The organism is Acinetobacter sp. Li1LvA2, assembly GCF_056156705.1.
Window position 1 is genome coordinate 692058 of record NZ_JBSICF010000001.1, and the last position, 115343, is coordinate 807400.

At 40.0% G+C, this 115343-nt stretch carries 107 protein-coding genes (2 of these 107 cut by a window edge); 46 read left to right on the forward strand and 61 right to left on the reverse strand.

All coding sequences use genetic code 11. The annotated features are described in order from the left end of the window. The 4 genes in view from tauD to tauA are tightly spaced (at most 9 nt apart) and all read right to left on the reverse strand, a layout consistent with a single transcriptional unit that may run on beyond the window. A protein-coding gene (gene tauD / locus ACS604_RS03200) for a taurine dioxygenase (RefSeq protein ID WP_174758966.1) crosses the window boundary here: on the reverse strand, nt 1–494 show its 5' portion. 388 nt of this gene lie to the left of the window's left edge; 494 of the gene's 882 nt are visible here — the first part of the coding sequence; the start codon lies at nt 492–494; its stop codon lies beyond the left edge, outside the window. A gap of 8 nt (nt 495–502) precedes the next feature. Beyond that, nucleotides 503–1372: a taurine ABC transporter permease TauC gene (gene tauC / locus ACS604_RS03205; protein WP_474769971.1), complete on the reverse strand. Its 870-nt coding sequence runs from the start codon at nt 1370–1372 to the stop codon at nt 503–505. Further along, complete coding sequence (locus ACS604_RS03210) at nt 1369–2163, reverse strand: taurine ABC transporter ATP-binding protein (protein WP_312823782.1); 795 nt, start codon at nt 2161–2163, stop codon at nt 1369–1371. The genes tauC and ACS604_RS03210 overlap by 4 nt, the downstream gene beginning before the upstream one ends. Before the next feature lie 9 nt (nt 2164–2172). After that, on the reverse strand, nt 2173–3213 hold the full coding sequence (gene tauA, locus ACS604_RS03215) for a taurine ABC transporter substrate-binding protein (RefSeq protein ID WP_474769973.1): 1041 nt from the start codon (nt 3211–3213) through the stop codon (nt 2173–2175). A gap of 441 nt (nt 3214–3654) precedes the next feature. Here tauA and ACS604_RS03220 point away from each other — a divergent pair, with 441 nt between their 5' ends. Beyond that, nucleotides 3655–4839 carry a hypothetical protein gene (locus tag ACS604_RS03220; RefSeq protein ID WP_474769974.1) on the forward strand — a complete coding sequence of 395 codons (1185 nt, stop codon included), beginning with the start codon at nt 3655–3657 and terminating at the stop codon, nt 4837–4839. A gap of 61 nt (nt 4840–4900) precedes the next feature. Here ACS604_RS03220 and ACS604_RS03225 read toward each other — a convergent pair whose 3' ends face one another. The 4 genes from ACS604_RS03225 to ACS604_RS03240 form a co-directional block, all read right to left on the reverse strand. Continuing rightward, nucleotides 4901–6367: an MFS transporter gene (locus tag ACS604_RS03225; RefSeq protein WP_474769976.1), complete on the reverse strand. Its 1467-nt coding sequence runs from the start codon at nt 6365–6367 to the stop codon at nt 4901–4903. Nucleotides 6368–6561: 194 nt separating this feature from the next. Beyond that, nucleotides 6562–7953, reverse strand: a complete 1392-nt coding sequence (locus ACS604_RS03230) for an LLM class flavin-dependent oxidoreductase (RefSeq protein WP_416684447.1) — start codon at nt 7951–7953, stop codon at nt 6562–6564. A 177-nt stretch (nt 7954–8130) separates the two neighbouring features. Beyond that, the gene (locus ACS604_RS03235; RefSeq protein WP_474769978.1) at nt 8131–9426 is read right to left on the reverse strand and encodes an acyl-CoA dehydrogenase family protein; all 1296 of its coding nucleotides are present in this window, start codon (nt 9424–9426) and stop codon (nt 8131–8133) included. A 118-nt stretch (nt 9427–9544) separates the two neighbouring features. Next, entirely contained in the window at nt 9545–10363 is an 819-nt protein-coding gene (locus tag ACS604_RS03240; protein ID WP_443272292.1) for a hypothetical protein, read from the reverse strand. A 643-nt stretch (nt 10364–11006) separates the two neighbouring features. Between ACS604_RS03240 and ACS604_RS03245 the strand changes: the two genes are divergently transcribed. From ACS604_RS03245 to ACS604_RS03265, 5 genes are all read left to right on the forward strand, one after another. Further along, nucleotides 11007–12452: a cytochrome ubiquinol oxidase subunit I gene (locus ACS604_RS03245; protein ID WP_474769980.1), complete on the forward strand. Its 1446-nt coding sequence runs from the start codon at nt 11007–11009 to the stop codon at nt 12450–12452. Further along, nucleotides 12445–13452: a cytochrome d ubiquinol oxidase subunit II gene (cydB, locus tag ACS604_RS03250; RefSeq protein WP_474769982.1), complete on the forward strand. Its 1008-nt coding sequence runs from the start codon at nt 12445–12447 to the stop codon at nt 13450–13452. Before ACS604_RS03245 ends, cydB begins: the two co-directional genes overlap by 8 nt. A 14-nt stretch (nt 13453–13466) precedes the next feature. Continuing rightward, the gene (locus ACS604_RS03255; RefSeq protein WP_000749813.1) at nt 13467–13601 is read left to right on the forward strand and encodes a hypothetical protein; all 135 of its coding nucleotides are present in this window, start codon (nt 13467–13469) and stop codon (nt 13599–13601) included. Nucleotides 13602–13699: 98 nt separating this feature from the next. After that, complete coding sequence (locus ACS604_RS03260) at nt 13700–15118, forward strand: aminotransferase-like domain-containing protein (RefSeq protein WP_238611109.1); 1419 nt, start codon at nt 13700–13702, stop codon at nt 15116–15118. 101 nt (nt 15119–15219) lie between these two features. Continuing rightward, entirely contained in the window at nt 15220–16137 is a 918-nt protein-coding gene (locus ACS604_RS03265; RefSeq protein ID WP_474769985.1) for a LysR family transcriptional regulator, read from the forward strand. A gap of 54 nt (nt 16138–16191) precedes the next feature. On the opposite strand, the gene madM is transcribed toward ACS604_RS03265, so the two are convergent. From madM to gcvA, 10 genes are all read right to left on the reverse strand, one after another. After that, the gene (gene madM, locus ACS604_RS03270; RefSeq protein WP_034596245.1) at nt 16192–16953 is read right to left on the reverse strand and encodes a malonate transporter subunit MadM; all 762 of its coding nucleotides are present in this window, start codon (nt 16951–16953) and stop codon (nt 16192–16194) included. A gap of 44 nt (nt 16954–16997) precedes the next feature. Beyond that, nucleotides 16998–17399 (reverse strand): malonate transporter subunit MadL, encoded by a 402-nt coding sequence (gene madL, locus ACS604_RS03275; RefSeq protein WP_151962612.1) that lies wholly within the window; start codon nt 17397–17399, stop codon nt 16998–17000. 53 nt (nt 17400–17452) lie between these two features. Continuing rightward, nucleotides 17453–18385 (reverse strand): malonate decarboxylase subunit epsilon, encoded by a 933-nt coding sequence (mdcH, locus tag ACS604_RS03280; RefSeq protein ID WP_174727127.1) that lies wholly within the window; start codon nt 18383–18385, stop codon nt 17453–17455. A 12-nt stretch (nt 18386–18397) separates the two neighbouring features. Continuing rightward, nucleotides 18398–19006: a malonate decarboxylase holo-ACP synthase gene (locus ACS604_RS03285; RefSeq protein WP_353154520.1), complete on the reverse strand. Its 609-nt coding sequence runs from the start codon at nt 19004–19006 to the stop codon at nt 18398–18400. Further along, nucleotides 18997–19824 carry a biotin-independent malonate decarboxylase subunit gamma gene (mdcE, locus tag ACS604_RS03290; protein WP_151748128.1) on the reverse strand — a complete coding sequence of 276 codons (828 nt, stop codon included), beginning with the start codon at nt 19822–19824 and terminating at the stop codon, nt 18997–18999. The genes ACS604_RS03285 and mdcE overlap by 10 nt, the downstream gene beginning before the upstream one ends. Then, on the reverse strand, nt 19821–20672 hold the full coding sequence (locus tag ACS604_RS03295; protein WP_474769989.1) for a biotin-independent malonate decarboxylase subunit beta: 852 nt from the start codon (nt 20670–20672) through the stop codon (nt 19821–19823). The genes mdcE and ACS604_RS03295 overlap by 4 nt, the downstream gene beginning before the upstream one ends. Continuing rightward, nucleotides 20665–20964, reverse strand: coding sequence for a malonate decarboxylase subunit delta (locus ACS604_RS03300; protein ID WP_000448951.1), 300 nt, complete (start codon nt 20962–20964; stop codon nt 20665–20667). Before ACS604_RS03300 ends, ACS604_RS03295 begins: the two co-directional genes overlap by 8 nt. Nucleotides 20965–20966: 2 nt before the next feature. Continuing rightward, nucleotides 20967–21851, reverse strand: coding sequence for a triphosphoribosyl-dephospho-CoA synthase (locus ACS604_RS03305; RefSeq protein WP_312823748.1), 885 nt, complete (start codon nt 21849–21851; stop codon nt 20967–20969). Further along, nucleotides 21851–23530 (reverse strand): malonate decarboxylase subunit alpha, encoded by a 1680-nt coding sequence (gene mdcA, locus ACS604_RS03310; protein ID WP_474769992.1) that lies wholly within the window; start codon nt 23528–23530, stop codon nt 21851–21853. Before mdcA ends, ACS604_RS03305 begins: the two co-directional genes overlap by 1 nt. Before the next feature lie 109 nt (nt 23531–23639). Further along, entirely contained in the window at nt 23640–24554 is a 915-nt protein-coding gene (gene gcvA, locus ACS604_RS03315) for a transcriptional regulator GcvA (protein ID WP_474769994.1), read from the reverse strand. 145 nt (nt 24555–24699) lie between these two features. Between gcvA and ACS604_RS03320 the strand changes: the two genes are divergently transcribed. The 4 genes from ACS604_RS03320 to ACS604_RS03335 all read left to right on the forward strand — a co-directional run bounded on the left by ACS604_RS03320 (nt 24700) and on the right by ACS604_RS03335 (nt 27797). After that, nucleotides 24700–25470 carry an SDR family NAD(P)-dependent oxidoreductase gene (locus tag ACS604_RS03320; RefSeq protein ID WP_474769995.1) on the forward strand — a complete coding sequence of 257 codons (771 nt, stop codon included), beginning with the start codon at nt 24700–24702 and terminating at the stop codon, nt 25468–25470. 42 nt (nt 25471–25512) lie between these two features. Continuing rightward, complete coding sequence (locus tag ACS604_RS03325) at nt 25513–25854, forward strand: carboxymuconolactone decarboxylase family protein (RefSeq protein ID WP_005069801.1); 342 nt, start codon at nt 25513–25515, stop codon at nt 25852–25854. Between the two features lie 71 nt (nt 25855–25925). Further along, complete coding sequence (locus ACS604_RS03330) at nt 25926–26600, forward strand: cupin domain-containing protein (protein ID WP_004792982.1); 675 nt, start codon at nt 25926–25928, stop codon at nt 26598–26600. Nucleotides 26601–26609: 9 nt separating this feature from the next. After that, nucleotides 26610–27797, forward strand: coding sequence for an MFS transporter (locus ACS604_RS03335; RefSeq protein WP_474769998.1), 1188 nt, complete (start codon nt 26610–26612; stop codon nt 27795–27797). Nucleotides 27798–27805: 8 nt separating this feature from the next. Here the strand turns inward: ACS604_RS03335 and ACS604_RS03340 are convergent, their stop codons facing one another. Together ACS604_RS03340 and ACS604_RS03345 are read right to left on the reverse strand one after the other, a co-directional pair. Further along, nucleotides 27806–28399, reverse strand: a complete 594-nt coding sequence (locus ACS604_RS03340) for a GNAT family N-acetyltransferase (protein ID WP_109292114.1) — start codon at nt 28397–28399, stop codon at nt 27806–27808. A gap of 42 nt (nt 28400–28441) precedes the next feature. After that, complete coding sequence (locus ACS604_RS03345) at nt 28442–29077, reverse strand: FMN-binding negative transcriptional regulator (protein ID WP_353154536.1); 636 nt, start codon at nt 29075–29077, stop codon at nt 28442–28444. Between the two features lie 115 nt (nt 29078–29192). On the opposite strand from ACS604_RS03345, the gene pdxR reads away from it, so the two are divergent. Then, nucleotides 29193–30683, forward strand: coding sequence for a MocR-like pyridoxine biosynthesis transcription factor PdxR (gene pdxR / locus ACS604_RS03350; RefSeq protein WP_474770001.1), 1491 nt, complete (start codon nt 29193–29195; stop codon nt 30681–30683). Between the two features lie 7 nt (nt 30684–30690). Here pdxR and ACS604_RS03355 read toward each other — a convergent pair whose 3' ends face one another. Both ACS604_RS03355 and ACS604_RS03360 read right to left on the reverse strand, forming a co-directional pair. Beyond that, entirely contained in the window at nt 30691–31380 is a 690-nt protein-coding gene (locus tag ACS604_RS03355; protein WP_206223122.1) for an LrgB family protein, read from the reverse strand. An 11-nt stretch (nt 31381–31391) separates the two neighbouring features. Further along, nucleotides 31392–31823, reverse strand: a complete 432-nt coding sequence (locus tag ACS604_RS03360) for a CidA/LrgA family protein (protein ID WP_474770003.1) — start codon at nt 31821–31823, stop codon at nt 31392–31394. A gap of 110 nt (nt 31824–31933) precedes the next feature. Here ACS604_RS03360 and ACS604_RS03365 point away from each other — a divergent pair, with 110 nt between their 5' ends. The 3 genes from ACS604_RS03365 (at nt 31934) to yghU (ending at nt 34468) form a co-directional block, all read left to right on the forward strand. Next, nucleotides 31934–32839: a LysR family transcriptional regulator gene (locus ACS604_RS03365; RefSeq protein ID WP_474770004.1), complete on the forward strand. Its 906-nt coding sequence runs from the start codon at nt 31934–31936 to the stop codon at nt 32837–32839. A gap of 120 nt (nt 32840–32959) precedes the next feature. Further along, nucleotides 32960–33586: a glutathione transferase gene (gene yfcF / locus ACS604_RS03370; protein ID WP_474770005.1), complete on the forward strand. Its 627-nt coding sequence runs from the start codon at nt 32960–32962 to the stop codon at nt 33584–33586. 33 nt (nt 33587–33619) lie between these two features. Continuing rightward, on the forward strand, nt 33620–34468 hold the full coding sequence (gene yghU, locus ACS604_RS03375; protein ID WP_474770007.1) for a glutathione-dependent disulfide-bond oxidoreductase: 849 nt from the start codon (nt 33620–33622) through the stop codon (nt 34466–34468). Nucleotides 34469–34535: 67 nt separating this feature from the next. Here the strand turns inward: yghU and ACS604_RS03380 are convergent, their stop codons facing one another. Continuing rightward, entirely contained in the window at nt 34536–34943 is a 408-nt protein-coding gene (locus ACS604_RS03380; RefSeq protein WP_004793001.1) for a DUF2000 domain-containing protein, read from the reverse strand. Nucleotides 34944–35097: 154 nt separating this feature from the next. On the opposite strand from ACS604_RS03380, the gene ACS604_RS03385 reads away from it, so the two are divergent. Continuing rightward, nucleotides 35098–35700, forward strand: a complete 603-nt coding sequence (locus ACS604_RS03385; RefSeq protein ID WP_474770009.1) for a LysE family translocator — start codon at nt 35098–35100, stop codon at nt 35698–35700. A 47-nt stretch (nt 35701–35747) separates the two neighbouring features. Here the strand turns inward: ACS604_RS03385 and ACS604_RS03390 are convergent, their stop codons facing one another. Both ACS604_RS03390 and ACS604_RS03395 read right to left on the reverse strand, forming a co-directional pair. Continuing rightward, on the reverse strand, nt 35748–36566 hold the full coding sequence (locus ACS604_RS03390) for an AraC family transcriptional regulator (protein ID WP_312823720.1): 819 nt from the start codon (nt 36564–36566) through the stop codon (nt 35748–35750). Nucleotides 36567–36626: 60 nt separating this feature from the next. Next, nucleotides 36627–37529, reverse strand: a complete 903-nt coding sequence (locus ACS604_RS03395) for a LysR family transcriptional regulator (protein ID WP_474770011.1) — start codon at nt 37527–37529, stop codon at nt 36627–36629. A gap of 125 nt (nt 37530–37654) precedes the next feature. On the opposite strand from ACS604_RS03395, the gene ACS604_RS03400 reads away from it, so the two are divergent. Further along, on the forward strand, nt 37655–38392 hold the full coding sequence (locus ACS604_RS03400; protein ID WP_174727067.1) for an SDR family oxidoreductase: 738 nt from the start codon (nt 37655–37657) through the stop codon (nt 38390–38392). Nucleotides 38393–38483: 91 nt separating this feature from the next. On the opposite strand, the gene ACS604_RS03405 is transcribed toward ACS604_RS03400, so the two are convergent. Continuing rightward, a complete protein-coding gene (locus ACS604_RS03405; RefSeq protein ID WP_174727063.1) occupies nt 38484–39122 on the reverse strand; it encodes a LysE family translocator in 639 nt (212 codons plus the stop codon). Beyond that, nucleotides 39123–39764 (reverse strand): alanyl-tRNA editing protein, encoded by a 642-nt coding sequence (locus ACS604_RS03410; protein WP_174727061.1) that lies wholly within the window; start codon nt 39762–39764, stop codon nt 39123–39125. Nucleotides 39765–39854: 90 nt separating this feature from the next. Here ACS604_RS03410 and ACS604_RS03415 point away from each other — a divergent pair, with 90 nt between their 5' ends. Then, complete coding sequence (locus tag ACS604_RS03415; protein WP_474770014.1) at nt 39855–40790, forward strand: LysR family transcriptional regulator; 936 nt, start codon at nt 39855–39857, stop codon at nt 40788–40790. A gap of 134 nt (nt 40791–40924) precedes the next feature. Here ACS604_RS03415 and ACS604_RS03420 read toward each other — a convergent pair whose 3' ends face one another. Then, nucleotides 40925–41209, reverse strand: coding sequence for a GNAT family N-acetyltransferase (locus ACS604_RS03420; RefSeq protein WP_004642449.1), 285 nt, complete (start codon nt 41207–41209; stop codon nt 40925–40927). 261 nt (nt 41210–41470) lie between these two features. Between ACS604_RS03420 and ACS604_RS03425 the strand changes: the two genes are divergently transcribed. Beyond that, nucleotides 41471–42676, forward strand: a complete 1206-nt coding sequence (locus ACS604_RS03425; RefSeq protein ID WP_238611088.1) for an MFS transporter — start codon at nt 41471–41473, stop codon at nt 42674–42676. Here ACS604_RS03425 and ACS604_RS03430 read toward each other — a convergent pair. Further along, a complete protein-coding gene (locus ACS604_RS03430) occupies nt 42654–43544 on the reverse strand; it encodes a LysR family transcriptional regulator (RefSeq protein ID WP_174738749.1) in 891 nt (296 codons plus the stop codon). The two genes, ACS604_RS03425 and ACS604_RS03430, sit on opposite strands and share 23 nt — an antisense overlap. 286 nt (nt 43545–43830) lie before the next feature. On the opposite strand from ACS604_RS03430, the gene ACS604_RS03435 reads away from it, so the two are divergent. Both ACS604_RS03435 and ACS604_RS03440 read left to right on the forward strand, forming a co-directional pair. Next, nucleotides 43831–44307: a cyclophilin-like fold protein gene (locus tag ACS604_RS03435; protein WP_174727050.1), complete on the forward strand. Its 477-nt coding sequence runs from the start codon at nt 43831–43833 to the stop codon at nt 44305–44307. Nucleotides 44308–44351: 44 nt separating this feature from the next. Beyond that, nucleotides 44352–45422, forward strand: a complete 1071-nt coding sequence (locus ACS604_RS03440; RefSeq protein ID WP_474770016.1) for an alpha/beta hydrolase — start codon at nt 44352–44354, stop codon at nt 45420–45422. Between the two features lie 45 nt (nt 45423–45467). Here ACS604_RS03440 and ACS604_RS03445 read toward each other — a convergent pair whose 3' ends face one another. Then, nucleotides 45468–46427 (reverse strand): response regulator transcription factor, encoded by a 960-nt coding sequence (locus ACS604_RS03445; RefSeq protein ID WP_312823700.1) that lies wholly within the window; start codon nt 46425–46427, stop codon nt 45468–45470. After that, a complete protein-coding gene (locus ACS604_RS03450) occupies nt 46424–49888 on the reverse strand; it encodes a hybrid sensor histidine kinase/response regulator (protein ID WP_474770018.1) in 3465 nt (1154 codons plus the stop codon). Before ACS604_RS03450 ends, ACS604_RS03445 begins: the two co-directional genes overlap by 4 nt. Nucleotides 49889–50082: 194 nt before the next feature. Here ACS604_RS03450 and ACS604_RS03455 point away from each other — a divergent pair, with 194 nt between their 5' ends. Further along, nucleotides 50083–51699: a purine-cytosine permease family protein gene (locus tag ACS604_RS03455; RefSeq protein ID WP_174727038.1), complete on the forward strand. Its 1617-nt coding sequence runs from the start codon at nt 50083–50085 to the stop codon at nt 51697–51699. A 56-nt stretch (nt 51700–51755) separates the two neighbouring features. Here the strand turns inward: ACS604_RS03455 and ACS604_RS03460 are convergent, their stop codons facing one another. Then, nucleotides 51756–52211, reverse strand: coding sequence for an Lrp/AsnC family transcriptional regulator (locus tag ACS604_RS03460; RefSeq protein WP_000376211.1), 456 nt, complete (start codon nt 52209–52211; stop codon nt 51756–51758). Nucleotides 52212–52367: 156 nt separating this feature from the next. Between ACS604_RS03460 and ACS604_RS03465 the strand changes: the two genes are divergently transcribed. Further along, the gene (locus ACS604_RS03465) at nt 52368–52979 is read left to right on the forward strand and encodes a LysE family translocator (RefSeq protein WP_033853792.1); all 612 of its coding nucleotides are present in this window, start codon (nt 52368–52370) and stop codon (nt 52977–52979) included. Between the two features lie 72 nt (nt 52980–53051). On the opposite strand, the gene ACS604_RS03470 is transcribed toward ACS604_RS03465, so the two are convergent. Further along, a complete protein-coding gene (locus ACS604_RS03470; protein ID WP_474770025.1) occupies nt 53052–53663 on the reverse strand; it encodes a LexA family protein in 612 nt (203 codons plus the stop codon). Between the two features lie 286 nt (nt 53664–53949). On the opposite strand from ACS604_RS03470, the gene ACS604_RS03475 reads away from it, so the two are divergent. Then, nucleotides 53950–54183 carry a hypothetical protein gene (locus ACS604_RS03475; protein ID WP_004793031.1) on the forward strand — a complete coding sequence of 78 codons (234 nt, stop codon included), beginning with the start codon at nt 53950–53952 and terminating at the stop codon, nt 54181–54183. A 59-nt stretch (nt 54184–54242) separates the two neighbouring features. On the opposite strand, the gene ACS604_RS03480 is transcribed toward ACS604_RS03475, so the two are convergent. Continuing rightward, nucleotides 54243–55619 (reverse strand): KGG domain-containing protein, encoded by a 1377-nt coding sequence (locus ACS604_RS03480; RefSeq protein WP_474770026.1) that lies wholly within the window; start codon nt 55617–55619, stop codon nt 54243–54245. A gap of 474 nt (nt 55620–56093) precedes the next feature. Between ACS604_RS03480 and ACS604_RS03485 the strand changes: the two genes are divergently transcribed. Both ACS604_RS03485 and ACS604_RS03490 read left to right on the forward strand, forming a co-directional pair. Beyond that, nucleotides 56094–56495, forward strand: a complete 402-nt coding sequence (locus tag ACS604_RS03485) for a DUF6367 family protein (protein WP_474770027.1) — start codon at nt 56094–56096, stop codon at nt 56493–56495. A gap of 140 nt (nt 56496–56635) precedes the next feature. Next, the gene (locus ACS604_RS03490; RefSeq protein WP_353154594.1) at nt 56636–57514 is read left to right on the forward strand and encodes an SDR family oxidoreductase; all 879 of its coding nucleotides are present in this window, start codon (nt 56636–56638) and stop codon (nt 57512–57514) included. 55 nt (nt 57515–57569) lie between these two features. Here ACS604_RS03490 and katE read toward each other — a convergent pair whose 3' ends face one another. Continuing rightward, a complete protein-coding gene (katE, locus tag ACS604_RS03495; RefSeq protein WP_474770029.1) occupies nt 57570–59714 on the reverse strand; it encodes a catalase HPII in 2145 nt (714 codons plus the stop codon). A 43-nt stretch (nt 59715–59757) separates the two neighbouring features. Next, the gene (locus ACS604_RS03500; protein WP_238611080.1) at nt 59758–61176 is read right to left on the reverse strand and encodes an iron-containing redox enzyme family protein; all 1419 of its coding nucleotides are present in this window, start codon (nt 61174–61176) and stop codon (nt 59758–59760) included. 316 nt (nt 61177–61492) lie between these two features. Between ACS604_RS03500 and ACS604_RS03505 the strand changes: the two genes are divergently transcribed. From ACS604_RS03505 to ACS604_RS03515, 3 genes are all read left to right on the forward strand, one after another. Next, entirely contained in the window at nt 61493–61969 is a 477-nt protein-coding gene (locus ACS604_RS03505; RefSeq protein ID WP_474770030.1) for a CinA family protein, read from the forward strand. A 280-nt stretch (nt 61970–62249) separates the two neighbouring features. After that, on the forward strand, nt 62250–62465 hold the full coding sequence (locus ACS604_RS03510) for a hypothetical protein (RefSeq protein WP_474770032.1): 216 nt from the start codon (nt 62250–62252) through the stop codon (nt 62463–62465). A gap of 113 nt (nt 62466–62578) precedes the next feature. Continuing rightward, the gene (locus ACS604_RS03515; protein ID WP_474770034.1) at nt 62579–62896 is read left to right on the forward strand and encodes a hypothetical protein; all 318 of its coding nucleotides are present in this window, start codon (nt 62579–62581) and stop codon (nt 62894–62896) included. Between the two features lie 91 nt (nt 62897–62987). Here the strand turns inward: ACS604_RS03515 and ACS604_RS03520 are convergent, their stop codons facing one another. Together ACS604_RS03520 and ACS604_RS03525 are read right to left on the reverse strand one after the other, a co-directional pair. After that, entirely contained in the window at nt 62988–63416 is a 429-nt protein-coding gene (locus tag ACS604_RS03520; protein ID WP_004793051.1) for a hypothetical protein, read from the reverse strand. A gap of 266 nt (nt 63417–63682) precedes the next feature. Beyond that, entirely contained in the window at nt 63683–63829 is a 147-nt protein-coding gene (locus tag ACS604_RS03525) for a hypothetical protein (RefSeq protein WP_081399535.1), read from the reverse strand. Between the two features lie 904 nt (nt 63830–64733). Between ACS604_RS03525 and ACS604_RS03530 the strand changes: the two genes are divergently transcribed. Further along, a complete protein-coding gene (locus tag ACS604_RS03530) occupies nt 64734–65036 on the forward strand; it encodes a hypothetical protein (protein ID WP_004793054.1) in 303 nt (100 codons plus the stop codon). Here the strand turns inward: ACS604_RS03530 and ACS604_RS03535 are convergent. Continuing rightward, nucleotides 65029–65934: a LysR family transcriptional regulator gene (locus ACS604_RS03535; RefSeq protein WP_474770037.1), complete on the reverse strand. Its 906-nt coding sequence runs from the start codon at nt 65932–65934 to the stop codon at nt 65029–65031. The genes ACS604_RS03530 and ACS604_RS03535 overlap by 8 nt on opposite strands. A 111-nt stretch (nt 65935–66045) precedes the next feature. Between ACS604_RS03535 and ACS604_RS03540 the strand changes: the two genes are divergently transcribed. Beyond that, nucleotides 66046–67284 carry an SGNH/GDSL hydrolase family protein gene (locus ACS604_RS03540; protein WP_474770038.1) on the forward strand — a complete coding sequence of 413 codons (1239 nt, stop codon included), beginning with the start codon at nt 66046–66048 and terminating at the stop codon, nt 67282–67284. A 49-nt stretch (nt 67285–67333) separates the two neighbouring features. On the opposite strand, the gene ACS604_RS03545 is transcribed toward ACS604_RS03540, so the two are convergent. From ACS604_RS03545 to ACS604_RS03565, 5 genes are all read right to left on the reverse strand, one after another. Continuing rightward, nucleotides 67334–68686 carry an aromatic acid/H+ symport family MFS transporter gene (locus ACS604_RS03545; protein WP_474770040.1) on the reverse strand — a complete coding sequence of 451 codons (1353 nt, stop codon included), beginning with the start codon at nt 68684–68686 and terminating at the stop codon, nt 67334–67336. Between the two features lie 101 nt (nt 68687–68787). Continuing rightward, nucleotides 68788–70071 carry a DcaP family trimeric outer membrane transporter gene (locus tag ACS604_RS03550; RefSeq protein WP_474770368.1) on the reverse strand — a complete coding sequence of 428 codons (1284 nt, stop codon included), beginning with the start codon at nt 70069–70071 and terminating at the stop codon, nt 68788–68790. A gap of 280 nt (nt 70072–70351) precedes the next feature. Beyond that, entirely contained in the window at nt 70352–71023 is a 672-nt protein-coding gene (locus ACS604_RS03555; RefSeq protein WP_474770042.1) for a class I SAM-dependent methyltransferase, read from the reverse strand. Nucleotides 71024–71095: 72 nt separating this feature from the next. After that, on the reverse strand, nt 71096–72790 hold the full coding sequence (locus tag ACS604_RS03560; RefSeq protein WP_353154622.1) for an AMP-binding protein: 1695 nt from the start codon (nt 72788–72790) through the stop codon (nt 71096–71098). A gap of 109 nt (nt 72791–72899) precedes the next feature. Continuing rightward, on the reverse strand, nt 72900–73517 hold the full coding sequence (locus ACS604_RS03565) for a TetR/AcrR family transcriptional regulator (RefSeq protein WP_004793061.1): 618 nt from the start codon (nt 73515–73517) through the stop codon (nt 72900–72902). A gap of 144 nt (nt 73518–73661) precedes the next feature. Between ACS604_RS03565 and ACS604_RS03570 the strand changes: the two genes are divergently transcribed. Genes ACS604_RS03570 through ACS604_RS03590 form a run of 5 tightly spaced genes read left to right on the forward strand, consistent with a single transcriptional unit; the run spans nt 73662 to nt 80175 of the window. Next, on the forward strand, nt 73662–74834 hold the full coding sequence (locus ACS604_RS03570) for an isovaleryl-CoA dehydrogenase (RefSeq protein ID WP_474770043.1): 1173 nt from the start codon (nt 73662–73664) through the stop codon (nt 74832–74834). 24 nt (nt 74835–74858) lie between these two features. Continuing rightward, the gene (locus tag ACS604_RS03575) at nt 74859–76460 is read left to right on the forward strand and encodes a carboxyl transferase domain-containing protein (RefSeq protein ID WP_474770044.1); all 1602 of its coding nucleotides are present in this window, start codon (nt 74859–74861) and stop codon (nt 76458–76460) included. A gap of 9 nt (nt 76461–76469) precedes the next feature. Beyond that, a complete protein-coding gene (locus ACS604_RS03580; protein ID WP_039247995.1) occupies nt 76470–77273 on the forward strand; it encodes an enoyl-CoA hydratase/isomerase family protein in 804 nt (267 codons plus the stop codon). 11 nt (nt 77274–77284) lie between these two features. After that, on the forward strand, nt 77285–79276 hold the full coding sequence (locus tag ACS604_RS03585) for an acetyl/propionyl/methylcrotonyl-CoA carboxylase subunit alpha (protein WP_474770046.1): 1992 nt from the start codon (nt 77285–77287) through the stop codon (nt 79274–79276). Further along, nucleotides 79273–80175, forward strand: a complete 903-nt coding sequence (locus ACS604_RS03590; protein WP_474770048.1) for a hydroxymethylglutaryl-CoA lyase — start codon at nt 79273–79275, stop codon at nt 80173–80175. The genes ACS604_RS03585 and ACS604_RS03590 overlap by 4 nt, the downstream gene beginning before the upstream one ends. A gap of 251 nt (nt 80176–80426) precedes the next feature. On the opposite strand, the gene ACS604_RS03595 is transcribed toward ACS604_RS03590, so the two are convergent. Continuing rightward, entirely contained in the window at nt 80427–81368 is a 942-nt protein-coding gene (locus tag ACS604_RS03595) for a LysR family transcriptional regulator (RefSeq protein WP_151962570.1), read from the reverse strand. Nucleotides 81369–81574: 206 nt separating this feature from the next. Between ACS604_RS03595 and ACS604_RS03600 the strand changes: the two genes are divergently transcribed. Then, nucleotides 81575–85057: an indolepyruvate ferredoxin oxidoreductase family protein gene (locus ACS604_RS03600; RefSeq protein WP_474770049.1), complete on the forward strand. Its 3483-nt coding sequence runs from the start codon at nt 81575–81577 to the stop codon at nt 85055–85057. A 60-nt stretch (nt 85058–85117) separates the two neighbouring features. On the opposite strand, the gene ACS604_RS03605 is transcribed toward ACS604_RS03600, so the two are convergent. Further along, the gene (locus ACS604_RS03605) at nt 85118–85921 is read right to left on the reverse strand and encodes a thioesterase family protein (protein ID WP_199976651.1); all 804 of its coding nucleotides are present in this window, start codon (nt 85919–85921) and stop codon (nt 85118–85120) included. A gap of 196 nt (nt 85922–86117) precedes the next feature. Next, a complete protein-coding gene (locus tag ACS604_RS03610) occupies nt 86118–87920 on the reverse strand; it encodes an acyl-CoA dehydrogenase C-terminal domain-containing protein (RefSeq protein ID WP_474770050.1) in 1803 nt (600 codons plus the stop codon). Nucleotides 87921–88224: 304 nt separating this feature from the next. Between ACS604_RS03610 and ACS604_RS03615 the strand changes: the two genes are divergently transcribed. Further along, a complete protein-coding gene (locus ACS604_RS03615) occupies nt 88225–88674 on the forward strand; it encodes a PaaI family thioesterase (RefSeq protein WP_001984007.1) in 450 nt (149 codons plus the stop codon). Nucleotides 88675–88694: 20 nt separating this feature from the next. On the opposite strand, the gene ACS604_RS03620 is transcribed toward ACS604_RS03615, so the two are convergent. Genes ACS604_RS03620 through ACS604_RS03645 form a run of 6 tightly spaced genes read right to left on the reverse strand, consistent with a single transcriptional unit; the run spans nt 88695 to nt 95149 of the window. Next, nucleotides 88695–89912 (reverse strand): MFS transporter, encoded by a 1218-nt coding sequence (locus tag ACS604_RS03620; RefSeq protein WP_474770051.1) that lies wholly within the window; start codon nt 89910–89912, stop codon nt 88695–88697. Nucleotides 89913–89930: 18 nt separating this feature from the next. Beyond that, the gene (dcaP, locus tag ACS604_RS03625) at nt 89931–91247 is read right to left on the reverse strand and encodes an outer membrane trimeric porin-like protein DcaP (RefSeq protein WP_474770052.1); all 1317 of its coding nucleotides are present in this window, start codon (nt 91245–91247) and stop codon (nt 89931–89933) included. 36 nt (nt 91248–91283) lie between these two features. Then, nucleotides 91284–91937, reverse strand: a complete 654-nt coding sequence (locus tag ACS604_RS03630) for a 3-oxoacid CoA-transferase subunit B (protein ID WP_016138550.1) — start codon at nt 91935–91937, stop codon at nt 91284–91286. After that, entirely contained in the window at nt 91937–92605 is a 669-nt protein-coding gene (locus ACS604_RS03635; protein ID WP_000608703.1) for a 3-oxoacid CoA-transferase subunit A, read from the reverse strand. Before ACS604_RS03635 ends, ACS604_RS03630 begins: the two co-directional genes overlap by 1 nt. 47 nt (nt 92606–92652) lie before the next feature. After that, entirely contained in the window at nt 92653–93936 is a 1284-nt protein-coding gene (locus ACS604_RS03640) for an MFS transporter (protein ID WP_443272187.1), read from the reverse strand. Nucleotides 93937–93994: 58 nt separating this feature from the next. Continuing rightward, nucleotides 93995–95149: an acyl-CoA dehydrogenase family protein gene (locus ACS604_RS03645; protein ID WP_443272185.1), complete on the reverse strand. Its 1155-nt coding sequence runs from the start codon at nt 95147–95149 to the stop codon at nt 93995–93997. Nucleotides 95150–95460: 311 nt separating this feature from the next. Between ACS604_RS03645 and ACS604_RS03650 the strand changes: the two genes are divergently transcribed. The 6 genes from ACS604_RS03650 (at nt 95461) to ACS604_RS03675 (ending at nt 102031) form a co-directional block, all read left to right on the forward strand. Beyond that, a complete protein-coding gene (locus tag ACS604_RS03650) occupies nt 95461–96249 on the forward strand; it encodes an enoyl-CoA hydratase (RefSeq protein WP_474770084.1) in 789 nt (262 codons plus the stop codon). A 29-nt stretch (nt 96250–96278) separates the two neighbouring features. After that, nucleotides 96279–97040 carry an SDR family oxidoreductase gene (locus ACS604_RS03655; RefSeq protein WP_474770085.1) on the forward strand — a complete coding sequence of 254 codons (762 nt, stop codon included), beginning with the start codon at nt 96279–96281 and terminating at the stop codon, nt 97038–97040. A 61-nt stretch (nt 97041–97101) separates the two neighbouring features. Then, nucleotides 97102–98625, forward strand: a complete 1524-nt coding sequence (locus ACS604_RS03660; protein WP_474770087.1) for a 3-hydroxyacyl-CoA dehydrogenase — start codon at nt 97102–97104, stop codon at nt 98623–98625. A gap of 14 nt (nt 98626–98639) precedes the next feature. Next, entirely contained in the window at nt 98640–99845 is a 1206-nt protein-coding gene (locus ACS604_RS03665) for a 3-oxoadipyl-CoA thiolase (RefSeq protein WP_474770089.1), read from the forward strand. A 107-nt stretch (nt 99846–99952) separates the two neighbouring features. Continuing rightward, nucleotides 99953–100795: an IclR family transcriptional regulator gene (locus ACS604_RS03670; protein ID WP_000081480.1), complete on the forward strand. Its 843-nt coding sequence runs from the start codon at nt 99953–99955 to the stop codon at nt 100793–100795. A gap of 63 nt (nt 100796–100858) precedes the next feature. After that, a complete protein-coding gene (locus ACS604_RS03675) occupies nt 100859–102031 on the forward strand; it encodes an MFS transporter (protein WP_474770092.1) in 1173 nt (390 codons plus the stop codon). Nucleotides 102032–102089: 58 nt separating this feature from the next. Here the strand turns inward: ACS604_RS03675 and ACS604_RS03680 are convergent, their stop codons facing one another. Further along, nucleotides 102090–103061: an NAD(P)H-dependent flavin oxidoreductase gene (locus tag ACS604_RS03680; RefSeq protein WP_474770093.1), complete on the reverse strand. Its 972-nt coding sequence runs from the start codon at nt 103059–103061 to the stop codon at nt 102090–102092. 288 nt (nt 103062–103349) lie between these two features. Here ACS604_RS03680 and ACS604_RS03685 point away from each other — a divergent pair, with 288 nt between their 5' ends. Further along, the gene (locus ACS604_RS03685) at nt 103350–104159 is read left to right on the forward strand and encodes an enoyl-CoA hydratase (protein ID WP_474770095.1); all 810 of its coding nucleotides are present in this window, start codon (nt 103350–103352) and stop codon (nt 104157–104159) included. A 65-nt stretch (nt 104160–104224) separates the two neighbouring features. Here the strand turns inward: ACS604_RS03685 and ACS604_RS03690 are convergent, their stop codons facing one another. Continuing rightward, complete coding sequence (locus ACS604_RS03690; protein ID WP_013198245.1) at nt 104225–105070, reverse strand: IclR family transcriptional regulator; 846 nt, start codon at nt 105068–105070, stop codon at nt 104225–104227. A 185-nt stretch (nt 105071–105255) separates the two neighbouring features. After that, nucleotides 105256–106473 carry a CaiB/BaiF CoA transferase family protein gene (locus ACS604_RS03695; RefSeq protein ID WP_474770096.1) on the reverse strand — a complete coding sequence of 406 codons (1218 nt, stop codon included), beginning with the start codon at nt 106471–106473 and terminating at the stop codon, nt 105256–105258. 331 nt (nt 106474–106804) lie between these two features. Between ACS604_RS03695 and ACS604_RS03700 the strand changes: the two genes are divergently transcribed. After that, nucleotides 106805–107956 carry an acyl-CoA dehydrogenase family protein gene (locus tag ACS604_RS03700; protein ID WP_474770099.1) on the forward strand — a complete coding sequence of 384 codons (1152 nt, stop codon included), beginning with the start codon at nt 106805–106807 and terminating at the stop codon, nt 107954–107956. A 61-nt stretch (nt 107957–108017) separates the two neighbouring features. Continuing rightward, nucleotides 108018–109268 carry an MFS transporter gene (locus tag ACS604_RS03705; protein WP_474770102.1) on the forward strand — a complete coding sequence of 417 codons (1251 nt, stop codon included), beginning with the start codon at nt 108018–108020 and terminating at the stop codon, nt 109266–109268. Nucleotides 109269–109474: 206 nt separating this feature from the next. Here ACS604_RS03705 and phnX read toward each other — a convergent pair whose 3' ends face one another. From phnX to ACS604_RS03730, 5 genes are all read right to left on the reverse strand, one after another. Next, nucleotides 109475–110290, reverse strand: a complete 816-nt coding sequence (gene phnX / locus ACS604_RS03710; protein ID WP_474770105.1) for a phosphonoacetaldehyde hydrolase — start codon at nt 110288–110290, stop codon at nt 109475–109477. 34 nt (nt 110291–110324) lie between these two features. Continuing rightward, entirely contained in the window at nt 110325–111512 is a 1188-nt protein-coding gene (gene phnW / locus ACS604_RS03715; RefSeq protein ID WP_474770370.1) for a 2-aminoethylphosphonate--pyruvate transaminase, read from the reverse strand. Between the two features lie 26 nt (nt 111513–111538). Beyond that, complete coding sequence (locus ACS604_RS03720; RefSeq protein ID WP_474770108.1) at nt 111539–112693, reverse strand: TIGR03364 family FAD-dependent oxidoreductase; 1155 nt, start codon at nt 112691–112693, stop codon at nt 111539–111541. Between the two features lie 105 nt (nt 112694–112798). Continuing rightward, entirely contained in the window at nt 112799–114508 is a 1710-nt protein-coding gene (locus tag ACS604_RS03725) for a putative 2-aminoethylphosphonate ABC transporter permease subunit (RefSeq protein ID WP_474770110.1), read from the reverse strand. Then, on the reverse strand, nt 114502–115343 hold the 3' portion of the coding sequence (locus tag ACS604_RS03730) for an ABC transporter ATP-binding protein (protein WP_474770113.1). Its footprint extends 361 nt past the window's final position; the window shows 842 of its 1203 coding nt (coding positions 362–1203); the start codon falls outside the window, past its right edge — the gene reads right to left on this strand; it ends in the stop codon at nt 114502–114504. Before ACS604_RS03730 ends, ACS604_RS03725 begins: the two co-directional genes overlap by 7 nt.

Sequence of the window (115343 nt, forward strand, 5' to 3'; positions counted from 1 at the left end):
CGTTCAAGTGGAAAAGACTTACGAATATCGTGTGTTGCAGTTAAGCCACGTAATTTTTGCTGTAACTCAAGCGGAAGCCCTTTAAAAGCTGCGGTATTACTCGACCACAAGGTGTCACCGCCTACAGGTGGAATTTTAATGGCTTGTAAAACACAGCCCAAAGGTGGGGTCTTACTAAAAGTCACATCTGTGTGCCAAAGCTCATTGTCACGTAAATCCTGTTTCCAACTGTCGAGTACCATCACTTCAGGCACCTCTTCAATAGAAGGATAAATCGGGTGCACATGTAAAGTGCCGAAACTACGTGCCAAGTCAGCTTGTGCTTGTGGTGCCAATTTTTGCTTTCGAAAAAAAATGACCTGATGATCAAGTAAAGCCTGCTGGATTTGTTGCGTCGTGTGTTCATTTAACGCATTCAAATCGACATCATGAATAATTGCGCCAATGGTAGGCTTGATCACTTCAATATTTAAATTTGCTACGACTGTATTCATCTTCTTTACTACAACTGCTGACCATACCAAGGAGAAAACTGTTTTTGTAACCAACGTAAAAACAGCTCAAAACTAACTGCGACAATCGCAATCACAATAATGCCCAGAATCACCGTATCGGTAATTAAGAACTGCGCTGCTGATTGCACCATAAAACCAATACCGCGATCCGCTGCAACCAATTCTGCTGCAACTAATGTTGACCAGCCCACCCCGAGACCAATACGAATACCTGTAATAATATGAGGTAAAGCGGTTGGTAAAATCACATGCCAAAAGACTTGTGACTGACTTGCCCCTAGCGACAATGCCGCACGCTCACGATTAAGCTGATGGCTTAACACACCATGTGCACTACTAATAATGACAGGCGCCAAAATCGAGAAGAAAATCAAAAGTACTTTTGTGGTTTCGCCAATACCGAACCAAATTACGAGTAATGGCAAATAAGCTAACGGTGGAATTGGACGTAATAATTCAACCAAAGGGTCTAAAACAGCGCGAACCCATTTGTTCAGGCCCATCCATAAACCCAGTGGTACACCAATCACCACGGCAGCGATCAATGCTAAAAATACACGAGAGATACTGGCTGCTAAGTGTTGCCACAAAGTTGCCTTCATAAAGCCTTCTTGGCTAACCGATATAAATTTTTGCCATACTGCCTGTGGACTCGGTAAAAATAGTTCAGGTACGACATGCAAAGCAGTAATGAGAAACCAGAGTGCAACTACACTCCCCACACTAATTATGCTAACTGCCAAAGTGTGGTGCTTTTCAAAAAATGACGATAGAAATGAAGCATTTTCTGTTTGCACATCTGGCTTAAGTTTTAGGTCTGCTTTGTCATATTCATAGACGTTATCTTTAGTGTTCATGTAGGTAACGCCTCCTTACCGCTTTGTTTTTGTGCCCTTAAACTTTCAAATAACTGTTCTCTGAGCTGAATAAATTGAGGGTCTGATTTAATTGAGCGAATAGATTCGCCCTGACGATATCGTTGAGCAAAATCGAGGTGTAGAATTTCTACAATTTTGCCCGGATGGGCGGTCATCAGAACTAACTGATTGCTGAGCAATAATGCTTCTTCAATGTCATGTGTAATTAAAAAGAAGCTTTTATTTTGTTGAATCCATAAATCGAGCACTAGCTGCTGCATGTTTTCACGCGTAAAAGCATCTAAGGCGGCAAAAGGTTCATCTAATAAAATAAACGGCGCGTGACTGATCAAAGCTCGGGCAATACCAACACGTTGTTTCATACCACCGGAAAGTTCCCAGATATTGGCTTTTTCAACGTGACTTAAACCTACAATTTTTAAAATTGCGTTTACTTGTGCCTCAATCTCTGCACGCTTTAAACCTTTTAACTGTAAAGCGAAGCCAACATTATCTGCAACATTCAACCAAGGCAGTAAGGCGTGATCCTGAAACACGACAGCACGGGTTACATCTGGTCCAATTACGACTTCATGATTTACAAGTACATCACCAGAACTTGGCTTTTGAAACCCTGCCAAGATATTAAGCAAAGTTGTTTTGCCACAACCTGACTCACCTAAAATGACAGTTAAAGAACCTTCTTTAATGGTTAGGTTAATGTCGTGTAAAACTGGCTTTTGCTGTTTAGGAAAAGTCAGATGAATATGTTTGGCTTCTAATACACTCATGACAACTCCTTAAGGCTGCAAAAATGAAGAGTTCACATTGCCTTTATAATCGGCTTTCAGTTGATCGACCTTACCCTGACCTTTTAAGAATTTCGCTGTATCAAAAATATTTTGTGCAAATTCACCATCTAACGTTTGTTTTTGCTGAGCGTGGTCAAGGTAAATATTTCCACTTAATAAAAGCGGAATATCTTTTGGATCAGAGCCTGTGAGCTGCGCAATTTTTTGTACGTTATCGGCATCTTTAACGTAAGCGGCTGGGTCTTGATTATATTTTTCAAGCTGCTCAAGCGTAGTTCGGACAAAAGCTTTTAAGAAGTCAGGATTTTTCTCTGCAAAGTCTTTACGTACTACCCATAAATCATAAGTTGGAGCGCCCCATTCACCGACTTGTTTTGAGTCAGTTAAGACTGTGCCAGATGCTTTAGCTTTGCTTAAAGCAGGTTCCCACACATAGGCAGCATCAATGTCACCACGTTCCCAAGCAGCTGAAATTTCAGGTGGACGCAAGTTAATAATTTTTACTTTATCTTCTGGAATATTCCAATGTTTCAGTGCAGACAAAAGGCTGTAATGTGTGGTTGAAACAAACGGTACAGCAATGGTTTTGCCAATTAAATCTTGAGGGCTTTTAATCCCTGATTTATTACTCACCACGAGTGCTTCAGATGCACCAAGTTTTGAAGTAATTAAGAATACTTCAATCGGTAAATCACGGCTGGCCGCAGCAGCAAGTGGGCTTGAGCCAATATTGCCAAGTACGACATCGCCCGAGGCAAGTGCATTAACTACGTCTGAACCCGCATCAAATTTTTTCCACTGGATAGTCCGCTGGCTATGTTTTTCATAATCCCCATTCGCCTGCGCCACTTTGCTTGGGTCAACCCCAGTTTGATAAGCAATCACAACGGGTTTGTTGTCACGAACTGAAGCACTTGTATTATTGTCTTTTTTATTTTGCCATACGATAAATGCAACAATTGCGACTACTACAATTGCTGTGATAATCAACGGTTTGGTCTTCGTGCTCATAATTTCATGATCTTTCAATAATATAAGCTCATGGTATTCAGCCGGCTTTATAATGAAAAATAAAAAAATATGAGTTGCTTATCTAATTTTTATAAATAACTTTTACTTATAAGTTTTTATCTTTTGGTAAAAAGCAAATTTTAAGCAATCATATAGATTAGCGGTAAAATTAAAATACTTATATATCAATAATTAAAAACGATATTCACAAAAGATAAGATGAGAAAAGGCTGACATACCTACTCTAATTATTTTATCCTACTCATTTCGTCATTTTTATTTTTTGCTTATCGCATCCAGAGTTTTGCATCTAATTAATTTTCATTCTTTTATATAAAGTTAAGATTTTATTATCTTTTTATCTTAAAACTTCTGCAAATATTAAGATTTGGACAAATCTTTTTCTGGTTTATACATGACGCAAATTTAATTTTTATTTTTAAGAGGAGAAAAATTCTTTTGTTTAAACATTCTCAATTTTTGAAAAAAACATTAATTACAGCGTCTTTAATTACATTTAGCCTCTCAAGTCATGCGGCTCTCACCTTTGGTAATGCTGAAGAAGGTCAACTTAAAGTAAGTGGTACTGTTCGAGCTAAATATGTTTATGATTTTGACTCTGATCCCACGACCAGTAAATTTTCGTTTAATGACGCGGTATTATGGCTAGATTACAACTCCCCGAAATGGATTGGCCGCCTAGATTATCGGGTTTATGAATATTACGGGCGTTTAGGCGATGCCAATTGGCTTACCGATGCGTGGTTGGGTTATAAAATTAATGACAACAGTAAAATTATTGCTGGCTTAAACCCAGTTCCTTTTGGCTTGGGCCGCTTTTGGGGAAATACTTATTATTTAGGCATTGCCAATAGTGCAGGTTGGGAAGATGTACATAACCTTGGGGTGAAATATGATTTCAATGATGGAATTAATGAAGCACAACTCGCCTTTTATCCTACCGATGGTGGCACCTATAGAGGTAAAAGCAAAGACTCGAGTCGATTTAGTATCAATCCTGTCAATGCGGATGACTCAGTACCACAAGGCACCAATACCAAAGAAAAGAACTCCATTGTTGTTCGCGGCGCTCATACCTTTAAAAATGTATTAGGCCAAGAAAATTTCTCTACCCAACTGGGCGCCTCTGCATGGTATTCCACCATTGAAAATAAACGTTCAGGACAAGATGGAGATCGCCAAGTCTATTCAGTTTTTAGCAATACCAATTATAACCAATGGAATTTACAGCTTTTGGCTGGTTATCAAGACATTGATAATGCCGACACTGAATTTAAAGATCATCTGACTTTGGGCGGTTTCGATTATTCATTTAACTCGGCAACCAAAGGCCAGATTTATTCAGCCGAGCTCAGCTATTTATTTCCTCAGCAGTTTGGCCCCATTACCTCTGTTCGCCCATACCTAAACTATAGTTCTTATCGAAAAGAGCAAGATGGCTTTAAAGATTCAACCCGTTTTATTCCCGGCATTGCGTTTAACTATCAAAAATTGACAGTACAAGCCGAGTTGCTGGTGGGTAAACACGATCCATATCTAGGAGACAGTGAAGGCCTTGCGGCTGGTGGAAGCAATGATAAATGGAATAAAAAAGCGTTTGTAATTTTTGCTTATTACTTCTAACTCGAAAAACAAAGGCCAACAGATGTTGGCCTTTGTTTTTATCTAGATATCTATTTTTACTCTAGTCGATTACTGGTGAATTATTGAGAGGAAGTTCTGTTTTATCTTCATCAATCACATCGACATCTTGGGCGGTAGGCTCAAACTTAATCAGCAGCCCAATCACAATTAAAGGAATAAAGGCAAAGATAGAAATAATCAGGTAAACATCAGTTTTATATCCCGCCATCCAGATCGGTAAAACAAACAAAGCAATTGCTTGAGCAACACCAGTTACCGCACGGTTAAAGCCAACTCCAACGCCACGAATCGAAGCTGGATAAGCCATGGTTGGATAAACCATCATTTGTGCCCCAGGCCCAAAGCCTTCGGCAAAAAGCCAAAAACCTAGCATGCCAATTGCGGTATAGAGTAAAAAGCTATTACCGGGTTCACCAATGAATGCCAAAGCAATGAGGGCTATAAACTGGAGTAAAAAGCCTGTGAGCAACACATGACGAGATTTAAATCTGCTAGCAACAAATACGCCTAACAACCCACCCGTAAATGCAAATAGTAGATTGAGTCCGAGCGTTGTAGTAATCGTCGTCAAGACATCAGTATGAAAGAAACGCGTTAAAATAGAAGGTAGAAAGAAAGCAATGGTGGTGTACTGAAATGCCACCGAAATGTGAATCACAATTGCCACAATCGTTCTTGGCAAATAGGTTTTATTAAATAAAACTGCAAAACCCTCGCGCTTTTTCTTATCGCTAGTTCTTTCTACTTTTTCAACTGTAGCGACTGCATGAATCGCATAGGACTCTTGTAGAACTTTAGCCGCACCTTTTAAATCGCCTTGGTTTGCAAGCCAAATGGGTGATTCAGTTAAATATTTACCGCGAATAAAAATAATGAGTAACGCAGGCACTGCTCCAAAAATTAAAGATGCTCGCCATAACCAGTTGCTATGCTCAGGGGGTAAAAGAAAATAAAGCGCCAGAACTAGACCAAAACATACCGAAGAAGCGGCATACCACATTGGGCACCATGCGGCTAAACGTGCTGCTTTGTTGCTACTACCGTTAAATTTGGAAAACTCGGATAAGTATGACATTGCCACAGGCAAATCAATACCGACACTAATTCCCATAATAAATCTGGCTAAAATCAAAACCCAAACATTTGGTGCAAAGCCTGCGACAATTGCCGCAATGACAAAGAGCACCATGTCCGCCATAAAGACCCGATAACGGCCAATTTTATCTGTCAGCCAACCACCAATCAGGTTACCAACAATGGTTCCGCAGACAATTGCTGAAGCCACCACCCCAGTCATCACAGGGCTTAAAGAAAACTCTGAGATAACTTGCTCAATACCAAAGGATAGCGTTGTTAAATCATAGGCATCAATAAACACCCCAATCAATGCCAACCAAATAACTTTATTCGATTTACCCTTCCCTGCAAATTTGGAAATTAATTGTGAAACATCATCGGGAGATTTAATTTCATAACGATGGTTATGATCGAGTTCTTGTGTGCTCACTTAATAATTCCTGAATTTTAATAACAGGAACAAAATAATGATTATTCACATAATACAAAAACAAATTAATCTGATTTTTTAATCTAAATTATAGAATTATCTTTTCTTTATTAACTCAGCAGTAAAACCGATATAAAAATACAAAATAAAAGCTGGTATTTAACCAGCTATTTATTTAAAGGTTTTGCAAAATATTAACTCGCCTCAGCAAGTTTTAATTCCTTTAGATTACGATATTTTGCACCGCGGTGATTTTCAGGTAAATATGGCCCAGCACCAAATAGTTTTTCTCTTAATGTTCCTTGTGCATACGACGTTTGATATACCCCTCGTTTTTGCAACTCTGGCACAATAAACTCAACTACATCGGCAAAGGTTTGATGAGCCAAAATGTAGGCAAGGTTAAAGCCATCGACATCGGTATCTTCAACCCATTGTTGTAGAGCATCCGAAACGGTTTCTGCCGAACCCACCAATACTGGCCCATTACCGCCTAAGCTGTTCCAGTTTGCAATTTCTTCAATGGTCCAAACACGTTCAGGGTCTGCATTTACATAAGAGTCCAATAAAGATTGAATCGCATTGGTTTGAATATATTCAACTTTGTCTGTTGGCTGGTATTGTGAGAAGTCCACACCTGACCAGCCAGATAGCAATGTTAAAGCGCCATCGTAGCTTCCATAGCTTTGATATTCTCTAAACTTAGCCTGAGCTTTTGCATCGGTTTCATCAGTGACAATCGATAAAAGTGCATAAATTTTAACTGAGTACGGGTCACGGCCCTCTTGAGCCAATTTTTGGCGAATACCCTGTACCACTTTTTTAGTGGCAATTTTAGACGGCGCTGCTATGAATACGCACTCGGCATTTTGACTAGCAAACTTCTGCCCGCGTGAAGATGCGCCTGCTTGGTAAAGTACTGGCGTTCGCTGTGGTGAAGGTTCACAAATATGGATGCCCGGTACAGTAAAGTATTTACCCTCGTGCTGAATTGGATGCACTTTTTTATGGTCAGCAAAGATACCGCTTTCACGGTCACGGAGTACCGAACCTTCTTCCCAAGAACCTTCCCAAAGTTTGTAAAGGACTTCTAAGTATTCATCAGCAATATCATAACGATTGTCATGATTAACCTGGGTTTTTAGGCCCAAATTTTTCGAACCACTTTCTAAATAAGACGTCACGATATTCCATCCAACTCGCCCTTTGGTTAAATGGTCTAGCGTGCTAATACGTCTAGCAAAAGGATAAGGATGTTCAAAAGAAATAGAGGTCGTGACACCAAAACCCAAGTGCTTTGTGACTGCTGCCATCGCAGGCACAATCTGTAGCGGATCATTGACTGGAACTTGTACTGCACCTGTTAAGGCATGTTCAGCACTTTGATGATAAACGTCATAAATACCAAGCACATCTGCAATAAAAATACCGTCAAAAAAACCACGCTCAAGAATTTGTGCTAAATCTGTCCAATATTCTAAATCTTTATATTCAACAGATCGATCTTGAGGATGTCGCCATAATCCAGGAGATTGATGGGCAATACAATTCATTTCAAAAGCATTAAAACTAATTTTCTTAGTCATAAAATATCAACCAGCATTTTATTTAATTTTCATACTAAAGCAATTTTTATGTTTTCTTTATAATATAAACCCCAAACAAAATATGATTTTATTCTAATAGATTTTTATAATTTAATTTAAACAACAAAAATAATATTAAGCCGCTAAAAATAGCAGCTTAATATCTAAAACTATAATTTATTGCTTAGCAACATTCCCTATTCGCCATTGATACGGTGGTAATGTGCCGTTTACACTAAAATCACCGATAATTCGATTTTTAAATACTCTCGGATTATGTGAAGATAAAGTTCGTACATTACGCCAGTATCGATCTAGGCCTAAATCTTTGTCTGTTGCAGAAGCACCTAAAGCATCAAATAAAATTGTAGAAGCATTTAAAATTAGATCGGTAATGACCGTTTGAGACTGCGCACTTTCAAGTTCGGCAAGCGCATTTTGCTCTTCTTCAAGCTGCTCATTATTTTGAAATGCAGCCAAGTAAGCACGCTGTAAGCTTTGTGCAACTTTTTCAACAATTGCCCCTGCACTGTAAGCCGCGCCACGGATTTGGCCTACGACTTGTAAAATTTGCGGATCCTGTTTTACAAATTGGGCATTCGCATGCGTATAGTTTCGAGTACGTTTAGCAACAGCTTGAGAAACATCATAGGTTGCAGCACGGCCTAGGCCTGTAATGATTGCGAGTTGTACCAGTTGATAGTAAGCCGCTGAATATTTAAAACGGTCATCGTCAGGTAAGATTTCAGTTTCATCGACCAATACGTCATGGAAATATGCCGTGCCACTTGCGGTGAGTTGCTGACCAAAGCCATTCCAGTCATCAACAATTTCAACACCCTCATCTTCGCGGCGAACAACCACCGAACCAGACTCACCCTTTAAATCTGTTACACCAATTTCAACCCAGTCTGCATATAGACTGCCTGTGGTGTAGTACTTTTGACCTTTAACACGAATTTTTCCATCACTATCCCGATATAGATGAGTTTCAAACTGATCAATTGACTCTTTTCCACCTTCAGACCATGCACTGCCCACCGTTTCCCCATTGGCAATTCGATTGAACCAACGCTGTTGAAACACTTTATCTTTACTTACCAACACATCTTCAGTGAAACCAAAATGCACACGCAAAGCTTGTGGTAAGTTTGAATCGACCTCTGCAAGTTCAATGAGCAATGCAAATAATTCAGGAATGGTTGCATCAAAGCCACCATGGGTTTTAGGAAGTCGTAAACGTGTAAAGCCAACATCTTTGAGCCACTGAAGTTGTTCATAGGGCAAAATATGTTGTTGCTCACGAATTAAAGCCCCTTCTTTAATACGGGCAAAAGTTGGTCTGAAATTTTTTGCCAATTCATCATAACGTTCCGAAGGTCCTTCACCCCATACCCGAGAAATAATTGAGGCCTGACTCAGTGCAGCGTGAGTTAAGGAACCGAGATGATGCTCAAAATTTAAATTTGTCATGTAAGTAAAACCAATATTGCTTTGCTTTTACCATAAAATATTTATTTCACATGAAAACGATTATTTTTTTATAACAGTATTCAAACTTTATATAACGCACAACAAAAGCCTGCCAACGCTAAGCGATCTCTTTCTTGTTTAGACTATGCTGACTTTGCAATAAGGTTTGCATATATTCTGAATAGACAGATAGTTTTTCGAAAATATGCTCTGAATAAAACATATCATCAATTAAATGAGTCATTTGATGCGTCGTGAAGGTGTCACACAGTCCCACCAGCTCTGCATTCATCTGAGCAAATTGTGCACATAGCTGTACATAGGTTTCATCTTTATTTTTGAATAATAATTTCCGCATTTCTAAGCTATTAAAGTTTTTTAAGTCCTTATCTTTTGTGGTTTTAATCCAATAAATTTTGACCTTTAAAAATTGCTCAAGAGCTTCTAAATACTCGACATCTACATCTAAACTCGTAATTAAAAAAACTGTAGAAAGGTCACTTCGACACAGTGCTTTGATTAAGCTTAAATAAATAAACTCAACTTCATTAAGCTCTGCAAGTTCCAAATCAATATAAATTTTTAGACTTTCTAAAACTTCATCTACTTTAAAGAACACTTTCTTCTCAGCTTGGTAATATTTATTAAGAATAGAAAGTACAGGTGCAGTCGCAGGTGTCGTATAAATGGCAGGCTTGTTTAGGTTTGCAAAAATAAAAGGTGAAAATAGGTAGGCCACGCTACTTTGCTGTGGCTCAATATGAGATTGAATTAAATAAACAGTTTCAGCTTTGGAAAAGTCTCTGAGTACTTTCGCTCTTAATAAAGTAGCTTCAAAATTAACGTAAGTCTGCTCTAACTGAGCCAATATAGAAATAGGAATAGGCTGATTTTTAATAATTTTATGCAGGACATTGAGTTGAGAGGTAATAAACATTTTTTAACATCCAAGCTATTTTAGAAGAGCTACACTTAAATCAGGTCTTTAATAACCTACGTAACAACCAGACCTCACGCAAAACAACAAAGGAATAAAAGAGAAGAAACTATTCTGCGCCTATTATCCAAAGTCGCATTCACTTTGTTTTGGAAAGTGATTTTGGCCATTCGTAAATCTTGTTCATTTATTTTGAACTTTTGAAGAATGGATACATAGCTACAGATATTTGAAAAAAAACTATAGCACACCTCACGAATGCTTCAGACTGTTATAGTTTTATAAAAAATTTCTGTATCTATATATACAAAAATAGTAAGTGCATGATTAAGGAAACTTCTTAAGGTAGGTAGTTTTCATGAGACGATCTATTGCATATCGCCAGATATTTCATCAATGTTTCAATGCAACATGCATTTTTACAAATGCAACATCAAGCATAAACTTTGTTAACAGATTGAGAACAATCAATCAGTCTATTCTATTGAAATATCAAGCAATTATATTGCTTAACCCTGTTGGCATTTTACTTGCTAAGAACATTTATCACAGAAGTAAGTTTAATCGCCAAAATACTTTGTTGCCTGAAAATAAGTATTTAACTCATTTAACCATCATCAGCTAGTTCACAGGGGGAAAGTTTATGAGCCTCGGTCTAACCGCTCTAGAATTAGCGCGAATACAATTTGCTTTTACAGTATCCTTCCATATTATTTTTCCGGCCACTTCCATTGGTCTTGCCTGCTTTTTAGCAGTATTAGAATGGAAATGGTTAAGAACCCAAAACCCGATTTATAAAGATCTATTTAAGTACTGGATTAAGATCTTTGCAGTTGCCTTTGGTATGGGTGTGGTCTCGGGCGTGGTCATGAGTTACCAGTTTGGTACTAACTGGAGTGAATTTTCACGTGTTGCCGGAAGTATTACTGGTCCTTTACTTACCTATGAAGTCTTGAGTGCCTTCTTCTTAGAAGCAGGTTTCTTAGGCATTATGTTATTTGGTTGGGGACGTGTTGGTCCTCGGGCCCATTTCTTCGCAACACTTATGGTTGCCATCGGAACATGTATTTCCATGTTCTGGATTTTATCTTCGAATAGCTGGATGCAGACACCTCAAGGCTTTGCGATCGAAAATGGCATTATTGTGCCAAAAGACTGGTTTGCAATTGTCTTTAACCCATCCTTCCCTTACCGCTTTGCCCACATGGGTGCAGCCGCCTTCTTGGTTTCATCATTATTGGTCGTTGGAACATCTGCATGGCATTTAGTCAAAGGCCGTCGTGATGAATTGGTGAAAAAATCGTTTTCGATGGGTCTCTGGATGGTGCTTGTGACTTCATGTTTGCAAGTAGTGATTGGTGATAACCACGGTTTAAACACACGTGAACATCAGCCTGCCAAACTTGCGGCAATGGAAGGCCACTGGGAAACCAATCACAATGAGCCGATGCCATTATTGCTATTTGCAATTCCAGATATGAAAGAAGAACGTAACCACTTCGAAGTGGGTGTTCCTTATTTGGGTAGCTTAATTTTAACGCATAGCTTAGATGGCCAAGTGACAGGCTTAAAAGATTTCGCACCTGTAGATCGTCCAAATTCAACGATTGTTTTCTGGAGCTTCCGTGTGATGGTGGGTCTTGGTGTACTCATGGTCACTCTTTCTTTAATAGCACTTTGGTTACGTAAGCGTGGAAAACTCTATGAAACTTCGTGGTTCCATAAATTTGCATTGGTGATGGGACCATCTGGTTATGTCGCTATGCTTGCAGGTTGGGTAACTACTGAGGTTGGCCGTCAGCCGTGGGTTGTATACGGCATTATGAGAACTAAAGATGGACTTTCACATACGGTTTCCGCAGATCAGGTCGGACTGAGCCTGTTTATTTTTGTGGTGGTCTATACCATCGTTTTTGGTAGCGGCATCTACTACACCTTAAAACTAATAAACAAAGGCCCATCATTCATTGATTCACCAAATGTTGAAACTGGTGGCGTAGGACACTTTAAAACACCAATGCGTCCACTTAGTGCAGTCGATGAAAATATTGACAGCAAACAAAACTCTGGGGAGAACCGTCATGATTGATCTTTCTTTAATATGGGTCGGTATTATCGGTTTAGGTGTCATGATTTATGTGGTCATGGACGGCTTCGACTTAGGAATCGGGATTATGTTCCCATTCATTAAGGACAGCCAAGAACGTGACGTGATGATGAATACCGTGGCCCCTGTCTGGGATGGTAACGAAACTTGGATGGTTCTCGGTGGTGCTGGTCTATATGCAGCATTTCCACTGGTCTATTCAACAGTTTTATCAGCACTATATTTACCGATCATTTTCATGGTGATTGCCCTGATTTTCCGTGGCGTGGCGTTTGAATTCCGCTTTAAAGCTCATCGCACCAAACACCTTTGGGACTTGGCATTTATCTGGGGTTCAGTTTTAACCAGCTTCCTCCAAGGGATTATTCTGGGTGCCTATATCCAAGGAATTAAAACCGAAAATGGTATTTATGCTGGTGGTCCATTTGACTGGTTATCTCCGTTTACGGTCTTCACAGGTATTGGCGTAGTTGCGATGTATGCAACTTTAGGTTGTGGCTGGCTTATCTTAAAAACTGAAAAAGGCTTACAGCAACGTATGTATGAGCTTATGCCAAAGCTGATTATTGCACTGCTGATCATTTTTGGTGGCGTGAGTTTATATACGCCGTTGACTCATCCTGAAATTGCAGATCGCTGGTTCTCTTTACCAAACCTGTTCTATTTTAGCCCAGTACCAATTTTGGTCTTATTGTTTGTTGGCCTGATTTTATCGGCATGTAAAAAGCAGGATCACGACCTAAAACCATTTGCATATACATTGGCGCTCGTTTTCCTTGCATTTACTGGATTCGTGATTAGTTTATGGCCATATATTATTCCGCCATCAGTCACCATTTGGCAGGCTGCAGCGCCTCATTCAAGCCAGATGTTTGCTTTGATCGGTGCGTTAATTCTGATTCCAATTATTATTGCTTACACCATTGTCTCTTATTGGGTATTTAGAGACAAAGTGCGTGTAGGTGACGAAGGTTATCATTAAGTATGGAGGGTTTTATGAAAAAGTCATCCGTTAAACTCAATCAAACTCAATGGTTTATTCTGTTATGGTTGGGCGGTTTTTTAGCCTTAGCAGTGATTGCTGGTTTGTTTAAAGTTATATTGATTTATGCTGCCCCTTACTTAAAGTAAATCTATCGTTCTAAACAAATGCCGTTTGTAGATTCTGCAAACGGCATTTATTATTGATTAAGTGCATCTTTCATTTTGTTATTTCGTGCAGCTCATACATGTATAAATCAGAACAACTCGCTCATAGCATTCGCCAACTCATTGAGAGCGGCACTTTAAATGCACATGAAAAATTACCTTCATTAAGAGATCAGGTACAACGCTCTGGCTTTAGTTTAATGACCGTAATGAATGCTTATCAGGAGCTTGAATCACAAGGTCTGATCTATTCAAAAGAAAAATCTGGATACTTTGTTGCCGAGCAAATTGCACTTAAACCACTCGAGCAATATTCAGTAGTTTCACTGAATTCTAAAATTGAAATTAACTCATTAGTTTTTAAATATCTTAAATCGATTCAACATGAGTCTGTCGTGCCTTTTGGCTCAGCTTTTCCTGATAACCAACTTCTAACAGCCCCCAAACTTATTCAAATTATGGGACAGCTTGCGCGCCAAAGACAAAGTTATGACCAGACCACCAGTTTGCCTCCCGGTAATTTAGCTTTAAGAAAGTTGATTGCCCAGCGCTATTGTATGCAAGGCATACAGACCGACCCAGATGACATTGTCATTACATCTGGAGGCTTAGACGCGCTTAATCTTTCTCTACAAGCCGTAGCTCAACCCGGCGATTATATTTTATTACAGCAAACTGTGTTTTACGGCGCTTGGCAAGCTGCCGAGCGTTTAGGGCTTAAAGTGATTACCATTCCTGAACATCCTCAGCATGGTTTTGACTTAGAAGCTTTTGAACAGGTCATTCAAACATATCCAATCAAAGTGTGTTGGCTCATGCTGAACGCCCATAACCCGATTGGTTTTACAGTTAGTGATGACATTAAATATAAAATTGCCAAGTTGCTTCATGAACACCAAATTTATTTGATTGAAGATGATGTCTATGAAGAGCTTTTTTATGGCGGCCAAAAACCACTTTCAATGAAGTATTTTGACCAACAAAATCTGGTGCTTCACTGCTCTTCTTTTTCTAAAACATTAGGTGCTGGTTTTCGGGTCGGTTGGGTCTATGCGGGTAAATTTTCAGACCATATTCAACACTTACAGCTCATGAGTACCATTTCAGTCAATGCACTTATACAAAATGCATTAGTCGAGTTTTTGTCTCATCATCATTATGAAAAACACTTACGCACGCTTAGGCTTTCACTTGAGCGTTATAAAAAGCAGTTTTATCACTATTTAAAGCAGCATTTACCTAGCTCTTGCGAAGTGTATTACTACCCAAGTGGCTATTTTCTATGGGTCAAACTTCCTAGCACGCTAGACAGTATGCAAGTTTATGAAGCGTTGATTCAGCAAGATATTGGCGTTGCACCAAGCCCTCTGTTTAGTGTTTTACCTGCACAACAGCATTATTTGAGAATCAATTGCTCTTTTGAATGGAACACTAAAATTCAAAATGCATTAGATCAGGTTATCAAAACCATTCAACAAAGGGTCAAAGCAAATTCTTAAAAGAGATGCTTCGACCTAAGCACAATTTGATAGTCTTTATTTTGTGGTAACTTTATAACTCAAATCTATAGTTTTTAGGGAAACAGGTTCAAAGGCTTAATATGGAAATTGATGAAGAACTCACCCTGAAAAAAATACAGATTTTTTTAGCTTTTATGCGCTGTGGAAATTTGTCTAAAACAGCCACAGAAATGCAGCTGAGTAATGTCAGTGTTCATAAAGCACTGCACTCTTTAGAAAGCGCTTTACGTTGCCCTCTTTTTAAAAATGAAGGCCGTAACCTGATTCCTTTAAAAAGTGCTTATGTATTTGAAGAACGCGCACAAAAAATCGTCCAAGACATTTTTATCACTGTAAATAAAACCAGAGAAGCTGCTGGCTTTGCAGCTAAGGTTTTACATTTAGGTTCTCTTTATTCTTTGACTGTAAACACAATTCCAAATGTGATTAGCGGTCTTAAGCTCAGACGTAGTGAGCTCGATATTCAACTATTACTCAGTTCAAATCAGGATTTGGTGAAAAAGCTGAAAGCGACAGAGCTTGATGCCATTATCGTGGCTTTAAATGAAACCACTCAAGACGATGACTTTGAAATTTTACCAATGTTTTCAGACGACATTTTTTTGGCCGTCAATAAAGATTCAAAATATGCCGAGTTTAAAGATATTGATTTAAGCCTTTTAAAAGAAGAAACTTTTTTAACTTTAACCAAAGGATTTGCGACCCATCACGATAGCGACATCATTTTTAAAAAGGCGGGTTTTTCACCTAAAGTTGCTTTGCAAGTAAATGATATTTTTACTCTCATTAGTATGGTCAGCTCAGGCGTAGGCTTTGCACTATTGCCCGGTCGTATTTCTGCGGTTTATGAAAGTTCGGTAAAACTCATTCCACTGAAACAGCAATATCATATGCAACAAGAAATTGGTTTGGTCTTTTTAAAAAGTAAGGAACGAGATCCTAATTTACTTGCTCTGATTGCTGAATGTCGTATGTTTGCATCCAATTTTAAAAGATAAATATCGGCAACCTATTACAAATTAATAAGTTGCCGTTAGACACTTTACAAAGACTTATCCAAAAATCGCATTAACCGTTAAGAAAAAGACAGATGGTCCAAGTAAGCAGCCGAGACCTGTATAAAAGGTTGCAACTAAAGCGCCATAAGGTACCAGTCGTACATCTGTACCTGCCAGCCCAGCAGCCGTACCGCTCGTTGTTCCTGCCAAGCCGCCAAATACCATGGCTGAACGTGGACTTTTTAGGTACATGAATTTCGCAAGTAATGGCGTACCGACCATAAAAAAGACTGACTTGATTAATCCAATTGCAATAGAAAGTGCGATCACATCAGAGCTCGCGCCAATTGCAGTTCCTGTAATCGGACCAACAATATAAGTCATGGCACCGGCACCGATCGTTGTCATCGAGATTGGATCTCGATAACCCATGACCCATGCGACCATAACCCCAATTGCAAAAGGCACAACGCAACCAAGAATTAAGGCAATTAGACCAATTTTACCTGCTTTCTTCACCTCTTTCACATCAACTTCAAACGCAGTTGAAGCAATAGCTAAATCTCGAATCATTGCGCCACCCAACATCGCAAAACCAGAGAAAATAGCGATATCAGAAATGCCTTTAGTTCCTTGCGTATAAACTCCTGCAAAATATGCAACGACCAAACCTAGGGTGATCGCAATTGCAGAGCTTTGCAGTTTTCCTTTCGTCAAATATTTTGAAAGTAAATGGGAAACGAACATCATTAAACCAGTTACTGCGAGTGCAGTGACGAATGCATTTTTAGATAAAACAGCAATTATAGCGTCCATCATTTAAATCCTTTTTGATTGACTTTTTTATAGTTTATGAGTGCTTAAGCTACTTTTTGCTTGGGCTCTATTGTCCATTCATAGGTTTCATAGTCACCACTAATTCTATTTAAATAACGGATAACTAAAACCGTGCCAATCAATGAAGCAATAGAAACGATCAGACCTAACATGCCACCCGATAAAGCCGCTACTACGTTTTGTCCAGCAGACATCGCTACAACAATCGGAATATACATTCCTGACCAGTACAAAACTCCAAATTGGGTAACTTGTGGTAAGTAACCTTTTCGCGCAAGCAATTCTTTAGTCAGAATTAATAGAATCATTGAAATAGCTACACCACCCACATTTGCTTTTACGCCCAATAACATTCCTAGCGTATTACCAAAATAATCGCCTAATAAATGACAAATCGCTAATATTGCCGTTCCATAAATAATCATTGTAAATCCCTCATATCCTTGAGTTATTACTCAATTTTTAATTTGTATTGCAATTACAAAGAAGCATTATTTTCGTTTTGCATTGCCAACTGAATGCTGTCTAAACGTGTTCCTTGAAATGACAATACAGTTCCATCTTTAAATGTTCGACGTGCAAGTGTAGTAAGTACCGTTCCCGGTAAAGCTTCAATCTGCAACCTCACACCTCGCTCCCATGCAGCTTGGATGGTACTTTCCCAATCTACAGTTCGACTCATATTGAAGGCCAAGTCTTCACCAATCTGTTCTGGCTTGCCAAGTGTACGAGCCGTTGTACCACTTAAATAACGTATTTTAGGCTGCTTTAAAGTGACTCCCTCCATAGATGCTGCAAGTTGCTTTGCTTGCTGACTTAATAATTCACAGTGCGATGGCACCGATACATCTAATTTTTTTGCCACCACTCCCTGCTGCTTTGCCAAAACAGCAACTTGGTTCATGGCTTCAAAACTTCCTGAAATAACAATTTGATTATGTGCATTAATATTTGCGACAAAAACCTGTGGCGTTATTTCATAAACTTGTTTCACCCATGCTTCGACAGCTGCACGGTCTGCACCTATTAAAGCTGTCATGCCATAACCAGTTGGATATGCCGTTTGCATGAGTTCACCTCGATAGGCAACCAAGCGAACGGCATCCTCAAAGGCTAAGACCCCTGCTACAACCGCAGCCGACCATGCGCCAATTGATAAACCTGCTACATAATCAGGTGTTAAGTTTTCCGCGGTTAATAAAGCTGAACTCACCACACCTGAAATCAGTAAACAAAGCTGTACTGCACGTGTCGATTGCAATGCAGCTGGACTATCCAGCATTAAGGCATCTTCTTTAAGTGCATCCGAAGCACGCTCAAGATATTCTTTAACTAGAGCGGTTTGTGGTAGGTCGTGCAACATATTGCATCGTTGCACACCTTGTCCCGGATATACCCAAATTGAAGCCATGATATCTATTCCCTAATTCCATGGGTTTTCTACTAAAACCGCACCATCTGCACGTTTTAATAGAACTTTTCCACTGTTCCCAGCCCATTCTTTTAACGCCAAACCACCTTGTGGAAGTTGAAGCTGTATATCCACATTGAGTCCTGCTTGCTGAAAAGTTTCGAGTAGTTCAATCGCCTGCTTTTTTTCAAAAGGCTGTTCAGCTCGAATCAACAAATCTATGTCACTTTGCTGGGTAACTGTTTTAACGCCAGTTGCCAGCTCAAACCCGAAACTTCCTGTATATCCCCAACATCCTGAAAAGTTTTTCATAATGCTGGAAATGGTCTGTAAACGTTCTGCCAAGTGTTCAAACTGCTTTGTATCAACGTGAGTCAGTGCTTCTGGCTTAAGTTGTCTACTAATAGCAGATCTTGGCATTTGCCCTGCATATCGCTGATGACGAAATTGTCCTCTAACACCCACAGCGACTTGATCTACAGAAGTGATTGCCCGTCGAACCACAACAGGATCACCTCGCTGTAATACCTCTTTCACCCAAAGCGGAGCATCTTCAGCCAAAAAATCGACCGTCATGCCCCATAGCAAATCATGGGCTTCGAGCTCAAGTTTCATGACCATTGCTCACGCAATAATTCACGGACTTTTTTAGACATCTGACGGTTTTGTCCGTGAAGTCTTTGTTCCAATCCTCTCGATTGATCAGCATTAATCTCTTTAAACGCTTGTGCAATTGTCTGCTTCGCTAACAAAAGATCATCGTTTGTCGGTTGTTCAGGGTTTTCAACAGATAACAGTTCAGATAACAAACCAAGCGTGGCATAACTTTCAATGTCATAAGCCATTGGCGGAATGCTAGAAGCCAATTGCTCTAACTCATCAACCGACCGTAAGGTAACCCGTGCAGCAGATTCCTTACCCATTGCATGCACCATAACACCTGAATCTTTTAAGGCAATAATACGATTGGCTTGGTATCCATGCGCCAAGAAAGCCCCCGACATTGACTTACCAACCAATAAACTGACAATAGGATGGCCTGCCAATCTGGCTCTAGCATAGCTATCTACTGCACCCGCTAAAGCTTGGTGAATGCCTAATAATTCTTCACGACGCCCATAGGCCTGACTTGGCACATCAACCAAGCATAAAATGCCACGTTTATTTTCAGTCTGTGCATCGGCTTGAATCACGTCATCAACTGCTTTTGCTAAATTCCAGCCTTCCAGCAGTCCAACTTCACCCTGTCTTGCCCGAGGGAACAGATTATTGCTGTCTTGGACAACTGCAATCACACGTACCGCTTGCTGATCAATCTGACCATCAGCTACCCAAACCGAAGCTGGAAAACCTTCAACTGTCTTAAATCCCTGCGTGAGTGCTTTAAACCAATGTGCACCACGTGTAGATGCTTTTAATGTATCAACGGCGATATTCATGCTTGCTCTCCTTGATACAAAGCTTGAACTTGTGCTGGGGTAATCTGCTCACCAGTATCAACTTGTTGTAGCTTTTCTAAATAAAATGAGTAATTTGAACTACGATGCTGCTGAGGCACGCCTTGAGTTAAATAATCGATGACTTGCTGACGAATTTTCTGGCGATCATCGTCTACATAAGCATCTGCCAAACCACTAGCGAAACGCTGATTACCACCAGTAATACTCCATATAAATGGACGATCTTTAGCGTTATATTCTTGTACACCTGCTTCTTGTTCGATCACTTGTGGCCCATTTAAGCCTAAACGTCCTTCTTGTGTCATTACAATATAGCTACATAGTCCAGCTGCAATTGACATACCACCGAAGCACCCTACACTACCTGCAACCACGGCAATCACGGGTTGATACTGACGTAGGTTCACTATTGCAGCCTGAATTTCAGCAATTGCTGCCAAGCCCAGATTTGCTTCTTGTAAGCGAACGCCGCCCGTCTCTAACAATAAAATTGCCGCTGTTGGAATGCCTTTAAGATTGTCTTCAACCGCAAGTTCTAAGGCACCCGCAATTTTGGCACCGCCTACCTCGCCTAAACTTCCACCTTGAAATAAGCCTTCAATTGAAATTAAAACCACTGGGCGTTCTTGAATAGATCCTTTTGCGATCACTACACCATCATCGGCTTGCGGCACAATATTCTGTTTAACGAGCCAAGGCGACATAACACGTGCAAATGGGTCGAGTAACTCTCGAAAAGTCCCTTCATCTAATAGCGCTTTAGCACGTTCTCTTGCACTCAGCTCAATAAAATCTTGTTTATTTAACAAGCTCTCGATATCAGTCATGAGCAATCTCCTCTAATGCTTGTTCCAGACGTAAGCGAACAACACCGGGGGTTGCACCAAAGTCATGAATATCAATATTGACGGCAGGTGGTATTTGCGCAGTAAAAATTCGTTCAAAAAGATTGTGCCAACGTGCTGCACTGCCATCTACAGAGGTGACGACATGAATAGAGGCTTTTCCCTTTTCACCAGGTTCCATCAAAATCTCTAAATCGCCCGAGCCAACACATCCTACCAATGCTTTTTTTACCGGTGGCTCTGTCGCCACAAATTCAAAATGAAGTGTTTCCATCATTAAAATCCCTCTTTATTTTTTAAAGATGACTGCTGAGCACGATCTATAAACAATGTTGCTGCCAACAAATCTGCGGCACCACCAGCAGAGGCTTTCATCCGAAGTAGATCAATCTCTAAAAGATGCAAAGCGCGGCGACCTTCCAAGCTTGAACTACCGCCCAAATCCAGTACCTGTTGAGCACCTTGTTGCATACGCTTTAAACCCGATGTGCCAGAGCGATAAAGCACACAGGTATCGGTCAAATCAGTCATCATGGCAAGCAAGGCATCTAAACGTGCGAACTCTTCTTTCATGGGTTTACTACGGCTTTGATAAAGCTGCTTTAAACCAAAGTTCACAACGGTTGGAAAACCCTGCTGAGCTTGTTCTTTTGCACCTAAGACACCTAACTTTTTTTGTACCTGCTGACCATGGCTCAACGTCTGCTTTGGAATAAAACGATCTTCAAGCTGAGCAATCTGACCTGCTAACTGACATAGCTCAACAGCCGATAAATATTGTTGATTGGTACGTGCCAATGCCGCCGCCGTCACCATTAAACCCAAGGCCCAAATTGCACCGCGATGTGTATTGACGCCATCTGTCACCAACATCATGACTTTTTCACCTTGGCGACCAATTTCACCAATGTCTTCGCGCAAGGCTAAACAAACTTCACCATGGTGCATGGCTGTTTGAGCCATTTCCTCAAACATGGGCCCTAAACTTTTCGCAGAGCGCTCCATTAATTCCAAAGTCAGGTCATTGTGTGCACCACTACCACGGCGATCAACCAAGGCTGGTTTAGGAGTCAGATTCACTTCATCAATTAAAGCCTCGACCGCTAAACTTGCCAAAATCGGGCTATTGCTAAGTGTTTGATATTGAACTTGTGCCATCATTACCAACTCCTGAATTTTGCAGGTGGTTGATATAAACCATCTGACCATGTCACCAAGTCGGCAATATTTTTTGCAGCTAAAAGCTCACGGGTGGCATCGGTACGGCGAATACCTAAATCCTCAGGGAAAACCACCAAACCCTCGCGTCTTAAGCGCGCTGTCGTTTTAGGGTCTTGACTTAAACCAATACTGGTCACACCCGCTACCGCAGCAATCATGGCTTGACGCTCTTCTTGGCTGCTTGCTTTATATAGATAAGCAATGCCTTCTTCGGTCAGTAAATGGGTGACATCATCACCATAAATCATGATCGGTGCTAAAGGTAGGCCTGCTGTTTTAGCAACATCAATTGCATCGAGACGATCCACAAAAGTCGGCTTGCCACCCTCTTGAAAGGTTTCCACCATTTGCACCACTAGTTTTTTACCACGTGCCAAATAGGTTTCAGTTTCATTAGCGCCTTCCAAACGCATATCTAACCATGCTGGTGTATCGTGACGACGGCCACGTGGATCATGCCCCATGTTTGGTGCACCACCGAAACCAGCTAAACGGCCTTTGGTAACAGTCGAAGAATGGCCCATGCCATCAACTTGCAAAGTTGCGCCAATAAACAAATCAACGGCGTACTGACCTGCAAGCTGACACATCATGCGGTTAGAACGTAGAGAACCATCACGACCTGTAAAGAACACGTCGGGACGAGCTGCAACATATTTTTCCATACCGAGTTCAGTACCAAAACAATGCACGCTTTCAACCCAACCTGTTTCAATCGCTGGAATTAAGGTTGGATGCGGATTTAGTGTCCAGTTCCGGCAAATTTTTCCTTTTAAACCTAAAGACTCACCATAGGTCGGTAAAATCAGTTCAATTGCCGCAGTGTTAAAACCAATACCATGATTTAACGATTGCACATTATGCTTTTCATAAATTCCGCGAATTGCCATCATCGCCATAAGCACATGAACTGGCTTGATGTGTTTTGGGTCACGGGTAAATAACGGTTCAATATAAAAAGGCTGGTCTGCCACAACCACATAATCAACCCAAGATGCTGGGATATCGACACGTGGTAAATCAGAGACGTCATCAACCAGTTCATTAACCTGCATAATCACAATCCCATCGCTAAAAGCCGCAGGTTCAATGAGTGCAGGTGAATCTTCGGTACTTGGGCCTGTATAGATATTTCCTTGGCGATCTGCCATAAAGCCCGCCGACAGCACTACATTTGGAATAAGGTCAACCACCAAACGTGAATACAACTCAATATAGGTATGAATCGCACCAATCTCTAGCAGCCCATCTTCAACTAACTGGCTAATACGCAAACTTTGTGGGCCAGCAAAAGAAAAATCGAGTTTACGTGCAATACCTTTTTCAAACAGGTCGAGATGTTCCGAACGTCCCACGCTCGGCATGATCATATGTAAATCATGCAATACATCTGGATTGGTTTGAGCCAAAGAGCGCGATAAAAAATCTGCCTGCTTTTGGTTATTCCCTTCGAGTACAACTCTGTCACCCGGTGTAATCAGGGTTTCTAAAACTTTAATAATGTCTTGAGTTGGAATGACCACACCATCGGTATATTGGTTTGCCATCTCTAGTTTTAGTTGTTTGGCATGACGCCGCTTTGTCCATAATCGTTCTTTATTCTGAACTGAGCCTTCCATGTGTTTACCTATAGATCGCAGTTTTGTTCTGAATCTATAAAAACGCTTTATGGGATTTCGATCAATCAACCTAGATGAACAGTCATTAACTTCAGGTTAACGATTAATTTTATATTCGATGAATTTCTTCAAAAAACCAATCTAGACAGATTTTGACTTTGGGTAAATTTGCGTATTGTGGTCGGTACACTAAATAATAAGAAAAGGGCGATGAGAAGTGAATTTGAGGAAATAAACGTATCAAACGCCCGGTTTGTATATCTTTTTGCACCATAACACTACGCGCTAATGCAACACCATGTCCTTCCATTGCAGCCTGTAAAACTGCAGATGAACTGTTGATTTGCATACCACGGCTAATATTAATATCTTCTAACCCGACACTTTTTAGCCAAGATTGCCACCCTGGAAATTGTTGATGTTTTTCCATAGAAAGATCATGAATTAAAGTGATATTTTTCAGATCATTCGGCGTTAAGAGCGATGAATGTTCATTTAAGAATGCTGGTGAACACACTGGATAAACCTCTTCATCCATGAGTTTAATAGCTTCTAGCCCTTGCCATTGTCCTTGACCATATCTGACACCCACATCAACTTTTTGTTCTAAAAAATCTACGGTTTTTAAGTTAATGTCTAAACGAATATCAATATCTGGATATTGTTTTTGAAAATGGTCAATTCTTGGTAATAGCCATTTTTCAGCAAATGCTGGACTTACCGCAATATTAAGCACACCTGATAGAGAATCTTGCTTTAATTTTTCCAAAGCCAAAGTCAGCTTATCAAAACCCGCCCGAATATCCGGTAAAACCGATTCAGCCAGTTCAGTAGCGACCAGTCGATTTTTACCGTTAGTTTGCCGATGAAACAACGGAAAACCTAACCAATCTTCAAGTGTACGTACCAATTGCCCCACCGCAGCAGGTGTCACATTCAACTCTTTTGCCGCAGCAGAAAAACTTTTATGTCGGGCACTTGCCTCAAAAGCACGAAGTGCATTCAAATAAACTGGTGAATTCATAACACTAAAGATTTTCTTTATTGAAGAAGCAGATTATCTCATTTGTGATTAAAAAATACTATTTCTAAAATAAACCTATATTGATTGAAATACCTCAGATTCACGAGTCAATCAATTTATTTTATTTAATCTTAAGGATATACACATGAGTAGATTTTCTTTAAAAGCTGCTATCGTTACGGGTGGCGGTTCTGGTATTGGTAAAGAAGTCGCAATTCGCTTGGTTCAAGAAGGTGCCAATGTTGTGATTGGTGGTCGCGATGAAAATAAATTGCAAAAAGCTGCCCATGAAATAGATCCAACAGGTGCAAAAGTTCGCTACTTTGCTGGTGATATAGCCGAACCCGAAACTGCAAAAAACTTAGTAAAAGTAGCATCTGAAGCATTTGGCGGTGTTGATATTCTTATCAATAATGCAGGTGTATTTAACCCAAAATCTTTCCTTGATATTACTGAAATAGAATACGACTGGTTTTTAGATACCATTTTGAAAGGCAAGTTTTTTATGGCGCAAGCTGCTGCTAAAGCCATGCAACAACGTGGAGGCGGAGCAATTGTACAAACAGGTTCGCTTTGGGCATTGCAAGCTGTAAAAGCAACCCCTTCTTCTGCTTACTCAGCAGCAAATGCAGGAGTACATGCACTCACTCATAACTTAGCCATTGAATTGGCCGAATCAAATATCCGCATTAATACCGTTGCACCGGGTGTAGTGGAAACACCTGTTTACAACACGTTTATGAGTGAAGATCAGGTTAAAGAAGCTTTACCGACTTTTAACTCATTCCATCCATTAGGCCGTAACGGTCAACCTGCTGACATTGCCGAAGCGATTTTATTCCTTGCATCATCTAATGCCTCATGGATTACAGGAACTATTCTTCCTGTAGATGGTGGTGTGATGGCTGGTCACTAATTTGCAGTTAGTGATCAATCCCACTTATTTGGAGTATTTAATATGCAAAACTGGAATAGTTATCGAGACTCGTTGCTTCAATATGTCGCAAAATTTGCAAAACTAGCACCAGACACCATGCGTGGTTTAAGTGCGATGGAAGCAGGAACGAGTAAAATTGGTCAGCTTGATGCAAAAACCCATGAGCTTATTGCACTTGCCGTTGCAGTGACCACACGTTGTGATGGTTGCATCTCTATACATAGCAAAAAGGCAATTGAAGCAGGTGCAACCAAAGAACAAATTGCCGAAGCTCTTTCTGTCGCTATTTCTTTAAATGCAGGTGCAGCACTCACATATTCTGCACGTGTGTTAGAAGCAGTAGAAAATTTAGCAGAGCATTAATTTTACTTGCTAATTCATTCTATTTATTTTGTTATTGAATAAAGAGAATTTAGTTTACGAGGAAAGTATTCATGTTGATCCATGCCGATTTTTCACAGGCTGTGATTGTCAAACCTGAAGACTATCACTGGGTGAAATCTCCCCGTGGGGAAGTTGATCGCGTCATGCTTGATCGTATTGGCGATGAAATAGCTCGTGCGACCAGTTTGGTGAAATACACACCGCATACAATCTTTCCTGAACATCGACATCATCATGGTGAAGAAATCCTCGTACTTTCAGGTGTATTTACTGAAAATCAAAATCAGCACTACCCCGCTGGATGGTATTTACGGAGTCCACATCAGTCGGTACATCAACCGTCGAGCGAAGAAGGTGCATTGATTTTTGTCAAACTTATGCAAATTCCTACGTCAGAAACGCAAACCTTACGGATCAATACCAACGATCCAACACAATGGCAAGAAATAGATTCGCGTTTAATTTGCACATTGGTTGATGCAAGTTATGAGCACACCTATTTAGAAAAACTCAAGCCGCAGCAACTTTTTATGGAAGATGCTGAGGGTGGAATCGAAATTTTGATTACCCAAGGTCAGATGGCCGATAAAGAAATGGTTTATGACGCTGGAACATGGATACGCCTACCTCCGAAAACACATGCCCATTTTCAAGCGGGTTTGTCTGGCGCTTCTATTTATGTAAAAACCGGACACCTAGCCTCAGCTATTGCTGAATATAATTAAAGGCTCGTTATGCTTCAAAATACCATGCACCGCCAAGTATTAATTCTGGCGAGTTCTCAATCACTTTTCCAAACCGTTTCCGTCATGGTCATGACCATTGGCGGCTTGGCTGGCGCTAATATTGCAAACATACCAACACTTGCAACGCTACCCATCGCATCTATGTTTTTGGGTACAGCCTTAATGATGTTCCCTGCATCAATGCTCATGGCACGTGTAGGACGACGTAATGGTTTTCTATTCGGCGCTTTCTTAGGTGTACTCGGCGGCATTATTGCATCAATCGGTATTTTTTATAGTTCACTCATGCTTCTGGCTTTGGGTACGCTATGTGTCGGGGCCTATCAGTCCTTTGCTCAGTTTTACCGTTTTGCTGCCAGTGAAGTGGCAACTGACGCGTTTCGCTCACGTGCTATTTCTTGGGTGATGGCAGGTGGAATTGTTGCAGCACTGATTGGTCCGACTTTAGCGCGTTTTGGTGGACCCTTATTCCAGCATTTAGAATATATCGGTTCATTTTTAATTATTAGTATTATCTCGCTTGTGGCAATGGGAATTTTATCTAGCCTACATATTGCCGATACCGTTGAGCAAAAGTCTGACTTTACTGCTGGTCGCCCATGGCAACAGATTGTCTTTCAACCGACCTATTTGGTTGCGTTATTTAGCGCAGTAACAGGCTACGGCATCATGATTTTAGGTATGACTGCTACACCCATTGCTATGCGCCATTCACACCATGAACTTGGATCAATTACCACTGTCATTCAGCTACATGTGCTTGGTATGTTCCTACCTTCATTCTTTACTGGAAATTTAATTGCACGTTTTGGGGTGATTAAAATCATGTTTGCAGGTCTTTTATTATTTGCCTGTTATATCGGATTTGCTCTCTCAGGTATTCAGTTCGCATCTTTTGCAATTTCACTCATTTTATTAGGTGTGGGATGGAACTTTTTATTTATTGGTAGCACGTCTTTGCTTACCGGAACGTATACAGCGGCTGAAAAAGCCAAGGCTCAAGCCATTAACGACATGACTGTTTTTGTTGTGGGCTTAATTTGTTCGTTTAGTGCAGGTGCTTTACTGGATTTATTTGGCTGGGAAGCAATGAATATGGCTTTAATACCATGGCTGGTGATTGCCGCAGCTTCTCTCTTCTGGCTAAGCCAAAAAAGAGAAAAACAGCTTGCTTAAAATTCCTTTTAGCGCGGTTTATTTAACATCCATTCCAGATTTTGGCGAACCGCAGGCCACTCATGTTTTAAAATGCTGTAAACGTGAGTGTCCCTCAAAATATCATCTTTCACAATTTGATGGCTTCTTAGCACACCGTCTAGCTTTGCACCCAAGCGTACAATCGCGGCTTGACTTTGAACATTTAAAGAAGATGTGCGTAACTCAACAGCAATACAGTTTAAAGTCTCAAATGCATGAGCCAACAATAGCTTTTTACATTCAGTATTTACAGGCGTACGTTGTGCAGACTTTCGATACCATGTTGAGCCAATTTCTACACGGCGATGAGCTTCTTCAATATGCATTAAAGTTGTCATGCCCAGCGCTCGCCCCGTTTTTCGGTCTTCAATATAAAATGGCAACATAGAGCCAGATTTTTGCAAATCAAGACGTCTTTCAATTTCAGCAGTCATCTGTTCAGGTCTTGGCACACGGGTATACCAAAGATTATAGAGTTCCCCATCGCAAACGGCCTCTTTGAGCGCTTCAGCTTGAGTTACATCGAGCGGCTTTAAAATAACGTGTTCACCCACTAACTCAACAGGTGTAGTCAAAGACATCTTTATCTCCTTAATTGATATTAAAGTTTTATATTTTCAAAATTATTTATTTAACTCAGCCACACTGTACATGGCATCGGCTATGGTTTGATGACCAGATTTAGATAGCCCATCTGCCGCGCCTAAAATGTCTCGGCGTTCTTTATTTTGCCCAAGTTTTGATTTCCCTTGCAGCTTGGTAATTTCAATTTCTATTCCCACAATCGCTTTTAACATTGGTTCAAGATAGTCCTTTGGTGCATCGGACATCTTCCATGGTTCAGGTTGAGATGCTTCGTGAGTACGGGTTAAACGAGCCACTACACCGCGGACGTAACGTTCATCATCTCGAATGGTCACTTTGCCATAAGCATGCACAACCCTATAGTTCCACGTCGGTACTTGTCTATGCTGTTCATGTTTGGATGGGTACCAGTTTGGTGAAATATAAGCTTCTCCTGCCTGAAACACGACGAGTACCTCATCTCCATTTTTAATATCCTGCCAAACAGAATTATTTCGTGACACATGGGCATGTAGCATGCCAAATTTCCCTTCCTTTGCCTGTAACTCGAATGGGAGATGATTTGCATCTAAACCATTGCTTCCATGAGTAAAAAGCACCCCAAATGGATATTCTGCAATAAGAGAATGCAACACATCTAACCGGTTTTCTGCAAAATCATCAGGGATATACATGGCTCAAGACCTCGCTGTAAATATCAGGATTATTTATATTTTGTGTTGTAAATTTTCTGGTTTATGTGGTTTATTAAAAAGGACCACTTTGTATTTTTTTAAGTAGACCAGAATTATGGCAAGAATGGCAAAAGTTGTTGAACTTCCGTCTATTGCAAAGATTGATAAAAGCCAAGGAAAGATTAGTGCTCAACTGACCCAAGCTTTGCGTGAAGCTGTACAAAGTGGTGATTTACAACCCGGCGATCCGTTGCCTTCTTCCCGTGAACTGGCTTTAACCTTAGGTGTCGCTCGCGGAACCATTATTGAAGCTTATGATCAGCTTTTAGCTGAAGGTGTGTTTGACTCTCAACCACGAAATGGCACTTACGTGTCTCATGCTTTGACTAAAAAAACTACACCGCAAAATTCTCAAAAAGAAACCACACCTAGCGCAATCCCTTTGACCAAATCGGCACGTTCTTATGCCAAAGTGCTTGATGAATTTAAGCCACTTCCTCATGTTCCTTTTGCGGTATCTGTCCCCGTCGGTCGGACCCAACCAAGTGATATCTGGCGTAAGTTTGGTAATAAATTTAGATCACGAGGTGCAGGAATTCCTTCAGGATATGGCGAACCTCAAGGCGTGCTATCACTCAGAATTGCTATAGCAGATTATGTACGCCGATCACGCTCTGTTCACTGCGAACCTGAACAAATTGTAATTACTCCCGGCATTCAACAGTCACTTTATATTTGCAGCCAGATTTTATTTGAAGCAAAAGATGAAGTTTGGGTTGAAGATCCAGCTTATCGGGGGACCACAGCCATTTTTGAGCATGCCGTACAAAATATTCGTATGGTTCGTGTTCCTGTCGATGAAGAAGGCATTCAGGTTGAAACTGGCATTAAGCTTGCAAAACATGCACGTGCTGCTTTTGTGACGCCATCTCATCAATACCCACTTGGTATGCCAATGAGTCTAGCAAGACGTACTGCTTTATTGGCGTGGGCAAAACAGCAAAATGCATGGATCATTGAAGATGACTATGACAGTGAACTTCGTTATAACGGTCAGCCCTTCCCATCTTTACAAGGCTTGGCACCCGACCAAGTGATTTATCTGGGTACTTTCAGCAAAGTTCTATTTCCGTCACTTAGACTTGGCTATGCAGTGTTGCCTAAAGAATTAGTGGCACCTTTTTGTGGACTTAGAGTGTTAATTGATCGGCACCCACCTGCTGCCGACCAACACGTTTTGGCTGCTTTTATTCAAGAGGGTTATTTAGAGCGGCATATTCGACGTACTCGAAATGTTTACGCAGAAGTCCGAGAATATATTATTGGTTTGATTGAACAATACATCCCTCAAGAACTGGCTTGGTTACAGCCGGGCGATCAAGGCATGCATATGGTGTTATGGCTTGCTCAGCATATTAATGATATTGAAGTTGCAAGCTCGGCAGTCGATGCAGGCATTGCCATTAAAGCAATTTCACCGACATTTTCAAAAGAACAACAACGTCCGGGGTTAATTGTTGGCTTAGGCGATTTTGAACCCGAACTGATGAGACAAGCCATCAAAAAACTATCAAAGATTATTCAACAACATGACAAGCCGACTTAGACAAAGCCTACAACAGCAACCATAGATGAATCGCAAATGGCCCAATCAATACCATTAAAATACCAGCAATAACCATGGTTAAACTCGCAATTACACCTTCTTCACTATTGCGCTGCTGTGCTCTAACTGTACCAAAACCGTGGGCTGCATTACCAAAGGCTGCCCCATTGGCTACATTAGAACGGATTTTAGTAATCGCTAAAATCGCATCGCCGCAAATCATACCGACCAAACCCGTAATAACGGTAAATAGTGAAACCAATGCTGCCGAACCGTGAATATCTTCCGCTAAAATCATGGCAAATGGTGTTGAAATAGAACGGGCCATCAAACTGTTGGTGACTTCAGGGCTAAAGTGAAACCACTGTGCCATTTCATAGGCAGACATTACGCCTACACTCATGCCCACAATAATTGCAATCGAAAGAACCCCGAGATTTTTACGAATCGTTTCCCGATAGCGATAAATCGGTACAGCGAAAGCAACCGTTGCAGGCCCTAATAAATTAACAATCCACTGCGTATCTTCTGCATAAGTTTGATATGAAATTCCAAAAATCGTCATCAAAATAATGGTAAGCACAGGCACACTAATCGCGGGTGATAACCAAAGTTTTGGATTTTTCTGATAGATTTTCTTTGCCACAACATAGGCTGCCAAAGTCCAGATCAGACAAAGAATTGACCAAATATTCATGTCATTTTCTCTTAGATATGCTTATGTTGAAGACGTTTTCGAGTATGCAAATAAGCTTTCAAACGATTGTAATAGTGAATCGTCAGGCACGTACTGAGCATGACCGAAATGGTCCCAACCGCAATGCTCAAGACAATTTGCCAGCCTTCGGTCATAAACAAGGTTTTATACTGAACTACGGCAACTACAACGGGCACAAAAAACAGTAACAGTTCACCTAAAACAACAGTTGCTCCCATTGCCACCTGATCCATTTTGAGAATTTTAAAGAACAGGCATAAAAGCAATAAAAACATCCCTAAAATGCCTGCCGACACAGGTACGCCGAGTTTTTGATGTAAGAGATATCCGCCCCACCAAAATCCAGCCAAAATCAAAATTTGTTTAACTAACACGAATAGTGAAGGTTGTGTGGGTGTGCCAGAAGCAGATTCAGTACTCATTTTTCGAAATTAAATGGTTAACTACATCATTATGCTATCTTGGTTAAACCTGCTAAATATGAATTATTCATGTTAATATCATTCCAAAATGGAATAATCTATTCTTTATTATGCTTTCTCTAAAATCATTACAGTGCTTCGCTACACTGGTAAAAACTAAAAGTTTTACCCGTACTGCTGAAGAGTTGTATCTGACTCAGCCCACTATTAGTAAAATATTACAACAACTCGAAGAGCAGCTTCAGGTACAGCTTTTGGTTAAACCTGATCACGGTCGAAAAAGACAAATCGAGCTAACGGAAATTGGAGAGCGCATTTATCAACATGCACTCGAGCTTCTTCAGGCAGAACAGAACATCTTTCTTGAGATAGAAAATTATCAACAATTAAAAACAGGGACTTTAAAACTTGGCGTTCCACCTTTAGGTTCGCAGCTTCTAACGACTGCCCTGTTTGATTATCACCAACAGTGGCCTGATATTGAATTGGCTTTTATGGAAGTGGGTTCACGCGGTATTGAACAAGCTTTACTCAACAATGAGCTAGACGTTGGTGTTTTATTGCAGCCTTTTGATACGCAAATTTTCAATAGCATTGAGCTATGTAACTACCCTTTAATGGTCCTTTTACGTCGGGATGCCACTTGGGCAACCCGTAAAAAAATAAATCTAGAAGAGCTACAACACCAATCATTTTTAATGTTTCCTGAAAATTTCTCTTTAAACAGTATTATTCTCGATGCATGTAAGCAGCATGGTTTCTATCCGACCATTGCGTGTCGTACTAGCCAATGGCATCTTCTGGCAGACATGGTGTTACAACGTATGGGAATCGCGCTTCTTCCTCAATATTATACCGACATGCTTGACCCTAGTTTATTTGCAGCAGTACCACTCGAAAAACCAAATATTCAATGGCACTTAGTGATGGCTTGGAAAAAGAATCTTCCTGTCTCACCAGCGGTACAGGCTTGGCTGAGTATTGTCCGTCAACATTTTCAACACATTAAGCCCTAACTTTGAACACTGAAATGGCTTAATTCAAAAACTGATAAAGCTTTTCCACAAAAAAGCTACCCAATCTTGGATCAGCTCACTTAGACTAGATCCGATTGTTTTATGACATGGACAATAATAATGAATAATGAACGTTTTAAGCTGTACACAGATTCACAATTTCTAAGCCCCTATGCGTTTACAGTTTTTGTAGGGCTACATGAAAAACAAATTCCATTTGAAATAGCGACCATCAACTTATGCCAGCAAGGCCAGTTTGAAAAATCTTATGTAGCAAAGTCATTAACTGCCAAAGTGCCTGTACTTGAGCATAACGATTTTGCCTTATCAGAATCATCTGCCATTTTGGAATATCTTGAAGAGCTTTATCCAAACACATCTATTTATCCAAAAGATATTCAAGCACGCGCAAGAGCAAGACAAATTCAGGCATGGCTCCGATCAGACTTAGTGGCACTAAGAACTGAGCGTCCAACCGATGTTATTTTTATTCAGCCCACCTCCACTCCACTTTCAGAAGAAGGCAAAAAAGCAGCCGAGAAACTTTTCTTTGTTGCAGAAAAACTTCTTGCGTCTGATGCTGAATTTCTTTTTGGTTCAAGGAGCATTGTGGATGCTGAACTTGCCCTAATGTTACAACGTCTTATTCAAAATGGTGATGCTGTACCAGAACGTTTAAAAAACTATGCATTACAGCAATGGCAACGCCCGAGCGTACAAAAATGGCTTGCATTGCGACATAACTAAACCCTTATATTTCAACCAAACATGAGATAAAAAATGAGTGATTCAAACTATATTCCTCCACAAGTTTGGCAATGGACTGGAGAAAAAACCGATTTAAACCAGCCGACCTCAGGCGCTCGCTACGAGCATACACTTCCTGTAGGGAAACATCCGCTTCAGCTCTATTCTTTAGCAACGCCTAATGGTCAAAAAGTTACTATTTTGCTTGAAGAGCTTTTAGCATTAGGACATCAAGATGCTGAATATGATGCTTGGCTAATTAAAATTGGTGAAGGACAGCAATTTGGCAGTGGCTTTATAGAAATTAATCCAAACTCTAAAATTCCAGCATTGGTTGACCATAGCCAGAACCCGCCATTAAGAGTGTTTGAGTCTGGTTCAATTTTGCTTTACTTGGCTGAAAAGTTTAAAGCTTTCATTCCAACAGATATTGCTGCACGTACTGAATGTCTTAACTGGTTATTCTGGCAAATGGGCAGTGCGCCATATTTAGGCGGTGGTTTTGGGCATTTTTATGCCTATGCCCCTGTTAAAATTGAATATGCAATTAATCGCTTCGCCATGGAAACAAAACGCTTACTTGATGTGTTAGATCAACATCTAGCAAAACATGAATACTTGGCAGGCTCTGAATACACCATCGCGGATATTGCTGCATTCCCTTGGTATGGTGGTCTTGTTAAAAACTGGGTCTATAACGGCGCGGAGTTTTTAGGTGTCGATCAATATAAAAATGTTCAACGTTGGGCAGATGCGATTTTAGCGCGCCCAGCGGTTCAACGCGGTCGTATGGTCAATCGTACTTTTGGCGATTTAGCTACACAGTTGCATGAACGCCATGATGCCAGCGACTTTGAGACCAAGACTCAAGATAAAGTTTAATTTTCATTTTTAAACAAAACCCACTTTTGCTCAAACAGTGGGTTTTATCGTTCTTTCAATAAAAATCTTATTGATGTAAAGAAAGTCCCTTTATTGCTTTATCAACTGCCTTTTTAGGTCCTCTTAACGCCACTCCGACCAAATTTAATTGATTCGCATCGTCAGCCAAAAATACAGCCCGATTATCCTCATCATTTCCTGTAGAAAACATGGCATGGACATAGGGAATAATCGTTAAATCTTGCTCAATTGCTTTCCGATGCGCTTTTTGTAGCCCTGATAAATCTCCCTCAAATACCAACATCGGCTGCCCTAGCATGTTTCCATACTCATAGCCATTCGCATCGATATAAGGTTTACCCAACATTTCAGGTACAGCAGAGGCAATGCCCGTTGCTAAAAAAGCCACCACATTTAATCTCTGCCATGTCGCAAGATCATTACGGACAATCAGCGCAATTTTTGTATCAAACATAAACCCCTATCCTGAGTCATAACTTTAGGTCGCTCATCATGACTCACTCAGATTTTTCTAGTCTTGTACGTTTGTGCAGAAGCCATCACAAACGTACAAGACCCTAAATTTACGAGCCACTATGCTGGGTTGTTTTTGTTTCAGTAGATACGTTATGGAAATCTTTTTTTATACCTTAAGTGTGATGTATAGCCCCGGGCCAGTAAATTTTATGGGACTAAACGCTGGGCTAACAGGACAATTCAAAAGAACAATTTATTTTTTTATGGGTGTTGGCTCTGCCATGTTGATGTTATTCATGATTTTTGGATATATCGGCGCAGCGATCATTCCACAAAATGCCCTGCACTATATTGCTTTGTTCGGTGCACTTTATACCTTTTATCTTTCATATCAAATGCTAAAGACAGATATCGATATTTGTGATGAAACCACTGAAGTTCAGACCTTGTCTTTCTGGAATGGCTTTTGGATACAAGCCTTAAATCCGAAAGGGATATTAGTTATTTTGCCTGTTACAACAATTATGTACCCAACAGCACATATTACTGGCATTCACATATTTTTGGTTTCTTTGCTCATTTCGATTGGAGCAGCAGGTGCGCCCTGTCTTTACTCTTGGGCAGGTGTAGTGTTAGGTAAAAAAATTAAAAATAAAATTTGGTTTAATCGTATAAACCAAGCCATGGGATTGATGCTAATCATTTCCGGAATATTTATGTTTTATGATTTTTTGAAAGGCATGAATCTAATTTAAGATAAAGGCTATGTCAGCCTAAACAGGCTGGCTTTTAAATAACTTGTTTAAGAAGAGAGCTTATTGATCATCCGCCATCGGGCTGGAGTCAATCCAAATGCTTTTAGAAAATGACGTGTCATGTGGCTTTGATCAAAAAATCCTGCAATCAATGAAGCTTGAGTTAAGGACTCTCCATACATTAAACAGGACTTCACAACTTCCAGCCTACGCATAGTCATATATCGATGTGGACTTGTACCAAATAATAGTCGGAAGTCCCTAGAAAGACTCCAACGGTCTCGCCCAACATTTTTCTCAATATCATCTAAAGAGATATTTTCATATAAAGAGGCATGTATAAATTCTCTGGCACGCTCCGCAGCAACATAGTCATAAGAATGGGAAGCTCGCACATTTTTGCCAGAAACTTCATAAAGTGTGGTTGCCAAATCATAGAGAGCATCTTGATTTTCTAAAGGGTCGATATGTTGATCCATACCTTGTAATAAAACATCCGTTGCCTTAAATAATCGAGGGTCATGACTCAAACCATTCTCAAAAAATGGTAAAGGCTTACCCTTCATAATTTCCTGCAATGTCTCAGGTTTTACGTACACCATCCGGTATCTAAAACCTTCACGCGTACCTGACTCTCCATCATGTTTTTCATCAGGATGTAAAACCATCGTCATACCCGGCTGGCTATGTTTCATCTCTCCACGGTAATGAAAGCTTTGAACACCTGTTAATGTTCGACCAATGGCAAAAGTATCGTGGCGATGCGACTCATAAGCATGATCGGTAAAAAAGGCTTCAATTCGTTCGAGACTATTCGGGTCAGAATTTCTAACAATCCAATCATTTGCATGGGGTAATTCAATCACATATTCACCAAAATTTTATATGTGCTAGAGAGCATTCTATCTATACGTTATACGCTATCGTTATTTTGAAAAATAGCCTGTATATAACTCATTCAGCCAAGCGACAAAAACGCGTACACGTGGCGAGAGCTGCCTGTGCTGCGGATATAGAGTAGAAACTGACATCTTCGGGATTTGCCATTCAGATAAAACCTCAACCAGTTGCCCGTCTTTTAACTCATTCGCCACATGATAGCGCGGGACCTGAATTAAACCTGCCCCACGTAAAGCAGATAATACATAGTTTTCAGCATCATTTACCGCGATCCAACTTTTCAAAAAATAATCTTGTTTTTTGCCATTCACCATCAATTCGAATGGATAATTTCGCCCGCCTGATGTCGAGAAGAAATTAACACAATAATGTGATAACAACTCTTCTGGTTGCAAAGGTGTTCCATGTTTATTTAGATAGTCAGGACTTGCACAAATGACTTGTGGCATATCGACCAAATGCCTAGCAATTAAAGTGGAATCATCCAAACGTCCTGCTCTCACCACACAGTCTATCCCTTCCCTAATCAGATCAACCAAACGATCACCCGTACTAATTACAAGTTCAATATCGGGATATAACTCGTGAAATTGATCGATATTGGGTAAAACAATTTTAGTCGCATGTGCGCCTGATAAATCGACACGTAGTAAACCACGAGGCTGTGCAATTACATTGCGTAAAGATGATTCTGCATCATCGAGTTCCGATAATATTTGTGTACAACGCTCATAAAATGCCTGCCCATCTAGTGATGGTCTTACATGCCGAGTCGTCCGCTCTAGCAAACGACACTCTAAATTATTCTCTAACTCTTTAATGGCATTACTTGCTGTAGCACGTGGGATATTTAGCTGATCGGCTGCCTGACTAAAACTACCCAGCTCTACGATGCGGGTAAAAAGTTGCAATGTATCAAATTTATCCATAGTGCTCGCTTTTAACCCTATCTATTATTAATGAATATGGAATTATCTTATCCAATTATGAAGATTTATCCCATATTTCTATATTATTAAAATAAGCCATACCTACTCAAACAGGCAATCTAAAAATGAATATTTCAAATAAGACAGCTCTTGTTACTGGTGCTTCACGCGGTATTGGTCGTGCTATTGCTGAACGCTTAGCTCAAGATGGCTTTTATGTGATTGTTAACTATGCAGGCAATAAGGTTCATGCCCAAGCAACTGTAGATCATATTATTGAGCAAGGTGGTCAAGCCTCTGCCATTAAAGCCGATGTTGCAAATGAACATGATGTCAGCCGTTTATTTCAGCAGGCAAAAGCCATTAATGGTCAATTAGATGTCGTGGTTCATAGCGCAGGGATTATGCCTATGGCAAAAATTACACCTGAAGCCCTGCCTGATTTCGATAAAGTAATTCATACCAATTTACGGGGTGCATTTTTAATATTGGCACATGCAGCCGAAACAGTGCCGGATGGTGGCCGAATTATTATGCTTTCAACCAGTGTAATTGCTAAATCTTTTCCAGCATATGGCCCCTATATTGCATCCAAAGCAGGTGTGGAAGGCTTGGTACATGTGTTAGCAAATGAGTTACGCGGCCGAAATATTACTGTAAATGCAGTTGCGCCTGGTCCAACAGGTACTGACCTTTTTTACAATGGAAAAACTGATGAACAAGTGGCCACGATTGCAAAACTTGCCCCATTGGAAAGAATTGGAACACCTGAAGAAATTGCCAGTGTAGTTGCCATGCTAGCTGGCCCAGATGGCCGTTGGATAAATTCACAAGTCATTCGAGTAAATGGTGGATTTGCTTAATTTTTTTAAATTAAATTTAATCTAAGTTTGGAATATGTAAAGTATATTCCAAACTTATAAATGGCTATGATGTGAAACGTAACAAGTCTAATTAGAGAAATAATTCCCAAATCAATCTCAATGCAATCCCAATTAATAAAACTCCCATCACTCGCTCAAAATAAACTCCAAACTCTAAAAAACGTTTACGTACAATAGGCTGTGCAAACAGCACACTCACCACCATAAACCAAATAGCATTAACCATACACATCCACACTCCATAAAAAACCTGAACTTTCATCGGTGTGGTGGTACTTACAATCGTTGTAAAAATTGCCAGAAAAAAGATGGTAGCTTTCGGATTTAATGCATTAGTTAAGAAACCCATCGTAAAAGCTTTAAACAAACTTGGAGCATCACTATCAGTTTGGTTATTGATCTCAAGATTTGTATTCGGCTGGCTACGTAAACACTGCCAACCCAAATAAATCAAATAAGCTGCTCCCGCTGTTCTGATCAGTGACATGAGCCATTCGCTTTGCTGGATTAAAAAACCGATCCCAACCAGTGTATAAAACACATGAACCGAAATTCCGACACCAATACCAATTGCAGTCAGACATCCAACTAAGTAGCCATAGCGCACACTTTGTCGGACCGTAATTACAAAATCTGGTCCCGGTAAAATAACAGCCAAAAAATGAATAAGAGCTAAAGTTAAAAACTCATGTCCATACAACTGCCACATCTATTCAATCTCCTCAGCTACGCTATAACTAACACTTAGTTTTCCTTTCTTAAACTGATAAGATTGAATATCTATAGGGCCAATATCCCCTAATGCTGCGACATGAGTTCCACCACATGGAAATGCAGGAAAATCTCCAAAATTAATTTCACGAAAACCATCAGCATGTTGATGCAGATTGGCGGGAACATTAGCTTGAATATATTGAGAACATTTGTTCTGAAGCATTTCAGCATCAAGTTGTTCAACCGTGTCTAGAGGAATAAACTGAACCCTAGCATCATTAGGCCAGTGCTGAGCCTTTGTGGCTTGCCAGCCGAATAAATGCATTACATGGGCAATAAGATGCCCAGCCGAATGTAATCGACTATGATAATGGCGTTTCTTTTCATCGACTTGTGCGAATGCCGCTCCTAACCCAACAGGCTGTGTGCAATAATGAATGATTTCCCCTTGTTCAATCCCAACATGAACAACATCTGCCTCTGCAATTTTTCCCGTATCACTTGGCTGTCCACCACCTTGAGGATGAAATGGTGTTGCGGATAAACGCACTGCAAAACGTCCATCTTCACATGGGTTACACGCTAGAATTTCAATCTCAGCACTTAGTACACCTTTTAAATACAATGCTTGTGTCATACTTTTTCACACACCCCTTAAGATGAAAAAGATTGTATTGCGATTTCTTAGGCGCGATAATCCAATTAAAATCCAAATAACTTTTGCCTCATGAGCACAAATCAAAGTCTGGTTCTATTAAATGAAATGGCGACTTTCGTTAAGGTTGTCGAATCGGAAAGTTTTTCTGAAACTGCAAGGCAGCTTGGTACCACACCTTCTGCTATTAGTCGTGCTATTGCTCGTTTAGAACGTGCACTAGGCACCCGACTACTCTATCGAACCACGCGAAAGCTTCGTTTGAGTGAAAGTGGGCAACAGGTCTATCAACGCTGTTTAGATATGGTGAATGCGGCTCAAGCTGTTATGGAAAGTTCAGGCCAATTTCATGTCGAACCCGAAGGTGTCATTCGCATGAGCGTTCCAAAAGCTGTGGGTCATTTTATGATTCATCCGCATTTACCTGAATTTTTAGAACGCTACCCAAAAATTGATATTCAAATGCTTTTAGAAGATCGTTATGTAGATCTCATTGATGATGGAGTCGATTTAGCACTTCGAATTACAGAGCAACCACCAGGTGGCCTTATGGGTAGAAAGCTCATTGATATTGATCACTTGGTTTGTGCCACACCTGAGTATTTGGCAAAACATGGCACACCGAGTCATCCTCATGATTTAAAGCAGCATGAATGTATTTACTTGGGTGAACAAACCAGTGATTCAAAATGGAAATTCCAACAAGGAAATAAATCCATAAGTGTTGCGGTACGTGGCCGTTATGCTGCAAACCATACGGGTGTGCGTTTGAGTGCAGCATTACAGCATTTAGGGGTTGCGAGCTTACCGTATTTTGTAGCCCGTCATGCCCTACAAGAAGGGAGCTTAGTTCAGGTTTTGCCCAACTGGGATTTTAAGACCTATTACAGCGGAGGGCTTTGGTTACTCTACCCTCCTACACGGCATGTCCCGCCGAAATTAAGTGTATTAATTCAATATTTGGCGGATAAATTAGCAGTAGAGCCAACGTTATTGAAAATAAAGTAAAAATATTTCTGTAGTTAATTTAGTTAAAATCATCTGCAAATTGTAAAATAACTCAATAGATTACCACCTAGCAAAATCCATAAAAAATCGGACAACAAGGCCCGATTTTTATTTAATTATTTTTAATCTATTGCTTACTTTCTAAGTACATCACCAATACTTGGATCTTTATCAAATACCGATTTAGCATATGGGCAAAGCGGAATTACTTTTACGTCTTTCTCACGAACAAAAGCCACCAAAGCATCAAGTAATTGGCGACCTACCCCTTGTCCCCGATAATTTTCATTTACATCTGTGGCATCAATAATCAGCATGCCTTCGCCTGCCCATGTATAAGTCATTTCACCCGCAACGGTTTCACCATCAAGCAAGCTAAAGCTGCCGTGTTTCGTATCATCTTTTTGTTGAATATTCACAATGAATTCCTCGTATTACGACTCATATTTATTTAAAAATGACTTTGTTTATCTTTGACTATAAGAACAAATTTAAGTGTAAAAAAATAGCCTGTTTTTAGCAGTGAGTCTGTATGCTTTTTAAATACAATTCATGCATAAAACTCATAATTCTATTCGTAATTCTGTGCCTAATCCTTTCAAACTATTGCTGTTAAGCTCTCTGGCCAAATTGATTCATTTCTTACATGAACATTCAAAGGTTTTAAAATCGGAACTTTTATGTCTTCTTTTCGTCAAATTGAGCAGAACTTACAGGAAAACAATACACCCGCATGGGGTGCCGTATTTGTAATGTCACTCTGCTGTTCAGTATTAATTGCTTCGGAGTTCATGCCCGTCAGTTTACTCACGCCAATCTCTACAGATTTAAATATGAGTGAAGGCCAAGTCGGTCAAGCTATTGCCATTTCAGGCATTTTCGCTGTTATTACCAGTCTATCAATTAGCCGTGTTTTTAAAACATGGGACCGACGCCCTATCATGCTGTTGCTTACCCTACTCATGATTGTTTCAGGCATTATCATTACATTTGCTCATTCTGCTGTCTTATTTATGTTGGGCCGTGCAATTTTAGGTGTGGTGATTGGTGGTTTTTGGGCGATGTCGACATCAATTGTTATGCGACTCGTTCCTCCACTTTCAGTACCTAAAGCACTCGGTTTGTTAAATGGCGGAAATGCCTTAGCGACAACCATTGCTGCGCCTTTAGGCAGTTTCCTAGGCTCAATCATTGGTTGGCGTGGTGCTTTTTTCTGTATTGTGCCAATTGCGGTTTTTGCGCTTATTTGGCAATTTAAAAGTATGCCGGCTCTTCCAGCAATCTTGTCAGTTGAGAAATCTAAAAACCCTTTTGGCCTGCTTAAACGTCCCATTGTCCTGTACGGTATGTTAGGTGTTTTATTGCTCTTTATGGGGCAATTCGCACTCTTTACCTATTTACGTCCATTTTTAGAAACTGTCACTCATGTCAATGCAGCCCAACTATCTACCTTATTATTAATATTAGGTGTTACAGGCTTAGTGGGTACGTTCCTTATTAGTTTGATGCTTCACCGACATGTTTATCGTTACCTCATCATCATTCCCTTCATCATGGCAGGCATTGCGGGAGCCTTTGTGATGGGTGGTCAGCATATATGGTTCGTTGCCATATTGATGGGTTTATGGGGATTTATTGGAACGTCGGTACCTGTTGCTTGGAATACTTGGCTGGCTCAAACATTACATCAAGATGCCGAAGTTGGCGGCGGTTTAATGGTTGCCATTATTCAGTTTGCAATTACTTTGGGAGCAACGCTAGGCGGCGTGTTATATGACACACATGGCTATACCGTGACATTTTATTTGAGCGCTATTATTTTATTGTTAGGGTCTATAACTGCTTTTCTTACATGGCGTAATGCTACTCACGCAACACATCAATAACCAATCTTAATGCAGGTGAAAGTTGTCTGCGATGTGGGTAGTACAAATGGTATCCGGGAAACTGGATACTGTACTCTTCCAAAACTTGAATCAGATTACCCTCTTTTAGATCTTCTCGAATCAAATCTTCTGGAATATAAGCAAGTCCAAATCCAGCTCTAACCGCCTCGACGATATCGTAGCTTTCATTAAATATCCATTGACCCTGAATTTTGATTTTTGTTTCTTGACCATCTTTGACAAATTCCCATGCATAAACACTGCCTTGGGTTGTTAAACGAAAGCCAATACATTGATGACTCAATAAATCTTTCGGTGTTTGTGGAATTCCATATTTTTCAAAATATGCCGGAGTTGCTATGACCACCATTTTGACATCTGGGCTTATACGTACTGCAATCATGCCATCAGCTACGCGGCTTCCGAAACGAACCCCTGCATCAAACCGCTCTGCAACAATATCGACCATTCCACTATTGGCAGTTAGTTCAACTTGTACATCTGGATACTCACCTGCAATCTTTTTAAGTTTTGGAATCAATACTTCCCGTATTGCATGACTACTGGCATTAATCCGAACCGTGCCGGCAGGTTGGTCTCGAAATGAAGTTAATAGAGATAATTCATTATCAATCTGATCGAAGCTGGCACTAATGGTTTGTTTCAACCTTTCACCTGCTGCTGTTGGTGAAACACTACGGGTGGTTCGAGTCAAAAGTAACATGCCTAATCGCTCTTCTAAACCGCGAATGGTATGGCTTAGAGCAGATTGTGAAATTCCCATTTTCCCAGCAGCCTTAGTAAAACTACCCTCGCGAGCCACCATGAGAAAGGCATAAAGATCATTATAGTTTTCTTTATTTATCATCTGCTTTATCTCTTATTCAGGGTCAATCTCATTATAGAGCATAAAACCATTCATGAATATTGCTCATAAGTCCATGTTTGTTTTTTAGACTAATTATTAAAAAGAAGATTCGTTAAAATCCATATCAAGCAGTAAACATGAAGATTTAAATAAACTGAGGCGATTATTATGAGTCATTTTTATTATTGTAAAAAATTAATAAATTCCACTCATATCTTTACGTTAAAGAATAAATAGTTTCATCGCATTTATGTGCTTGTTTCTTAAAGAAGTGAGGTAATTTGATATGGCTAATCATAAGTTTTTTAAAGGCTTAGTCAGCCTATGTGTTTTGTTCTCAGTTACTTCCGCCTCTTATGCAATAAAGCCTCAAGGTAAAAATCAACAAAGGGTATCGATGATGAAAATCCGTATTGATATTGATGGAACACAGCAACCATTATTTGCCACATTAGCCATGACACCTACTGTTCAAGATTTTATCAAACAGCTTCCACTGACATTAACACTTAAAGATTATGACTCTACTGAAAAAATAGCCGATCTACCCGCCAAGCTAACTACGCAGAATGCGCCTCATGGTTATGCGGGCAAGGCTGGTGATCTTACCTATTATGCTCCGTGGGGCAATCTGGCTTTTTTCTATAAAGATTCTCATGTTGGCTATGCCAATGGTCTCATTTTTCTTGGGAAACTGGATGCCATTCCTCAACAATTTAAGCAGAACCAACCGATCAAAATTTCAATTTCTCAAATGAAATAAGCGTGAATTAATCTCCCCCTTTAAATGGTTTTATTGAGGTATCTATGACTACATCTCCCTTGTTTAAAAAGCTTAAAACCCATACGGCGGCTGCAATTTGTGCAGCAACTATTGGTCTATTTTCTTCAACTTCTGGTATGGCGGCCGATATGTCTAATGGTGCAAATAACTTCTATCAAAGTCAGCAAGTGACTATTCAAAAGGTGACTTTTAAAAATCAATACAATATGGATATTGTCGGCAATCTGGTTATTCCCAAAAAACTGAATAAAAAGGTTAAAGCCCCTACGATTGTAATTGGTCATCCTATGGGTGCTGTCAAAGAACAAAGCTCTATGCTTTATGCACAAAAACTGGCTGAACAGGGTTTTGTAACCTTAGCAATTGATCAATCATTTTGGGGTGAAAGCTCGGGCCAACCAAGAAATGTGGTTGCACCAGACATTTATGCAGAAGCGTTTAGTGCCGCTGTAGATTATTTGGGAACACAATCCTTTATTGATCGTGAACATATTGGCGCCCTGGGTATTTGTGGAAGTGGAAGTTTTGTCATTAGTGCTGCAAAAATTGATCCGCGTATGAAAGCGATAGCAACTGTCAGCATGTATGATATGGGCGCAGCAAACCGCAATGGCTTACGTCACTCACAAACCCTAGAGCAAAGAAAGCAAATTATTGCAGAAGCCGCTGCACAGCGTTATGTTGAATTTACAGGCGGTGAGAAAAAATATACTAGCGGCACTACGCATCAGTTAACAGCAGATACACACCCTATTCAACGCGAATTTTATGACTTTTATCGTACTCCACGTGGAGAATATACGCCTAAAGGATCATCAAGAGATCTTACAACACATCCAACTTTCACAAGTAATGTGAAATTTTTAAACTTCTATCCATTTAACGACATTGAAACGATTTCACCACGTCCAATGTTGTTTATTACAGGTGATCAGGCTCATTCAAAAGAGTTCAGTGAAGAAGCTTATAAACTCGCAGGCCAACCTAAAGAGCTTTACTACGTTAAAGGCGCTGGACATGTTGATTTATATGATCGGACCGATCTCATTCCATTTGATAAATTGACCAGTTTCTTTAAACAGAACTTGAAGTAAGAAAAGTGATAGAGGCTCGATGGGGCCTCTATTTTTTAAACTAACTTAATGAAACTCTTGCACCAAACTATTAATATGTGCCACGGCAGCGGTTCGGTTTTCAACGCAAAGTTTTTCAAAAACATGTTCTAAATGTTTGTTTACCGTCCGTGGACTCAGCTCCAAAATTTCCGCAATATCTTTATTGGTTTTCCCTAACAACAACCAGTGCATGACTTCTGCTTCACGCTGAGTCAATTGTGGGCAATATTTCAAAATATCAGCCATTTCCAAAGCTGGCGTAGATGTCTTGATTTGTATCAGATAATTTTTTGCCACACTTGATTCAGTTTGCCACGGCGTAAGCAATAAAAGCTGTAATTGTTGAGATGGCGTTGAATAAGAACAGCTGGTTAATTTTTTTGGGTCTTTTTCATGTTCCAAGTCTGAAAACCAAGCTTTTAAACCTGCCTCAAAACCATCAATTTCAGGCAAATATTGATTCAATAAATCACTGGCTTTTTGGGTTTTCCACACAATTTTGCCTTGAACATCTAGCGCGAGAATTGCCGTTTCCGTTGCATCAATCACCTGTTTTTGTTGCTGCAACAGTTTGGCATGGGCCAAATGAGTTTTTACCCTTGCTAATACTTCTTCAATATTGAGTGGTTTAGTTACGTAGTCCACCCCACCGACCTGAAAACCACGCACAATATGTTCTGTTTCCGATAAGCCTGTCATAAAAATGACTGGAATAAACTGTGTAATCGGACTTGCTTTAAGCTGTATACAACTTTCAAAGCCATCCATATGTGGCATATTGCCATCGAGTAAAATCATATCCGGTAAGCATCGGTGTGCTATTTCAATTGCACTCAACCCATCGGTTGTGACAAGCACGCGATAACCTGCCTGATCCAGACTTTCATGTAACAAGCCCAGATTTTCTGGCACATCATCCACAATCAGAATAACAGCCTGCTCGTTTGGCGAAGCTTGCTGAAAAGAAACATGTTGCGTACTCATTGCTTATCCTGAATTAATCTTTGGGCGTGTTTTAAATCAAACTTTTGAATAGCCTGTTCAAGCTGCTCCCATAACTCATCATGCACCGGAAAATTTTGACGGCATTGCGTTAAAGTCTGTTGAATTCCTCGAATGTACCCCTGTCCAATTAAATCATTTAACTGTTGCAAGGTTTGAGGCAAATCGAGCAGATCATTATTTTCCAGTTGTTTAATTGGCGTATGAATAGTGGCTTGCTTTTGCCTAGACACCTCTACATCCAGTGCTTGAACTTCATTATTTTCAAGATGTGCATCTGATTTGGAATCAATCCAAACTAAACCTAACTTGTCTCCAATTTTACTCAGCAACAAATTGAGATCGATCGGTTTTAACATAAAGTCTTCACTTAAGACGGCATCTTGTGGATTGACTTCGCGCTCGCCTGCATTAGCGGAAATAATTAAGATCGGCACATTGGTAATATTATTCTGACGCAATAATCGCGCCGTTTCCCAACCGCCCATCAAAGGCATATTTAAATCCATCAAAATCAGGTTAGGTTGAAAAATAGGTACTCGTCTTAGACAGTCAATGCCCGACTCGGCTTCTTCAATCATAAATCCTAAAGGTTTTAGAAAATTAGCGACTAAACCTCGGTCCACCGCCTCATTATCGACAACCAAAATTCGTTTTCGGTCGCCTTGATAGCCTGTAATTTGGTTGGAGTAAACATTAGAAATCGGATGAACTACTTCTTTTGAAGGTAAATAAAACTTAATCTTAAACTGTGACCCCTGATTGAGCTGACTACTCACAGATAGCTGCCCACCAAGTAAATCGACCAATAATTTTACAATAGGTAGTCCTAGCCCTGTTCCAGTAAATCCGCCTTGAACCACATTACTGCCCCGTTCAAACGGGTTAAAGATTCGTTCTAAATCTGCCTCGGCAATACCACAGCCCGTATCTCTAATTTCAAAATAAGCCGTCTGAAAACGGTACTCGACCTTCAAAGTAATTGTGCCGCTCATCGTAAACTTTAAAGCATTGCCCAGCAAATTGATGAGCACTTGCTCTAAGCGTTTTTTGTCAGTACGAACATAGTGCGGTAGGTTCTCTCCAATTTCATAAACAAACTGTAAATTCTTATGTTCAAACTGTGGCTGAAACATTTGAATAATCTGTTCTATAAAATTGGGGAAATGAACATCCACTACATTTAAAGAAATTTTGCCCGTTTCAATTCGGGCTAAATCTAGTAAACCATCAATGAGAGAAGTCAGATGCTGACCACTACGGCTAATCACACCGAGCGCCATTTTGCCTTGTTCTGAAAGCTGCTCTTGTTTTTGAAGTAATTGGCTATAGCCTAAAATACTATTTAGAGGTGTTCTTAGTTCGTGGCTAATTCCAATGACATAACGACTTTTTGCATCATTTGCCCGCTCTGCCGAAATTATGGCATCTTGCAGGTCTTTTGAAGTGACTTCATGGGCAGCAATTTCATCAATCAATAATGCTGTTTGCTGGTGTGTCTCAATTTCAGCATTACGACGGCTTTCATCGTTTAGCACTAACCACCATGCGGCAACACTCATCAATAAAAATAAAATAGTGTAAATTTTCACAAACAGCGTAAATAACTGAGGAACGGCTGCGGCATTAATGGTTTCTAAGTAGGTTTTTTCTTGGATATAAACCAGACTTAAACTCACTGCCAAAACAATAGACAGCCCTAGAGTCAATAATAAATATAAACTAACCCTGCTATTTAAACGACTAGCCCAACGTTCAGGTAAATAGTGCCAGATGGCTTTTTTAAGTTGTACCGACCAACGTGCATCGGGTTTACATAAATCATGGCAGCGTGCTTCAAGTGAACAGCATAACGAGCAAATCGTACCGTTATAGGCTGGGCAGCCCGCCATATCAGCAAGTTCATAGTCCCGTTCACACACGACACAGTTAGCAACCGAAGTCGCCTGAATTTTTTCAGGCTGGCGTGCAATGTAATATTTGCCTTTGGTTAAGTAAGCAATGATAGGAACGCATAACACAGCACTCCCCAAAGCAATAAAACTTGCCAATCCTTTTGCCATCAGTCCGAAAAATCCCAAATAACTGAGCATCGATAACACTGAGGCAATCAGTAAGGTGCCTACACCTACGGGGTTAATGTCATATAAATAAGCACGGCGAAATTCAATTCCCTTCGGGCTTAAACCTAAAGGCTTACAAATAATTAAATCGGCAACCACGGCACCAATCCATGCCAAAGCGATATTGCTATATAGCCCCAAAATTCGTTCAACGGCGTGGCTAATGCCCATTTCCATCAAAACAATGGCAATAAAAACGTTAAAAAGAAGCCAGACAATCCGCCCCGGATGGCTATGCGTCAAACGGGCAAAAAAGTTTGACCATGCCAATGAACCAGCGTAGGCATTGGTCATATTAATTTTAATTTGGGCCACGCAGACCAGTGCCAGAGTCAAGATTAAAGCAAGCTGTGGATTTGGAATAAATTGTTGATAGGCCACCCAATACAGATAAGTTGGGTTATCCAGTTCAGAAGCAGGAATAAAAAGTTGAAAAGCCAGAACCATGAGCAGCATGCCCATTAAAACTTTTAGAAATCCAAAAATAATCCAAGATGGACCACCTAAAAAAACAGCAAAACGCCACGCAGTTCTATTTTTTTCTTGTTGCGGTAAAAAACGTAAATAGTCGGCCTGCTCACCAATTTGGATCACAAATGAAAAAATAAGAGTGCACGCCGCACCAAAGTAATACAGATTAAAGTCGGTTGAATTTGAAACTGCACCAACAAAATGCAGGCTACTACTTAAAATTTGTGGCTGTTTCCAAAGTACAAAAACCCACGGTAATAACAGTAACGAGAGCCAGATTGGCTGCGTGATTGCCTGAACTTTATTAATAAAACCAATACCTTTGACCACTAAAGGTAAAATCACTAAGGCAGAAATTAAGTAACCAATAACTTGAGGAATACCCAAGGCAAGCTCAAGTGCCATCGCCATAATTGCGGCTTCAAACGCAAGCAAAATAAAGGTAAAGCTGGCATAAATTAGAGATGTAATGGTCGAGCCAATGTAGCCAAAACCTGCACCACGAGTAAGCAAATCGACGTCTACATTATATTTTGCGGCGTAATAACTAATCGGCCAACTCGTTAAAAATATGATGGTACATACGACAATGGCTGCCCACACCGCATTGCTAAAGCCATACTGCCAAAGCATGGTCGCCCCAATAGCTTCCATTGCCAAAAAGCTAACTGTAGAAATTGCAGTATTGGTCACTGTCCAAGGTGACCATTTACGTACCGAGGTCGGCGCATAGCGTAGCGCATAATCTTCGATACTTTCATCGGCCACCCAAATATTATATTCACGGCGTGTTTTAATCACACGTTGTGGCGCTTGTTGGGGGCGTGAAGAATCTGGCATAACACTCATGTTTTGGATGGGGCTGCGTTAAACCCAGCAATCCTTATGCCAAAAGTCACTTATCATGGCGATTTTCTCGAATACGCACATATACGCAAAATAACGTATTTTCAATTTTTCCCAAAAATCACACACTCAAAACCATCAAAAAACAATGATCAATATTTGTGTTGATTGACCGAAAATGATTGGGAGATGATGTTATGAGTGTATCTGAACATCCAAATCTGGACACTGTGCAAGGTACAGATTCACAAAAAGCCGTGAATGAAACCTTAGAAGATTATACTTTACGTTATGCTCCACACAGCTTTCGGCGCTGGAGTCCCAAAGTTGTCGCTATTACTGCACTTGGTGGTATTGCCTATCTTGCTGACTTTTCTATTGGTGCCAGTATTGGTATGTCTTACGGAACAACCAATGCTGTTTTCTCCATTCTATTTGCAGCAATTATTATCTTCTTAACCGGCATTCCTTTAGCCTACTACGCAGCTCGCTATAACATCGACCTTGACTTGATTACCCGCGGTGCAGGTTTTGGTTATATCGGATCAGTTCTTACTAGTATCATTTTCGCCAGTTTCACATTTATTTTCTTTGCCCTTGAAGGTTCAATCATGGCGCAAGGATTATTGCTCGGTTTAGGCATTCCGCTTTGGGCTGGTTACCTCATCTCAACCATTATGGTGATTCCACTGGTGATTTACGGCATGAAAGCCTTGAGTAAATTACAAGTTTGGACTACTCCACTTTGGCTCATTCTGATGATTGGTCCTGTGGCCTACCTGATTTACCAAGAACCTACCTTAGTTAGCCAGTTTGCAACTTTTACAGGTAAAGAAGGTTTTGCAACCGTAGACATGGCAGCAATCATGTTAGGTGCTGGTATTTGTTTATCGTTAATCATGCAAATTGGCGAACAAATTGACTATTTACGCTTCATGCCTGCTAAAACAAAAGAAAATAGCAAAGCATGGTGGGCAGCCGTTATTTCAGCAGGTCCGGGTTGGGTGATTTTAGGGGCAATCAAACAAATTATTGGGGCATTTTTAGGGTTCTATTTACTTACTAAAATACCGGGCGTAAACAGCACTGAACCCGTTCAACAGTTTAATGCAGCATTTCATGACATGCTTCCGGGCTGGGCAGCTTTAACACTTGCAGTGATTTTGGTGGTCATTTCTCAAATTAAAATTAATGTGACCAATGCTTACTCTGGTTCCCTTGCATGGACAAGTGCCTACACTCGTATTAGTAAACATTATCCGGGTCGTATTGTGTTTGTGATGGTGAACTTGGCAATTGCACTTGCTTTAATGGAAGGCAACATGTTTGCGGTACTGGGTAAAATCTTAGGGTTCTATTCAAACTTTGCAATTGCATGGGTGGTAGTGGTTGCAACAGATATTTCAATCAACAAATATGTTTTAAAACTTTCACCAAAAGAACCAGAATATCGCCGTGACATGCTCTACAACGTAAACCCTGTCGGTATGGTTGCGTTCCTTGTATCAGCAGGACTATCGATTGCAGCATTCTTCGGCTTACTTGGTAGTTTCTTGGCGCCTTACTCACCGCTTATCGCACTTGTACTTGCTTTTGTCTTAACTCCAGTCATGGGCTTATTAACCAAAGGAAAATACTACATCAAGTCACACGATGACGGTATTAAAGAACCACGTTACGATGCTGAAGGTACACCAGTTGCAACGGTTTACCACTGCCGCGTATGTGAGCAAGGTTACGAGCGCCCAGATATTATGTTCTCTCACAAACATAACGGCACGATCTGTTCTTTATGTAAAACACTCGACGCTTAAATACTCTCGAAACTAAAAAAGAAGCTTTAAAGCTTCTTTTTTATATCTGCTGATTCTTAGCCAATCGGAAATAAACGTTCAGGCACTACATCTTTCATCACAATGGTTGAGATGAGTCGTTGCACACTTGGAATAGCAGATAATTTTTCATCATACAAACGCTGAAAAGCCGGCAAATCTTTAGCGACCACATGTAGTAAATAATCTGGTTCACCAAACAAGCGCTGAGCCTGAATAATTTGCGGGATATCAATTACGGCATTTTCAAACTTCTCGACTGCCTGTTTATCACCTTCTTTAAGCGTAATAAAAACAATCGCTGAAAATTCAAATCCCACTAAGTTTGGGTCGAGTTCTGCCCGATAGCCTTTGATGGCTCCCGACTCTTCTAAAGCCTTCACTCGTCTATGACAAGGTGAAATGCTCAAGCCTACTTTTTCTGCCAACTCAGTGATAGATAATCGGCCATTTAATTGCAATTCAGCAAGAATCTTTTTATCTGTGCGATCCATTTAGAAAAATTTACCCCAAATGAGTGTAATATGAGCAAACATTTAAAAGCATATTCTAAATACATGAGCATATTATTTTCAACAAGCTCGAATAAATAGGGATTTTTTCTAAACCACGAGCGAAACCTTTGGAAAATAGTTTGCCGAGATAAGCATATGGCTTTTAACATTTTTATTGCATTTTGGAGTGTCTCCATTCTTTTTATTATTACGCCAGGGGCAGACTGGGCCTATGCCATTTCGGCAGGGATTAAAGGCAAAGTCGTCGTACCCGCTGTTGCAGGTATGCTATTTGGGCACTTTATTACGATTTTATTGGTAGCAGCTGGTGTTGGGCTGCTTGTAGCAAATAATCCAACGGCACTCATGATCCTAACCATTGCAGGTTCTGCTTATTTGTTATGGATGGGAATAAACTTATTACTTACCCCTCCAACTCCGAACGAGTCTGGTTCTGAAAAGGCTCAGTCATGGTTAAGATGGGCAACTAAAGGCGTTTATGTAAGTGGATTAAACCCGAAGGTTTTTTTACTCTTTTTAGCGCTGCTTCCTCAGTTTATTGACACTACGGCTTCATGGTCAGTGACAACACAAATTCTTGCCTTTGGTGTTGTTCACATGATTAGCTGCGCGATAATTTACTTAATGGTGGGTTATGGTTCAGAGGCTATTTTGAAAACCAGACCACAAGCAGCACAGTTAGTCGGCCGTTTTTCAGGTGGTTTGATGGTCGTTATAGCAACGTGCTTATTGATTGGGCAAATTTAAAAATCATTCAGCAAAAAATTACTGACTCACTTTTCGGGTCAGTAACTTAAATAATAAATATAAGAAAAAAATTTATCTCATTCGTTTGAGGTTATAAGTCACCACTCCCCAAATCACCAGTTCTTGCCCCTCTTCAATATAAATATTTTGATAATCAGGATTTTCTGCTTTTAGCCAAACTTTAGGTGGATGAAATTGACTATCAATCATTAAGCGCTTAACAGTGAAATCGTTGTCGATGAGTGCAATCACAATATCACCCGATTTAGCGGGAAGACTCCGGTCAACAATAAGCGGATCATTAATATCAATTCCGGCGTCTAACATAGATAAAGAATTGGCTTTGACAATAAACGTGGCATTTTCATTTCTAATTAAATATTCATTTAAATCGAGTGCTTGTTCAATATCATCTTGTGCAGGTGAAGGGAAACCTGCCGCAACACGTTCCGTTGCCAAAGGAATGTGGTAAATTTTATCGTTATTCGGGTAGACCTGTTGGACATTAAGTTTTGAGTTAAAGTCGGTTAAATTGTTGGTTTTGACGTTATTCAGTAACCAATTTTTGATAAAGTTAACTTGAGACTCGGGAACACGAATGACTTTGGTGGGTTCATTGAACTGTGCTTTACGTCCGGCATTTTCTCGTACACCGCCATGCTCGAACTCTTTTTTCTTTGGCATATTGCCTCCCTTTCCACTGTTCAAATCCTACACAAACAATGTAACTTGAAAAAGTTACATTTTCAAGTTGACGAAATATTTTTTTTGCATAACAATAAATCTCATGATCAGATTTTAATCCATTTTGTTTTTAACAGGGATGTTTTGAGCGAAATGGCAATTTGAAGAAAATCAAAACCTATTTTGAAATAGTCTTTATCGCTGACTGTTTTTGATTTTTATCAAATGAGATTCTGAACACTTAACATTCTGGTTAAATTCAGTTTTTGGTATGGAGACATGCGAAATGAAAAATCAACGTGATGCGGTTTTAGGTTATGCAAATGAGCAACATGCTTATTATATCCGCCTCATTGAAAATGATGCGGTTTTAGGTGAAAGCTATGGATTATTCTGTGAAAATCCAGATAGTGAAGCAGCCGAAAGTATTATGACGACACTATTTTTAAAAAAATCTTTTTGGTTAAACGGTTCTGAGTACATTGATATTGTAAAAGGACTACAACTACTCCCACAGTAAAGTAAATAAATTTAAAAAAGAAGGAGGCAAAAGCCTCCTTCTTTTTTAAAACATTATGCTTAAGACGTAAAACGTCCAGAAGCATCACGTTTTTGATTACGAGAGTTTTGTCCACGACCATCATAATCATCGTCATCACGACTGCGGCCACGGCCTCGTCCACCTGAGCGGCTACCACGATCGTCATAATCATCGTCATCACGGCTGCGACCTCGGCCTCGGCCACCTGAGCGGCTACCGCGATCGTCATCATCATCGTCATCACGGCTACGGCCACGACCTCGTCCGCTAGAACGGCTACCGCGATCGTCATCATCATCGTCATCATGGCTGCGACCACGGCCTCGACCACCTGAGCGGCTACCGCGATCGTCATCATCATCGTCATCGCGGCTACGACCTCGGCCTCGGCCACCTGAACGGCTACCGCGATCTTCATCATCATCGTCATCACGACTGCGGCCACGACCTCGTCCGCTAGAACGGCTGCCGCGATCGTCATCATCATCGTCATCACGACTGCGGCTACGGCCTCGACCACCTGAACGGCTGCCGCGATCGTCATCATCATCGTCGTCACGACTGCGGCTACGGCCTCGACCACCTGAACGGCTGCCGCGATCGTCATCCTCATCGTCGTCACGACTGCGGCTACGGCCTCGACCACCTGAACGGCTGCCGCGATCGTCATCATCATCGTCATCACGACTGCGGCTACGGCCTCGACCACCTGAGCGGCTGCCACGATCGTCATCATCATCGTCATCACGGCTGCGACCTCGGCCTCGTCCACCTGAACGGCTACCGCGATCGTCATCATCATCGTCCTCACGACTGCGGCCACGGCCTCGACCACCTGAACGGCTACCGCGATCGTTATCATCATCGTCGTCATCACGACTGCGGCCACGGCCTCGACCACCTGAACGGCTGCCGCGATCGTCATCATCATCGTCGTCATCACGGCTGCGACCTCGGCCTCGTCCACCTGAACGGTTGCCGCGATCGTCATCATCATCGTCGTCATCACGACTGCGGCCACGGCCTCGACCACCTGAACGGCTGCCGCGATCGTCATCATCATCATCGTCATCATGACTGCGGCTACGACCTCGTCCACCTGAACGGCTACCACGATCGTCATCATCATCGTCGTCATCACGGCTACGACCGCGACCACCATTTTTATGGCTTAAGGCACCCGCTTCACGAGCTTCCTCAGATGTAAATTCATGTGCATTACCGCTTGCATGCGCAGCTCGACCAGCTTCACGAGCTTCTTCAGAAGTAAATTCATGCGCATTACCACTGGCATGGGCTGCTCGCCCACCTTTGCTTGCTATTTCTTTAACTCTTTCAGGATCCATACTTGCAAATCCACGATTTGAAGTACCTGTTCTATTGTTATCATCATCTTCATATCTAGTATTAGCCATAGTTATATCTTCCTATATTTAATTATAGTCACTACCGCTTTTGGTTAACGGATTTAATTAAGATAGAAGATCTATAATATTTTCCTACCGATGCTGTGTATCAATCAATTTAAATGTATATAAAATGAAAGCGTAAAAATTTTATAACTTCATTATTTAAATAAGAATTTATACATTTTACTTTTCTTCATATTTTACTCTTTAAATAATTAGATCACTTATTATTACTTAACTGAACATTACAATATATTTTTACAAACAGATTTAAAATATTTATACAAACAACAAAACAACTCAGCTATAAACAAAAAGTAAAATAATGAAACATACCTAATTAAATAAACACAGATGAAAACACTTATTTTCAATAAAAAACAATAATATATATCATTACATTTTTAAATTAAATTTACTTGAGAGATTAATATTAATATTTAAAACTGATTTTATTAAGACAATTTGAGTAGTTTAGCCATGCAATTAAAAGATCAAGAGTCAACACTACAATACATCCATATTTCTATCCCCGAAATTCTATTAGGTCATATTAAATCTAAGAATTCATGGCAAAATTATGATCAAGAATGGAGTTATAGATTAGATCCCCCCCATGCAAGCCATCCCTTCCAAAGAGACTTATACGTTATTAAATCAAAAGATATGAATCAAGAAGATATAAAATTATTGCTAAATAGCATAGTAAATCAACATAATAAAGCTCCACAGAATATAGAGGGAGCAAAAAAAGTTATTCAGGAAATATTAGATTTATCTAACAATATACCAATAGAAAATTGGTTAGAAGACACAGGAAACCGTTCTATTATTGAGAGCATGATTGATAAAAATAAAATTAAATTAATAGATATTATGTAACTCTCAAATCTAAAATATTTTTTTACATCCTTATATATAAAATAACAAAGACAACTTATTAAAAAATTCATTTTACTTATATTTACGCAACAACAGTTCACGCTATGAAAATTAGATATTCATACAGAGGTATTTAAAACATGGAAAACTCAACAAATCAGTATCCGACGTCTGCTCCAGCACAAGTTCAATCTCATCAACCAGGCGATCAGGAAAAAATGCATCCTGAACCAGAGATTATAAAAAGCTCCCATAAAGGTAGCGAGAAGTTAAAAGGTAAAGTTGCCGTTATTAGTGGTGGCGATAGTGGTATAGGCCGTTCTGTCGCAGTATTGTTTGCCCGTGAAGGTGCCGATATTGCAATCCTTTATCTTGAAGAAGATAAGGATGCCGAAATCACTAAACAACTCGTTGAAAGAGAAGGACAACATTGTCTTTTATTAAAAGGTGATATTTCTGACCCAGATATCGCAAAACTCGATATTGATAAAGTTCTACAACAGTACGGCAAAATTAATATTTTAGTGAATAATGCCGGTGTGCAATATCAACAAAAGGAAATTGAAAGTATTAGTAATGAGCAGTTAGAAAAGACATTTAAAACTAATATCTTTCCAATGTTTTATCTGACTAAAGAAGCTATTCCTTATATGGAAGAAGGCGACAGTATTATTAACACGACCAGTATTACCAGCTATCAAGGTCATGATGAGCTGATCGATTATGCAAGTACTAAAGGTGCTATTACTACTTTTACGCGCAGCTTATCGAACAATTTAATGAAACAAAAAAAAGGAATTCGGGTAAATGGTGTGGCACCTGGCCCTATCTGGACTCCCCTCATTCCTAGTAGTTTCGATGCGGAAACCGTTGCAGAATTTGGTAAAGACACACCAATGGGAAGAATGGGACAACCCAGTGAAGTTGCTCCTGCTTATCTTTTCCTTGCTTCAGATGATGCAAGTTATATTACAGGTCAGGTGATTCATGTAAACGGTGGTCAAATCGTAAATGGTTAATCCCTAAGATATAAAAAAGCCCTGAAGAATAAATCTTTCAGGGCTTTTTTGTTTATTAAGCTGGTACCTTAGCGGCTATTTGTTCTCGTGACCAAATACGATGAGCCATAATCAAGTTTTTGAATTTTTCAGCAATTTGCTGGAATTCATCTTCAACTAGCGTACCTTCATCGGCGACTAAACCTAGCGGTTCAAGTAAATCAGATTTATTTCCTAAAAATGCAATTGGCTTTAAATGTTTATAAGCTTCGAGTACATAGTGGCGCGCTACGCCATCTTGCAGCACGGCATTTAAGTTATCGCCATCAGGAATGATTACCGCGTCATAAGCAATTGACGGTTCAGCCATTTGCATACCATCAGCCACAATAATGTTGTCTTTATGATCTTTTACTGGAGCCAAGCTCGGCGCTAGCAAATGAACAACCGCACCTTCTTTAATCGCCCAATTTTTAATAGCTTCAAGTGTATCTGACTTCACAAGGTTATGAATAAGCACAGCAACTTTTCGGCCTTGAATATCTTCTGGTGGGAAAGCCAAGAAAGATAATTTAGCCGATTTTTCAACTGCGGTTTTCTTATAATCTAGAGTTAAATCAGGAACTTCGATTCCTAAATTAGCACCTACTTGTCGAGCTAAGTCGAGATCAATATTTGCCAAAATTTGTTGAACTTGGCGCTCACGAATGTGTTTTCGTTGCACTTTACTTAATTCAAAAGTATAGGCATCGACCACGTGCTTTTGCTCATGCGGCGCAAGGCTCTTGTAGTAAAGGCGCGGTTGTGAAAAATGATCGGAAAAGGTTTCACTTCTTTGACGAAGTTTGTGTCCGCTAATCTGTTCAGGATAGCTTTCAAAACCACCATTTGAAGCAGCGGGTGGCGTTTCTGCTGGCCAATCATTATCAATTGAGTTTGGTTGATAGGAAGCCTGCCCTTTGTGAATCGTATGTTGGTGGATACCATCACGTTGATTGTTATGGAATGGGCATACCGGTTTATTGATCGGAATTTGATGGAAGTTCGGTCCACCCAAACGACTTAACTGTGTATCGGTGTACGAAAATAGACGTGCTTGTAGAAGTGGGTCATTTGTGAAATCAATTCCTGGCACAATGTGTCCCGGACAGAAAGCCACCTGCTCTGTTTCTGCAAAGAAATTATCTACATTTCTATTTAAAACAAATCGGCCAATTGGTGTTACTGGAACCAACTCTTCAGGAATAATTTTCGTTGGATCTAACAAATCAAAGTCAAAGTTCATTTCATCTTTTTCTTCGACAATTTGTACACCCAATTCCCATTCAGGATAAACCCCATTCTCAATCGCTTCATAAAGATCTCGACGATGGAAATCTGGATCTTTACCTGCAAGTTTTTGAGCCTCATCCCACACTAAAGCACTTAAACCTTGTTTAGGGGTCCAGTGGAATTTCACAAAATGTGATTTACCTTGAGCATTAATGAGACGGAATGTATGAACACCAAAGCCTTGAATTGAACGTAGATTACGTGGAATAGCACGGTCTGACATTGCCCAAATGACTGCATGTGCTGACTCAGGCACTAAAGACACAAAGTCCCAGAAAGTATCATGGGCAGTTGCCCCTGTTGGCATTTCTGTATCTGGTTCAGGTTTTACAGCATGCACGAAGTCTGGAAATTTAATACCATCTTGTACAAAAAACACTGGTGCATTGTTACCGACTAAATCGAAATTACCTTCTTGAGTATAAAATTTAATCGCAAAACCACGAATATCACGAACGGTATCGGCAGAACCACGTGGTCCCTGCACTGTTGAGAAACGTACAAAAATTGGCGTTTGAATGCTTGGATCTGTTAAAAATCCCGCTTTTGTTAAGCGCTCATTTCCTTCATACGCTTGAAAGTAACCGTGCGCACCTACACCACGCGCATGTACGATACGCTCAGGAATACGTTCATGGTCAAAATGGGTAATTTTCTCTCTTAAAATAAAGTCTTCTAATAGCGTCGAACCACGAATACCCGCTCTTAAGCTATTCTCATTATCCGCTATTTTAACACCTTGGTTTGTAGTTAATGCTTCATTAGTTGCATCGTCTCTGACTGAGTCTAATTGTTCAGTTTTTTGGGTAGTATTGGCTTTATTTGCAGCGTCAGCACCAGCCATTTCACTTGTTTTATTTGTTGATTTAACATTATCAGTCATGATCATTACCTATGTTTTTAAAGTTAAACGTGGGGTGAATTAAAAAACTTCAAGAGTTAGTTTTGTTAAAGGAACTTAAATATGGAAAAAGGAGTTCGACGTATTTACGAGTGCTCCAAAGTCCAATGCTTTTATGATGTGAATCTGGGGCCAAAAACGGGGTCAGCTTGCAAATTTTTATGGCAAGATCATGTGATTTCTGAACACGCTCTTGGAGTGCATCTAGTTCGCCATCGGAAATATAGCTAAAGAGATAATCTTGAATGCGCTGGCTATTCTTTAATTCCCTGCTATAGGCCAAGAAGTTAGAAGAATGATCGCTACCTGCAATCCAGTCATGAATAATTTGACGTTCTACAGGGTTAAATACCCCAAACATTTTTCCATTTTCTTCATTAATCATTCGCCAGAACACACTTTGTTCTGGGTCGGTATTAAATTTAATCCACTTGTGATCAATAAGATGTGTAACCAGCCCTTTAACGTCTTCTGGATTTGATAACCATTGGTTAATCGTTTTACATCCAAACTGTCTAGTTTCGTTATGAATGAGCTGACCCACGAGCGCTTTTCTTTTTAAAATTTTAAGGACCAAATCTTCAAGATTTAAATTTTTAATAATTTTTGAAGATGAAACACCATGACCATTAAGCGCAAAACCGCGCTTCAATTTATTAAAGAAAAGTTCTTTATCTCTGTATTTATCGTAAATATTCTCTATAACTTTAATTGCTTTATCTGCATGCCCGTTATCAATGTTATCGATAGTGATGTGCAAATTAAAATATTTAGAATCAATACCCAGTTCCGCAAGCTCATAATTACTGATGAGTAGGTGCAGTGGTAGTTGCTCATAACCTAAATTAAAGCCGACAATTTCAGGAATGAACTCAGGTGGAGCATAACCAAGCGCCAGCTGAATCACGGCATTATGATAATATTCATCCTCTAAAAGCAGATCAAAACTATCAAGTCCGAGACCACGTAGCAGGTCATCATAGATACAGACATGGTTTGCTTTCGGCTCACCTAGTCCCAGCTCTTCCAAATAAGTAATAATGAGGTCATGAAAAACCGGATCATTCCAGTAGTGAACTGAACTATATAGCCATGCACCATCTACTTTTTTAGTTGGAGAAACCTTAATTAAAAATTCGAATGCCTGACCAACATTCTTAAAATACTCTCTTTCACCCCCGTTTTGTCTACGGTTTAGGTAAGTCTGAAATAATTCACAATTTTCTTTATTATCATTCTCACACCATTGTTTAACCGTATTTATAGTGGCAGGAAAATCAATTTCCTTTTGATCTATTTTATCAATTTCTTCATTAAGAAAATCTTTTGCTTTCTTTTCTTTTTCAAAACTAGAAATATCAGGATCAAGGAAAAAAACAAATAATTCGTAATAGTTTTGTTGATTATCTTGTAATAAGTCTAATAATCTTTCTTTCACTACAACAGGCATTTCTATTCTCCTTTAGTGAGATATAAATTACCATACTTCAGCTAAACTATAATCCCAGTCTATCTTTGTTATATTACGTTATTAAGAAATAATCTATAATTTTAAAATCATTAAATTTCAATTACATAAGAAATAACACAAAATTACATTCTCACCTTTAGAATTATTTAACCATCTGTTTTTATAAAAAATATATAAACAATAAATTTACATTACAGTTGAGTTACTTTAAAAATCATAAAGTTTAAAAAGTTAACAAAAATAAATTAAAAATAATCTTATAACTAAATTAAAAACAGTTTTAAGGAGAAAACCAATGTTTAATTCATGTTGCAAATTACTCGCACAAGAAAAAATTAAAATTGCACTTTTTGAAAGTGCTTCGGCGGGCTATTTAGCTTATCGCTTCTCTTTAAGCCCCTACTCAGGTGATATTCTTATTGGAAGCTTAGTCAGCTATGACTTACGTGTCAAAGAAAATACACTTCATATCTCACCTGAACTTATTGAAAAATATACACCTGAATCGATGCAAGTCACTATAGAGATGATCAAAAAAGGCAAAGAACTCCTACATGCCGATCTTTATATTGCCTGCACAGGCCTCTTAAAAAAAGGAGGTTCTGAGACTAAAGAAAAACCTGTAGGCACCTTTTTTTATTCTATTTATTATAAAAATAATTTTTATAACTTTAGAAGACTATTTAAAGGCCCACCATGTCTTAAAATTAGACAACTTATTTATTGCATTTCTAAAGATATAGAATACATAATATTATATAATAAAAAATAAATTCATTTTAATAAAAGATAACATATACACATTTAGAAATGACCATAGCATTTATTTAACACCATTTTGCCCAAATGTAATTTTATCTATCTTCATATTAATTATGTTTATTGATAAAAATTACACTTTATAGAAATCAAGGTTTTATTTAGTTTTCAAAGTTACAGTTAAATATAGGGTAACACCCCAAGGCTACACATTAAAAATTTTCATGTTTTAATAAAGCTATCTGAAGCTCTCAGATAAAACACACATCATAAATGATATGAGGTAATTAAAGATGAGCACTACTAATAATCAAAGCAATCAACGCGATAATCAACAGCAACAACAGCAAAATGACAACCGTAATAATCAGCAACAGCCAAACGGCAACCAACAGCAACAAAACAATCAGCAGCAACAACAGCAAAATGACAATCGCCGCCAACAACAAGGCTCGAATCAAAAAGATTCAGGGCAACAAAACTCAAATAACAATAATCAGCAACGCTAATCCGATGCTGACTTAAATGTCATTTGATGCGGTCATTCATTTTATTTAGGAAGGTGCCCTCACCTTCCTAAATTTACCATAAGCATAAAATTAAATAAGATGAGGAAAAACTGATGACAGATCAAAATAGCAATCACGCACGACTGCCAGCCGGCGACCATAATTATTCTGACACTTATTGGCGCGAAAGTTACCTTACTCGTCCTTATTATCAAGAAGCTCAGCTTACTACTCCCGATCTCGATTATGACCGAGACTTTTCGACAGCCTATGAATTAGGACATCGTGCACGTGCTGAATCGGAACAAGGCACTCAGTTTGAAGATGTCGAAGGCGGTTTGGAACAAAAATGGGAAGAACTCAAAGCTGAATCTCGTTTAAAATGGGAACATGCTAAACAAGCAATTAAAGATGCATGGAATGGAAGATAAGTTGTTTTTATAACATTCTCTTTTGGTCCAAAAACTAAGAGCCTACTTCCGATTGGCCCTCGGAAATAGGCTCTTTTTTATATGCCACTATTTAACTTTCTTTTTTCTTAAAATATTCAATAATTTCTTCTCCATTATTGACTGGTTTTACCGGAGAAGAATGTGTTTCTTCATAGGCGTAGTCAGGTAAAGCAACTTTAGTTTGAATAGGCGGTAATTTTTCCTGCCCGCCTGTAGTAATTCTTTCAATAAAACCTGCAAGCCACAGTACAAATTCTTGTGTATTTTTGCTCTTTGGAATAAGGCTTAAATCCAATTTAATTTTAGATTCTTGCAAGGGTTTAATCAGTAATTCAGCAAAATCAATGTAATTGTATAAAAGCTTAAGCTTTGTCCCCTTAAGCTCATGTCTGAGTTCAATCATCAAATTGTTAAGATCCTCCATAGGCTCATCTGTAAAGCCTTTTTTTTCTTTAACATTTTGATAGATTCTCTCAGCTATTCTTAAGTACTGGGGCATATCCTTACCTTTATAAAACTCTCATCATTAAAATGAATTTTGGATGAATATAAGTAATTTATTGTGTTTATTTTATTAATTTTTTGAAACTATAATTTAATAACGAAACAATTCAGTAACAACAAATTTTTAAAAAGATAATATCAACCTAATTCATTGATTAATTTTATATTTTCATATAATTATGTTTTTTATTGTGTTACATATTTTATAGAAATTAACGATAAGAAAACTCACGTAAAAGTGAGTTTTCTTAGATGAAATAATTATGAGTTTTTATCCATTTGTTGAGGAACGGTCGGATCATTAGAGCCATGTGTTCCATCATCATCTGTTGAATGTCGATCTTGGCAAGCGCTCATACCCATCGCGATTGCAAATACTGTACTCACTGCCCAAAAAATTCTTAACATTGAGATCACCATGATTAATCTTAAAATGTAAGCTTATGAATAACATTATCTTCTGTTGACCTACCGCAGTGGTTCTCTTAACTTTTGTAGATTATGCAAGCTTTTGTAAAAATCAAACTTAAATAAATGATCAAAAAATATCATTCTTGCAATTGATATTTTAATTAAATTTTGGCATTAGCTAATTATTTCAGTTTGTCATATTCATGAAAGTAAAATTATTCATCCTTTCCGAGTTTGTGTCTTATTAAGTCAATGATTACAAACAATATATAAATTAACAATTAATAAATATTTGATATATAAACATTAAAACTCAATTATAAAGATTAGGTATAATAATTAATCAAACCTTTAAATACCAAATAATCAGTTATTTTATTAATCAAAATTTAAAAATATTAATATTTGTTTATATAAACCAATCTTTTATTTTTGCAATTGACCCGCTTTAACGCTCAGCTTATGATGCTCCCGCTGACCTATTTTGTCAGTCGGTTTTAGCAGACCGTCTACCTAAGTGCACTAAAAACACGTTTTTTGGTGTGGAGCCCCTCGTGCCTTTGACGGAGGAACGGGAGTGGGACACCTTCGGGTGTGCTGGTTTCTTAGGTATCAGTCTGCTAACCCTCTTTCGTTTCACCACCATAATTAATAGCAGTGATTGGGCGTAACTTCTTTTATCAAGGAGTCTCTAATGACTATTATTTTATATCATTTTATTTTTCTTCATTTTTATTATCTTATCGTTCAGCTTAAAACACTTTTAAAGAATTCTTGCCATCTTTTCACCTATCCAAACTTTTATCTTTATACGGAAAAAATCTCAAGATTTAACGCCAATTAAAGATTAGAACATCTCTATACCAAATCGAACGATAACAACAACCAACTAAGAGCAATTATGATGTTTTTTTTATATCGTATTGTTTTAATGTGCATCCTATTAATAAGTTCTATAAGTTTATTAGGTTGCAGATCTATCAGTAAAAATGAATTTAACAGACATTGTGTTTGGGCAGGACGTGCACTTTCACAATGTAATTGTATTTATAACTCTTTAGAAGAACATTATTCGCCACAATTTGTAGAAAACTTACCGAAAGTAAGCTTACAAAATATTGATGCGGATATGCACTTTGTGGAAACAATGAATGAAACCATGCACCAATGTCAGTTAAGTGCCAGAAAAAACTTAATTAACTAATCTTTGCCTGTTCTACCAAGAAATCTAAAAATGCCCTTACGCGTTTAGGAACATATTTGTCATGTCCTATCCAAACAGCATGAAATTCTTCAGAAGCATTGATATTCCAGTCTTCAAGAATTTTAAACAATAGTTTTTGCTCTAGAGCTTTTCGGACTTGGAACTCATTGAGCTGTGCAACGCCAAGACCTGCAAGTGCTAACTGTAAGATTGCTTCTCCATGATTTACTCTCAGCACTTGAGTAGGTGCAAGCGTGATTTCTTGCTCGTCTTTTTTAAAGAACCATGTTTTATTCTGGCGCTGATAACTTACATCTAAAAGCTGATGTTCATAAAGCTCTTCTGGGTGATGCGGACAACCATACTTTTCAATATATGCAGGTGAACAGACGTAATGTTTCTGCGTGCTTCCGAGTGAGCGAGCAACCAAATTTGAGCTTTTTAAAGGTCCTGTCCGAATTGCAACATCAATCCGTTGCTCAACTAAATTAATGACTTCATCACTCAAATGAGCCTCTAATTCAATTTGTGGATAGCACTCGTTAAATAGAGAAATACAAGGCAATAAAAAATGCGTCCAATATGAAAGACTGGTATGAATTCTAATTCGCCCTTGCGGCATGTGATTTGCAGTAACTGATTGTTCTAGTTCATCTAAGTTATTGAGTATGTGAGTGCCTTGCTCATAAAACTGACATCCTTCACTGGTAAGCTGAAACTGGCGTGTTGAACGGTTAAGCAACCTTACGCCAAGTCTTTTTTCCAACCGAGAAATTAACTTACTGACCGCAGACGGCGTCATGTCACAAGCTCTTGCAACGGCAGAGAAACTTCCAAGCTCGACTACTCGAATAAAAATTGCCAACTCGCCAGACCGATTAATATCAAAATATGACATAACAAAAGCTATTTATGAATTTCATTCACAAATCTTATTCCGCTTATGTTGCTATAACAAGCCAGCAATTTGTTTCAAGATAACTTTAATTCGTTTTAAAGAGTTCACGAGATGAAACTTTATCAACCCGCCCTATTCTCTCTCGTTTTATTTACGAGCTTTGCACAAGCAGAAGTACAAAAGAGCGAATGGATTACCACTTGGGCAGCCAGCCCCCAAAAAGTCTGGAATAAAGATTTCGTTTTCCCGACCAATATTCCCGATCAAATATCTAATCAGACCATCAAACAAATCAGTCAAATTAGTTTAGGTGGTGAAGCTGTTAGGCTCGTTTTTACCAATCAATATGGGGATCAACCGTTATCTATTGATAAAACAACTGTGGGAATATTCAAAGGACAAAGTCTAAAAGCTAAGAGTACTTATCCTGTTTATTTCTCTGGAAAGCTTAAAGCACAAATTTTACCTGGCAAACAACTGATTAGTGATCCAATTCAACTACCTGTTCCCGATCATGCGCAGTTAATGGTAAATAGCTTTATTCAAAAGCCGACTACATTTAAAACTTTTCATTGGGATGCTAAACAAACCAGTTGGATTATTTCTGGCAATCAGACCGCGAACTTAAATACGCCTAGCAGTGCCAAAACAACAACTGTACGGTTATTATTATCGGCTATTGAAGTAAAACCAAAACGGAAAGCTCAGGTGGTTGCTGTTATTGGAGACTCCATTACCGATGGCGCAACTGCAACTTTGGATGCAAATACGAGATGGACTGACTTTTTAGCTAAGCGCTTATCGCCACATCAAATAGCGGTTATTAATAGTGGAATTTCAGGGAATCGACTACTTACAGACGGTATGGGTGACAGTGCTTTAAAACGCTTAAAAAGTGAGGTTTTTCAATACTCAGGTGTTAAAACTTTAATTGTGCTGGTAGGCATTAATGATATTTCATGGCCCGGTACAGCTTTTGCACCTAAACAACAAATCCCGTCATTTGAAGCCTTAACCGAAGGTTATAAACATATTGTAAAGGAAGCTCATGAGCAAGGCATTCAAGTAATTGGGGCGACATTAATTCCATTTTCGGGAGCTTTACCAAATACTCCGCTTGATAACTATTATCAGCCTAACAAAGATGAATTACGTGAGCGTATTAATCACTGGATGAGAACCAGTAAAACATTTGACGGCGTACTTGATCTTGAGCAAGGCTTAAAAGATTCAAAACATCCCGATCGATTGAATCCGCTTTATGATTCTGGAGATCATTTACATCCTAATGATCGCGGTAATCAACAAATGGCAAATCTGGTTGATGTAAACCAATTACTTCATAAATAAAACGTCCAGATACAGGTAGGAATTTACTCCCTACCTGTATCAATATTGATTAATTACCTTCTAACTCGGCGGTAAGCTTCGGCGTAATAGGCGGTTCAACGGCATGTCGTCGAAGCACCATAACAGCGAAAAGCGCCAAAATTGCAGGGATTGCGATCATCACGAAATTCATCTTATGTGGCAATTCTAATACGAGTAACATGCCCGTTAAGATTGGACCAACAATTGCCCCAATACGACCAACACCTGAAGCACAGCCAATTCCAGTAGAACGCACACTCAATGGATAATATTGTGCAACGTAACTATAAAGAAGAATTGAAGTCCCAATCGTTGCCGCTCCTGCCACAGTGACCAAACCATATAAAACATAGGCTGGTGACTTAAAGCCTAAACCGATTAATGCTAAAACACCCGCTAGCAGCATTCCCATAATTACCGGTTTTAAATGGAATTTATCAGACAAAATACCGCCGCCGATTGAACCGATCATCGCGCCAACATTTAGAGCAAGCAAGAATAAAATACTCTTTCCGAGTGAATACCCTGCTGCCAACATGAGTTTTGGCAACCAGCTACTTAAGGCATACACCATGAGTAAGCACATGAAGAACACGAGCCAAAACATGATTGTATTGAATGCACGGCCTTGTTGAAATAATCCTTTTACAGAACTGCCTGTGGGAACATTATCTTCATTAAGCACTAATTGCGTATGGGTTGTTAGGGTCTGTTTAGGTGAAATTTTTTGAATAATGCACTGCGCCTTTTCAGTTTTTCCAGTTTTAACTAAAAAAGTTAATGACTCGGGTAAAAACTTCCAAATGACAGGTAGTAAAAATAGGGGAATACCGGCAATTAAAAACATAATTTGCCACCCCTGACTTTCAACCAAATAACTACCAATTAAGGCTGAAAGAATTCCCCCAATCGCATAACCACTAAACATGGTCCCTACCAGAGTACTGCGTATACGTTTAGGTGCGTATTCTGAGGTCAAAGCAACTAGATTTGGCATCACCCCACCAATGCCTAGTCCTGCCAAGAATCGAAGCACCCCAAACTCAAGTGGGCTTGATGCAAAAGCACCTAAAAAGGTGAAACCACTAAAAAGAGTGACACAAATTAAAATTACATTTTTACGGCCTATTTTGTCTGCCAAAGTTCCAAAGAACATTGCCCCAAACATCATTCCGCACAGTGCAGTACTTGCTAACATCCCCGCTTGTACTGCTGTTAACGACCACTCTTGCATCAGCAAAGGCAGTACAACGCCATAAATCACCAGATCATAACCGTCAAAAATAATAATTAATAAACACCAAAGCAAAATACTCCAGTGAAAAGGGGTAAATTTGGCCTGATCAATAACTTCATTTACATTTAATTTAGATGTTGTCATTTACTCACCTCCTCTGTGAGATAAATTCATATTCAATTTTTTTAAAACGACATATTGCACCCTAAAGAAAAAACAGATTATTCAAGGTCTTGCTGAATAAATTAAAAGTCATAACTCGCCATCATATTGAATCGGCTATCAATCCCGTTACGACCATCAAAAGTTTCTCGTTCGCCATAAACATATTCGACGCCCAAGGTAATTGGTTTATAAGGGTTATAAAGTGCATTCACCCAGCCCTGCCAAAGCTCTTTATTTTGAGTGGTGCTATTACGTTGTAATTCAGCAAAACGATTATCATCTTTGGCTTTCATATAGCCATAACCCAAGGTTGAACGAATTTGTGGCGTAAATTGATGAGTGATACCCAAAGAAACGGTATCAAATTCATTGCTGTGTATATTGTTTTGATCATCTATAGCATAGCCGCTATTACTCCATAGTAGGAAACGCCCATCACCTTTGACATGGTAATAATCGGCTTTAAGTAATGTAGCGGGCGTAATTTGATATTTACCGCCGAAGCCCACACCCCAAGCGACTTGCTCATCATTATTCGTTCTTTTTTCGGCAACTAAACTACGGGCAGATAACATCGAACCATTGGCAAACTTATGATTTAAGCGTCCTACCAAAGCTGGTAAACGCATTTTGTTATTTGGATCTGATGCAGAGGTATATTTCGGGTCTTCAACCGATACAGCAAAACTCGTATTGGCAGTTAAGTTATCGCTATAACGGACGAGCGGTGATCTTAATAATGCACTGCCTACAAATGTGCCTGCATCAATCGTTTCCGGATAATATTCAGGTGCGATAAATGTTGACCACGTTTGACCGATGAGCCATTTATCAAAGGTTAAATAAGCATGGCGTATCCGAAACTGATCACGAGTAGCTGCCCCAAAGAAGTCCATTTCCAGTTTCCCGCCCACATCACCCACAGCAGTTGGGGTTTTAAAATTCAACCCGAAACGTGTCACATTAACGGTACTGTGTAATTGGTCTTTTTGAGCAGATTCTTCTGGCGTATTTTCGAGTGGAACCCCGCTAATATTATTATACATGGTAGATGCGCCCTTTATTTGATAAGAAGCATCTGCCCGTATATATCCATATAAGTTAAATTCTGCGCCAGACTTAGTTAACACTTGTTTTGTAGGCTGAGCAGCTTGGGGTGTTGCCGAAGTTGCTAGCTCCACTCTTTGTTGCGTTAAAGATTTTTGAGCTTGTATATTTGCTTGTAGCATAGCCCGTAGTTCTTTTACTTCTTGACGAAGTTGTTCTATTTCAGGATTTGTTTGACCTGCAAAAGCAGAAGACACAAACAGGGTCACAGAAATAGCCAATAGGCTTTTTTGAACCGTTGTATTTAAAGCATTTATCATAAAACTTTCCTTTTTTGATCTTTAATTAGACTTAAAGATCTCGACATCCTTTTTGTTATGTACCTATCTAAAAACAGGCCCTTAAACATCAGACTTTCTTCCTCTAGAAAGTCTTCCATCATATTTTTTAGACAAAACCTCCCTTAAGCAGCATTGAGGCCACTTTTTAATGTGTTATAGGTAAAGCTAGTTCTTCTAATTTTTTTCGTTTTTTATATTCTCTTCCTCATTGAGAATATTTAGGTGTTAAGACAACATTCCTTTGCCTCTACTGACATTATTTTTTTGCAATAAAACCCTGATAAGTCAAAATTTGCGTATACGACTGTACGCTCTCGAAACCAGTTTTTTGCAAAAGTTTTATATATCCTTCTGTCGTTAAGCTAAAAAAGTCTTGTGCCATACGCTCTAACATTTTCTGACATTGCTCCTCCGTTAAACCTTGCGCCAAACATAAATAACGTAGTGCCTGAAGCTGCTGTGGGTTTACACACGTCATTAAATCGTAAGTAAGTAAAACTGCTTTTTCTTTTAAGCGATCATAAATATCTTTAAAAAATACAGGTTTTATATCGTCTGCAATAAAATGCGCCACAAGAATAGAAAGTGCAGCATCAAAGCAATTTTCCAGAGGCAAAGCTGACGTTTCATCATGTACAAAGGTGACTTGTGAAGATTTATCTAAAAGTTCAACCTGTTCTTGGGCTTTTTGCAGCATGGTTAAAGATGGATCAACTGCTGTAAATTTCCAGTTCGGATGTCGTTTAAGTAAATATTCGAGTTCATACCCCGTACCACAGCCCACAATTAAAATATGAGCATCTGGTGGCAATACCGATTGTAAAATGGCATCCACCTGTTGATGGATGACTTCATAACCTGGAATTAATTTACGAATATGTTCGTCATATCCTTCGACTACTTTGGGGCTATTAAAGTCTTTTGCCATTTTGTTTTATCCTCTATGTAAACTGCCTTTCAATTTATAGTTTGCTGCACTTTGAACGGGCTTTAGACTTCTTTAATCAAAGACATTTCCAGTTAAGTTAAGTTCAGCTCGCATAATTTCCTGCAATTTAAACTTTTGTGCTTTGCCTGAAGCGGTCATTGGAAACTCATTAAAGAATCGGACATAGCGCGGCACTTTATTATGAGAAATGTGCTCTTTACAGAATTGGCGAATACTGTTTTCATCAATTTGATGATGTTCATGCAAAATAATACAAGCACAAAGTTCTTCGCCATATCTGGCATCTGGTAAACCAATGACTTGCACATCACTTACATCTGGATGGGTATATAAAAAGTCTTCAATTTCTTTTGGAAAGAGATTTTCCCCACCACGAATCACCACATCTTTAATACGGCCTTTAATTTTAATAAAACCGTCTTGGTCCATTTCGGCAATATCACCCGTATGCATCCAGCCAGCCGAATCAATAACCTCTTTGGTCTTTTCCTCTTCGCCCCAATAACCAGCCATCACGGAATAACCGCGAACGCATAGCTCACCCAAAGTTCCTTGCGGAACAATCTGCCCTTCTAAATCGACAATTTTAATTTCAACATGCGGGTGAACATGCCCGACTGTGCTTACTCGTTTATCAATCGAATCATTTACCGAGCTTTGTACACTCACTGGCGAAGTTTCAGTCATGCCATAACAAATGGTGATTTCAGACATATGCATACGGTCTATGACACGTTGCATAATTTCACGTGGACAAGGACTACCTGCCATAATGCCCGTTCTTAAACTCGACAGGTCAAACTCATTAAACTGTTCATGCTCTAAGGTGGCAATAAACATGGTTGGCACGCCATAAGCTGCCGTACAACGTTCTTGATGAATCGCTTTTAAAGTTTCTAAAGGATTAAATACCGCCGATGGATAGACCATGGTTGACCCATGCGTTACACATGCCAGATTCCCCATCACCATGCCAAAACAATGAAACAACGGCACAGAAATACAAACTTTATCTTGAGGGGTTAATCGAATCCCTTCACCGACAAAATAACCATTATTTAAAATATTATGGTGGGTCAACATGGTCCCTTTAGGGTTACCTGTTGTACCTGAGGTAAATTGAATATTAATGGTTTCATCAAACTGATGTTGCTTCGCTAATTGTTTTAATTGTTCAAGCTGCTCAGAAGTTGGTGTAGCTACTAAATCACTAAAGCGATGAATGCCCGTATGTTGTTGGTCATCGATTTTAATGACAAATTTTAAATGTGGCAGTCGCGCTGAACTGAGCACTTTGTCTGGACTATTGGTTAACTCAGGGGCAATTTTCGTGAGTAGTTCTTGGTAATCAGTCGTTTTGAATTGAGAAGCTATAATCAATCCTTTGCATGAGACTTTATTCAACACATATTCAAGTTCATGACTTTTATAAGCTGTATTCAGGTTAACTAAAATAATCCCTGCTTTAAAAGCTGCGAATTGGGTTACCGTCCATTCCACACAGTTAGGCGACCAGATCGCTAATCGATCTCCTTTTTTTAATCCCAATTTTAAAAGACTACAAGCAAAAGCATTTACTTCATCTTGTAAAGCTTTATAGGTTAGTCGTCTGTTTTGGTGGAAACTGACGATTGCTTCCTTTTCAGCATATTGCCGACAGGCCTGATCGAATTGTTCACCAATGGTCATACCCAATAAGGGCTGTGTGCTTGGTCCCGAGGCGTAGCTTAACCGTTCTTGTTGCATTGAATCATTCTCCTTGATTCTTCTAATTCTCTTCTTACCTGATCTAATTGTTGTTACTGCAACTACTTTTCCAAACCGCCTACTTTGTAATGTTTATCCTTTATATGCCCTATTTCTTCTGCACAGCATCTACACAAAAGTCAGCAATCTGTTTTGAAAAATAGTCTTTGTGCGCATGATCAAACTTTGTATTTTGAGCTGGGTCTAGGGGTTCAACCACTACATAGGTCATGGCACCGACAACACAAAGTGCTGCTGTGTTTAAATCATCCAAGACAAACTCACCACTTGCATTTCCATCCGCAAGTATTTTTTTAATACTTTGCTTAATCAATTGCTTCACACGAAAACGCTCATGTTCAACCGTTGAATCGACGGGTTCAAACATGAGTGAATATGCAAGCTGAGGACTATTCAGTGCCCGTTTTACAAAGGTAGCCACCGCCTTGTGTAATTTCTGCTTTGCCGATAACTCACTTTCGGTAATCGAATCAATCACCAATAGTTCTGTATTAATAGCCTCGGACAAAACCTCAATAAGCACTTGGCTTTTATTATCAAAGTAGCGATAAACCAGTCCACTAGATACACCCGCTTGCTCTGCAATTGTTTGTATTTGCGCGTCTTTAAATCCTCCCTCTGAAATTATTTTTCTAGCTGAATTCAAAATCGATTTACGATTTTGCTCCATCCGCTCTTGCATTAAAGATGATCGTTTATAGCTCATAATTTATTCTCTAACAAATAAAATGAATTGTAAATCATTTTATGAATCTGTATTCACTTTTTCAAAAAATCATTGTATGTTACTTATCAAATACCCACAAAATATTTTATGGACAACAAATATAACCAATAGGATGAAAATATCATGAACCTACGCAGCTTAAATTTCGGTCTAGATGAAACTTTAATTGCACTTCAAGATTCGGTAGCCGCTTTTTGTGCAAAAGAAATTGCACCAATTGCTCAACAAGTTGATCAAGACAACAAATTCCCTGCACATCTCTGGAAAAAATTCGGAGATATGGGCCTTTTAGGCATGACGGTTTCTGAAGAATACGGCGGTGCCAATATGGGTTATCTGGCTCATATTATTGCTATGCAAGAAATTTCCCGTGCTTCGGCAGCCATTGGTTTGTCTTATGGTGCTCATTCTAATTTATGTGTAAACCAAATTAACCGTAACGGTAACGAACAGCAAAAACAAAAGTATTTACCAAAACTGATTTCTGGTGAATATGTGGGTGCTCTTGCGATGTCTGAACCAAATGCAGGTTCTGATGTCGTCAGCATGAAATTACGTGCTGAGCAAAAAGGAGATCACTTCTTTTTAAACGGTTCAAAAATGTGGATCACCAACGGCGGTGATGCAGATGTACTCGTGGTTTATGCCAAAACTGACCCGCAAGCTGGCGCGAAAGGCATGACCGCTTTTTTAGTTGAAAAAGGCATGAAAGGCTTTAGCCATGGTAACCATTTAGACAAACTCGGTATGCGTGGCTCTAACACTTACCCACTGTTTTTTGACAATGTAGAAGTGCCTGCTGAAAACGTACTCGGTGGTGTCGGTAACGGTACAAAAGTACTCATGAGCGGTTTGGACTATGAACGAGCAGTTTTAAGTGCCGGGCCTTTAGGTATTATGGATGCCTGTTTAGATGTGGTCATTCCATATTTACATCAACGCGAACAGTTTGGCCAAGCTTTAGGTGAATTCCAGCTTATGCAAGGCAAACTTGCCGATATGTATTCAACTTGGTTGGCATGTAAAGCACTCGTTTATGCTGTTGGTGCTGCATGTGATAAAGCCGACCATGACCGCAGTCTACGTAAAGATGCGGCAAGTGCCATTTTATATTCTGCCGAAAAAGCAACATGGATGGCTGGTGAAGCAATTCAAACTTTAGGCGGCAACGGTTATATCAATGAATTCCCTGCTGGCCGTTTATGGCGTGATGCAAAACTTTATGAAATTGGTGCAGGAACTTCTGAAATTCGCCGTATGTTGATTGGCCGCGAACTCTTCAATGAAACCAAATAATAATTATAAATAAGGACACATCTTATGAACCAATTACAAAGCAAGATTAATGTTCGAAGTGAAGACTTCAAAACAAACCAGCAAGCCATGCAAACCTTGGTCACAGATCTAAAACAAGTTGCCCAGCGTATTGCGTTAGGCGGCGGTGAAAATGCCCGTCAAAAACATTTGGCTCGAGGTAAACTTTTACCCCGTGAACGTATTGATCAATTGATTGATGTCGGTACGGCATTTTTAGAAATTGGACAGTTGGCAGCGTATAAAGTTTATGAAGATGATGTTCCTGCTGCGGGCGTAATCGCAGGTATTGGTCAAGTCAACGGCATCACTTGTATGATCGTTGCCAACGATGCAACGGTTAAAGGTGGAAGCTATTATCCACTTACAGTTAAAAAGCATTTACGTGCCCAAGAAATTGCTGAACAAAATCACTTGCCTTGTATTTATTTGGTAGATTCAGGCGGTGCCTATTTACCAATGCAAGATGAGGTTTTCCCAGACCGCGATCATTTCGGGCGTATTTTCTATAATCAAGCACGCATGTCGAGCCTAGGTATTGCTCAAATTGCTGTGGTGATGGGCAGTTGTACCGCTGGCGGTGCTTATGTTCCTGCTATGTCTGATGAAACCATTATTGTCCGTAACCAAGGTACGATTTTCTTAGGCGGCCCTCCTCTAGTAAAAGCTGCAACTGGCGAAGTGGTGAGCAGTGAAGACTTAGGCGGTGGCGATGTACACACACGTCTTTCGGGTGTAGCTGACCATTTAGCCGAAAATGATGAACATGCCATTGCGATTGCACGGAATATTGTTGCGAACTTAAATAAAAAGCCAAACGACTTAAATAAACAAGTTGATGAACCGCTATTTGATGCCTCAGAACTCTATGGCGTGGTGCCAAGCGATGCGCGTAAACCTTTTGATGTTCGTGAAGTGATTGCACGTATTGTAGACGGCTCTCGTTTTGATGAGTTCAAAGCACGTTTTGGTTCAACATTAATTACGGGTTTTGCTTCACTTTACGGTATGCCAGTCGGCATTATTGCCAATAACGGAATTTTATTTTCTGAGTCTGCACAAAAAGGTGCGCACTTTATTGAGCTATGCACGCAGCGCAATATTCCATTGTTATTCCTACAAAACATTACGGGCTTTATGGTTGGTCGCCAGTATGAAAATGAAGGGATCGCAAAAAATGGCGCTAAATTGGTGATGGCAGTTGCAACCGCAAATGTACCAAAACTCACCCTGATTATTGGTGGTTCGTTTGGTGCAGGTAACTACGGTATGTGTGGCCGTGCTTATTCACCACGCTTTTTATGGACATGGCCGAACTCTCGTATTTCAGTAATGGGCGGCGAACAAGCAGCAAGCGTACTCTCTACCTTAAAACGTGATCAGATTGAGCAAAAAGGTGCTGAGTGGTCAGCGCAAGAAGAAGACGAGTTTAAACAACCAATTCGTGAACAGTACGAGCGCCAAGGCCATCCATACTATGCTTCTGCTCGTCTTTGGGATGACGGTGTCATTGACCCAGCTCAAACTCGTCAGGTACTTGGTTTAAGTCTTGCTGCTGCTATGAATGCCCCAATCCAGCCAACCAAATTTGGCGTGTTCCGCATGTAAGAGGTGTATATGAGCTATCAATTTTTACAACTCGAACAACAAGATCAGGTTGCCTATGTTTGGCTGAATCGCCCTGAATTGCACAATGCTTTCAACACCACCGTTATTGAAGAGTTACATGCTTGCTTTAAGCAAATCAATACACGTGATGATATTCGTGTTGTGGTTTTAGCGGGTCGCGGTAAAAGCTTTTCGGCAGGTGCCGACCTCAACTGGATGAAACAGGCAGGTCAGGCATCTTCAGCAGAAAATGAAGCAGATGCATTAAAACTTGCGCAAATGTTAGATGCACTCGCAACGCTAAAACAACCGACTATTGCTCGTGTACATGGCATTGCCTTTGGCGGCGGTATGGGCTTGGCATCGGCATGTGATATTTGCATTGCCAGTACAGATGCCAAGTTTGCAACGTCTGAGGTTCGTTTAGGGCTTGCTCCATCTACCATTAGCCCTTATGTAATTCGTGCAATTGGCGCAAGACAAGCCTCTCGTTACTTCTTAACTGCCGAGCGAATTTCAGCACGTGAAGCCAAACAAATCGGTTTGGCCCACGAAGTTGCAGATGCCGAAGACTTAGATAAAAAAGTTCAAGAAATTATTGATGCTCTATTACTCGGTGGCCCGCATGCTCAAGCGGCATCAAAACAACTCATTCAAATGGTGAGCAACCAGACCATGAGCAATGACTTGCTGCAACAGACAGCACATCATATTGCTCAAGTTCGTCAAGGCAGTGAAGCAAAAGAAGGTCTAAGTGCCTTTTTAAATAAGCAACAGCCTGCTTGGGTTTCTAACTCGAATAACAACAATTAAGGACGATCATCATGTTTGAAAAGATTTTAATTGCGAACCGTGGCGAAATTGCCTGCCGTGTAATTCGTACAGCTAAAAAATTAGGGATTGCAACGGTTGCCGTTTACTCCGATGCAGACGCAAATGCACAACATGTCAAACTTGCAGATGAAGCGGTTTATATTGGTCAGTCCCCTGCAACACAAAGTTATTTACAGGTTGATCGTATTATTCAGGCAGCAATAGATACGGGTAGCCAAGCGGTTCACCCGGGCTACGGCTTCCTTTCTGAAAATAATCAGTTTGCACTCGCTTGCCAACAACACAACATCTGCTTTATTGGCCCACCAGTAGACGCCATTTTAGCGATGGGTTTAAAAGCGACCTCTAAAGCCTTGATGGAAAAAGCAGGTGTTCCTTTAACACCGGGTTATCACGGAACCAACCAAGATGCCGACTTTTTAAAGCAACAGGCAGACCGAATTGGCTATCCTGTTTTAATTAAAGCCAGTGCTGGCGGTGGTGGTAAAGGCATGAGTCTAGTTGAACGCAGTGAAGATTTTCTGCATGCCTTAGCCTCTTGTAAACGTGAAGCCAAATCGAGTTTTGGTAATGATGATGTCTTAATTGAGCGTTATGTGATTCAACCGCGCCATATTGAAGTTCAAGTGTTTGGTGACACACATGGCAACTATGTACATTTGTTTGAACGCGACTGTTCTGTACAACGCCGTCACCAAAAAGTGCTAGAAGAAGCCCCTGCTCCACAAATGCCAAGCGAGAAACTCGATGCAATGCGCCAAGCGGCAATTGATGCTGCACGCGCCGTAAATTATGTTGGCGCAGGTACGGTTGAGTTTATTGTGGAACAAGACGGTACAGCATATTTCATGGAAATGAATACCCGTCTACAAGTTGAACACCCTGTCACTGAAATGATTACAGGTGAAGACTTGGTAGAATGGCAACTTCGTGTGGCTTATGGCGAACCTTTACCTAAACTACAAAACGAATTAAAAATTCACGGACATGCGCTCGAGGCACGTATTTACGCTGAAGAACCTGAAAAAGGCTTTTTACCTGCAATTGGTAAAATTGACTATCTGCATTACCCAACTCAAAACCAATATGTACGTGTAGACAGCGGTATTGTTGAAGGCGATGAAATCACGACCTATTACGACCCAATGATTGCCAAACTGATCGTATGGGGTAAAAACCGTGAAGCTGCGCTTATTCAAATGCAACATGCTTTAAGCCAATTCCATGTCGATGGTTTAGGCAACAACATTGCCTTCCTTGAAAAAATTGTTCGTAGCGAATCGTTTAAACAAGCCAAGCTTGATACCAATCTGATTCAGCGTGAACAAAACTTCTTGTTTAGTCCTGAAGAAATTAAACCTGAACTTGTGGTAGCAGCGGCATTTATTGAGTTTTTAAGCAAACTTAATAACAACAGTTCAAGCCAAAAACAGCTTTGGCAGGCTCAACCACTTTGGCGTTTAAATATTGCTTATCAGCACAGTATCAAACTGAACTATTTAAACCAAAATATCCAAATCAAATTTGCTTCAAATAACGATGGCTTTACCGCAGAATATAACGGTCAAAGCTACCCGATTTCGGGCCAATTGCTTGATGCACATACGGCATCTGTTCAAATTGGTGGAACTCAGCAAAAGCTATCTTTTAACCAAAGTCAGCAAGGCATTACCTTATTCCAAAATGGACAAAGCTATAAGTTTGCTTATATTCGCCAAGATTTTAATCAGGCAGATAGCCAAGCCGATGAAGGTCATTTAAAAGCACCAATGCCGGGTGTGGTCACTCAAGTGCTAGTTAGTGCAAATCATAGCGTGAAGAAAGACGATATTTTAATGACGCTTGAAGCGATGAAGATGGAATATACCATTCGTGCCCCTAAAGACGGCGTAATTGTAGACTCCTACTTCCAAGTCGGCGATCAGGTCAAAGCTGGCGATGAGCTTGTGGAATTTCAGCCTGCTCAGGAGGAAGTTGCATGAGTGAGTTTGTCAAAATCGTGGAGGTTGGTCCCAGAGACGGCCTCCAAAACGAAAAGCAGGCTTTAACCGTCGAGCAGCGCTTAAACTTCATTAATGACCTGATTAATGCAGGTCTGAAATCGATTGAAGTGGGTTCATGCGTCTCGGCAAAATGGGTACCACAAATGGCTCAAAGTGATGAGCTATTTAAGCTATTACCGCAAACAACCGATGTGCAATTTAGCCTGCTCACGCCCAATATCAAAGGTTTTGAAACTGCTCAGGCTGTAGGATGCAAAGAGGTTGCGGTGTTTACCGCAGCTTCTGAAAGCTTTACCCGTAAAAATATTAACTGCTCAATCGACGAAAGCTTTGAAAAATTCGCGGATGTGCTAAGTGCAGCAAAAGCACATAACATACGTGTACGCGGTTATGTCTCTTGTATTGTCGATTGTCCTTATGAAGGTGCTATTGCTCCTGAGCAAGTCGTGAAAGTTGTTAAACGGCTCTACGACATGGGCTGCTATGAAGTGTCTTTAGGTGAAACCATTGGTACGGCTACACCAGATCGCGTTCAAAAGGTGTGGCAAGCATGCCTCGCCGAACTCGACAGCAAGGTTCTAGCTGGGCATTTCCACAATACCTATGGCATGGCAATTGCCAATATTTATCAGTCTTTACAGCAAGGCATTCGTGTTTTTGATTCGTCCCTTGCAGGACTTGGCGGTTGCCCTTATGCCAAAGGTGCTTCTGGCAATGTATCGACCGAAGATCTGTTCTATTTGCTGTCACATATGGGATTTGAAACTGGCATCGACTTAGAAAAACTGATGCAGGCCAGTCAAAATATTAGCAATGTGTTAAACCGAAAAAGCTTGTCGAATTATGCAAATGCTTATTGGCAAACCAAGTGCGCATAGTCATAAATTAAAATAGCTCAGCATCTGGTATAAAGCTTAATATTAGGCGAAGTACCAGATCATTCCATCTAATCCTTATCTCATTTCGTTCAGGAATTGGGACTAAATCTCCCATGCAATTTTTTTAAAATTTATCATTTATCTCTGTATCAAATGCCTCTCTCAACAGAAGCATTTTCTACACTATTTTTATTCTAAATCCGTATTATTCTTTATCCTTTTTCAATTATAGTCCTTAAAAATTTATCTCATTATTTATAAAAATAAGATGCATCCATTTCAATTCTTGGAGAAATATATTCTTCAACCCAATCTAACCATGCACGTGTTTTGGCATCAATGAAATGGCGTGAAGGCAATAGCGTATAAACCCCGATATCAGGCGAACGCCACTCTGGCAAGATATGGCATAATCTTCCATTTTGAACTGCATCTAAAGCCGAAAACATCGGCAATAACGCCACGCCCATATCTTGTTGCACCACGTCTAACAATAACTCAGGGTTATCTGCAATAAGTTGCCCGCCAGTATCGATTTGATAAGATTCACCCTTTGCATTTAACAAGTGCCAATCTGGTGTAATAGATGGGTTTACCAAGCGTAAACAGGCATGGTTTTTTAAGTCTTCTGGGGACTTAGGTACTCCATGCTTTTCTAAATAATCAGGTGAAGCACATAAAACAGAAAAGATAGTGCCAATTCTGCGTGCAACAAAACGAGAATCTGTTAATGATTCAGTCAGATACAGACTGACATCCACCCCTTTTGCCAGCAGGTCTGGAACATACTGTGAGGTCGTATATTCCACGGTTAATTCAGGATAATGTTTGCAAAACTCGGCCATGACAGGAAAGACGTAGTGATGCCCAAAGCTTCCCATGCTTAATACACGTAAACGTCCTTTCGGTTTTGAAACGGTTCCAGCGACTTCTGATTCAGCTTCATCCACCATTGAAATGACTTGTCGACAACGTTCCGCATAAGCTGCACCAATATCAGTCAGTGCCTGCTGGCGCGTCGAGCGTTGTATGAGTTTTGTACCTAAGCGTGTTTCTAGCTCGCTGATAAGACGTGAAACCTGTGCTGTGGTCAGATCCATCTGCTCAGCTGCTGCTGTGAAACTCCCGCTATCAATCACTTTCAGGAATGCATGCATTGCATGCAATAGTCCACCATCGAGATTTTTGCGCATAACGTAAATATGTTTTCCTAAATTACGGATTGTTGCACCAGTTTAGTTCAACCACAATGACTAAATGTACATACATTGGCACTAATTCTTTTTTAAGAAGAGGAACCGATCTTTTTTTTATTTCGTATGTCACTTGCTCCAAATATTCAACTGGATGTTGAAAAAAGAAAGTAGTCCGAGCTACTAAAAATTCTAAGGAGATATAAATGAATATAGCTACAAAAGTCACTCCAAATATTATTGCAACAAAGGATGTGTCACTTGAAGATAAATATGTAAGTGATAACGGTACAGCATATATGACTGGCATTCAGGCACTTGTTCGGTTGCCTCTTGCCCAAACTCGCCGTGACGCGATCAATGGTTATCATACTGCTGGCTTTATTTCTGGTTATCGCGGTTCTCCTGTTGGTAACTATGATAGTTTCCTTTGGCAAGTTCAAGGATTGCTTAAATCCCATAATGTTGTATTTCAACCTGGTGTAAACGAAGACTTGGCTGCTACCGCAATCTGGGGTACGCAACAAGTTAATCTTTCAGGCCAAGGCAAATATGATGGAGTGTCTTCATGGTGGTATGGTAAAGGCCCGGGTGTTGACCGTTCAGGCGATGTACTCCGCCATGCTAACTTAGCTGGTACCTCTGAACGTGGTGGTGTCGTTGCTTTATTTGGTGATGACCACTCATGTAAATCTTCTACAATCCCTCACCAGTCTGAACATGTCATGATTGGTTGTGGTATTCCAATTTTCTATCCAACATCCGTTCAACAAATTTTAGACTTTGGTGTTCACGCCATTGCGGTTTCACGTTTTTCTGGTCTATGGACTTCAATGAAGCTGGTCAGTGAAATTGTTGAAACTTCCGCATCTGTTCATGTCGATCTAGACCGTGTTACTCCGGTTATCCCAGAAGATGTTAATTTCCCAGAGGGTGGTGTCAATATTCGTTGGCCAGATCATGGCATTCAGCAAGAAGAGCGTCTTTATAAATATCGCTTACCTGCTGTTCTGGCCTATGCTCGCGCGAATAAAATCAACACCGTAACATGGCCTTGTACAAATGCCCGTATTGGTATTGCTGCAAGTGGTAAAGGTTATTTAGATACGATTGAAGCCTTACGCATTTTAGGTATTGAAGATGAAACTGCCCAACAGCTTGGACTGCGTGTTTATCAAGTTGGGCTGATTTGGCCGTTAGAACCGCGAGGCGTTCGTGAGTTTGCTGAAGGCTTGCAAGAACTGATCGTTATTGAAGAAAAACGTCCAATTATTGAAACACAAATTAAAGATGAGCTGTACTCACTGCCTGATGGCAAACGCCCACATGTGATTGGCAAAGCAACTGACGGCAAAGGCGAATGGAGTACCTCTATTGAAGAAGCACCACTCATTGGTCACTATGAGTATCAGCCTGAACCAATTGCAAAAATGCTGGCTGCTCGCTTCTTAAAACTAGATATTCCAGAAAGCTTAAAAACGCAAATCCAAAGCAGAATCGACTTACTGTTAAAAGCAGAGCAAGAATCAAAACGTGTTATTGATCTCGCTGAACGTAAACCTTATTTCTGTAGTGGTTGTCCACATAACTCTTCAACAGTCGTCCCTGAAGGTAGCCGTGCATTAGGCGGTATTGGTTGTCACTATATTGCCGTTTCACTTGACCGCGGTACCGAAACATTCTCTCAAATGGGCGGTGAAGGTGTAAGTTGGGTGGGTGCATCACCATTTACCAATGAAAAACACATTTTTGCTAACCTTGGTGATGGAACCTATTTCCACTCAGGTTACTTAGCAATTCGTCAGTCTATCGCTGCAAAAACCAATATTACCTACAAAATCCTCTATAACGATGCAGTCGCTATGACAGGTGGTCAGCATGTAGATGGTCATTTGAGCGTTGCGCAGTTAACTCGTCAGCTTGCTGCCGAAGGTATTAAAAAACAAGTCATCGTAACTGATGAAGTTAAACTATTAAACGAAGAAGACGGCATTGCACCGGGTGTAGAAATTCGCCACCGTAATGAACTCGATGCAGTTCAACGTGAGCTTCGTGAAATTACAGGTGTCACCGCTTTAATCTATGTACAAACCTGTGCCAGCGAAAAACGCCGTCGTCGTAAACGTGATGCCTACCCTGATCCAGCAGAGCGTTTATACATTAACAGTGATATTTGCGAGGGCTGTGGCGACTGCTCGAAAAAATCAAACTGTTTATCTATTGAGCCAGTAGAGACTGCTTTAGGTACTAAACGTCAAATTAACCAAAGTAGCTGTAATAAAGACTTCACTTGTGCTGAAGGGTTCTGCCCTAGTTTTGTGACTGTTCATACACGTGATATGAAACGTCCAGCTAAGTTTGAAGGAATCAGTGCAGGCTGGCCGACATCACCAATTATTCCTCAGTTATATGACGTTCCAAGTCGTATTATGGTCGGTGGTATTGGTGGTACGGGTGTTGTGACGATTGGTGCACTGCTTGGTATGGCAGCTCACCTAGAAGGCAAAGCAACACGTGTTATGGACATGGCTGGACTTGCTCAAAAAGGCGGTACGGTTTATTCATACGTTCAACTTGCAGCAAGTGATGAGCAAATTTCTTCTACTAAAATTCCAGCAGGTCAATGTGAATTATTGATTGGTGCTGATGTCGTAGTCGCTGGTGGTAGCGCTGCTCTCTCTCGCTTAAAAGATGATGCATTGGTTATTGTAAATGAAGACAGTACGCCTACTTCTGAATTTATTAAATCTCGTGACTGGTATGCACCTATTAGCGATTTAATTGATCGCCTCCGTGGTCGCGTTCGTCAAGGTCAACTGGTTTCTCTGCCAGCCGCTCGCATTGCAACACAACTGTTAGGTGATTCAATTTATACCAACCAGTTATTACTCGGTATGGCATGGCAATCTGGTCGCATTCCGCTATTACGTGAAAGTATTGAAAAAGCAATTCGCCTAAATGGTACGGCTGTTGAAAAAAACATCGAAGCTTTCCGCGTTGGTTGTCATCTTGCAAGTGACCCAACTTTAGCTGCACGTTTAGTGGCGGCAATGCCAAAAACCAAAACTCCGCAAACTTTAGCTGAACTTGTTGAAGACCGTTCTGCTCGTCTAACAGACTACTGGAATGAAGGTTATGCAGCTAAATACCGTACACTTGTAGAACTGGCAGCTAAAAAACTACCAGAAGAGTTAACGGGTACGATTGCAACTCAGCTTTATAGAGTCATGGCGTATAAAGATGAATATGAAGTTGCACGTTTGTTAACAGGTAAAAGTTTCAAAGAATCGATCGAAACCCAATTCGGTAAAGGCTTACGTTTAACGTATCACCTTGCTCCACCAGCGTTACTTGGTGGTCTGAAAAATGTCCGTAAACGTGCGTTTGGTTACTGGATGCGTTTCCCAATGATGATACTTGCTCGCTTACAATGGCTTCGTGAAACTTTCCTTGACCCATTTGCACGTCAAGAAGAACGTCAACACGAACAAGCATGGCGTGACCGTTACATTGCATTTGTTGAAGCACTTGTTGAAGCACCAGACAATCATAACTTGGCAGTTGCTGAGCAAATTGCAAAATTACCGGCAGAAGTTCGTGGTTATGGACATATCAAAATGAAAGCAATGGACGCTGCAAAACAACGTTGGGATGACCTTACTCCAACACTGCTAAAAGTCCGTAACTAAAATTAAATCTCAAAATAAAAAAGTCATCCTTAGGGATGACTTTTTTATTGGCTCAAAAATTTATTTAGTCATTTTACGTAAAGTCAAAATCTGCTCGCTCCGTCCAAATGGACCATACACATCATGTAAAACTGCACTGGTTAAACCAATACCATCCGAACCATATTGCTGAACGGTTTCCAAACCTAGCCATTTCCCTTGCGGATAACGGTGCATGTGGATTTGTAAATCAAGATTTGGAAAGCCCCAAGTAAATTCGCCTTCTTGTCTTGGGACAATGCCGTTTGCCGCATCTACCATGCCAATTAAATGGGCAAAATCTGTGGTCGGCTGCCCTTCAACCATTTCGTTATCGTTATTGAGCCAAACAATGCCTTTACCTGCGCGATGCTGATCATCAGTTTTAGTGACGAGTGTCTGGATAAAACCACCCGGCCATCTTTTCATGCCCGTCCATTCGGTAAAGGTATCTGGGTGATGAACTGGCTGATCTTCAAGCCCAGCAATATCGGAACTGTCTTGAGTGCACATGCGCCATGCTCTAGCCACTATACAAGTTTTACCTTGTGCCTGCATTTCAGCTTCAATCAGTTCAATCGTTTTACCAGCACGAATTACATGGGTCTTAATCGTAAATTCACCAAATGCAATCAATCCAAAAATATCAAAACTAATTCGACCAATTCGCATATCTTGTCGTGGTGAAAATTGCTCTAACTCTGCTGCGATTACGCCACTTGCAGGTGCCATGTGCTGTTCATGAGGGTTCCAAGCCCCTTGTGCATGGACAGTTGAGCAATAATGAGCAATAACTTCACCTTGAGGACCAATTGTTCTATTCAGTAATTGATAATAAGCATTCATGATTTTCTTTCCGTAGTCCTTATCCAACATCAATATTTGATAAAAATTCACGTTTTAATGCGTATGTTAACCCTCTATTTCTTTGGCTCAACTAGTTTTTCCTACCAAAAACTGATGAGTCTAAAATTACAAATTTAATCACTAGGTAAAATTTAGCATGTCAATTTCACCCAGTGATTCTAGATATTACGATTCATTAAAATGCAAAAGCATCTTGGTCAAGTTCCATCACAGATTCAGCGCCAGACTCAATAGAAGCAGCATGGCTCTGTGTACGATGTAAAAGTTTTTGATAGAAAAACTTAGCTGTCGTTAATTTTGCTTTATAAAAAGCTTCCTCTTGTGTACCTGCCTCTAATTTTTCATGGGCAACTTGTGCCATTCGAGCCCACAAATAAGCGAACACGACGTAACTGGAAAAATAAAGATAATCTACTGAAGCTGCCCCTATTTCTTCAGGATTGTGCTTGGCTTTCTCTGCAATCGTTTTGGTCAGTGACAACCATTGTTGCTTAAGCTCAGCTAATTTTTCTAAATAAGGTTTCAAGACTTCATTTAATTGCTGTTGATTAATAAATTGATCAATTAGATCGGTCATATTTTTTAGAAGTTTGCCTTCCGACTTGAGGACTTTACGTGCAAGTAGATCTAAAGACTGAATTTCGGTCGTTCCCTCATACAATGTTGAAATACGCGCATCACGTACAATTTGCTCCATGCCATGCTCAACAATGAAGCCATGCCCGCCAAATACTTGAACGCCATGCTTGGTAGACTCATTACCTGACTCTGTTAAAAAGGCCTTAGCAATTGGGGTTAAAAAAGCCAGTAATTCATCGGAGTGTTTTTGCTGTTCCTGATCATTTGAACTTTCAACAATATCGACATGCTGAGCTAAAAAGTAAGCCAGCGCACGTCCACCTTCAGCAAATGCTTTTTGTGTCATTAACATTGAACGCACGGCAGGATGCACAATAATCGGATCGGCATTTTTCTCAGGATATTGAGGACCAGATAGCGAACGCATGGCGAGACGCTCTTTGGCATAACTTAATGCGCCTTGAAATGAAATTTCAGAAGCTGCAAGCCCTTGTACTGCCGTTCCAATACGTGCAGTATTCATAAAGGTAAACATGCAATTGAGACCGCGATTTTCCGGACCAATTAAGTAACCTTTGGCGCCATCAAAATTCAATACACAGGTGGCATTGCCATGAATCCCCATTTTATGTTCAATCGCACTACAAACGACTTTATTACGGTCAAACACCTGACCGTCGTCACTCACATTAAATTTAGGCACAATAAATAAAGAAATCCCTTTAGTCCCTGCAGGTGCCTGAGGCAAACGAGCTAAAACAATATGAATAATATTTTCAGACAGATCATGCTCACCTGCCGAGATAAAAATCTTTTCACCCGTAATTGAGTAACTACCGTCCGGATTAGGTTCCGCTTTCGCTCTAATTAATCCAAGGTCCGAGCCCGCATGTGATTCGGTTAAACACATCGTTCCGGTCCAGACGCCACTAATAAGTTTAGTCAAAAACTTTTGTTTTTGGTGCTCGGTCCCATGATGCTCAATCGTTCTCATTGCCCCATGAGACAAGCCCGGATACATTGCCCAAGCCCAATTAGAACCACATAACATTTCAGAAATCGCAATCCGCAGCAATGTTGGTAAGCCTTGTCCACCATATTCAGGGTCGGCGGTTAAAGAGGTAAATCCAAGCTCAGCATATTTTTGGTAGGCTTCTTTAAAACCTTTCGGCGTTGTGACTACGCCTTGATTTAAATGACAGCCCTCCTGATCACCATTTTGATTTATGGGCGCCAACTCATTTTCACAAAAATCTGCTGCTGCTTCTAAATATTGATCAATTAATTCTCGATTTACGCTTTCCTGATATTTGCTTAAACCTTGGTAGTTCTGTTCTGTTTGAAGCATTTCATGCAGCACAAATTGCATATCACGTAATGGAGCTTTATATAAAGGCATAGTTTTTCCCTTTCAAGTTACTGCCTTTGTTATAGGGGCAGATATCGTTTTTTCCTTAAATGGACTTTTATTGTTTCAATCTCACCAAAATATCAAAAAATTTCTTATAGCAAAATATATTTTCACTAATTTAATAAAATTATTATTACCAAAATATAGGTATAAAATGTAAGCTTATGTTTTAAATTAAAAATATTAAAAAAAAATAATGAGTAGCGTTTATAAGAATAATTTTAAATTTTGTATAGCAAAATTTTATTCCGTAAAAATTCAATTTATAGTATGGTAATTAGATTGCTTAATCATCCAAGGACGATTTATGGAAAGCCCGAAATACACAGGTCTCGAATTTTTAACTGCTTTAAAAAATGGTGAAGTTTCTCCATCACCTATGGCTCACACCATACCAATGGAACTCGTTGAAGTTTCCGAAGGTAAAGCAACTTATAAAGTTACCCCTCGCAAAGAACATAGAAATATACAAGGCGGTGTACACGGCGGCTTTTGCGCCACAGCTTTAGATACGGCAACAGGCAGCGCAGCTCATACCCTACTTGAACATGGTGTTGGTTATGGAACTATTGATTTAAATGTAAAAATGATTCGTCCTATGCAGGTCGATACGTCTTACTATGCGACAGCCGAGTTGATTAATGCGGGCCGTAATATTATTAGTACTCAAGGTAAAATCGTAGATGAGAACGGCAAAGTGTATGCTTTTGCTTCGGCAACCTTAATGATTATTCGCAAATAATAAAATATCGAAGCTCCTATTTATGGAGCTTTTTCTTGCTTAGCAATCTTGCCCATTTCATAAAAATCTAAGCGATCAATCACGAAACTTGTTATTGCCATCGCCAAACCTAAAGCAGCACATGCTTCCCATCCCCAGTGTTTCCACGCATACACCGCAATAAACGAACCTAAGGCGGCTCCACCAAAATATAAAGTCATATAAATTGAATTAATACGGGAACGTGCCTCGGCCGAAATCCGGTACACCAGATTTTGGTTGAGTACATGAAATGCTGACAACCCAAAGTACGCCATGATCACACCAACAGCGTAGGCAAGCAGAGACTGCTGTGCAAAAAATAGTGGTATCCATGCACTCATTAATAGTCCCATACAAATCAATGCAATCCTATTTTCAAGGCCTGCTGCAATTTTCTTGCCTGCCCATGGGGTCGCAAACACGCCAGCCAAGCCAACAATACCAAATAAACCAATCTGGAAATCGTTAAAGTGATAAGGCTCATTCGCCAAAATAAAAGTCATGGTGGTAAAAATAAGAGCCAAAATACCAAAGCCAATTCCCCCTGCCAAACCACGGCGTAGTAAATGAGGCTGGTGAACAGCTAATGAAAATAATGAACTATAAATCTGTAGAATATTGAGTTGGTGAGACTTACGCGCAACGGGTAACTTTACCCACATTACCCAAGCAAACACCAAAATGACAATTCCGCTAATTAAATAAACCGCATGCCAAGACCAAACTGTAGAAAGTAAGCCTGCAATAGAGCGTGCCAATAATATTCCCAAGAACAAACCGCTCATGAGAGTCCCTACAACTTGAGGGCTTTTTTTCGGGCTGGCTAAACCTGCGGCAAAAGGAACTAAAACTTGAGTCGCAATCGAAAAGAATGTAGCTAAAAAGGTAAAGCCATATAAAGCTGGCAAGGTTTGACTTAAGGATAGCCCTACTTGTGCAAGCCCCGTACAACACATGAGCAGGCAAATATAACTACGCTTTTCAAAAAAGTCGCCTAAGGGAACTAATATAAAAAGGCCAACTGCATATGACAGCTGGCTAATCACAATAGTTAAAGCGACCTGATCGGCATTGACTTTTAATGCTTCTGCAATGGAATAGATTAAGGGCTGATTATAATAGTTTGAACCCGCACAAATTCCACATGTCATTGCCATGATAAAAATAAAGCTTTTTGACAGTATATTTTCTGCATTGGGCTCAACTATTTTTTCCATTTTTAATTACGCCCTATTTTAGAATTTATACATTGATACAAAGTTTATGCGTGACACATCAGCGGTTCGGCCATCGAAGACTTCACGTTTGCCTTGGTGATATTCCATCCCAATATCCATTTGCTCAATTGGAGAATAAAAGACGTTAGCAGCATAGTCCGTTAAGCGTTTATTAGCATCTGGGTTAAGTTTGGCATAAGCCGTGTCGTCGTCATAATCAAACATTGAAGCCGATAAGTTTGTACGCCATTGCTCGTTGAATTTATATGAATAACCAATATTGATGCTATTCAACTTATTCATCACCAAATCTGTTTTGTCTTCATTTAAAGAGAAATCACCCGCTGCATTTAAACTTGCCGAATTTGCCAAGCCACTTTGGGTGGTGTAAGGCATAAATTTTTGATCGCCAACAATATATTGATAATTTGCTTGTAGCGATTGTTGTGGCGTGAGTTGATATTTTAAGCCGCCACCAGCGCCCCAGCTTACTTTCTTAACCGTGGCAGTTGCGACATCCGTAGATTTTTCATTAATAAAGCCTTGAGCAAGCGCCGTTAAAGGACCTTGTTTAAAGGTATAGCGACCCGTTAAAGTTGGAAATGCCGAGACTCTCGAACCTGTATATTCCAAGGCTACTTTTAAATCATTATTGGCATCGATTTTCCAGTCATAGCGAATTTGCGGAGTGCGCGTATAGGAGGTTCCCATAAATTGAGTGTAATCGACAGATTCTGTACGGGTCTCCATGTTAGACATGAGTGACCATGTTTGACCAAAGGTCCAATCTTTATAGGTAAAAAATGCATGACGAATACGAAATTTACCATCTCCTGTTCCCATGTTAGAGCTATCAAAGAAATCGGCTTCAATATTTCCAGTCACAGCTTTATTAGGGCTATTAAAATAAACGCCCAATCGGCTTGCATTAATCATGGCATCGGAACGTGCATGATTTGAACGTTTTTCACTTTCAAAAGGTGTTCGGTACAGGCTGCTGGTCGTTCTACCGCCCGAGTCTGGTGATGATTTAAAATCGACCGCTGCATCAACACGGGCAATACCGTAAACCTTTACATTATCCGTCCAAGTCACCCATGAAGGAGCAACGGGCTTCTCTGTTACCGTTGCTTTAGTTTTTTCAATGTTCTCTTCAATCTTTACCTGTTTGACCTGTAAATTATTTTGAGTTTGTTTCTGAGCAGCAAGTTCTGCTTTTAATTTTTGCAGCTCGTTTTCTAGCAAATTAATTCTTTGTTCTGTGGTATCTGAAGAATTTGCAAAAATAGTCCCTGAAGCCGCAGCGCAAGCTGCAGCTAAAATTAATTTTTTCATCTTTTAATCCTTAAAGAAGCGTTTTTCCGTGTGTATTTAGGCTACACGTGCATCGATTAGTTCACAGTCAGTGACTGCTTGTAATTCATCAAAACTAAGACCTTCCACCATTTCTGTGACATAAGCTTTTTGGTCTTTGAGCTCAATAATGCATAAATCGGTATAAATACGATTGACACACTGCTCACCCGTCATTGGGTAGCTCAGTTCTTTTACAATTTTGGACTCACCCTTTTTAGTGACATGTTCCATATAGACATAAATCGTTTTCGCGCCGACTGCCAAATCCATAGCACCGCCAACCGCGGGTACATCATCTGCTTTACCAGTATGCCAATTTGCCAAGTCCCCATTTACCGCAACTTGGAATGCACCAATTACACAAATGTCCAGATGACCGCCACGCATAATGTCAAACGAGTCACCATGATGCATAAAACAACCACCATCTAATAAAGTGACAAGTTCTTTTCCAGCATTAACTAAATCTTGGTCTTCTTCACCAGGTTGCGGAGGTGGACCAAAAGCCAAAACACCATTTTCTGAATGTAAAAAGATTTCTTTGTCTTTTGGCAAAAATTTAGCAACGTTGGTCGGCAAGCCAATGCCTAAATTGACATAGGAACCTTCAGGAATGTCATTGGCGATGAGTTTGGCAATATCTTCACGAGAACGCTTTTGAACTGACATTAGATATCTCCTACTTTTACAACGTGCTGAACAAAAATTCCCGGTGTAATAATGCACTCTGGGTCAAGCGTTCCTAGCTCTACGGTGTCATTCACTTGAACAATCGTGGTCTTAGCGGCTTTTGCCATGATTGGACCAAAATTGCGGGCTGCTTTGCGGTAAGTTAAATTGCCCCAGCGGTCAGCTTTATCGGCATAAATCAGTGCAAAGTCAGCTTCAAGTGGATATTCAAGTACATAGTTTTTACCGTTAATGGTTCGGGTTTCTTTGCCCTCGGCAACTTTGGTGCCATAACCAGTCGGAGTAAAAATAGCACCTAGACCCGCACCTGCTGCCTGAATACGACATGCCAAATTACCTTGCGGAACCAGCTCCAACTCGATTTTTCCAGCTCGATATAAGTCTTGAAAAACGGTTGATCCCGCAGATTTTGGAAATGAACAAATCATTTTTTTAACGCAACCCGCAATAATCAGATTTGTTAAACCACGATCACCAGAAGCCGCATTGTTATTTACAATGGTCAGTTCTTTTTTTCCTAAATCGATTAAGGCTTCAATTAATTCAGCAGGTTGCCCCGTCACACCAAACCCGCCTGTCATGATGGTTGCCCCATCAGGAATAGCTTTTAAAATTGGTTCAATGTCACTGGTGATTTTATTTATCATCTCACTTGTCCCTTTTCATCCTTAATTTAAGGTGACAGATTGATCTGTCACTCTGCCTTTTGCGGGTTAAATAGTCGGTCTTTAATAAATAACAATGGAATTACACCGCAGATAAAATAAGCCGCAGCCATCACCAAGAGCCCTAAACCAATAGAACCGTTTTGCGATAGAAAACCAATTGTTAATGGAGAGAAAATAGAAAGTACTTTGCCAATGTTATAAGCACCACCCACTGCCGAGCCTCGAATAGAAGTCGGGAAACTTTCCGTCATATAGGTGGCATTAATTGCGTATGGAATACCGTAAAGGAAACCGAAGAACAGCATCATCCATAAAATGTTAGTTGGTGTATTTAAATAGACAATCACTGGAATAAATAAGGCTGTACCAATGGTTCCGAAAGCGAATACAGCGCGGCGTCCTAATTTGTCGGCAACGATCCCAGCAATTACTTTGGCAAACATCATAATCAGGAAAGTACCGACCATATACATGGCCATTTCTTTAAATTTGATGCCAAGATCAGACTCTAAATAAGCTGGTAACCAGTTACTTACGCCGTAATAACCAAACTGCAATGCACCTGTACTAATAATCCAAAGAACAAACATGGTGCCGTGTTTCTTATCTCTTAAAATTTCAAGATATGGATTTTGACGTTTTTTAGGCTGGTTACTTTGAGCGACTTCTAACGCTTTTAATTGACGAGATTTTTTCCAAGACTCTGGTTCAGGTACACAAAAGTGCATCAAAATTGACAACACTACAGGAGTAATCGCAATCCAATACAGGAAACGCCAGCCATGTTCAGGAATAATATGTCCTGCTAATAAAGTCGCTAGCAAAGAACCCAAGGTATAACCTGTCATGAGCGTAGCCAGAACAGTTGAGCGATGTTTGGTTGGCACCATTTCAGACATTAAAATATTACAAGCAATATAGAGCGCACCTAAGCCCATCGCTCCAAAAGTTCTTAAAACTGCAAATTGCATATAAGAATCAGTAAAACCCAGTGCACTGGTTAAAACTGAAGAATAAGCAATAAAGAACACAATAATGCGGACCCGCCCAAAACGATCACACGCCCAGCCACCAATCAGGCCACCTATAGCCGATCCAAAAAGCGTTAAGCTACCTAGTGTTCCAGCTTGTACACCCGTTAAATGAAATTCTGTTTTAAGACTGGTCAGGCTTAATGCCAAAAAACCTAAGTCTGCCCCATCACACAACAATGTTAAAAAAGCGAATATAAATGCGGTAATCCAAATCTTTTTTGGTGTCTGGATAGCTTCACTGCTAGCCGTATTTTGTGTAACTGTTTCTGTTGTCATGTCCATATCCTCAGAAGGAACATGAGGCATCCAATGCCTCATGGCATTTGATTTTTTATTAGGCTGTAGCTTCCCTAATCATATTTTTGGCAATAATAATTTGTTGAACTTGCGTGGTTCCTTCATAGAGACGGAACAAACGGACATCGCGATAAAAACGTTCAATGGCATATTCACTGATATAGCCTGCGCCACCGTGAATCTGTACACAGCGGTCAGCAACACGTCCGCACATTTCAGTTGCAAACATTTTTGCGCAAGATGCTTCTGTACTAATGTTTTCGCCATTATCACGGCGACGGGCTGCATCTAAAACCATACATTTGGCCGCATAAATCTCAGCTTTTGAGTCAGCAAGCATGGCTTGAATCAACTGGAAGTTCGCAATGGGTTGACCAAATTGTTTACGCTCAATTGCATAGTGTAATGCATCGTTTAACATACGCTCAGAAACACCCACACTATATGCACCAATGTGCAAGCGCCCTTTATCAAGAACTTTCATTGCCGTTTTAAAACCGACACCTTCTACCCCACCAATCAGTGCAGAAGCAGGTACACGGCAGTTATCAAAAATTACATCACAGGTATGTGAGCCTTTTTGCCCCATTTTTTGGTCAATTTTTCCCAAGGTAATACCTGGTGTATTGGCCTCAACTAAAAAAGCTGAAATACCGCCTGACCCTTTAATTTCAGGATTGGTTCGCGCCATTACGGTGAAAGTTGCAGCGTGAGGTGCATTGGTAATAAAACGTTTGGTACCGTTTAATACATAAAAATCGCCATCTTTTACGGCACTGGTTTTTAAAGAAGCAGCATCGGAACCAGATTCAGGCTCGGTTAAACAAAATGAACCAATAATTTCGCCACTTGCATAACGCGGTAAATATTTTTGCTTTTGCTCTTCTGTACCATCAATCAAAATTGCACTTGAGCCAATACCGTTGTTGGTACCAATTAAAGAACGAAAAGCCGGTGAAGTTTGTCCAAGTTCAAATGCAACTCTGACTTCCTCTTCCATGGTGATGCCTAAGCCACCATATTCTTCGGGAATTGTGAGGCCGAACAAACCTAGCTCACGCATTTGCTGCACAATGTCATCTGGAATTTTATCTTTCTCTACCACTTCGTTTTCACGAGGGATTAATTCATTTTTTACAAAATCTCGAATTGTTGAAAGTAACTGCTCCAACATCCCTTCATCACGGATCATCTGTGATCTCCCTTTTTATGTATTTCCATCGTACCCATCAGCCATCTCCAGCTTGTCTGGATACCATGTTTTAAATCTTGTTTACTGCGGATGTGTTTCATAGTACGAGAACGAAAATACAAATTTCAAGCTTTTTTGAAAATTAATTTCGTTAAACGAAATTTAAAAACACACCATTACGGAATATCAAATACTTAGCTTATTTAATAAATCCTAATTGCTCTAATGGACTAAATAAGACTTGAAATAAATTCCAAAATAAGCATCATAAAAGGAATATAGTTTTGATATGCGAAACAAGGAATTCAAAAATGAGTGTATTAACAGGGAATAATTTCGTAGAAGTCGACTTTTCTATTCAAAAAATAGCGATTGTAAAAATAAACCGACCTGAAGCAAAAAATGCACTGAATACAGAGGTTCGCAAACAATTAGCACAAGCTTTTACCGAATTAAGTTTTAACGATGAAATCAATGCAGTTGTGCTCACAGGTGGCGAAGAAGTCTTTGCCGCAGGTGCAGATTTAAAAGAAATGGCAACCGCAACTTCAACTGAAATGTTATTGCGTCATACCGAACGTTATTGGAATGCGATTGCTCAGTGTCCTAAACCCGTGATTGCTGCTGTAAATGGTTATGCATTAGGGGGTGGCTGCGAACTTGCAATGCACGCTGATATTATTATTGCAGGTAAAGGCGCAACCTTTGGTCAACCGGAAATTAAAGTCGGTTTAATGCCAGGTGCTGGTGGGACACAACGTTTATTCCGTGCGGTTGGTAAATTTCATGCCATGCGCATGATTATGACGGGTGCTATGGTGAAAGCCGAAGAAGCTTATATCATTGGTCTTGTTTCACAAGTCACAGAAGATGGCCAAACCATTCCAACAGCCATTCAAATGGCACAAAGTCTCGCCAAAATGCCTCCAATTGCCCTGCAACAAATTAAAGAAGTTGCACTCATGAGCGAAGACGTTCCGTTAAATGCAGGCCTAACTCTAGAACGTAAAGCATTCCAGTTATTGTTCTCTACCGAAGATAAAAATGAAGGCGTTCAAGCTTTTATTGAAAAACGTAAACCGTCTTATCAAGGTAAATAATTTAAAAAGATAATAACAAAGGAATGAAAATGAGCAGAAAAGTATTGATTAGTGCAGGTGGTTCAGGGATTGGACAATGCATTGCTGAAGTCTTTTTAAACAATCATGATGAAGTTTTTGTTTGTGATATTAATGCTAAAAGCCTAGAACAGTTTCAGCAAGATTATCCAAATTTGCATATACATACATGTGATTTGGCTGATCATGAGCAAATTAAACTCATGTTTAATGAAGCAGTTCAGAAACTTGGCGGTATTGATATTTTAGTCAATAACACTGGCATCTCAGGCCCGACTGTTGCCGCAGATGAACTAAGTTTTGATGATTGGAACACGGTGATTAATTTAAACCTGAATAGCACTTTTTTAATTACCCAGTTAGCCATTCCCTATTTAAAAAAAGCACAAGCAGGCGTGATTATTAATATGTCGTCTATTGCCGGCCGCTTAGGCTATCCATACCGATTGGCTTATTCTACTTCAAAATGGGGGCTGATTGGTTTTACCAAAACGCTTTCTATGGAACTCGGTGCAGACAATATTCGAGTTAACGCTATTCTTCCGGGTGCAGTAGATGGTGATCGAGTTCAACGTGTATTACAGGCCCGTGCCGATGTAGCCCATACCTCACTTGAAGAAGTGACTCAAAACGCACTGAAAAATCAGTCGCTCAAATATTTTGTAAATCCAAAGCATATTGCAGATTTATGCCTATTTATAGCCTCAGATAGCGGACGCTCTATTTCAGGTCAAATCTTACCAGTTGATGGTGATAAACAATGCTTAAGCTAAATCACAAAACCCTATTTTTCCGTTTAATTTCAAATATAGATTAATTATCAGGATGATCGACATGACTTATGATATTAAAAGCATGGCTGTGATTGGTGTCGGTATTATGGGCAGTGGTATTGCTCAAATTGCGGCGCAGTCAGGTCATACTACTTATTTATATGATGCCAAAGCAGGCGCAGCAGAACAGGCTAAAGAAAAACTAGCTGCCACATTTCAAAAGTTAGTCGACAAAAATAAAATTACATCTGAGCAAGCAACAGCGGCAAATAACCATTTAATTGTTGCTCAGCAAATTGACGATTTAAAAAATTGCGACCTTATTGTAGAAGCAATTGTTGAACGCCTCGATATCAAACAAAGTTTGATGCAACAGCTTGAAGACATTGTTTCAGACAATACCATTTTAGCCTCAAACACTTCTTCTCTTTCTATTACAGCCATTGCTGCAAACTGCAAAAAACCTGAACGTGTCGTGGGTTATCACTTTTTTAACCCAGTACCACTCATGAAAGTAGTCGAAGTCATTCGTGGTTTAAAAACTGACCCACTTATTATTGATGCTTTAAACGATCTGTCTCGTGCATTTGGCCATCGCCCTGTTGTTGCCAAAGATACCCCTGGATTTATTATTAATCACGCCGGTCGGGCGTATGGCACCGAAGCACTCAAAATTTTAAATGAAAACGTTTGCGACATTAGTGAAATTGACCGAATTTTACGTGACGGCGTTGGTTTTAGAATGGGTCCTTTTGAACTTCTCGATTTAACTGGTCTTGATGTTTCACATCCTGTGATGGAGTCGATTTATCATCAGTACTATGAAGAAGCCCGCTACAAACCAAATCCACTGACCAAGCAAATGCTTGATGCCAAACAACTTGGACGTAAGGTTAATCAAGGTTTTTATAACTATGAAACCGGTTCAAAAACAGGTGAACAACCTGCCAAGTTTGTAGAGCGTTTAGCACAATATCCAAAAGTTTGGATTGCGGCAGATTTCTTAGACGATAAAAAAAAGCTTGAAGATTATTTAACTCAGCAAAATATTGCCCTAGACATCAACCCCGAACCTAAAACAGATAGTTTATGTTTACTCGCTTGCTACGGTGAAGACACAACCCAAGCGGCTACTCGCCTTGGGGTTAACCCAGAACAAGCCGTTGCTATAGACATGCTGTATGGCATTGCCAAGCACCGCACCTTGATGCCTTCACTTATTACCAAATCTGAATACCGACAAGCCGCTCACTCTATTTTCAATTTAGATGGAAGTCTGGTGAGTATGATTAATGAAAGTATTGGCTTTGTTGCTCAGCGTGTTTTAGCCATGGTCATTAATCTAGGCTGTGATATTGCCCAGCAAAATGTTGCTACGGTAGATGACATTAATGCCGCGGTACGTCTTGGTTTAGGTTATCCGTTTGGACCAATTGAATGGGGCGATCAAGTCGGTAGCGAAAAAGTCTTACTTATTCTGAACCGTATAACAGCACTTAGCCATGACCCGCGTTACCGCCCTAGCCCGTGGTTACAGCGTCGTGTCGCACTTCATTTACCTCTTACTTTTACTCACGAGTCTTGAAAAGGAATTTCTCAATGTTAAATGCATATATCTATGATGGTTTACGTAGTCCATTTGGCCGTCATGCGGGTGAACTTGCCTCAATTCGCCCTGATGATTTAGCAGCAACCGTTATTCAAAAATTACTTGAAAAAACTGGTGTACCGGGCGCGGATATTGAAGATGTGATTTTAGGCGACACCAATCAAGCGGGTGAAGATAGTCGTAATGTGGCACGAAATGCATTATTACTTGCAGGTTTACCAGTCACTGTACCGGGCCAGACGGTAAACCGCCTATGTGCTAGTGGTTTAGGTGCCGTGATTGATTCAGCACGTGCCATTACTTGTGGTGAAGGCGAACTCTATATCGCAGGTGGTGTAGAAAGTATGTCACGTGCTCCCTTTGTGATGGGTAAAGCCGAAAGTGCTTATAGCCGTGATGCAAAAATTTATGACACCACCATTGGCTCTCGTTTTCCAAATAAAAAAATTATTGCTCAGTACGGTGGCCATTCAATGCCTGAAACGGGTGATAACGTTGCAGCCGACTTTGGTATTAGCCGCGAGCAGGCTGATTTATTTGCAGCTCAATCACAAGCCAAATATCAAAAAGCCAAAGAAGAAGGTTTCTTTGCTGATGAAATTACCCCAATTGAGGTTTTCCAAGGCAAAAAATTGCCACCTAAACTCGTTTCAGAAGATGAACACCCTCGCCCAAGCTCAACTGTTGAAGCACTCACAAAGTTAAAACCGCTCTTTGATGGTGGCGTGGTTACTGCGGGTAATGCCTCAGGTATTAATGATGGTGCAGCAGCACTTTTGATTGGTTCAGAAGCAGCAGGTCAAAAATATGGCCTAAAACCAATGGCAAAAATCTTGTCCGCTGCGGCTGCTGGTATTGAACCACGCATTATGGGTGCAGGCCCTATTGAAGCCATTAAAAAAGCCGTTGCGCGTGCTGGTCTTACCTTAGATGACATGGATATTATTGAAATTAATGAAGCTTTTGCTTCACAAGTTTTATCTTGTTTAAAAGGCTTAAATGTTGATTTTAATGACCCACGTGTGAACCCAAACGGTGGCGCGATTGCAGTTGGTCATCCACTTGGTGCATCTGGCGCTCGTCTTAGCTTAACAGTAGCTCGCGAGTTAATTCGCCGTAAAAAGAAATATGCCGTGGTGAGCCTATGTATTGGTGTAGGTCAAGGTCTTGCAATGGTGATTGAAAACGTTTCATAAACTGCACCAAATATCCATTCATCACAACAGCGCAGTGATGAATGGATTTATTTTGCAGAGCGAAATATAATGGCAAAACTATTGCTTTAATTATATTTGAGGATCGAATGTCTCAAAACACGGAAACTGAAAAACCAATAAATTTTGATGAGATACGTTTAGATCCTATTTCGCATATACATCGGGAAAATAACCCACAATTTATTGCTTCTTTAGCACGCGGTTTAGAACTTTTAAGATGCTTTTCTGCAAATAATCAGGTGCTGGGTAACCAAGAATTAGCAAAAATGACAGGTTTACCTAAACCGACGATTGCACGTATTACCAATACCCTTGTGTCATTAGGTTATTTAAAACAATTGCCTAATTCGACTAAATACACACTAGATATTGGTGTCTTATCTTTAGGATACGCTGCATTATCTAACATCTCGATTCGCAATATTGCTCATCAATATATGGAAGAGATGAGTCAGTATGTTCAAGCACCTGTAGCGATGGCAACGCGTGATCGCTTAAATATGGTGTATATCGATGTTGTGCAAATTGAAACTGCATTAAATATGCGTCGTCCAATTGGTTCGACTTTGCCAATTCATAGTAGTTCAATGGGCCGAGCCTGCTTAGCTGCTACCCCTGAACGTGAACGCAACTTTCTACTTGATGCGTTGAAACAAAAGAATCCCGAAAACTGGCCAGCCATAAAACGTTCTTTAGAACGAGCTTTCCGTGATTACCAAGATTATGGATATTGTTTGTCTTTAGGCGAGTGGCATAAAGAAGTGAACTCGGTGGCTGTACCTTTAGTCAGCTCCAAACATGGTCTTTATGTTTTTAACTGTGGTGCGCCAAGTTTTCATTTAAATCCGGAAAAACTTGAAGGTGAAATTGGACCACGTTTAATTCACATGGTGCACAACATTCAAGATGCCTTGAATGAAACGCACTAACAATCTTGCTTAAAACAGTCATGGTTGTGTTGATTAAAGTTCCACTTTCATTATGACTAAGGCATGATGAAAAACGCACTCTATACCCCAACCATTATTTTAATGGCGATTGCCGCAGGCATTTGTACAGGTGGAAATTATTTTAGTCAGCCACTTATTCACTCAATTAGTGTAAGCCTAAATTTAACCGAAACAACTACAGCGTGGGTGCCAACTCTAGCCCAAATCACCTACGCATGTGGCTTACTCTTTTTAATGCCGTTGGGCGACATAATAGAAAAGCGCAAACTGCTATTTATCTTTATGTTATTGGCTTCAAGTGGATTAATTATTAGCGGTTTTTCGCACAATATTTATCTTTTACTGCTTGGTACCGTCATTACTGGTCTATTTTCTAGTTCAGCTCAATTGTTATTACCCCTTGCAGCAAGTCTAGTTCCGATTCAACAAAGTGGCCGTGTTGTTGGTTTCTTACTGAGCGGACTGATGATGGGGGTTTTACTCGCCCGTTCCTTTTCAGGGCTGATGTCTACGCTTTTTGCTTGGAACATTATTTATCTGGTCAGTGGTTTTCTACTACTTATCATTGCCTTTATTTTGCACCGTAATATCGGGTTATTCCCACCAACTAAATCTGAAAACTATGCAAAAACCATCCGCTCGCTTCCGCAAATTTTTATTCAAAATCGACGTTTAAGAACTAGAACTTATATTGGGGGTTTTACATTTGCTTGTGTGAGTTTAACCTTTACCACCATGTCGTTGCTTTTGGCTCCAGCACCCTATTTTTTTAGCGATTTTACCATTGGGCTTTTCAGTTTTGTTGGGGTATTAGGGACGTTCGTTGCCAATTTCTCAGGCAAATTTATTGACCAAGGCTATATTCATAAAATTTCAATTTATTGTGGCGTCGGGCTTATTGTAAGTTGGATTCTTTTTTCACTTTTACCCTACCACTTCGCTTTTTATATTATTGCCTTACTTATTCTCTACGCTTCACTTTCTGCTGTTCATGTCACCAACCAAAGTATCGTATTTAAACTTAATCAAGAATTACGCTCACGGTTTAATGCGATTTATATGACAGGTTACTTTGCTGGCGGCGCATTAGGCACAACAGCGGGAAGCTATGCTTGGAAACACTACGGATGGATGGGTGTCTGTATTTTAGGCTTATTTTTTGCCGTTTTATGTCTTTATTATTGTGTGCGTGATGCAAAAAATCAGCACAATTAAAACTTGTGCTGATGTATATAAATTAGGCTAATAATGAGTTATAGAAGCTAGGATAATTCTATAAAAGTCCCAATAATCGGCCACGAATAATATCTTCTGCATCTTTGACAATTCGGTTAACCAGTTCATCGCATGTCGGAATATCATGAATCAAGCTTGCGACCAAACCGCATGACCATGCACCTGCATTAACATCGCCATCAATCATGACTTTTGGATAAACACCCGCAACTTCTTCGATAATATCTTCAAATTTAATGTTATCGCCGAGTGCTTTTTCTTTTGCCACAATTTTTTCTACAGCAGCATTATTCATAACACGTTCAGTATTACGTAACGCACGCATAATTAAACGTGTATCTCGTTCGGTTGCATTTAAAATCGCCTGTTTCACATTTGCATGTACGGGAGCTTCCTGAGTCGCAATAAAGCGCGTTCCCATATTAATTCCATCGGCACCCATCGCTAAAGCAGCGGCGAGTGAGCGTCCATCTGCCATTCCACCTGAAGCAACAAACGGGATTTCTAATGCATCGGCAGCTAAAGGCAACAAAATCATATTGGGCACATCATCTTCACCGGGGTGACCACCGCACTCGAAACCATCTACAGAAACTGCATCGCACCCAATTTGCTGAGCTTTTAAGCTATGTCGAACTGAAGTACATTTGTGAATGACTTTAATGCCAGCAGCTTTTAAATACGGCATGACTTGTTCAGGATTACGCCCCGCTGTTTCTACAATCTTTACACCACCTTTAATAATTGCTTCTACAAAACTTGGATAATCAGGAGTATTCACCGTAGGCAAAAAAGTTAAATTTACCCCGAAAGGCTTATCGGTCATTTCTCGGCAACGTGCAATTTCTTTTGCCAAATTTTCAGGCGTACGCTGAGTCAGGCCAGTGATAATGCCTAAACCGCCCGCGTTTGAAACCGCAGCCGCCAGCTCTGCAAAACCAACATAATGCATACCGCCTTGAATAATAGGATGCTCGATTTCAAATAGTTCTGTAATTTTGGTCTTCATATTATTTCCACTCACTGTTCTATAGCTAGCTTCTCATTTCCTTCGCAGAGCTAGATGCTTATTTACGCATCATAAAGCCCATCATCATTTAAAGTGATTTAAGGTAAAAATTTCACAATACAAAATTTTATACCACAATATAAAACAAAATAATTGATAACGGAATTATTTTTCGATAGCATCACTTTAATAAGTTTAAATTTTAGACGGCAAGTTATTTGAACAAGTATGAGTTTCCATAAACAAGAAACAAAGAATTTTCAAATAGTTAATTTAAAGGAATGAATGATGCAACAGGACAATAGGACTCAAAACGTGCTTAAAACAGGCTCAATTCAACAGTTTTTTGATAAAAATATACTAACGCTCACCATGAGCAATCCCACCAAAAAAAATGCAATTAACTATGAAATGTATGCGACTCTAAGTCTGGCATTAAATGAAGCTGCAACCAATCAAGACGTTCACGTGGTTATACTGACTGGTGAAGGAGCTGCATTTACCAGTGGCAATGATGTCAACGCATTCGAAACACGCGATACAACCAGTTCCGAACCGCCTTCTTCCATTGTTTTCTTAAAAAGCTTGGCAACCTTTCCAAAACCAATTATTGCCAAAGTAAATGGTGTGGCCATTGGCATCGGCAGCACCATGCTTCTACATTGCGACCTTGTGTATGCAAGCCAAAACTCTATTTTCCAATTCCCATTTGTAAACTTGGGACTAGTACCTGAAGCAGGTTCAAGTTATATCTTGCCAAGACTATTGGGCTTTGCTCGCGCTTCAGAAATTATTTTGCTCGGTGAAAAGTTTTCGGCAGATCAAGCAAAGAATTATGGCTTATTGAATGAAATATTTGAGGCAAATGAGCTGGATCAAGTCGTTGAAGATGTAGCAACTAAACTGGCTCACAAACCAAGCCAAGCCTTACAGCTGAGTAAAAAGTTGCTAAGAGATATGCCAATTGATGATCTACTCAATCGTATTGATCATGAGTCGACTATTTTCTCACATTGTTTGCAAGGTTCCGAGTTTAAAGAAGCATTAAATGCTTTCAAAGAAAAAAGAAAACCGAACTTTCACAAGCAAACAGCTTAAAGTTTGCCTACTAAAAAGCCAGCATTGAAAATCATTGCTGGCTTTTATAAGTAAATCAGATTGGTTTAGCTAATCTCGGTGCGAATATTATTCACCATATGTAAAAGACGTGGTGCAATATCTTCTTCAAGCTTTTCACGGTTCATAATAAAACTTGGACCGCCACAGTTAAATACTAGTAAACCATGTTGTTCATGAATGAGTGGAACCGCAACCGAGTTCACGTCTTTATGCCATTCACCGATCGAAAAACAATATCCAAAATCTTGGTAGTCTTTAAAAGCTTTGTCTAGATCACGGTTAATTTTGATCCAGTCTTCTTTATGTTTGCTACGAATGGCATCTAGCAGAAACTCTCTTTCATCTTCAGGCATGGCTGCTAAACATGCACGCCCCATCGAACTTAAATGAATCGGTAAATAGGTTCCAACTTGACGGCGCATGGTCATGTTGCCTTTACCTTGTACCACATCAAGATAAATCATATTCAGTCGATCGCGTGTTGCCATTGCAACAGCAGCGCCAGCATAGTCTGCCAAATTTTTCATATATGGATGAGCAATAGAGCGAATCGATACGTTAGACAACATAGAATAACCAAACGCAAGAACACCCACTGAAAGCTGAAATTTGCTTGAGTTAGGTACTTGTTTGATATAACCCAAACGCGACAAGGTATGTGTAAGGCGAGTAATGGTTGGTTTAGGCAAACCAGTCATCTGAGCAAGTTCTTGGTTGCCCAAATGCTGATGCTTAGGCGTAAAACAACGTAATAGCTCTAAACCACGTGCTAATGCAGTAATAAATTGGCGATCATTTTCATCCTGCATATCTTCAATCGGATGTAATAATTCATGCCTTAACGGCGCTAATAATTTTTCTGTCGGTTCTGCATCTACTGCATCATTCATTGTCATACCAATCCATATTTTGTTTCGCACTGCGAAAATTATAATCTATTTTTTCTATAAATAGCAAAAGAGCAAACATCCTAGTCTGCGTCTAAAACATAACTTCATTTAACTCATTAAAGCGAAAGGTTAAATATTTTATTTTCTGATTTTAAATATAATTTTAACCCCTCGCTTTATGCCACTTATCCAATTACGCCCTTTTCTTTCAACTCAGCTAGTTTTTCTGAAGAAACCACTCGACCTAAAATCGCCTGAGTATGTTCTCCTAACAACGGAGGTGCTGTTTTATACTCAACAGGTGTTCTAGAGAGTTTGATTGGTGACCCAATTACCTTCAATTTTTCACGTTGCGGGTGATTCATCTCGACCAGCATTTCTCGAGCAATCACTTGAGGCTCCTGAAAAGCTTGTTCCAAGTTATTAATCACACCGACCGGAACTTTAGCCGCATAAATTGCATCTACCCATTCATCTGCTGTCTTAGTTAAAAAGTGTTTTGATAAAATCCCAATGATTTCCTCACGGTGTTTGATTCGATCTGCATTTCGGGCAAAACGTGCATCATTTGGTAAATCGGGTAACCCAATACTTCGACAGAGCTGAATAAATTGAGTGTCATTTCCACACGCAATAATAAAATCACGATCAGAAGCTTTAAATACCTGATAAGGCACGATATTGGCATGTGCATTGCCATAACGCTTCGGGATATTACCCGATGAAAGATAGTTCATTCCCTGATTTGCCATTGTGGCAATTTGAACATCAAGCAAAGCCATATCAATATATTGGCCTAAACCTGTCACATGGCGGTTGAGTAAAGCAGCTTGTATAGCAATCGTAGAATAAAGACCTGTGGCTAAATCGGAAAATGCCACACCTACTTTTTGTGGCCCACCGCCCGGCAAATCATCACGTTCACCCGTGACTGACATGAGGCCGCCCATGCCTTGAATAATAAAGTCATAACCGGGTTCTTCTGCTCTTGGGCCAGTTTGACCAAAGCCTGTAATCGAGCAATACACCAGTTTAGGGTTAATCTCAGATAAAGACTCATAATCCAAACCGTATTTTTTCAGAGAACCCGCTTTATAGTTTTCAATCACGACATCGGTGTCTTGAATGAGTGCTTTAATTAGCTCTTGTCCATCAGAACTGGCAATATCAATGGCAACCGATAACTTATTGCGGTTAGTGGACTGGTAATAAGCGGCTTCTTGGGTGTCTTGGCCTGAGTCATTTTTCATCCAAGGTGGTCCCCAAGAACGAGTATCGTCACCGACTTTCGGTCTTTCAATCTTGATTACTTCTGCACCTAAATCGGCAAGAATCTGCCCACACCAAGGTCCAGCCAATACCCGACTTAAGTCAAGCACCCGAATTCCATTTAAAGCACCCATCTTCATCCCACTATATTTTGTGACTCATTTCCTATTGGAAAATTTATCCATTTAAAATTTCGCATAGCGATATATATTTTTAATATACACAGCTCATTTTAAAAATCAAACTTTAATTTTCCACTAAAAATAATGATTTTTCATAAGAAAATATAGCTTAAATAAATCAATAAATTAGGCAAACATAAAACAACAACAAAGTATCGCATTGCGAAATTAATTTTCAAAATATATTGTTTTACGTTCATCCTTTGATTAATATCGCTTCAAATATTGATGATTTTACGAACATCACATTGATGTTTTTTGCATGTAGTAAAAGGACGAGACTATGATTCGAGATCAGGAAACCTTAGATCAACTTGTTGATATGATTCGGCAATTTGTTGAAGGTGTATTAATTCCTCATGAGAATGAAGTCGCTGAAACGGATGAAATCCCTCAACACATCGTTGAACAAATGAAAGCGCTGGGCTTATTTGGTTTAACCATTCCTGAAGAGTACGAAGGTCTTGGGCTAACAATGGAAGAAGAGGTCTATGTCGCTTTTGAATTAGGTCGTACCTCTCCTGCTTTTCGCTCTCTGATTGGAACCAATAATGGTATTGGTTCAAGTGGTCTGATTATTGACGGGACGGAAGCACAAAAATCATTTTTCTTGCCACGTTTAGCGCGTGGTGAAGTGATCAGTTCTTTTTGTTTAACCGAACCAGACGCAGGCTCGGACGCAGCTTCTTTAAAAACCAGTGCAGTAAAAGATGGCGATTTTTATGTGTTAAACGGCACTAAACGCTTTATTACTAATGCACCCCATGCTGGCGTATTTACAGTCATGGCACGTACAAGCTCTGATATTAAAGGTGCTGGTGGTATTTCTGCTTTTATTGTTGATAGCCAAACCCCAGGCATTTCTCTTGGTAAACGCGATAAAAAAATGGGGCAAAAAGGCGCCCATACGTGTGACGTGATTTTTGAAAATTGCCGTGTACCCGCCTCTGCTCTCATTGGTGGCGTGGAAGGTGTTGGTTTTAAAACGGCCATGAAAGTGCTCGATAAAGGCCGTTTGCATATTGCTGCTTTAAGTGTCGGCGCAGCAACCAGAATGCTAGATGATTCTTTAAATTACGCCATCGAACGCAAGCAGTTTGGGCAACCTATTGCCGAATTTCAACTCATTCAAGCCATGCTTGCCGACTCAAAAGCCGAAATTTATGCGGCTAAATGTATGGTCTTAGACGCTGCACGTCTACGCGATGCCGGACATAACGTTAGCACTGAAGCTTCATGCGCAAAAATGTTTGCGACCGAAATGTGTGGCCGTGTCGCCGATCGCTGTGTACAGATTCACGGCGGTGCGGGTTACATCAGTGAATATGCCATTGAACGTTTTTATCGAGATGTTCGTTTGTTCCGTCTCTATGAAGGGACCACTCAAATTCAACAAGTGATTATTGCCCGAAACATGATTCGCGCTGCGTCTTAATCAAATTTTAAGCACTTTAAAACGACTTGAAGTGCTTTCAATCAAATGTAGGTAATGGATTATGGCTACAAATTACAAAGAAGGTCTTTCTCGTATACAACCTCATACGTGGAAAATAGCTTTTATTTTTGCTTTTCTGGCCCTATTGGTAGATGGTGCAGATTTGATGCTGCTGTCTTATAGCTTAAATAGTATTAAGGCAGATTTTGGATTAAGTTCAGTACAAGCAGGTATGCTTGGCAGTTTTACATTAGCAGGTATGGCTGTTGGTGGCATTTTTGGGGGATGGGCATGCGATAAATTTGGTCGTGTACGCATTGTGGTTATTTCTATTTTAATTTTCTCACTTCTCACCTGTGGCTTAGGTTTTACTCAAAGCTTTCTGCAGTTTGGTATTTTAAGATTTTTTGCGTCACTGGGTTTGGGTTCACTCTATATCGCCTGTAATACCCTCATGGCCGAATATGTACCAACACGTTACCGCACAACAGTCCTTGGAACATTACAAGCTGGCTGGACTGTTGGATATATTGTTGCGACTTTACTTGCAGGTTGGATTATTCCTGATCATGGCTGGCGTATGCTGTTTTATGTTGCCATTATTCCCGTCGTTATTGCTGTTCTCATGCATATTCTGGTACCTGAACCAGAAGCATGGCAAAAGTCTCGACTACAACAACCTGTTTTGGCGCAAAACGCTTCGAAAACTTCAGTATTTAAGCTTATTTTCCAAGATAAACGAAACCGTAATATGTTTATCTTGTGGGCATTAACTGCGGGCTTCTTACAGTTTGGCTACTATGGCGTAAACAACTGGATGCCGTCATATCTAGAAAGTGAACTGGGTATGAAATTCAAAGAAATGACGGCTTATATGGTAGGTACATATACCGCCATGATTTTAGGTAAAGTCCTTGCAGGCATGATGGCTGATAAATTAGGACGTCGCTTCACCTATGCATTCGGTGCAATCGGTACTGCTATTTTCTTACCTCTAATTGTTTTTTATAACTCGCCAAACAACATTCTCTATTTACTCATCACCTTCGGCTTCCTCTACGGCATCCCTTATGGTGTAAATGCAACCTATATGACCGAAAGCTTTGCGACAGCCATTCGTGGTACAGCCATTGGCGGCGCTTATAACGTTGGACGTTTAGGTGCTGCTTTAGCCCCTGCAACTATTGGTTTCTTAGCATCCGGCGGATCTATTGGTCTAGGTTTTGTCGTGATGGGTGCAGCTTACCTAATTTGTGGTGTGATCCCTGCTCTATTCATTAAAGAAAAAATATACGACCCACAAAAGTCGTAAAGAGATTCATTACATATATTTATATGTGGTGATGGAACTAACTATTGGAGCATATGTTTAGATAGTTAGAGGAAAATAGGAGTTTAATCTGCAAAGTTGCTCCTTATTTTCAAATATGTGGAGTTTATTACTCTTCATTTTAATTTTTTAGGTAAGCTTAGCTCCCAAGGGAGCTAAGCTTAAAAATATATTGACCTAAACTATATTTAAGGTCGCTCACCCTGCCCCAAACGGCGTTCAATATCGTCCAGTACATTTGGCAAGTCTGCGACACTATCAATCACATAGTGAGCACCCGAAGCATTCATTTTTCGATAGGCCTTATCTTTTAGAACAATTTGTTTATCAGGCGATAATGCACTCCACTCTTCATAGCTTAAACCGACTTCATTGCCGCTAATCGCAAGTCCTACGGTCCAGCATCCCGCATTTAAACCTTCATCAATACCCACCACGGTATCATCCACTTTTACAACAGTTTTGATGTCTGATACATCAAGTTGAATTAAGTTTTTCCATAACATTTCAGGATATGGACGACCAAATTTCACGTCACTGGCCGTAACGATACAGTCCGGGCGATAGCCCTGATCGGCAGCATCCTTAACCAATCGCCCAATCATCATTGATGCATAGCCTGTATTACTGCCAATTTTTGCACCACGGCCTTTAATATTTTCAAAAGTCGCCAATGCGCCCGGAATTAAAGCAGAACAGGTTGGAATCGATTTTAATTGGTAAGGAATAAAGTCTTTATATAAACGGTCAATATCTGCCTCTGTCGCAGGCTGCCCATATACCTCCTGCCATGCTGCTGCTACGCGCGGCATTTTTAAAACGGCAGCTATATGGTCTCGTTTTTCCAAACCCATTGGCGCACGAGCTTCTTCAATCGTAATTTCAACTTTATTGTCTTTAAATAAAGCCATAAAAGCCAAAATAGGTGCGCGTGAGCCAAAATCTACTGTTGTGCCAGCCCAGTCAAAAACAACAGCCTGAATTTGTGTATTGTTCGTCTTCATGATGTATTAACCTTTAATTTAAATGATTTAAAAACTATGCTGTTACAGCTTGGTTTAAGTGGCTTTCGCAGTAACTCGCAATGGCAGCAAGAAGCCCTTCAATGTCATGAACATAAACTTCGCCAATATTGCCAATACGGAAACAGTTAAGATCGGTGACTTTGCCCGGATAAATTACATAGCCTGAATTTTTCAAGGTTTCGTAAAATGACTGAAAGCTAAATGTTTCAACTGTCGGGTAAAGGAATGTCGTGATAATTGGTGATTGGGGTGCTTGATTGCCTAATACCAATTCAAAACCAAGCTGTTGCATACCTTGCGATAAGGTTTGTTGGTTTTGTAAATAACGTTGATAACGTGCAGCAACTCCGCCCTCTGCCTCAAGCTCAAGCAAGGCTTGGTAAAATGCACGTACTACATGGGTTGGCGAGGTAAAGCGCCATTTACCGTTATGCTGCTCCATGGTATTCCACTGGTCATATAAATCGAGGCTGACCGAACGTGCCAAACCTTTACACGCTTCTAGGCAATCACGTTTCGCCAAAATGAAACCAAAGCCCGGCACACCTTGAATACATTTATTCGCGCTTGAAATTAGAAAATCAATTTCAAGCTCCGCGATATCCATTGGCACACCGCCAAATGAACTCATCGCATCTACAATCCAGATTTTCCCTGCCGATTTAACTAAACGGCCAATGTCCTGAATCGGGTTTAAAATTCCCGTGGTAGTTTCACAGTGCACACAAGCAACATGGCTAATAGTTTGATCTTGTAAAACACGTTCAATCTCTTGTAAATCTGGTGTTTGGGTTTCTAAATAGTTCAGCTCGATCACTTCAATATTTAGGCAACGCGCCATTTGCACCATACGTGCACCATAAGCGCCATTATTAATAATCAAGATTTTGCCATCACGCGGAATAGCTGACCCAAGCACAGACTCCACCGCAAAACTTCCACTGCCTTGCATTAACACAGCCGTATATTTTTCAGGTTGACTGGTTGCCAAATTAACCAATCGAGAGCGGATATCTTGTACAAGCGAGTTGTATTCTTGGTCCCAAGTACACCAGTCTTTTTGCATGGCACGGCGGACCGTTGCAGATGTTGATAATGGACCTGGTGTCAAAAGCAGATATTTGTTTTCTAAATCCATATCGATTTGTGGTTGCATGTTCATAAGATTGCTCGTTTCGTTCACGTTAATTTCAATATACACCAATCTGGTTTAAACCAGATTACAAACTAGTAAATATTTTGTTCTAATATTTCTTTCATAAATCCAGCCCCTGTGGTCATGCCTTTGCCAGCAATTGCACTCACCAGAAAGATGTTCTTTTCAGCTTCAGTAACACAGGCCAGCTCATGTTCATGGGTGAGGTAATAACCGTTCCAACGCTTTTGAATTGGAGGTAAAGTTAGCCCCAGTTTTTCGTGGCAGTAGGCTTGAAAAAATTGATTAATGTCTTCGCGTTGCTCAAACTGAGGTGCTTCATCAAGCGGATGGTATTCGTGACTATCCCCTACGATGAGTTCGCCAAATTCGTTTTGTTTAATCAGAATATGAATCCCAAATTCTTTAACAAATCCTTGTTGTGATGCTTTAATCAGCTCATCATGACTCGGACAAATCTCAAAGGCTGGATAGCGCGAAATCGACAAACCTGAATAAAGAGAAGCATTTAATTTTTGTTGAAATGGTTGAGTCAGCGCCATTTGTAAGCCACAACGTTTCAGGTTCAAACTTTGCAGCAACTCTGGATATAAAATATCGATGACCTCACCGTGGCAGATCAAAACTTTATTTGCCCGATAAATCTCGCCATTTGCCAGATGAACCTGACACTTTTCCTGCTGGTATTTGGTTTGTACTACACACGCATTGGTATAAATCTCTACATCTTTACTTTCAGCATATGCCAATAGTCGCTGACTGATCACATGCGGCTCTATCGAATAATCTTCCTCAATGATTAAGCCACCTTGGAACTGCTGCTCAGGATTCAAATACGAAAATTGTGTGGTTAGTTCTTCATAGCTGAGCAGATGAACCGGAATCTGGTACTGGCCTGCACGCTCGGCAAACTCATTTAAAACCTGCCATTCAAGTGCAGTATTTGCCAAATATACGCCCTGCCTTTGTTTAAATGAAATATCGGTTTCAGCCTGAATACGCTGGTAAAAAGAGCGCGTTTCAAGTGCATACTTTCGCCACGGTTGCTCAGGTTGCGTTAATGTCGATGTTCCGACCATGCCAAAATTACGGCGAGTCGCCCCCACAGGCTTGGCATTTTTCTCGAAGATACACACTTTTAAGCCTTGCTCTTGTGCCTGTATAGCAGCGGACAAACCTAAAATTCCGGCACCGACAACAATTAAATCAAACTGTACATGATTCATAAGACTTCCAATTTGCGAAATTTAGGATGAATAAACCCTTGCCTTGTTGAACAAAGCATTTCGTTTCAGTCGGTTAAATAAAAATTGTATTTAGCTAAACATTACTTAGTGGGAGCTTTCACGCCATTGTTGGCTTCTTGCCATGATTTTTCGGGTAAACCACCAATGAATGAGTTTTACAAAACATGAGGTTGTTAAAATCAAAATGCTCATAGCAACAGCAGCAACCGTATCGCCTGCATCATCCATATTTAAAACAGCAACCGCAGCTAAACTGGTATCTGGTGAATAGAGGAAAATGGCAGCCGATACAGTCGTCATGGCATTTACAAAAACATAGACCGACACATCGCATAGCGCTGGAAAACACATAGGCAAATACACTTTCCAAAAGGTTTTCCACTTCGATGTACCTAGAGTTTCTGCTGCCTGATCAAGCTGTAGCGGAATCTGTTTAATGGCATTGGTTAAAGTGAGGTGTGGCACGGTGTAATAATGCACAATGGTTGAAATCACCAAAATGGTCATGGTGCCGTACAGAATGTTTAACGGGTTGCTTTGCTGGTTAAAGAACAGAATATAAGCAATACCTAGAACTAGCCCCGGCACTGCAAGAGGTAATAGAACCAAAGCTTGCACATAATTTTTAATGAGTGGATGTGCCTTAAAACGTTCAGTTAATAGTGCCACCATAAAAATAAGTGCCGTGCCCACAACCGTACTAAAAAAAGCCATGCGAACCGAGTTAAAATACGCTGCCCAACCACCACCATCGACATATTCAAAGCTGTAGTGTTGCAAGGTCAAAGACAAATCATAAGGCCAAGACTGAATAAATGAAGCTAGCACCGCCGTAAAGATAATCAGTAAAATCGCACCCGAAACCAAGCCACAAAATAAAGTCAAAACCGTTTCAAGCTTTTTATTCCGCGCAGACATATAAGGTTTAGTCTGAAAAGATTGAAAACGTGCATGGCGTTTGCTTTGTATTCGATCGAAAATAAAAACAAAAACTGCTGGTAGCAATAACAAGATGGAAATGACCGCACCCATGCTCATGTTTTGCTGACCAATAATCTGTTTATAGACATCAAGCGCCATCATGTTAAATGAACCGCCAATGACTTTTGGAATCCCAAAATCTGTTAGTACATAAATAAAGGCCACCAGACTTGCGCTGATTAAGCCATAACGAATTGCAGGTAAAGTCACATGATAATGTGTCTTCCAGATATTTTTACCCAGTGACAAAGAGGCTTCAATTAAACGCTGATCGACACTTCTAAAAGAGACCATCATTAGCATTAAAATTGCTGGAAATAGCCAAAAACAATAACTGATTAAAATACCGATTGGACCATAAATCTGTACATCACCCAATAAAGGCTTGAATACACCTTGCTTGCCAAATAAATAGACTAATGCCAAAGAAGGTAAAAGTGACGGTGCCAAGATCGGTAAAAATGCCACCAATTTAAAGAAGCCTTTGCCTTTAATATTGACATTGGTCAGTGCAAACGCATAAATACTGGCAAGAAAAACTGTAATGACAGTAGCAGTACAAGCGATCCATATAGAGTTAAATACAGAACTGAGTAAAGCGGAACTACCAAAATAATTATAAAAGTTTTCAAGGCCAACAAAATCTTGATTTTCATCAAAAAAAGCACTTTGAAACAGCATTATTAAGGGAGCAATAATCGCTAAAGTCAAAGCAATTGCGACGCTCGCTAAAGCAATATTTGACCTTAATGAGTATTCAGTTTTTTGACGCGGCTGTGTTTTTAAAACCGCTGAAGCAGTTTCATTTAACATAGTGCATACCCTTGATCGTCAAAAACATGGATGAGCTGATTAGGCACTTTTATAAACATGAGTTCTTGCAAAGATTTGAACTTTGTATTTTCAATTTCAATTTGCAAAAGGTGTTTTGTCTGCTCAATTCCATCAATATGAATGGCGCAAAACAAACGGCATTTTGCACCCAAGAATTCGGTACTTAAGACTTTGATGGGTAAATACAACGACTCTTTATCACTACCTAAATCATCTACTAACTCAACAGCTTCAGGTCTAAAACCAATAGTGTAATTTTGTCCAGTTTTTAGCTTTTGCTGCTCCAAATTTAGATGGATAAAACCTAAAACATCGAGCTGATTCTGTACTGCACAAGTGGCTTTTAAAAAGTTCATGGTGCCAATAAACTTTGCAACGAATTGGGTTTGTGGTTTGTAGTAAATATTGTGCGGCGTATCGATTTGCTCAATCACGCCATGATTCATCACTACAACACGGTCAGAAATGCTTAATGCTTCTTCTTGGTCATGCGTCACCATAATGGTTGGCAAATTAAGCTGCGATTGAATTGAGCGAATCTTTTGTCTTAAGTTCAAACGTACCTGAGCATCAAGTGCTGAAAGCGGTTCATCTAGCAATAAAATATCCGGATTCGGTGCAATTGCCCGAGCGAGCGCAACACGTTGCTGCTGCCCACCCGACAATTGGTTTGGATATTTTGTAGCAATATCGGGTAACTCAATAAGATCTAATAACTGCAGAACCCGTTGATTACGCTGTGCTTTATCCCACTTTTTTTTGTCCAAGCCAAAAGCAATATTTTCTTCAACGTTTAAGTTTGGAAATAACGCAT

What these genes read in the sequence shown, in the direction of transcription:
- ACS604_RS03440 (WP_474770016.1), top strand. Translation starts at nt 44,352, where the DNA reads ATGACTACATCTCCCTTGTTTAAAAAGCTTAAAACCCATACGGCGGCT.
- ACS604_RS03515 (WP_474770034.1), top strand. Translation starts at nt 62,579, where the DNA reads ATGACAGATCAAAATAGCAATCACGCACGACTGCCAGCCGGCGACCAT.
- ACS604_RS03380 (WP_004793001.1), bottom strand. Translation starts at nt 34,943, where the DNA reads ATGTTTGATACAAAAATTGCGCTGATTGTCCGTAATGATCTTGCGACA.
- ACS604_RS03720 (WP_474770108.1), bottom strand. Translation starts at nt 112,693, where the DNA reads ATGAATCATGTACAGTTTGATTTAATTGTTGTCGGTGCCGGAATTTTA.
- ACS604_RS03445 (WP_312823700.1), bottom strand. Translation starts at nt 46,427, where the DNA reads ATGAGTACGCAACATGTTTCTTTTCAGCAAGCTTCGCCAAACGAGCAG.
- ACS604_RS03670 (WP_000081480.1), top strand. Translation starts at nt 99,953, where the DNA reads ATGTCTCAAAACACGGAAACTGAAAAACCAATAAATTTTGATGAGATA.
- ACS604_RS03295 (WP_474769989.1), bottom strand. Translation starts at nt 20,672, where the DNA reads ATGACTGATATCGAGAGCTTGTTAAATAAACAAGATTTTATTGAGCTG.
- ACS604_RS03600 (WP_474770049.1), top strand. Translation starts at nt 81,575, where the DNA reads ATGAATATAGCTACAAAAGTCACTCCAAATATTATTGCAACAAAGGAT.
- ACS604_RS03330 (WP_004792982.1), top strand. Translation starts at nt 25,926, where the DNA reads ATGTTGATCCATGCCGATTTTTCACAGGCTGTGATTGTCAAACCTGAA.
- ACS604_RS03235 (WP_474769978.1), bottom strand. Translation starts at nt 9,426, where the DNA reads ATGACAAATTTAAATTTTGAGCATCATCTCGGTTCCTTAACTCACGCT.
- ACS604_RS03665 (WP_474770089.1), top strand. Translation starts at nt 98,640, where the DNA reads ATGTTAAATGCATATATCTATGATGGTTTACGTAGTCCATTTGGCCGT.
- ACS604_RS03505 (WP_474770030.1), top strand. Translation starts at nt 61,493, where the DNA reads ATGTTTAATTCATGTTGCAAATTACTCGCACAAGAAAAAATTAAAATT.
- ACS604_RS03490 (WP_353154594.1), top strand. Translation starts at nt 56,636, where the DNA reads ATGGAAAACTCAACAAATCAGTATCCGACGTCTGCTCCAGCACAAGTT.
- ACS604_RS03565 (WP_004793061.1), bottom strand. Translation starts at nt 73,517, where the DNA reads ATGAGCTATAAACGATCATCTTTAATGCAAGAGCGGATGGAGCAAAAT.
- ACS604_RS03355 (WP_206223122.1), bottom strand. Translation starts at nt 31,380, where the DNA reads ATGAATATTTGGTCAATTCTTTGTCTGATCTGGACTTTGGCAGCCTAT.
- ACS604_RS03325 (WP_005069801.1), top strand. Translation starts at nt 25,513, where the DNA reads ATGCAAAACTGGAATAGTTATCGAGACTCGTTGCTTCAATATGTCGCA.
- ACS604_RS03465 (WP_033853792.1), top strand. Translation starts at nt 52,368, where the DNA reads ATGGCTTTTAACATTTTTATTGCATTTTGGAGTGTCTCCATTCTTTTT.
- ACS604_RS03405 (WP_174727063.1), bottom strand. Translation starts at nt 39,122, where the DNA reads ATGTGGCAGTTGTATGGACATGAGTTTTTAACTTTAGCTCTTATTCAT.
- ACS604_RS03510 (WP_474770032.1), top strand. Translation starts at nt 62,250, where the DNA reads ATGAGCACTACTAATAATCAAAGCAATCAACGCGATAATCAACAGCAA.
- ACS604_RS03575 (WP_474770044.1), top strand. Translation starts at nt 74,859, where the DNA reads ATGAACCAATTACAAAGCAAGATTAATGTTCGAAGTGAAGACTTCAAA.
- ACS604_RS03595 (WP_151962570.1), bottom strand. Translation starts at nt 81,368, where the DNA reads ATGCGCAAAAATCTCGATGGTGGACTATTGCATGCAATGCATGCATTC.
- ACS604_RS03455 (WP_174727038.1), top strand. Translation starts at nt 50,083, where the DNA reads ATGAGTGTATCTGAACATCCAAATCTGGACACTGTGCAAGGTACAGAT.
- ACS604_RS03485 (WP_474770027.1), top strand. Translation starts at nt 56,094, where the DNA reads ATGCAATTAAAAGATCAAGAGTCAACACTACAATACATCCATATTTCT.
- phnX (WP_474770105.1), bottom strand. Translation starts at nt 110,290, where the DNA reads ATGAAGACGAACAATACACAAATTCAGGCTGTTGTTTTTGACTGGGCT.
- ACS604_RS03680 (WP_474770093.1), bottom strand. Translation starts at nt 103,061, where the DNA reads ATGAAGACCAAAATTACAGAACTATTTGAAATCGAGCATCCTATTATT.
- ACS604_RS03240 (WP_443272292.1), bottom strand. Translation starts at nt 10,363, where the DNA reads ATGTTTATTACCTCTCAACTCAATGTCCTGCATAAAATTATTAAAAAT.
- ACS604_RS03660 (WP_474770087.1), top strand. Translation starts at nt 97,102, where the DNA reads ATGACTTATGATATTAAAAGCATGGCTGTGATTGGTGTCGGTATTATG.
- mdcE (WP_151748128.1), bottom strand. Translation starts at nt 19,824, where the DNA reads ATGAATATCGCCGTTGATACATTAAAAGCATCTACACGTGGTGCACAT.
- ACS604_RS03260 (WP_238611109.1), top strand. Translation starts at nt 13,700, where the DNA reads ATGTATAAATCAGAACAACTCGCTCATAGCATTCGCCAACTCATTGAG.
- ACS604_RS03255 (WP_000749813.1), top strand. Translation starts at nt 13,467, where the DNA reads ATGAAAAAGTCATCCGTTAAACTCAATCAAACTCAATGGTTTATTCTG.
- katE (WP_474770029.1), bottom strand. Translation starts at nt 59,714, where the DNA reads ATGATCATGACTGATAATGTTAAATCAACAAATAAAACAAGTGAAATG.
- ACS604_RS03645 (WP_443272185.1), bottom strand. Translation starts at nt 95,149, where the DNA reads ATGATCCGTGATGAAGGGATGTTGGAGCAGTTACTTTCAACAATTCGA.
- ACS604_RS03365 (WP_474770004.1), top strand. Translation starts at nt 31,934, where the DNA reads ATGCTTTCTCTAAAATCATTACAGTGCTTCGCTACACTGGTAAAAACT.
- mdcA (WP_474769992.1), bottom strand. Translation starts at nt 23,530, where the DNA reads ATGGAAGGCTCAGTTCAGAATAAAGAACGATTATGGACAAAGCGGCGT.
- ACS604_RS03470 (WP_474770025.1), bottom strand. Translation starts at nt 53,663, where the DNA reads ATGCCAAAGAAAAAAGAGTTCGAGCATGGCGGTGTACGAGAAAATGCC.
- ACS604_RS03360 (WP_474770003.1), bottom strand. Translation starts at nt 31,823, where the DNA reads ATGAGTACTGAATCTGCTTCTGGCACACCCACACAACCTTCACTATTC.
- ACS604_RS03415 (WP_474770014.1), top strand. Translation starts at nt 39,855, where the DNA reads ATGAGCACAAATCAAAGTCTGGTTCTATTAAATGAAATGGCGACTTTC.
- ACS604_RS03570 (WP_474770043.1), top strand. Translation starts at nt 73,662, where the DNA reads ATGAACCTACGCAGCTTAAATTTCGGTCTAGATGAAACTTTAATTGCA.
- ACS604_RS03605 (WP_199976651.1), bottom strand. Translation starts at nt 85,921, where the DNA reads ATGAATGCTTATTATCAATTACTGAATAGAACAATTGGTCCTCAAGGT.
- ACS604_RS03395 (WP_474770011.1), bottom strand. Translation starts at nt 37,529, where the DNA reads ATGGATAAATTTGATACATTGCAACTTTTTACCCGCATCGTAGAGCTG.
- ACS604_RS03695 (WP_474770096.1), bottom strand. Translation starts at nt 106,473, where the DNA reads ATGGGTGCTTTAAATGGAATTCGGGTGCTTGACTTAAGTCGGGTATTG.
- ACS604_RS03245 (WP_474769980.1), top strand. Translation starts at nt 11,007, where the DNA reads ATGAGCCTCGGTCTAACCGCTCTAGAATTAGCGCGAATACAATTTGCT.
- mdcH (WP_174727127.1), bottom strand. Translation starts at nt 18,385, where the DNA reads ATGGCTTCAATTTGGGTATATCCGGGACAAGGTGTGCAACGATGCAAT.
- ACS604_RS03700 (WP_474770099.1), top strand. Translation starts at nt 106,805, where the DNA reads ATGATTCGAGATCAGGAAACCTTAGATCAACTTGTTGATATGATTCGG.
- yghU (WP_474770007.1), top strand. Translation starts at nt 33,620, where the DNA reads ATGAGTGATTCAAACTATATTCCTCCACAAGTTTGGCAATGGACTGGA.
- ACS604_RS03210 (WP_312823782.1), bottom strand. Translation starts at nt 2,163, where the DNA reads ATGAGTGTATTAGAAGCCAAACATATTCATCTGACTTTTCCTAAACAG.
- ACS604_RS03385 (WP_474770009.1), top strand. Translation starts at nt 35,098, where the DNA reads ATGGAAATCTTTTTTTATACCTTAAGTGTGATGTATAGCCCCGGGCCA.
- ACS604_RS03705 (WP_474770102.1), top strand. Translation starts at nt 108,018, where the DNA reads ATGGCTACAAATTACAAAGAAGGTCTTTCTCGTATACAACCTCATACG.
- ACS604_RS03410 (WP_174727061.1), bottom strand. Translation starts at nt 39,764, where the DNA reads ATGACACAAGCATTGTATTTAAAAGGTGTACTAAGTGCTGAGATTGAA.
- ACS604_RS03285 (WP_353154520.1), bottom strand. Translation starts at nt 19,006, where the DNA reads ATGGTCATGAAACTTGAGCTCGAAGCCCATGATTTGCTATGGGGCATG.
- ACS604_RS03480 (WP_474770026.1), bottom strand. Translation starts at nt 55,619, where the DNA reads ATGGCTAATACTAGATATGAAGATGATGATAACAATAGAACAGGTACT.
- ACS604_RS03650 (WP_474770084.1), top strand. Translation starts at nt 95,461, where the DNA reads ATGAGTGTATTAACAGGGAATAATTTCGTAGAAGTCGACTTTTCTATT.
- ACS604_RS03530 (WP_004793054.1), top strand. Translation starts at nt 64,734, where the DNA reads ATGATGTTTTTTTTATATCGTATTGTTTTAATGTGCATCCTATTAATA.
- madM (WP_034596245.1), bottom strand. Translation starts at nt 16,953, where the DNA reads ATGGACGCTATAATTGCTGTTTTATCTAAAAATGCATTCGTCACTGCA.
- ACS604_RS03610 (WP_474770050.1), bottom strand. Translation starts at nt 87,920, where the DNA reads ATGCCTTTATATAAAGCTCCATTACGTGATATGCAATTTGTGCTGCAT.
- ACS604_RS03635 (WP_000608703.1), bottom strand. Translation starts at nt 92,605, where the DNA reads ATGATAAATAAAATCACCAGTGACATTGAACCAATTTTAAAAGCTATT.
- ACS604_RS03400 (WP_174727067.1), top strand. Translation starts at nt 37,655, where the DNA reads ATGAATATTTCAAATAAGACAGCTCTTGTTACTGGTGCTTCACGCGGT.
- ACS604_RS03555 (WP_474770042.1), bottom strand. Translation starts at nt 71,023, where the DNA reads ATGGCAAAAGACTTTAATAGCCCCAAAGTAGTCGAAGGATATGACGAA.
- ACS604_RS03520 (WP_004793051.1), bottom strand. Translation starts at nt 63,416, where the DNA reads ATGCCCCAGTACTTAAGAATAGCTGAGAGAATCTATCAAAATGTTAAA.
- ACS604_RS03725 (WP_474770110.1), bottom strand. Translation starts at nt 114,508, where the DNA reads ATGTTAAATGAAACTGCTTCAGCGGTTTTAAAAACACAGCCGCGTCAA.
- ACS604_RS03685 (WP_474770095.1), top strand. Translation starts at nt 103,350, where the DNA reads ATGCAACAGGACAATAGGACTCAAAACGTGCTTAAAACAGGCTCAATT.
- ACS604_RS03585 (WP_474770046.1), top strand. Translation starts at nt 77,285, where the DNA reads ATGTTTGAAAAGATTTTAATTGCGAACCGTGGCGAAATTGCCTGCCGT.
- ACS604_RS03450 (WP_474770018.1), bottom strand. Translation starts at nt 49,888, where the DNA reads ATGAGTGTTATGCCAGATTCTTCACGCCCCCAACAAGCGCCACAACGT.
- ACS604_RS03345 (WP_353154536.1), bottom strand. Translation starts at nt 29,077, where the DNA reads ATGTATATCCCTGATGATTTTGCAGAAAACCGGTTAGATGTGTTGCAT.
- ACS604_RS03525 (WP_081399535.1), bottom strand. Translation starts at nt 63,829, where the DNA reads ATGTTAAGAATTTTTTGGGCAGTGAGTACAGTATTTGCAATCGCGATG.
- ACS604_RS03690 (WP_013198245.1), bottom strand. Translation starts at nt 105,070, where the DNA reads ATGAATGATGCAGTAGATGCAGAACCGACAGAAAAATTATTAGCGCCG.
- ACS604_RS03545 (WP_474770040.1), bottom strand. Translation starts at nt 68,686, where the DNA reads ATGACAACATCTAAATTAAATGTAAATGAAGTTATTGATCAGGCCAAA.
- ACS604_RS03460 (WP_000376211.1), bottom strand. Translation starts at nt 52,211, where the DNA reads ATGGATCGCACAGATAAAAAGATTCTTGCTGAATTGCAATTAAATGGC.
- ACS604_RS03620 (WP_474770051.1), bottom strand. Translation starts at nt 89,912, where the DNA reads ATGGAAAAAATAGTTGAGCCCAATGCAGAAAATATACTGTCAAAAAGC.
- ACS604_RS03675 (WP_474770092.1), top strand. Translation starts at nt 100,859, where the DNA reads ATGATGAAAAACGCACTCTATACCCCAACCATTATTTTAATGGCGATT.
- gcvA (WP_474769994.1), bottom strand. Translation starts at nt 24,554, where the DNA reads ATGAATTCACCAGTTTATTTGAATGCACTTCGTGCTTTTGAGGCAAGT.
- ACS604_RS03540 (WP_474770038.1), top strand. Translation starts at nt 66,046, where the DNA reads ATGAAACTTTATCAACCCGCCCTATTCTCTCTCGTTTTATTTACGAGC.
- pdxR (WP_474770001.1), top strand. Translation starts at nt 29,193, where the DNA reads ATGGCAAGAATGGCAAAAGTTGTTGAACTTCCGTCTATTGCAAAGATT.
- ACS604_RS03230 (WP_416684447.1), bottom strand. Translation starts at nt 7,953, where the DNA reads ATGACTAAGAAAATTAGTTTTAATGCTTTTGAAATGAATTGTATTGCC.
- ACS604_RS03335 (WP_474769998.1), top strand. Translation starts at nt 26,610, where the DNA reads ATGCTTCAAAATACCATGCACCGCCAAGTATTAATTCTGGCGAGTTCT.
- ACS604_RS03435 (WP_174727050.1), top strand. Translation starts at nt 43,831, where the DNA reads ATGGCTAATCATAAGTTTTTTAAAGGCTTAGTCAGCCTATGTGTTTTG.
- ACS604_RS03640 (WP_443272187.1), bottom strand. Translation starts at nt 93,936, where the DNA reads ATGACAACAGAAACAGTTACACAAAATACGGCTAGCAGTGAAGCTATC.
- dcaP (WP_474770052.1), bottom strand. Translation starts at nt 91,247, where the DNA reads ATGAAAAAATTAATTTTAGCTGCAGCTTGCGCTGCGGCTTCAGGGACT.
- madL (WP_151962612.1), bottom strand. Translation starts at nt 17,399, where the DNA reads ATGATTATTTATGGAACGGCAATATTAGCGATTTGTCATTTATTAGGC.
- ACS604_RS03475 (WP_004793031.1), top strand. Translation starts at nt 53,950, where the DNA reads ATGAAAAATCAACGTGATGCGGTTTTAGGTTATGCAAATGAGCAACAT.
- ACS604_RS03630 (WP_016138550.1), bottom strand. Translation starts at nt 91,937, where the DNA reads ATGTCAGTTCAAAAGCGTTCTCGTGAAGATATTGCCAAACTCATCGCC.
- ACS604_RS03430 (WP_174738749.1), bottom strand. Translation starts at nt 43,544, where the DNA reads ATGATAAATAAAGAAAACTATAATGATCTTTATGCCTTTCTCATGGTG.
- ACS604_RS03655 (WP_474770085.1), top strand. Translation starts at nt 96,279, where the DNA reads ATGAGCAGAAAAGTATTGATTAGTGCAGGTGGTTCAGGGATTGGACAA.
- ACS604_RS03300 (WP_000448951.1), bottom strand. Translation starts at nt 20,964, where the DNA reads ATGGAAACACTTCATTTTGAATTTGTGGCGACAGAGCCACCGGTAAAA.
- ACS604_RS03580 (WP_039247995.1), top strand. Translation starts at nt 76,470, where the DNA reads ATGAGCTATCAATTTTTACAACTCGAACAACAAGATCAGGTTGCCTAT.
- ACS604_RS03340 (WP_109292114.1), bottom strand. Translation starts at nt 28,399, where the DNA reads ATGTCTTTGACTACACCTGTTGAGTTAGTGGGTGAACACGTTATTTTA.
- ACS604_RS03535 (WP_474770037.1), bottom strand. Translation starts at nt 65,934, where the DNA reads ATGTCATATTTTGATATTAATCGGTCTGGCGAGTTGGCAATTTTTATT.
- ACS604_RS03305 (WP_312823748.1), bottom strand. Translation starts at nt 21,851, where the DNA reads ATGATGGCACAAGTTCAATATCAAACACTTAGCAATAGCCCGATTTTG.
- ACS604_RS03265 (WP_474769985.1), top strand. Translation starts at nt 15,220, where the DNA reads ATGGAAATTGATGAAGAACTCACCCTGAAAAAAATACAGATTTTTTTA.
- yfcF (WP_474770005.1), top strand. Translation starts at nt 32,960, where the DNA reads ATGAATAATGAACGTTTTAAGCTGTACACAGATTCACAATTTCTAAGC.
- ACS604_RS03560 (WP_353154622.1), bottom strand. Translation starts at nt 72,790, where the DNA reads ATGCAACAAGAACGGTTAAGCTACGCCTCGGGACCAAGCACACAGCCC.
- tauC (WP_474769971.1), bottom strand. Translation starts at nt 1,372, where the DNA reads ATGAACACTAAAGATAACGTCTATGAATATGACAAAGCAGACCTAAAA.
- ACS604_RS03320 (WP_474769995.1), top strand. Translation starts at nt 24,700, where the DNA reads ATGAGTAGATTTTCTTTAAAAGCTGCTATCGTTACGGGTGGCGGTTCT.
- ACS604_RS03500 (WP_238611080.1), bottom strand. Translation starts at nt 61,176, where the DNA reads ATGCCTGTTGTAGTGAAAGAAAGATTATTAGACTTATTACAAGATAAT.
- cydB (WP_474769982.1), top strand. Translation starts at nt 12,445, where the DNA reads ATGATTGATCTTTCTTTAATATGGGTCGGTATTATCGGTTTAGGTGTC.
- ACS604_RS03425 (WP_238611088.1), top strand. Translation starts at nt 41,471, where the DNA reads ATGTCTTCTTTTCGTCAAATTGAGCAGAACTTACAGGAAAACAATACA.
- ACS604_RS03590 (WP_474770048.1), top strand. Translation starts at nt 79,273, where the DNA reads ATGAGTGAGTTTGTCAAAATCGTGGAGGTTGGTCCCAGAGACGGCCTC.